Genomic DNA, 96,000 nt, shown 5'->3' with positions numbered 1-96,000 from the left:
GGGCCCTCCGGCGTGGGCGCCGGGCAACCCCCGGGGGTGTCCCACTGGAGCGCTCCAGTGGAACACCACGGTCGGACCGCACTAGTGAACCGTGACCGTCGGCCCCGGCAGCAGCTCGCGCAGCTCGTCCGGCAGTTCCGCGCCCATCTGGTCGGCCAGCCGGAGCGCCTCCTCGACCAGCGTCTCCACGATGATCGACTCCGGCACGGTCTTGATGACCTGGCCCTTCACGAAGATCTGGCCCTTGCCGTTGCCGGACGCGACGCCGAGGTCCGCCTCGCGTGCCTCGCCCGGTCCGTTGACGACGCAGCCCATGACCGCGACCCGCAGCGGCACCGGGAAACCCTCGAGCGCCGCGGTGACCTGCTCGGCCAGCGTGTAGACGTCCACCTGGGCGCGGCCGCAGCTCGGGCAGGAGACGATCTCCAGGCCGCGCTCGCGCAGGCCCAGCGACTCCAGGATGGCGTTGCCGACCTTGATCTCCTCGACCGGCGGCGCGGACAGCGACACCCGGATGGTGTCGCCGATGCCCTCGGCCAGCAGGGCGCCGAACGCCACCGCGCTCTTCACGGTGCCCTGGAAGGCCGGGCCCGCCTCGGTCACGCCGAGGTGCAGCGGGTAGTCGCACTGCTCGGCGAGCTGCCGGTACGCGCGGATCATGACAACCGGATCGTTGTGCTTGACCGAGATCTTGATGTCGCGGAAGTCGTGCTCCTCGAACAGCGAGCACTCCCACAGCGCGGACTCGACCAGCGCCTCGGCGGTCGGCTTGCCGTACTTCGCCAGCAGTCGCTTGTCCAGCGAGCCCGCGTTCACGCCGATCCGGATCGGGACGCCGGCGCCGGAGGCGGCCTTGGCGATCTCCTTGACCTTGTCGTCGAACTGGCGGATGTTGCCGGGGTTCACCCGGACCGCGGCACAGCCGGCGTCGATCGCGGCGAACACGTACTTCGGCTGGAAGTGGATGTCGGCGATGACCGGGATCTGCGACTTCTTCGCGATCGCCGGCAGCGCCTCGACGTCGTCCTGCGACGGCACCGCGACCCGGACGATCTGGCAGCCGGACGCGGTGAGTTCCGCGATCTGCTGCAGGGTGGCGTTGACGTCCGCGGTGAGCGTGGTGGTCATCGACTGCACGCTGACCGGGGCACCACCGCCCACCGCCACCGGGCCCACCATGATCTGGCGGCTGTGCCGGCGCGGGGCCAGCGGCGGCGGGGGTACGGCCGGCATACCGAGACTGACAGCGGTCATGTCACTCACCTAGCGAAGATCGAGATCGGGTTGACCACGTCGGCCGTGATCGTGAGCAGCGTGAAGGCCCCGCCGATGAGGATGACCACGTAGGTCAGCGGCATCAGCTTGAAGTAGTCCACCCGTCCGGGGTCCGGCTTCTTCATCCGGGCGTACAGCCAGGACCGGACGCGTTCGAACCAGGCGATGGCGATGTGGCCGCCGTCCAGCGGGAGCAGCGGCAGCAGGTTGAAGATGCCGATGAACACGTTCAGCGAGATGAAGATCATCAGGAAGATCTGGGGCAGGCCGGCCTCGATCGCCTCGCCGCCCAGCCGGCTCGCGCCGACCACGCTGATCGGGGTGTCCGGGTCACGCTCGGAGCCGGTGATCGAGTTCCACAGCGCGGGGACCTTCTCCGGGATCCGCTTGAGCGAGGCGAACGTACCCTCGACGATCGTCCAGCTGTAGTCCCCGGTGGCCCCGATCGCGTCGACCGGCCCGTACGTGACCAGCCCCGGCTCGTCGGTAGTCCACGCCACGCCGGCCACCGCCACCTCGCTGACCGGTCCGTCCGGGTCGTCCAGCGGGGTGCGCTGGGCTGCCACCAGGTCGACGGTCGCGGTGCCGGGCTGCCCGTCGCGGGTGTACCCGAACTCCACCGGCCCCGGCTTCGACGACCGGATCGCGTCGGTGAGCTGGCCATAGTTGATGATCGGCACCTCACCGACCCGGGTGATGATGTCGCCGTCCTTGAGGCCGGCCGCGGCGGCCGGTCCGGCCACGTTGCCGTTCTGGCCGACCGCGCAGGGCTGCGTCGAGGAGACCGCCAGTTGCACGCACTCGCCGACCTCGATCGCGGCCGGCGCGGTGCGCTGCTCGGCCGCGTTCTGCGGCAGGTCCGGGTTGGGCAGGCCGACGAAGACCGCGGCGAACCACATGGCGACCACGGCCAGCAGGAAGTGCGTGATCGACCCCGCCGACATCACCACCGTGCGCTTCCACACCGGGTAACGCCACATCACGCGGTGCTGGTCGGCCGGGTCCACGTCGTCGTCCTGCGGCGTCATCCCGACGATCTTGCAGAAGCCGCCGAGCGGGATCCATTTCAGGCCGTACTCGGTCTCGCCACGCCGGAAGGAGAACACGGTCGGGCCGAAGCCGACGAAGTACTTGGTGACCTTCATGCCGAAACGCTTGGCGGTGATCATGTGGCCGGCCTCGTGCAGGCTCACCGAGATCAAAATGGCCAGCGCGAACGCCGCCACACCTAGCCAGTACAGCATCAGGCTCCTTCTGCCGCATGCGCGATCATCCGCTGGGCCTGGGCACGCGCCCATGCCTCCGCGGCAAGCACCTCATCGACCGTACCTGGCTCGGGGAAGTCCGGAGCCGCCGCGAGCACCGCCTCGAGCGTCGCGACGATGCCCAGAAAAGGTAGCCGACCGGCGACGAACGCGGCCACACACTCCTCGTTCGCGGCGTTGTAGATCGCCGGACGGCAGTGTCCCGCGGCACCGGCCTGCTTCGCGAGCCGGACCGCCGGGAACGTGTCGTGGTCCAGCGGGCGCAACTCCCAGTTGTGCGCCTCCCGCCAGTCCACCGCGGCCGCGGCCTCCGGCACGCGATCCGGCCAGGCCAGCGCGAGCGCGATCGGCAGCCGCATGTCGGGCGGGCTGGCCTGGGCCAGCGTGGAGCCGTCCCGGAACTCCACCAGCGAGTGCAGCACGGACTGCGGGTGCACCATGACCTCGATCGCGTCGTACGGCACCCCGAACAACTCGTGTGCCTCGATCACCTCGAGACCCTTGTTCACCATGGTGGCCGAGTTGATCGTGACGACCGGACCCATGTCCCAGGTCGGGTGCTTGAGCGCGTCGTCCGGTGTGACGTTCGCCAACTCGTCCCGCCGCCGGTCCCGGAACGCGCCGCCGCTGGCGGTGAGGATCAGCCGGCGTACCTCGGTGCCGGCCCCGCCGCGCAGGCACTGGGCGAGCGCGGAGTGTTCGGAGTCGACCGGCACGATCTGCCCCGGCCGCGTCGCCGCCGCCCGGACCAGGGGGCCGCCGGCTACCAGCGACTCCTTGTTGGCGAGCGCGAGGGTACGCCCGGAGCCCAGCGCGGCCAGCGTCGGCGCCAGCCCCAGGCTGCCCACCACGCCGTTGAGCACCACGTCACAGGGCCACTGCGCCAGCTCGGTCATGGCGTCCGGTCCCGCCACGATCTTCGGGATCTTGAAGCCGCCGGTGGCGTACCCCTGCTTCTGGGCCTCCGCGTAGAACGCCAGCTGAAGGTCCTGCACGACGCTGGACCGCGCCACCCCGACCACGTCGACCCGCAACTCCAGGGCCTGCGCGGCGAGCAACTCGACGTTGCCGCCGCCGGCGCCGAGCGCCACCACCCGGAACCGGTCCGGGTTGCGCCGGACGATGTCGATGGCCTGGGTGCCGATGGACCCGGTCGAACCGAGCAGGACAAGCTCACGCATGCCCGCCATCTTCCCGGACGTCCGCACGCGGCCCGCGCTCAGCCCGCGTCGCCAAGCAACTCCGCCGGGTCGACCGAGAAGGTGAACGGCGCTGTCATGGCGAACACCGTGCCGGCGGCGGTGGCCACGACCGGGCGATACGCACCGTCAACAAGCTCATGCAACACCAAGCCGGGCACCCGGTTGCGCGCGTCCACCCGGAGGAAGTACGGCACGCCGGCCTCGGCATACTCCCGAGGGCGGTCCACCAGATCCTTGCGCCGGTTACCGCTGGAGACGATCTCGCCGAGCAGCACCGCATCGGTGATGGGCATCGTCTTGTGGCCGCCACCGGAACGCCGCAGCACGGCCAGGTCGGGGATGAACAGGTCGTCACCGGAAACGACATTGACCTCGGCATAGACCCACAGTCCAGCGGGCAGGGCAGCCTGCTTGAGGCGGTAGCACAGCTCGATCTCGATGTCCTGATGGTCATAGCCGGCATGTGGTGTCACGATGACGCTCCCCCGGATGACTTCGATCCTGGGGCCGTCGCGCTCCGGCAGCAGGTCCAGGGCCAACTGCGCGGTCCACGGCTGGCTGACCGTGCCGAGATTGTCGAACGACGGTTTGCGGGCGGGCGCTGCCATGGATCTCACCTCCACCGGACATCGTGCCGAACTCAGCGTACCGTTACCCGCCTTTCGTATCCGCCTGTGGATAAGTGGGTATGAAGAGCCCATGCGACGGTGGCTGGCACGGGTACGCAAGGTTGTCGCGGCGCCGTTCCGGCTGCTGGCGGGGCGCGATGTCGCCCTGCACGCCGCCGCGGTGACGTTCTACGCCGGGATCGCCGTGGTGCCGGTGGCGCTGCTCGCCATCTGGATCACCGGGCTGATCGCCGGGGCGGACCGGGTCCGGCGGCTGACCGGGCACACCATCGCCGCGCTGCCGGATGCGATCGGTGCGCCGCGCGCGCTGCAACTGCTGATCGACGCCGGCCTCGGGCTCACCCCGATGCTGGCGCTGGCCAGCCTGCTGCCCGCCACCCTGTACGGCGAGGGCCTGCGCCGCGCGTTCGTCTCGCTGCGCGACCCGGGTGAGCAGCTGGTCGGCTGGCGCGGGCGGGTGCTGTGGCTGCCGCTGCTGGCCGCCGCGCCGGCGCTGCTGCTCGCGCTGTTCCTGGCGCTGCCGGTCACCAGTGGGCTCTGGGTGCGCGGCGGCTGGTACGCGGTCGGCGGCGTGGTGCTGTCCTTCTTCGCCGCCTGGCTGGTGCTGACGCCGGTGGTGCTCTGGGTGTACCGGTACCTGGCGCCGGGCCGGCCGGAGTGGCTCGCGACGGTGCTGGTCGGCTCGTTCACCGCCGCGAACCTGTCCGGTTTCCTGCATGGCTTCGTGCTGTTCTGCGCGCTGCCGCTGGACCTGGGCGTGCCGTTCGGCGGCTTCACCGAGATCGGCGGCGTGATCGCGGTGGGGCTGTGGCTCTACCTGTTCCACGTCATCGTGCTGGCCGGCTACGCGGCCACCCAGAGCGCGAGCACGTTCCAGCGGGCTAAGCGGGTGCAGGCTCTCGAGGGGGAGGAGCCGGAGCCGGATCGGGCGCCTCGGAGATCCCGTACCGGGCGTAGAACCGTGCCAGCGGTCCCGGAGCCCACCAGTTCCAGTGCCCCAGCAGCCGCATCGTCGCCGGCACCAGCAGTGCCCGGACCAGCGTCGCGTCCACGATGATCGCCACGATCATGCCGACGCCGATGAGCTTGACGACGGTCACGCCGCCGGTGGCGAAGCCGCCCACCACGACGATGAGCAGCAGCGCCGCCGCGGTGATGATCCGGCCGGTGCGCTGCAGGCCGGTGGCGACCGCCGCGGTGTTGTCCCGGCCCGCGTCCCACTCCTCGCGCACCCGGGACAGCAGGAACACCTCGTAGTCGGTGGCCAGGCCGAACAGCACGGCCAGCACCAGGATCAGATTGCTGGGTTCGATGTATCCGGTCGACTCGAAGCGCAGCAGGTCCTCGAAGTGGCCGTCCTGGAAGATGAAGATCACCACGCCGAACGAGGCGCCGATGGAGACCAGGTTCATCAGCACCGCCTTGATCGGCAGCAGGATCGAGCCGAACGCCAGGAACAGCAGGATCATGGTGGCCGCCGCCATGATCAGTGCCATCCACGGCAGCCGGTCGGCGAGGCTGTCCAGCAGGTCCTGGTCGATCGCGGCCCGGCCGCCGACCAGCACGTCCGGATCGAGCGCGCGGATGTCCCGCACCACACCGCGGGCCTCGGCGGACGTGGGTTCCGCCGAGGTGGTCACGGTGACCAGGGTGGGCGCGGTGACGTCGGCGCCGGATACTCCGGGCAGCCCGGTGATCCGCGATGCCAGCGCCGCGGCGTCGCCGTCCGGTGCGTACACGTTGATCGGGGTGATCCCACCGCCGGGGAAGTCGTTGCGCAGCGCCTCGCCCACGATCCGGGCCGGGGTGTCCGCGGGCAGCACCCGCTCGTCGAACCCGCCGAACTGCACCCGGCTGAACGGCAGCGCGAACACCACCAGCACCGCGAGCACGCCGACCAGGTAGAGCACCGGGCGCCGCATCACGCTGCGGGCGAGCCGGGCCCAGCCGGCGCCGGGTTCGCGCTTCGACGCCGGCAGCGGGATGCGCAGCGCGTCGATCCGGTGGCCGAGCAGCGACAGCGCCGCGGGCAGCACGGTGAGCGCGGCCAGCATGGCGATCAGCACGGCGGCCATGCCGCCGATGGCCATGCCGCCCAGGAAGGGCTGCGGGAAGATCAGCAGGCTGGCCAGCGCGAGCACGATGGTCAGACCGGAGACCACGACGGTACGGCCGGCGGTGGCCACGGTGATCCGGATGGCGGCCGGCACGTCCCGCCCGCCCGCCAGCTCCTCGCGGAACCGGCTGACCACGAACAGCGAGTAGTCCACCGCCATGCCCAGCCCGAGCAGCGTGATCACGTTGATCGCAAAGACCGAGATGTCGGTCAGGTAGGTGAGCGCACGCACCGCCACCAGCGCGCCGAGGATCGCGATGCCGCCGACGACCAGCGGGGACAGCGCCGCCACCAGCCCGCGGAAGATCAGTACCAGCAGCACGAACAGCACCGGCAGCGAGAAGATCTCGGCCCGGGTGATGTCCTTCTCGGTCTGCGCGTTGGCCTGCGCCCCGAAGCCGACGCTGCCGCCGACCGTGGTGGTCAGGCCGGCCGCGCCGAGCCGCGGTTCGATCTCCTCGTACGCGGCCAGCTTGCCGTCCTCGTCGGCGGCGGCGAGCTGCACCACCGCGTACGTCGCGCGCCGGTCGTCGCTCACCAGCTGCGGCGAGGCCGGGTCGAGGTAGCTGGCGACGGAGGCGACCTGCGGCAGGGCCCGGATCCGGGTGACCGCCTCGGTGACCGCGGAGCGGAACCCGGCGTCCTGGACCGTCGCGGTGTCGCTGGACCAGAGCACCAGCAGGTCCGGCGGGCGCTGGCCGAGCTGTTCGGCGATGGCCCGGGCGGCGCGGTTGGACTCGCTGTCCGGGTCGTCGTACCCGCCGCCGGCCAGCGATCCGAAGACGCCGGCGCCCCAGGTGGCGCCGACCACGACGAGGGCCGCGGCGGCCGCGACCACCCACCACCGCACCCGTACGACGGTCCGTCCCCACCAACCGAACATGGTCCTGCCTCCCCGCGGGCCGTTACAGTCGCGATCTAACGGCGCTCATCCGAGTGAACACCGTTTACTCTTACAACGGCGTTCGCTCACGTCAAACGGAGACCACTATGACGACGACCACGCCCAGCCGCCGGGACCGGCTGCGCACGGCGACCGTCACCGAGATCAAGCAGGCCGGCCGTCGCCTTCTGGTGACCGGCGGTCCGGCGGCCATCTCGCTGCGGGCCATCGCCCGCGACATGGGCATGACCGCGCCCGCGATCTACCGCTACTTCGACAGCCTGGACGCGCTGGTCCGGGCCATCGTCACCGACCTGTTCGAAGAACTGCGGATCTCCGTCGAGGAGGTGGCCGCCGCGCACGCCGGCGCACCGCCGCTCACCCGGGTGGCGCACCTGGCCCGCGGCTTCCGCCGCTGGTCGCTGGCGCACCCGGCGGAGTTCGCGCTGATGTTCGGCAGCCCGATCCCCGGCGTCACCCCGATGGCCGCCGACTGCAGCCCCGCCAATGACGCCGGAGCCCGGTTCGCCGAGTCGTTCTTCACGGTCCTGGAGGAACATCTCGCCCAGCATCCCCTGCCCGAAGCCGCCGAGTCCCTCGATCCGGACCTGCGGCAGGCGTTCCAGCCGTACCTGGACACGTTCGGCGACCGTTTCCCGCTGCCCGTGGTGTACCTGTTCGTCGCGTCCTGGACCCGCCTGTACGGGATGGTGGCGATGGAGGTCTTCGGGCATCTGCAGTGGGCCATGACCGACATCGAGCCACTGTTCGAACGCGAACTACACGGAACCCTGCGCCAACTCGCGCGCTAGGCTCGGCCTCCATGACCGATGGAACGCTCCCCGGCCGGGCCGACGTGGTGATCATCGGAGCCGGCCACAACGGGCTGGTCTCGGCGGTGCTGCTGGCCCGCGCCGGACTGGACGTCGTGGTGCTCGAAGCGGCCGACGTGCTGGGCGGCGCCACCCGCACCGAACGGCCGTTCGCCAAGGTCCCCGGCCTCGGCCAGTCGACCGGCTCGTACCTGCTGGGCCTGATGCCGCCGGAACTCCTGCGCACGCTCGACCTGGACATCCCGGTACTGCGCCGCGACCCGCACTACTTCCTGCCCACACCGGGCGACCCCGGCTCGCCGTACCTGCTGTTCGGCTCGGACCGCGCGGCCACCCGCGCGCAGATGGAACGCTTCTTCTCCCCCCGCGACATCGCCGCGGACGAGGCGATGGCCGTCGAGATCGCCGCGCTGCGCGCCGACCTCGCGCCGGCCTGGCTCGCCGAGCCCGGCCCGGTGGAGGAGATCGCCGACCGGCACATCCGGCCGCAACTGCAGAGCACCTTCATCGATCTGGTACGCGGCTCGGTCGCCGACTACCTGGGCCGCTTCGGTTTCAAGAGCGAACTGCTGATGAGCATGTACGCGGTGACCGACGGCCTGTCCGGACTCAACGCCGGCCCCGACGACCCCGGCACCGGCCACAACTTCCTGGTGCACAACATGTGCCGGCTACCCGGCGCCGACGGCACCTGGATGATCGCGGCCGGCGGCATGGGCACGGTGTCCCGCACGTTCGCCGACGCGGCCCGGGCCGCCGGCGCCAAGCTCTTCACCGGCACCCCGGTGAGCGCCGTGACGGTCACCCGGCAGGCCGTGTCCGGGGTGGCGCTCGCCGACGGCCGCACCGTCGAGGCGCGGGTGGTCCTCGGCGCCTGCGACCCGTACCGGCTCATCGACCTCGTCCCCGACGGCGCCCTGCCCGCCGCCCTCACCGAGCGGATGGCCGCCGTACGGCGCCCCGGCACCACCCTGAAAATCAACCTGGCGCTGTCCGGGCTGCCCCGTTTCGCCTGCCTCCCGGACGACGCCGCGTCGCCGTTCGGCTCGACCATCCACCTGCTGCCCGGCTCCGCGGGCCTGGCCGGCCTGGCCGAGTCGGACTCCCCGATGGCAGCCCTGCGGGCGATGTGGGCCGACGTGCAGGCCGGGCGGCTCCCCGCCGAGCCGACCATCGAGTGGTACCTGCACACCACCGTCGACCCGTCCCTGCAGGACGAGGCCGGCCACCACTCGTCGGCGCTGTTCGTGCAGTCGGTGCCGTACCAGCTCGCCGGCACCACCTGGGAGGCCGAGCTGCCCGGCTACGTGACCCGCCTCCTGGAGATCTGCGACCGCTACGCGCCCGGCACGTCCGGCCTGGTGGCCGACACGATGCCGCTCACCCCGCCCGGCATCGAACGGCACTTCGGCATCACCGGCGGCCACATCCACCACGTGGACAACACGGTCGCCTTCGACCAGCGGATGCCTTACGCCACCGGCCTGGACGGGCTGTACGCCGGCTCGGCCGGAGCCCACCCGGCCGGCAGCGTCATCGGCGCCGCCGGCCACAACGCCGCCCGACGCATCCTCCGTGACCTGGGCCGGTGACGAGCGCCACCCGGCGCGACGTCAGGCCGGGTTGTCGACGTTGCGGCTGGCGCGTACGGAGTGCCCCACGCTCGTCAGGCACCGACCGGACGGCAGGTCGAACTTCCACCCGTGCAACTGACACGTCAGCACGTTGCCGTCCACGATGCCGAAGCGGGACAGGTCGGCCTTCAGATGTGGGCAGCGCCGCTGGACGGTCCAGTCGCCGAGCGTCGTGTCCTCGGCGTCCACCGAGCGCTCGTGTTCGTCGTACCAGCCCTCGGCGTACTGCAGGCGTTCCTCGGAGAGGCACTTGAAGAACGCGTACACGAACTCGTTGTACTGCCCGATCCGGGCCGCGGAGAAGCGGCAGGACAGGAACAGCGAGTTGACCCAGTCGCCCTCGTCGATGTGGATCAGGTGTTCGATCAGCTCCCGCTGGGTGCGGAACCGGTAGCGGACCTTCTCGTCGGCGTACGGCCGGACCTGCTTGCCGGGGAAGTCCACCACGATTGACTCGACGGCGTCGTCGTCGTAGCCGACCAGGTCGAACCGGACCGGGCCACCCACGCCCTTGGCCAGGTAGATCGACTCTTCCAGCAGCGGCTCGATGCGCTTCTTCAGCTCGCCCAGCACGTCGATCTCGGGGTGCCGCCAGGACGCCTTCTCGGCGGCGATGATCGGCGCCTTGCGCTCCCGCATCTCCTCGAGGTGCGCCTTCTTGTTGGCGAAGAACTCGTCGACGTCGGTCGGGTGGGTGGTGGTCGCCTCGCCGGACGAGGTCAGTGACGTCGTGCTGCCGGGGAGGAGCACGATGCCGTTGGTGCCGCCGACCTTCGCGTACTCGGTCATGAACACCGACTGGTCGGGGAAGATGTTGCCCTCGTCGCCGTGGATGTCGTTGAACTGCCACAACTCGTCGTCGAGGAAGCACGGCGGGCCGGCGATCGGGAAGACGTGCGACGCCTTGAGGTCGTCGATGTACCGCCAGGTGCGGTCGAACTGCCGGTCGCGCTTCTGCTTGCCGAACGCGGTCTTCGCCGCCTGCGGCAGTTCGTAGACCATCGGGTACCAGATCGCGCCGGAGAACTGCAGCATGTGCGCGTGCACGTGGCCCAGTTCGGCGAACGTGGACAGGTCGGTGGGGCGGGCGTCGTTCTGGTTCAGCACTCGGATGCCGTCGTGTTCCACCCAGAGCGACGAGTCGCCGATCGGGCCGTCGGTGGGGCTGATCAGCGCCTGGATCATCACCTTGAGGCCGCCGTCGAGTTCGTGCACCTGGTTCGACTTCGTCTTCAGGAAGCTGGTGAAGCCGAGGTCGCGCAGTTCGTCCTCGAGCTGGCTGGTCGGGTACTCGGGGAGCAGCACCGTGGCCTTCTTGCTGACGAACCGCTTGAGGTGGGCGGCGTCGAAGTGGTCCCGGTGCAGGTGCGAGACGTACAGGTAGTCGACGTCGCCGAGCGTCTCCCAGTCCAGCAGCGAGTTGTCCGGGAACGGGAACCATGACGCGAAGTACGCCGGGTTGACCCACGGATCGCACAGAATGCTGCCGGCGGCCGTGTCGATCCGCATGCTCGCGTGCCCAGTGCCCGTGATCCGCACCGCGTACTCCCTTTGTCCGCTCGCCTTGACGGCATCGAAACTACAGCCGGGTTGGTGAGATGGCCGCATCGGGCTCGTGTCAGACTGGTTGACAGACGTGATCGTTCGTGGAGGAGGCACCGACAGTGGCCGCGGAAGAACAGCCGGTTTACGCCCCCGACCAGCTCAAGCCGGGCAACCGCAAGTGGGCCCGGATCGGCGCCATCGGTTCGGCCGTCGTCATCCTGCTGTACCTGTGGGGTAACCACGAGGGCAACACCGAGAACGTGTTCCTCGTCCTCACCGCGCTGGCCCTGCTCGCCACGGTGGCGGTGGACGCGGTGCTGCGGCGCAACGGGCTGAAGCCGAACGACCAGTAACGTCCGGACACGAGAAAGGCCCGCCGGTGGCGGGCCTTTTCGCGTTGCGGGTCAGCGACGGCGCAGCAGGATGTCCTTGACCTCGCGGAGCGCCGCGTCCACCTCGGCCTCGAAGTAGCCGCCCGGAACCAGCCCGAACTGCAGCGTGTCGAGCTCGTTCTCGGGGACCGGCATGGGGCCGCGGCCGGACATGGCCTGCAGGATGCTCTCGAACAGCCGGTCCACCTGCATCGGGTCGTACCCGCTGCCGAAGCGCCGCGGCTGGAACGTCCGGCGCAGCTGGTCCACCCGGTACAGCTCGCCGTTGGGGCCACCGCCCGGACCGCCGCCCATGCCCGGACCGCCGCCCATCGGCGGGCCACCCATCGGCGGACCGCCCATCGGGGGGCCACCCATCGGCGGGCCGTTCATCGGGGGCCCGCTCATCGGCGACGCCGGCATCGGCGGGCCGCTCATCGGTGCCGGGCCGCCGTACCCGCGGTCCCGCTCGCGGTCCGGCATCCGGATCTCCGCGGTCATGTCCGCCTTGCCGTGCCGGCCGGGTTCGAAGGCGTCGTAACTGCCGGTGTCGAAGCCGGCCGGGCCCGGGCCCGGGCGCTGCGGCTGGCCGCCGTACGACGGCTCCTCGTAGCGTCCGCCATACGGGTCGGGGGCGGGCAGTTGCTGTCGCTGCGGCATCGGCGGCGGAAGCTGCCGGTCGTCGCGCATCGGTGCGGGCAGGCGTTCGGTGGGCGGTGCGGGCGCGGACCGGCCCATCGGCGGGCCCATCCGATCGGCCGGCATGCCACGATCGGCCGGCATGCCACGATCAACCGGCATCCCGCCGCGCATCGGCTCGGCGGCCATGCGGGGGTCGGGGGCACGCCCGCCGCGGTCCTCGAACTCGGCCAGTTGCCGCTCCACGCGGTCCAGGTGCAGGTCGACCTGCCACTCGTCGTACCCGCCGAAACGCACGCGGAAGACCACGTCGTGCACCTCCTGGGCGCCGACCGGCGCACCGACCGGCTCGCCGGCGAGGGTCGACTCGACCCGGTCCAGGAACGCGTCGACCTCGTCGACCTTGTAGCCGCGCCGTAGCGCGCGCCTCCGGAAACGCTGCCCCTGACTCGTCACAACGTCTCCCACTCCGCTTGCTGGGAACTGCCCCCAGTCACTGTGCCACCTCCGCCTCGGCGGCGGGGCCCCCTGCGCCCGCCTCCGTCAGCTCACTCGCGGCCAGCTGGCCGCACGCACCGTCGATCTCCCGGCCCCGGGTGTCGCGGACCGTGGTCGCCACCCCGGCTGCGCGCAGCCGAGCGACGAACTCCCGCTCCACCGGCTTGGGGCTGGCGTCCCACTTGCTGCCCGGGGTCGGGTTCAGCGGGATCAGGTTCACATGAGCCAGCTTGCCGTGCAGCAGCCGACCTAGCAGGTCGGCGCGCCAAGGTTGATCGTTTACGTCCCTGATCAGGGCGTATTCGATGGAGATCCGGCGTCCGGTCTGCGCCGCGTAGTCGAACGCGGCTCCGAGCACCTCAGCCACCTTCCAACGCTGATTGACGGGCACAAGCTCATCGCGCAGATCATCATCGGGGGCGTGCAGGGACAGCGCAAGGGTCACCTGAAGCTCTTCCGCAATCAACCGCCGCATTGCGGGCACCAGACCCACGGTGGACACCGTGATGTGCCGCTGCGCGAGCCCGAGCCCCTCAGGGGCGGGAGCGGTGAGCCGGCGTACCGCGGCGAGCACCCGCGGGTAGTTGGCCAGCGGCTCACCCATGCCCATGAAGACGACCCGGGACAGCCGCGGCGGGGAACCGGTCACCGCGCCGGACGCGGCAACCCCGGCGAGATACACGACCTGATCGACGATCTCGGCCACGGACAGGTTGCGGGTCAGCCCGGCCTGGCCGGTGGCGCAGAACGGGCACGCCATGCCGCAGCCGGCCTGGCTGGAGACGCAGGCGGTGATCCGGTCGGGATAGCCCATCAGGACGCTTTCCACCATCGCGCCGTCGTGCAGCTTCCACAGCGTCTTGCGGGTCGCGCCGTCGTCGCAGGCCATCTCGCGCACCGGGGTGAGCAGCGTGGGCAGCAGATCGTCGACGAGGCGGGCGCGGGACGCGGCGGGCAGGTCGGTCATCGCGTCCACGTCGCGGACCAGGCGCCCGAAGTAGTGGGTGGAGATCTGCTTGGCGCGGAACGCGGGCTCGCCCAGCTCGGTCACGGCGGCGCGGCGGCCGGCCAGGTCCAGGTCGGCCAGGTGGCGCGGCGGCATGGCGGAGCGACGTCGCGTGCCGACCGCGTCGGGCGTATCGGGGTTCGTCGGAATGACCGGAAGAATCGTCATGGCCGGTCCAGTCTCCCACGTCCGGGGACTTGTTCACTCATCGCTCATCCCGGGGGTGCGACGAGCGACAACAGGAGGTACGCGGTCGGGACCGCGAAGAGGATCGAGTCGAGCCGATCCATCAGGCCACCGTGGCCGGGCAGCAGCCGGCTCATGTCCTTGATCGCGAGGTCCCGTTTGAGCATCGACTCGGCCAGATCGCCCAGCACCGCGACCACCGAGATGACCGCCCCGAACACCAGGCCCCAGTAGAACGGCACGTCGAGCAGGAAGTACAACAGCAGGGAGCTGCCCACGGCGGCCGCGGTCACCGAGCCGGCGAAGCCCTCCCAGGACTTCTTGGGGCTGATCCGCGGTGCCATCGCGTGCCGGCCGAAGAACACCCCGGCCGCATAGCCGCCGGTGTCCGAGAGCACCACGGCCAGCAGCGTGCACAGCACCCGCCAGTCGCCGTCGTCCGGCAGCGAGAGCAGGACGCCGAAGCTGAGCAGGAAGGGTACGTACACCGCGATGAGCATGCTCGCGGTCAGGTCCTGGCGGACGTGGGCGGGCCGGTCGGCCAGCCGCCAGAGGACCGCGGCCAGCACCGTGACCACCAGGCCGAGCACCACGCCGTCCTCGCCGGAGTACCAGGCCAGCCCGGTCATCAGCACCGTACCGGCGAGCAGCGGGATCAGCGGCGGGTGCGCCCCGGTGGTACGCAGGGCCCGGCACATCTCCCAGACGCCGACGCCCGCGGCGATCGCGATCACGCCCAGGAAAGCTTCCTTCCACACCACCAGGGAGGCGAGCACGACCAGGCAGAGGCTGAGGCCCACGGCGATCGCGGCGGGCAGGTTGCGGCCGGCCCGGCCGCGCGCCTTGCCGTCGCCGGACGCACGCCGGCGGCCCGGCCCCTTGGGCCCGGCCGCCAGGTGGTATTCGGCCTCCGACGTCGAGGTCGCGGCGTTCGGTGCGTCCCAGGGCGGAGCGGCGGGCCGGTACGGTGGCCCGTCCGCGCCAGCGCCGTTCGTCCCCGCGTCGGACTCCGGAACCCAGTAGGCGGCGTACGGGGCCGGTGCGTCCCGGTCGGACGGCCGGTCGCCGGAAGGGGTGGGCCCGCTGCGGGGATCGAGGTACGACATCAGACCTCGAGCAACTCGGTTTCCTTGTGCTTGACCAGTTCGTCGACGACCGCCACGTACTTGTGGGTCACGTCCTCGAGTTCCTTCTCCGCGCGCCGGCCCTCGTCCTCGCCGACCTCGCCGTCCTTGACCAGGCGGTCCAACTGTTCCTTGGCCCGGCGGCGGACGTTGCGGATGGACACCCGGCCCTCCTCGGCCTTGTGCCGCGCCACCTTGATCATGTCGCGGCGCCGCTCCTCGGTCATCTGCGGCAGGTGGATACGCAGCTGGGTGCCCTCGTTGTTGGGGTTCACCCCGAGGTCCGAGTCACGGATCGCCCGCTCGATCGGACCGAGCTGGGACTGGTCGTAGGGCTTGACGATCACCATGCGCGGCTCCGGTACGCCGACGGACGCCATCTGCGTCACCGGGGTCGGCGCACCGTAGTAGTCGACGACGATCTTGGAGAACATCGCCGGCGTGGCACGGCCCGTACGGATCGCGGCGAACTCCTCCTTGGCGTGCTCGACCGCGCTCTCCATCTTCTCTTCGGCTTCGAAGAGGACCTCGTCGATCACCGCTGTGTCGCCTCCTAGCTGGCTCTGGTGGTTCTTCTGGACTGATCCGACGATCACGCGGTGATCAAGGTACCGATCTTCTCGCCGCTCACGGCCCGGATGATCGTGTCGTCGCCCTGCGCGCCGAACACCAGCATCGGCAGGTTGTTCTCCTGGCACAGGCTGAACGCGGCCTGGTCGGCGACGCGCAGCCCCTGCTGCAGGACGCCGGCGAACGTGATCTGTTCGATCTTGCGGGCGGACGGGTCGGTGCGCGGGTCCGCGGTGTAGACGCCGTCCACGCCGTTCTTGCTCATCAGCACCAGATCGGCGTGGATCTCCAGGGCCCGCTGGGCGGTCACCGTGTCGGTGGAGAAGTACGGCATGCCGGCGCCCGCCCCGAAGATCACCACGCGGCCCTTCTCCAGGTGCCGGATGGCGCGCAGCGGGATGTACGGCTCGGCGACCTGGGCCATCGTGATCGCGGTCTGCACCCGCGTCTCGATGCCTTCCTTCTCCAGGAAGTCCTGCAGGGCCAGGCAGTTCATCACCGTGCCGAGCATGCCCATGTAGTCGGCGCGGGAGCGGTCCATGCCGCGCTTCTGCAGCTCGGCGCCGCGGAAGAAGTTGCCGCCGCCCATCACGACCGCGACCTGGATCCCGCGGCGGGTGACCGTGGCGATCTGGCGGGCGATGCCCTGCACCACGTCCGGGTCGACACCGACCGCGCCACCGCCGAACACCTCGCCCGAGAGCTTGAGCATCACCCGGCGCGGCCGCACGGGAGGCGCTACCGGTTCCTCGAGCTGAGCAGCCTGCTCGGTCACCATCGTCATGAGAGACCCGCCTTCCCCTTCGGCTTACTGCCAGAGACCCTATGGGACCGGGAGGTCGGGCGCAGAATCGCGTTCCCGACCTCCCGTACCTCAGCTTGTGGTTGAGGGTGTTACTCCTGGCCGACCTCGAACCGGACGAACCGGGTGATCTCGATGCCGGCTTCCTTGGTGACAGCGGCGACCGTCTTCTTGTTGTCCGTCACCGACGGCTGCTCGAGCAGGACGAAGTCCTTGAAGAAGGAGTTCACCCGGCCCTCGACGATCTTCGGCAGCGCCTGCTCCGGCTTGCCTTCCTCGCGCGCCGTCTGCTCGGCGATGCGCCGCTCCGACTCGACCGTCTCGGCGGGCACCTCGGCGCGGGACAGGAACTTCGGACGCATCGCGGCGATCTGCATGCCCACGCCCCGGGCGTCGGCGTCGCCCGCCTCGTCGGACTTGCCGGCGTACTCCACCAGCACGCCCACCTGCGGCGGCAGGTCCTGCGCCTTGCGGTGCAGGTAGACCGCGACGGTGCCGTCCAGCGTGGCGAACCGGTTCAGCACGATCTTCTCGCCGATCTTGGCGGAGAACTCCTGGATCACGTCGGCCACCGGGCGGCCGTCGGCCAGCGTGGCGGCCTGCAGCGCGGCGGCGTCGGCCAGCTTGTTCTGCTCGCCGTGCTCGACCAGCTGCTGCGCCAGGGCGACGAAGTCCGGGGTCTTGGCGACGAAGTCGGTCTCGCAGTTCAGCTCGAGCAGCGACTTGCCGTAGTGGGCGACGATGCCGTTGGCCGCGGTGCGACCGGCCCGCTTGCCGACGTCCTTGGCACCCTTGATGCGCAGGAACTCGACGGCGGCGTCGAAGTCACCGTCCGACTCGTCGAGCGCCTTCTTGCAGTCCATCATGCCGGCGCCGGTGAGGTCGCGGAGCTTCTTCACGTCCGCGGCGGTGTAGTTGGCCATGACTCTCTCTTCGATGCTCGGGTTGCGGATGAGGGAGGCGCCGGCCGCCGTTCCCGGCGGCCGGCATCCTGCGGTCTTACTCCGCGGCGGTCGCGACCGGCTCGGCGGCCGGAGCGGCCTCGGCCGGCGCAGCGGCAGCCGGGGCGGCAGCGGCCGGGGCGGCGGCAGCAGCGGCCGGCTCCGCGTCGGCGGCCTTCTTCTCGGCACCCTCGTAGAGGTCGCGCTCCCACTCCGGCAGCGGCTCACCGGCGGCCACCGAACCCGGCTCGGGCTTGGTGTCGGCGTCGCCACGGTTGCGGCCGGACCGCTTGATCAGACCGTCCGCGACGGCCGCGGCGATGACCTTGGTCAGCAGCTCGGCCGAGCGGATCGCGTCGTCGTTGCCCGGGATCGGGAAGTCGACCTCGTCCGGGTCACAGTTGGTGTCCAGCACCGCGATGACCGGGATGCCCAGCTTGCGGGCCTCGTCGACGGCGATGTGCTCCTTCTTGGTGTCGACCACCCAGATCGCTGACGGCACCTTCGTCATGTCCCGCAGGCCACCGAGCGTCTTGGTCAGCTTGGTCTTCTCCCGGAACAGCTGGAGGGTCTCCTTCTTGGTGTACCCGGCGGCGGTGCCGCTCAGGTCACCCAGAGCCTCGAGCTCCTTCATCCGCTGCAGGCGCTTGTACACCGTCTGGAAGTTGGTGAGCATGCCGCCCAGCCAGCGGTGGTTCACGTACGGCTGGCCGACCCGGGTGGCCTGCTCGGCGATCGCTTCCTGAGCCTGCTTCTTGGTGCCGACGAACAGCACGTGGCCACCCTCGGCGACGGTGTCCCGCACGTACGCGTAGGCCTTCTCGATGTACTCGAGGGTCTGACGCAGGTCGATGATGTAGATGCCGTTGCGCTCGGTGAAAATGAAGCGCTTCATCTTGGGGTTCCAGCGCCGGGTCTGGTGCCCGAAGTGGACACCGCTCTCCAGCAGCTGACGCATGGACACGACGGCCATGGTGGGTTAGCTCCCTATGGTTCCCTGGTTGTCACGCTCACCGGCGGTGGGCGTCCTGGCGCCCGGTCGTCGGCCGCTGGTGGACCCGATGAACCTCGAGACCAGGGAGGGCCGCCGCTGCCGGCGGCGTCAGCAGACGCTGGCGGACTGGCAGAGGGCGCGCGAGGTCGACCGCACGAGGCGGTCGCCGTCGTCCAGCATACGCCCTGCCGCGAAGAGCGGGTGTCCGGGCCGCTCAGCCGACGGCCAGGCCGGCGGCCAGCAGCAGCACCAGACCCACCGGCAGGTACGCCATCGGCGGCCGCAGCCACACCTCGCGGCCCGCCGGCCCGCCGCCCGCCAGCGCGAACAGTCCGACTCCGGTCAGCGGCAGTCCCAGTGTGAGCAGTACGGCCGGCACGACGTCGCGGGCCACCGGGTCACCGCCGAAGGTGGCGTCGCCCAGCAGCATCAGCGTCGGCAGCATCAGCAGCGCCATCACGACCGCCACCACGATGGCGGTCACCGGTCGCCGGGTGCGGTAGACACTGTCGACCGGTTTGTCCGGAAAACGACCGACCGGCGGGATCGCGGTGGTGGGCTGCTGGAGGGACGCCGCCGGGCCGTCCGGGGCGAGCGCCGCCGACGGTGATCCGTACGTGGCCGGTGGCGGCCCACCGGTGGACGGGGAACTGGTCGGGCGGACCGCCGGATACTCCGGGCCACGGACCGGCATCCGCATGCTGTCCCGCGAACCGGTACCGGTGTCGGTGATCGCCCGCGAGTGGCTGCCGGTGGACGTCACCGGGTCCGGCGCGGCGTAGGTCGGCTGGGCGGCGTAGTCGCTCTCACGCTGCTCCGGCAGCCGGAACGCGCCGCTCGGCCGCTCGTGCACCCCGGAGTCGTAGGGGTTCTGCCCGTTCGGTGCCGATGCGGGGTACGGCGTCTTGCTCTGCCCGGTGTACCAGCTCGGTTCCGGCTCGTCGGCGTAGCGGCGATGTCCATCCACGGTTTCGCAACTTAGGTGACTACGAACCGTGATGCCACCGCTGGAGCCATATCATCTCGCCAAGTCACCCATCGGTTATCCACAATCGCGCTCCGTCCACAGGGCGGTCGGCGGCGCACCGCCGTCTCGGCCACGGTGACCGCCATGACGACGGAGCGAAAGGCGGTCGGTGCGTACGGCGAGCGCCTGGCCGAGCGGCACCTCACCGCACTGGGCCTGGTGGTCCTCGACCGCAACTGGCGCTGCCGCGACGGCGAGGTCGACCTCGTCCTGCGGGACGGCGACGATCTGGTGTTCTGTGAGGTCAAGACGCGCCGCAGCACCCGGTTCGGTACGCCCGCCGAGGCGATCCGCCCGGCCAAGGTGCGCCGCCTGCGCCGGCTGGCCGCCCGCTGGCTCGCCGAGCACACGGTACGCCCGCGCGAGGTCCGCTTCGACGTGGTGTCGGTGCTTCCGCAGGACCGCGGCGCCCCGGTCGTGCAGCACATCCGTGCGGCGTTCTGATGAGCTACGCACGGGTCTTCTGCGTCGGCCTGGTGGGCATGACCGGCCACGTGGTCCAGGTGGAGGCCGACCTCTCCCCCGGGCTGCCCGCGGTGGTGCTGAGCGGTCTGCCGGACACGGCCCTGCAGGAGGCGCGGGACCGGGTCCGCGCCGCGGTGGTCAACTCCGGCCAGACCTGGCCGAACCGCCGCATCACGGTCAACCTTCTCCCCGCCGACCTGCCGAAACACGGCAGTGGCTTCGATCTCGCCATCGCCTGCGCGCTCCTCGCCGGCGCCGGCGAGCTGCCGTCGGCCCCGCTCCGCGGCGTGGCGGTGCTGGGCGAGTTGGGACTCGACGGCACCGTACGCCCGATCCGCGGCGTCCTGCCGATGGTCGCCGCGGCGGCGCGCGCCGGAATCGATCGCGTGATCGTGCCGCTGGCCAATGCCCGCGAGGCCACCGTGGTGCCCGGCATGACGGTCCGGGCAGCCGACTCGCTGCGCCGCCTGGCCGGTTTCCTCGGCGGCCGCGACGAGCTGCTGGATCCCCCGCCACCACGGGACCGGCCCCCGGCCACCGGACCGGATCTGGCCGACGTCGCCGGCCAGCCGATGGGCCGGTACGGCATCGAGGTGGCCGCGGCCGGCGGGCACCACCTCGCCATGCTGGGCCCGCCCGGTGCCGGCAAGACCATGCTCGCCGAGCGCCTGCCGTCCGTCCTGCCGGAACTCGACGACGAGTCGGCGATCGAGGTCACCGCACTGCATTCGATCGCCGGGGTGCTGCCACCGGACGGCCGGCTGGTGCGCCGGCCGCCGTTTCAGGCCCCGCACCACAGCGCCAGCCTCGCCGCCCTGGTCGGCGGCGGCTCCGGCCTGGCCCGGCCGGGCGCGCTGTCGCTGGCCCACCGCGGTGTCCTGTTCCTCGACGAGGCGCCGGAGATCGCCACCGCCACGTTGCAGGCGCTCCGCCAGCCGCTGGAGAGCGGCCGGGTGGTGCTGGCCCGGGCCCGCGGCACCACCGAGTTCCCCGCCCGGGTGCAGCTGGTGCTGGCGGCCAACCCGTGCCCCTGCGCCAGCCCGGCCGGCGACCAGCACTGCAGTTGCCCGCCGCCGGTCCGGCGCCGGTACCTCGCCCGGCTCTCCGGCCCACTGCTCGACCGGGTCGACATCCACCTCCACCTGCAACCGCTCAGCGCCGCACAGTTGATGACCGGCAGCGCGCCCGCCGAGCCGTCCGCCGCCGTCGCGGAGCGGGTGAGCCGGGCCCGTGCGGCCGCCGCGGCCCGCTGGTCGGCCGACGGCTGGCGGCTGAACGCCGAGGTGCCCGGGCCGCGGTTACGCCGGCCGCCGTGGCACCTGCCACCCGGCGACACGGCCGCGTTGCGGGGAGCACTGGAACGCGGCGACCTCTCGGCCCGAGGATACGACCGGGCTCTGCGTCTGGCGTGGACGATCGCCGACCTGGACGGGCGGAGTCGCCCGCGGCGCACGGACGTGGACGAGGCCGTACAACTCAGGCGAGGAGACCACGGTGCGCCGGGACGGTGACGACACCGGGCGGATGCCGCCCGGCCCGGCACCGGTGCACCGGCCGGCCGGCTCCGCGAGCGACGAGGACCGGGCCGCTCGGGTCGCGCTCACCTGGCTCGCCGAGCCGGGCAACCGGACGGTGTGGGGCCTGGTCCACGCCGCCGGGGCACCCGCCACACTGGACCGGTTGATCCGCGGCGACATCTCCGATTCGGCCCTGCGGGACGCGGTGCTGGCCCGCTCGGCCGCCGGCGACCCACGCCGGCTCGCGGACGGTGCGCTGCGCCGGGCGGACCGCCTCGGCGCCCGGCTCGTGGTGCCGGACGACGCGGAGTGGCCGGTCGCCGTCGGGGACCTGTCCCGGATGCACCTCACCATCGGCGGCCGGGTCAATCAGGACACCCGCCCACCGCTGTGCATCTGGGTCCGCGGCACCCGCCCGCTGCACGAGGCGCTGGGGCGTTCGGTCGCGGTGGTCGGTGCCCGGGCCGCGACCGGGTACGGCACGCACGCGACCACCGAGATCGCGTACGGGCTGGCGGAGCGGGAGTGGACGGTGGTCTCCGGCGGCGCGTTCGGCATCGACGCGGCGGCACACCGGGCGGCGCTGGCGGCGAACGGGTTCACCGTCGCGGTGCTGGCAAGCGGGGTGGACCGGCCGTACCCGTCGGGCAACGCGGCGCTGTTGGAGCAGATCGCCGAGCGCGGACTGCTGATCAGCGAGTGGCCGCCGGGATCCGAGCCGCTGCGGCACCGCTTCCTCATCCGCAACCGGGTGATCGCGGCCGCCACGAGGGGCACGGTGGTGGTCGAGGCGGCGGCACGCAGCGGCGCGGTACAGACCATGAGCCGGGTGCTGGCCCTGAACCGGATCGCGATGGTGGTGCCCGGCCCGGTCACCTCGGCGATGTCGGTCGGGTGTCACGAACTGCTCCGGGAACACCCGCAGACCCGGCTGGTCACCGGCCTGTCGCACGTCCTGGAGGAGGTCGGCCGGATCGGCGAGCACCTGACCGAGCCGCCACGGGGACCGGACCACCGCCGCGACGGACTGGACGAGGAGTCGGCCCTGGTGCTGGAGGCGGTGCCACGCCGGGGCGTCGCGGACGCGGAACAGCTGGCCGCGAAGGCCGGGCTCGGCCTTCGCGTCGTCCTAAGGCGACTGTCGCTCCTGGAGACCACCGGCCTGGTGGAGCGGCGCGACGGCGGCTTCGCCCTGGCCCGGGCCGCCCGGACGCGCCGTGGGTGAGCCGGTCGTCAGTCCTCGTCGAGGTCGCGTCGATGGACCTTCATCCACGCCTCGACGTCCTCGGCCAGCCACACCTTGCCCTGTGCCAGGTCCGCGACCGGCTTCGGGAAGTCGGCGCGGCTGCTGATCTGGTACGCACGCTGCCGGCTCACGCCGCCCAGGCGGACGCGGATCTCATGTGCGCCCATGAGTCGGATCGGCTTCACTCCCACACGATCGACCGTAGGCGCGGGACTATTAGTCTGTTATCAACTTGATACGCGACATCTAGTCGCATGCCTATACCGTGGTCGCATGACTAGACGCCGTCAGTCTGTTCCTCCAGTCCCGGTAGCCCCAACCCATCGCCGCACGTGGCAAAGCCTGTGGCGCCGCTGTTCATGCGGCTTGCGCACCCCGTGCCCGGACCGCCGACTCCCCGCCGCGCCGCCCCCGTTCCCACCTCGCAGCCACCGCGCAGACAAGCCGGCCACCCCGCGCCGAGACCCGGCGGCACCGCCACGACCAGCCAACCGCTCACCCGCTCCGGCCCACGCACGGACGCACCCCGACCCCGCCACCAGGCGAACGAGTCCCCACCCTGCCGCCACGCAGATGAGCCCTCGCCCTGCCACCACGCAGACAAGCCCCGACCCCGCCGCCACGTTGACGGACCTCGGCCCGGCATTCGACGCACGGACGCCGCCCGCCTCCGCGCCGTTCATCCGCACGCCGTATCCCCAAGGAGAGCTCTCCGACCGGAAGACCCTCGGCATGACGCCGCACCCACTACCGACACCGCCCGCCGCCGCGCCGCCGCCACCCACCGCCCCGCGCAGCGCCTCCCCACGCATGCCACCGGTGCCGCACCCGCCCGCACCCCCGCCCGCCCGACTCCCTGCCCCACCGGTCCTCACGCCTCGGGCACCACACGCGGCCTCGCCTCGCCTGCCACCCGCACCACCACCCGCCGCCCCAGCTCTCCTAGCAACCGAACCACCAGCAACTCCACCAGCGCCCCCGATCGAGCCACCCGCCGTCCGGCCTTCCACGTCAGCCGAACCACCCACCGCTCCGCCTTTCCGATCGGCCAAACCACCCACCGCTCCGCCTTTCCGATCGGCCAAACCACCCACCACCTCGCCTCGCCGACGGCCCGGACCTCCCACCCCTCGCTCCGGCCCGCTGGACGGCGCCTTCCGCACCGGCGCTCGCGTACCGCGCGCCGTCCCTGCCACCCGCATCGCGCGACCACCGGCCTCATCACCACAGGCCGCAGAGGATCGCCTCCGGCCACCGCCGAGCAGATGGCCACGGGACGCCTGGCTCAACGACGCACTGCGGGCCGCCGTTGAGCACACGAGACACCGCTGGCCGGTCCAGTTCCTGCTGACCGACATCACCGAGTGGCGTCCCGACGCCCCATCGTCGGATGGAATTCCGCTCCGCATGTCGGCTGCCGGGCGCACGTTCACCGAGCTGCGCCTGTCGGGTCGCACCTTCGGCGCCGATACCGGGAGGGCCGGCAGACTCACTCCCGCCCAGGCCCATCGCGCGAACGGCACCATCCCGTGACCCCGGGCGTGGAGCACCTCCCCGACCGGCCGGCCTGGGACTGCCGCGTCTGCCGGATGCCGTGGCCGTGCGCCGACGCCCGGCGGGACCTGTTGGCCGAGTTTCTCGATCTCCCCTCCAGTCTGATCATCCACCTGTCGGGACGGATGGCGGAGGCGGCCGAGGACGACGTGGCGCAGGACTGCCTGCACGACCGGTTCCTGTCCTGGGCGCGCCCACCGTTCAGCGACTCGGCCTAGCCCGCCGGCATCGTCTCGTCGCAAGTGGACCTCCCCCCGTCAGTCACAGTGGACAATCAACGCCTGCGGCCGCCACCGCAGAACCGCCTAGCCAAACCGGTCCCGCCAGACCGGCCCAGCCAGACCACGCCCAGCCAGACCACGCCCAGCCAGAACAGCCCCGCCAGAACCACCCAGCCGAAACGGCCCCGCAAGAACGACCCAGCCAAGCGGTCCAGTCGAAACAGCCCAGTCGAACGGCCCGAGGACCGGCCCGGCGCACCCGCCCCGACGTCCCGGAAGCCCAGGCCAGCCCTTGCCGAACGGTCCGGGAGCCAGCCCAGCCGACGCTCGAGAGCAAACGACGGCCGATCACCGCCCAGCGGCATGCTTCACCGCCAGGCGTGGAGTGTGACCGACCGCCGTCGCCCTGCCGCCCAATCAAGCTCGGCCTTCTCAGTGCGGCGGTGCTATCCTACCAACATGGATCTGTACGTACAACGTGATGGAGCATCGTGGCCACGTACGGTGGCTGGCATGATCGATCCCTCGGCCGACCGCGCGGTTTTCCGTCAGCTTGCTGATCTGCTGCGCGATCAGATCATGTCGGGTGAGCTCGGGCCGGGCGAGCCGCTGCCGAGCGAGCTGCGCCTGGCTCAGGAGTACGGGATCAGCCGCACCACCGTCCGTCAGGCCATCGCTCAGCTCCGCACCGAGGGCCTGGTCACCGTGGAGCGGCCGCGCGGCACCTTCGTGCGCATCCCCGAAGAGGTCAAGCTCATCACCCTGGCTCGCGGCGAGCGTGCCGGTGCCCGCATGCCCACCGACGCCGAGCGCCGTGCACACCGCCTTGGCGAGGGCGTGCCGGTTCTGGTCGTCACGGCCCCGGACGGCAGCACGACGGTGCATCCCGCCGATCGCGTCCAACTCACCCGGCCATAACGGCAATCCCCCCACCGGCGAACGCCGGCCGCACCGGCACCCCTGCCACGCAACGCCACGCCAGACCACGCCAGACCACGCCAGCCCAGCCACGCAACGCTAGGCCCGGCCACGCCACGCCAGCCCAGCCACGCTAGGGCCGGCCACGCCACGCCAGCCCAGCCACGCAACGCTAGGCCCGGCCACGCCGCGCCACGCCACGCCAGGCAATCACGGCAAACACCCTTGCCTGTCTTGACTCCTGGATCTACGGTCGGCGTAGCGGATCACTGTCCACTAAGGATGATCCGAACACGCCTGTGGTGCGTGCGCCCGCCTCTGCCCCAGGGCGACCGCACCACAGGTCCCCCAAGCCGCATCCCGCTCAACTCAAGCCCGGGTTCGTCGGCGGTAGCCACGACCCGCGTGCCAGGACTCGATCACCAGATGATCGGCCGGGTCCCCGACGTAGGTCAGCACCACCTCGGTGATGTCGAGCCGGAAGTGACCGGCCTCCGGGTGCGGGCCGTCGGCCGGCGGAGGCACCTCCACCGCGGTGCCGGCCACCTTGGCATCGCCCGGCCACTCCTGGGGACCGCCGGCCGGTGGCTCGATCGTCGGGCTGTGCATCGCGATCCGTGGATCACGGCGGACATCGTGCAGCTTCATCGAGCCGGGCATCATGCCGAACGTCAGCTCGGCGTCGACGAACGCCGCCTCGCTCCCACTGATCCGGGGGGAGCCGTCGCGGCGCAGAGTCGCGATCGTCTTGTTGGTGCCCGAGTCGAAGCGGGCCTTGACCTTCGCCGCGAACTCGGCGGCGTCCTTCTCGATCTCCTGCCAACTCGCCATGACCCCGACCCTAGAACCCAGGTATGACACTTCCGTCCGTGTGGAATCGCCCGCGGTAGGCCGGAAGAACTCAGCGCAGAACTCGATGGCCTAGCGGCTTGGTATGCCGACTGCCCGACTGTTGCGACGCCGCACCGGTGGCCGGATGACCGACAAAAGACGCGATCTCGGCCCAGAGGGACCAAGACCACCCTCAGAAGACCGTGTACGCATCCCGGGAAATGGTGAAGCCGTGCTCGCTTTTCAGGTTCCGGCACCTGACCCCGGAACTCTCGCTCTCGCACACGAATTCGCCCACCCGGACCGCCTGGCCGTACGGCAGGATCTCCTTGCTGCCGAGCACCGTGTCGCCGGCGCAGACCTCGGCCGCCTTCTGGTCGGGGCCGACGGACAGTCCCTTGCCGTAGTCGAGCGTGCAGTCCGCCGGCTTCGGCGGCGCCTTCCAGGCCTTCTGCACGATGTCGCAGCGTGCGGTGTCCGCCGCCACGAGACAGCCGATGTTCTTGGACGGCGTGGTGAACTGGAACGTCGCGGTGATCTCCCGGGTGGTCGTGCCGGCGGACGACGGTCCCGAGCCGCGGTCGCCCAGTCCGACGGTCGCGGCCGGCTGAGCCGCACCGCCCGCGGTGGGTCCCGGGTCGGCGTCGTCGCCGGGGTTGTCGCACGCCGTCAGCACCAGCGCCGCGGTCAGCAGGCCGAGGGCCCGCCACACTGTCCTCATCGCCACCTCCCCAGCTTGACGGATCACCGCAGCATAGGCGCGGACGCTTGACGGCGGCGCCCGAAAGGCGGACGGTCGGACGCAACAGGCACCTCGAAGATCGACAAGGCGGACGGTCGACGCGGAGGCGCCCCGGACATCCACGAGGCGCCACCGCACGGCGGCGCCCGGAAGGCGGACGACCGACGCGATGGGCACCCGGGAGATCCACGAGGCTCTACCACCGGCCATGCGGGAGGCGGTGGACGAGTTCGGCCTGTACCTGGCGCGGGTGGAGAACCGGTCGGCGCACACCGTGCGGGCGTACCTCGGTGATGTCGTCTCGCTTCTGGACCACGCCGCGCGGGCCGGTTGTGCCGGGCCGGCCGATCTGGACATCGCGGTGCTGCGCGGGTGGCTGGCGAGCCGCATGCGCGACGGCGCGGCCCGGACATCTCAGGCACGGCGGGCGGCGGCGGCGCGGGCCTTCACCGCGTGGGCGCACCGGACCGGACTGTGCCCGGCGGACCCGGGCGCGCAGCTGGCCAGCCCGCGCGCGCACCGGGATCTGCCCGGCGTGCTGCGCGCGGATCAGGCCGCCGACCTGGTGACGACCGCGCCGCGGACCGGCGAACCGGCGACGCCGCCGCACGCGGCCGCGGAGATCCGCGACCGGGCCGTGCTGGAGATGTTGTACGCGACCGGGGTACGGGTGAGCGAACTGTGCGGGCTCGACCTCGCCGATGTCGACGACGCCCGCCGGGTGGTCCGGGTCCTCGGCAAGGGCGCCAAGGAGCGGGCGGTCCCGTACGGCGTGCCGGCGCAGCGGGCGCTGGACGAGTGGCTGCGCGCCGGTCGGCCGGTGCTGGCCGGGGCGCACAGCGGAACGGCGTTGTTCGTCGGCGCGCGGGGCGGGCGGCTGCAGCAGACCGTGGTCCGCCGGATCGTGGCGGCCGCGGCCCGGGCGGCAGGGCTGCCGCACACCAGCCCGCACGACCTGCGGCACTCGGCCGCGACCCACCTGCTGGACGGCGGCGCGGATCTGCGCGCGGTGCAGGACCTGCTGGGGCACGCCTCGCTCGCCAGCACCCAGATCTACACGCACGTCTCCACGGAACGGCTGCGCGCCGCGTTCCGGCAGGCGCACCCCCGGGCCTGACCATAACCAGACCCCGGACCCCGGGCGCCGTATAACGGAAACGCATCCCCCGGTCTGCGGGCCGCCGGACCCGTACGATCCTGGTGTGAGCCCGCCCTCGCCGATCGCCGGAGCCCGTCTCCTGTTCTCGCTCGACCCGGCGGTGTCCTACCTCAACCACGGGTCGTACGGCGCCGTCCCGATCAGCGTGCAACGCACCCAGCAGCGGCTGCGCGACGAGACCGAGGCGAACCCGCTGAAGTTCTTCGCCCAGGGGCTGCACGACCGGGTCGCGCACACCCGCCGCCACCTGGCCGCGTTCCTCGGTGCGGACCCGGAACGCAGCGCGCTGGTGCCGAACACCACGGCGGCCGTGTCGCTGGTGCTGCAGTCGGTGCGGCCGGCGTCCGGTGACGAGATCCTGCTGACCGACCACGCGTACGGGGCGGTGGCGCTCGCGGTGCGGCGGCAGTGCCGGCGGGTGGGTGCCACCGCGCGGACGGTGGCGGTGCCGCTCGGGGCCCCGGAGGCGGAGATCGTGTCGCGGATCCGGGGCGCGCTCCGGCCGGGTCGGACCAAGCTGCTGATCGTCGACCAGTTGACGTCCGCGACGGCCACCGCGCTGCCGGTCGGCCGGATCGTCGCCGCGGCCCGGGAACACGACATCCCGGTGCTGGTGGACGCGGCGCACGCGCCCGGGATGCTGCCGGTGGACGTGGCCGCGATCGGGGCCGACTTCTGGGTGGGGAACCTGCACAAGTGGGCGTTCGCGCCGCGCGGGACGGCGCTGCTGTCGGTGGCGCCGGGCTGGCCCCGCCGGATGGATCCGCTGGTGGTGTCGTGGGAGCAGGATTCCGGCTTTCCGCAGTCGGTGGAGTTCCAGGGCACGTTGGACTACACCTCGTGGCTGTCCGCGCCGGCCGGACTGTTCGTGCTGCGTACGCTCGGGTTGGACGAGGTGCGGGCGCACAACGCGGCGCTGGCGGCGTACGGTCAGCGGGTGGTGGGTGAGGCCCTCGGCCTCGCGCCGGCCGACCTGCCGGAGCCGGGCGCGGCGGCGGTCTCGATGCGGATCGTGCCGCTGCCGGCCGGGGTGGCCACCACGTTCCCGGAGGCGCGGGCGTTGCGCCAGCACATCGCGGACAAGCTGGCCGTGGAGACGGCGATCAACGCCTGGGGCGGCCGCGGCTGGCTGCGGCTCAGCGGGCAGGTCTACAACCGGCCGGACGAGTATGAACGGCTCGCCGAACGCCTCCCGCCGCTGTTGCAGGGGCTCCGCTAGCAGCCGGACCCGGCCTCGGCCGAGCAGCGCCAGCGGGTCCAGATACCCGCCGTCGCGGTGGGCGCCCCAGTGCAGGCAGGCGGCGGCGGGGCAGCCGGGGTGGCCCGCGTCGAGGCGGCCGAGCGGATCGCCGGCCGCGACCCGCTCGCCGGTGGCGGCGGTCGACGTGACCGGCTCGTACGTGGTGCGCAGCCCGTGCGCATGGGCGACGCTGACGACGCCGCGGCCGGCCACCAGGCCGCTGTGGACGACCGTGCCGGGGCCCGCGGACCGCACCCGCGCGCCCGGCCGGGCGGCGAGATCGACGCCGCGGTGACCGGCCAGCCACGGTTGCGGCGGTGGGTCGAACGGCCGGGTGACCCGGGCCTCCACGACCGGCCAGGTGAAGCGGAGCGGCAGAGCCGGCGGGCCGGGCAGCGCGAGCAGGGCCGGCGGGCCGGGCAGCGCGAGCAGGACGACGAGCAGCAACGGCATGCCGGACAGCATGCCGAGCCGGCGGGCCCGCCGGGGACCGCCTGTGGATAACCGTCAGCTGCCGCCGAAGCCGGCATTGTCCGGCAGCGAGATGTCCGGCTTCTCGAGCTCCTCCACGTTGACATCCTTGAACGTCATTACCCGAACGTTCTTGACGAACCGGGCCGGACGGTACATGTCCCAGACCCAGGCGTCGTGCATCTCGACCTCGAAGTAGACCTCGCCGTCGGCGTTGCGCACGTGCAGGTCGACCTGGTTCGCCAGGTAGAAGCGGCGCTCGGTCTCCACAACGTACGAGAACTGGCGGACGATGTCGCGATACTCCCGGTAGAGCTGCAGCTCCATCTCGGTCTCGTACTTCTCGAGATCCTCTGCACTCATTGCTGGCCTCCGCTCCGCGGCTCGGCGATCATTCGCCGCGCCGGTCCGGACCGTAGCCTCACCGCTCCGCTCACTGCTTTTCGCCCTCCATTGCCTCATCTTCCCCCACCGGCACCGGCGGCCGAGGCTGCTCGCCGGACGCCACGCCGACGGTACCCTCCGGCGCAGGCCAGAGCATCATCGGCTCGGGTCCGGCCGGAACCGCGGCCACCGGGCGGCGGGCGCGCGGCGGCCGGTTGCTGCGCCCGGAGGCGGCAGCCACGTTGACGTACGAGAAGCGGTGCTCCGCGCACGGCCCGTGGCGGGTCAGCGCGGCGCTGTGCTCGTCGGTGATGTAACCCTTGTGCTCGGCGAAGCCGTAGTCGGGGAACCGGTCGTGCAGTTCCACCATCAGCCGGTCCCGGGTGACCTTGGCGAGCACGCTGGCCGCGGCGACGCAGGCGGCCACCCGGTCGCCCTTCCACACCGCGAGACCGGGAGCGCCCAGACCGTCGACCGGGAAGCCGTCGGTCAGCACGTACTCCGGTCGGGTCTGCAGCGACGCCAGCGCGCGCCGCATCGCGGCCAGGTTGCACACGTGCAGCCCGCGCTGGTCCACCTCGGTCGGCGGGACGATCACCACCGACCAGGCCAGCGCGCGGGCCACCACCTCGGCGTACACCCGTTCCCGGGCCGGTGCGGTGAGCAGTTTGGAATCGGCCAGCTCGTCGATCTCGCCGCGCCTGCCCTCCGGCAGGATGGCCGCGGCCGCCACCAGCGGTCCGGCGCACGCACCGCGGCCGGCCTCGTCGGCGCCGGCGACGTGCCGGAAGCCGCGGCGTTGCAGGGCACGTTCCATCGCGTAGAGGCCGCCCTCGCGACGGATCACGGTGCGGGCCGGGGTCAGCATCAGGCCACCCCGGTCAGGCGGCGGAGCAGGTCGGCCAGGTCTTCCGGGAAGATCGTCTCGGTGGTGGCGTCGAGTTCCTCGGCCGACCACCAGTGGTGCCCGTCGATGGTGGCGCGTTCCTCGTCGTCGAAGCCGGTCGTGTCGACCTGCCACCCGTCCACCCGGAGCAGGTAGAAGTCCTGCTCCTGGCGGTACTGCCGGGAGTCGTAGCTGAACCGGGTGACCTGGTGCCAGACCGGCTCGCCGAGGTCGGCCGGGTCGATCCGCAGGCCGGTCTCCTCGAACAGCTCGCGCGCCGCGCCCTGGGCCGGCGTCTCGCCCTCGTCGAGCCCGCCGCCGGGGGTGAACCACCAGCGCAGCCCGGGGCGGGCCGGGTCGCTGCCGCGGAGCAGCAGGGCGCGGTCCGCACGGTCGACGAGCACCACCCGGGCGGCACGACGGTCGATTACGGTCACAGCACCAGCCTATTGCGCTTCCAGGTGATCTTCCGACCGGCCCGGCGCCCGCCTCATTTGGCGGCGGGCGCGTCCGGGATGGCCGCGAACTCCTTGGGAACGGACAGCCAGTCGGCGCGGTTCACCGGCCAGAAGATCGTGAAGGCCCGGCCCACCACGGAGTCGTCGGTGATGGTGGCCTCGTTGATGTCCTGGCTCTGCTGCCAGTGCTCCAGCGAGTCGCCGGACGCCGACCGGTGGTCGCCCATCACCCACAGCCGGCCACGCGGGACGGTGATGTCGAACGACTCGTCGGCGGCCGGGTCCTGGGTGCCGTCGGCATCGGTGTAGATGTACGGCTCGTCCAGGGGCTGCCCGTTGATCGTCAGGCGCTGCTTGTCGTCGCAGCACTGCACGTGGTCGCCGCCGACGCCGATGACGCGCTTGATGAAGTCGTCGCCCTCGGTGCCGCTCTGCCAGTTGCCCGGCGCCTTGAACACCACGATCTCGCCGCGGCGCGGGTCCCGGAAGTCGTAGACGAGCTTGTTCACCAGCACCCGGTCGTTGATGTTGAGCGTGTGCTCCATCGACGGCGACGGGATGTAGAAGGTCTGCAGGACGAACGCGCGGACCAGGAAGGCGACGAGGATGGCAACGCCCAGCAGGATGGGTAGTTCTCGCCAGAACGAACCACGGCGTTTCTCGGTCTGCTCGTCAATCACGAACGGAGCCTACGTCGCCGAGACGTGAACGTCAGTCCAGAACGCGCGGATAGACCCGCACTTACGAGGAACGGCACGAGCACGACCGCATTGACCGGATCCGGTCGTGGGCGCTCCACCGGGGCCGCTCCGGGCGCGGGTGCCGCGGAGTACCGCTTCCAGTTCTCCGGCACGCTGAGGCCGCTGAAGCGGTTGCTCGGCCACACGATGACGAAGGCCCGCCCGATCACGTTGTCGATCGGCACCGGTCCCTGGCACCGGGCGTCCTGGGACACCAGGCGATGGTCGCCCATGACGAACATCTCCCGGGCCGGCACGGTCACCTCGGCGAACTGGCGGCTGGTGCACTGACGCGGGTTCGGCGGCGCGTCCAGTGGGGAGTTCTCCTCCACGTACGGCTCGTCGATCGGCTCGCCGTTGACCAGGATCCGGCCCTGCGCGTCGCAGCAGGAAACCTTGTCGCCGGGCAGCCCGATCACCCGTTTGATGAAGTCCCGCTCACCGGGACGGCTGACGCCGACCAGGTCGCCGACGGTCCGGCCGAGCTTCGCCGCGAACGCCTGGCTGACCGGCTCGACCTCCTCCGGCGCCCAGTTGTCGGTGCCGCGGAACACCACGATCTCGCCGCGGAGCGGGTCGCGCATGTCGTACACGACCTTGTTCACCAGCACCCGGTCGCCGATCAGCAGGGTGTTCTCCATCGACCCCGAAGGGATGAAGAACGCCTGCACCAGGAAGGTCCGAATGAGCACGGCCAGGCAGAACGCCACCACCAGCAGCAGCGGCAACTCCTGCCACAACGGCATCTCCTTGCGCCGGATCACCCGTCCCCGACGCCGCCGGCTCGTCGCTGACCCACGTCGGTAGCCGTCCATCTGTCCCACGCTACGCATCTCCTGCCGCCGTCCCGGCCGACCTGCCCCGGATACAGCACTACCGCCCGGGATCCCCCTTCAGCGGGGACGTTTCGGGCGGTAGTGCGAATGACCCGCCAGCGCGGCGGTCACCGCAGTGGCTTGGTTCTGGATCCCTCACATCCGCAAGAGTAGTTCGCCCTGCGCGGAAATGACGGATCGAAGGGCGTCAGCTGGCGGGCTGCTTCTCCCGCAGCTCCTTGATCTTGGCCTTCTTGCCCCGCAGTTCGCGCAGGTAGTAGAGCTTCGCGCGGCGCACGTCACCACGGGTGACGACCTCGATCTTGTCGATCGCCGGGCTGTTGATCGGGTACGTCCGCTCGACACCGACCGCGAAGCTGATCTTCCGGACCTTGAAGGTCTCGCGCAGCCCGCCGCCCTGGCGGCTGATCACGACGCCCTGGAAGACCTGGACGCGGGAACGGTTGCCCTCGACGACCCGGGCGTGCACCTTGACGGTGTCGCCGGCCCGGAAGTCGGGGATGTCGGTGCGCTGCGACTGGGCGTCGAGTGCGTCCAGCGTGTTCATCGCTGCATCCTCTTGCTCAAAGCGCATCGGGAGTTCGATGCGCGAATGGGTGGTTCCGAACCGCCGGCACTCCGGCGGATCCTCGTTCCCTCCGCGGCGCGGAGGAGAACGGCAACCTCACTACTTTGCCACACCGGGAGGCGGGACCTGAAATCCGGCCTCCTCGAGAGCGGCCCTGTCGCTTTTGTCGAGCCGTTCCGCGGGGTACGCGGCGAACATGTCGGGCCGCCGGGTCGCCGTGCGCACCAACGACCGGGTACGCCGCCAGCGCGCGATCCGCCCGTGGTCGCCGGAGCGGAGCACCTCGGGCACCTCGTGGCCCCGCCAGGCGGCCGGCTTGGTGTAGACCGGCGCCTCGAGCAGCCCGGCCGCGTATGACTCCTCGGTCAGCGAGTCGGCGTTGCCCAGCACCCCGGGCAGCAGCCGGGTGACCGCCTCCATGATCACGATGACCGCGACCTCGCCGCCGAACAGCACGTAGTCGCCGAGCGAGACCTCCCGGACCGGCATCCGGGCGGCGGCGTCGTCCAGCACCCGCTGGTCGATGCCCTCGTACCGGCCGCAGGCGAAGATCAGGTGATCCTCGGCGGCCAGTTCGTGCGCGTCGGCCTGGGTGAACGGCCGGCCCACCGGCGACGGCACGACCAGCGTGCCGGGCCCCACGGCGTCCAGCGCCTGCCCCCACGGCTCCGGGCGCATCACCATGCCGGGCCCGCCGCCGTACGGGGTGTCGTCCACCGTGCGGTGCACGTCGGAGGTCCAGGTCCGCAGGTCGTGCAGGTGCACGTCGAGCAGGCCGGTCGCCCGCGCCCTGCCGATCAGCGACAGTTCCAGCGGGGCGAAGTACTCCGGGAAGATCGAGACGATGTCTACGCGCATCAGCGATCCCTACAGGTCCAGCAAACCCTCGGGCAGGTCGACCACCACGCGCCCGCCGGACAGGTCGACGGTCGGCACGATCCGGCTGACGAACGGGATCAGCGCGGTCCCGCCGCCGGCCTTCGCCAGCACGATCAGATCGGACGCCGGGGCGTGCTCGATGCGCTGCACGGTGCCCAGCTCGGCGCCGTCCACCGCCACCACCCGCAGGCCGACCAGTTGATGGTCGTGGAACTCGTCCGGATCGTCCGGCGGCGCCAGCCCGGCGCTGTCCACCTGCAACAGCACGCCGCGAAGCGCCTCGGCGACGTTGCGGTCGGGGACGCCGGCGAACTGGGCGATGATCCGCCCCTGGTGCCAGCGCAGCGACTCCAGGGTCAGCTTCTCCGGCACGTGGTAGGCCACACCCGGCGCGGTCTCCGGCGCCGGGCCGGTGCTCACCCGGCGGTCCCGGGGGACCTCCGTGGTGAACACCGTGCCGGCGACGAATCGTTCCTCGGGCTCATCGGTCCGCACGGTGACCAGGACCTCGCCCCGGATCCCGTGCGGCTTGCCGATCTGGCCGACGACGAGCAGCATCGTGGCGATCAGTACGCGTCGACGATGTCGACGCGGATGCCACGCCCACCGATCGACCCGATGACCTGACGCAGCGCCTTGGCCGTGCGACCACCGCGCCCGATGACCGTACCCAGGTCCTCCGGGTGCACGCGGACCTCGAGCCGCTTGCCGCGACGCGAGTCGACCAGCCGGACCCGGACGTCGTCCGGGTTGTCGACGATGCCCTTGACGAGGTGCTCCAGCGCGGGCCGGAGCGCCCCGTCAGCTCGCGTCGGCGCCGGCACCGGCGGGATCCTCTGCCGTCTCGGCGACCGCCTCGCGGTTCGGCTCGGCGGGCTCGACCGGCTTGGTCTGCGCCGGCTTGGCCTCGGCGGCCTCCGGAGCGGCGGCGGCCTTGCTCGCCTTCTTGGCCGGGCGGGTCGGCGCCTCGGCGACACCGGCGGCGGCCTTGGCCTCAGCCTCGTAGGCCGCCTGACGGTTCACCTTCTCCGCCGCCACGAGCAGCGGCGGCGGCGCGGGCAGGCCCTTGAACTGCTGCCAGTCGCCGGTCTTCTCGAGGATGCGCTGCACGGCCTCGCTCGGCTGAGCGCCGACCGACAGCCAGTACTGCACCCGCTCGGACTTCACCTCGATGACCGACGGGTGTTCCTTGGGCTGGTAGATGCCGACATACTCGATGGCGCGACCGTCGCGCTTGGTGCGCGAGTCGGCGACGACGATGCGGTACTGCGGGTTGCGGATCTTGCCCATCCGCAGAAGCCGGATCTTTACGGCCACGGTGATTTCGCTCCTGATGATTACGCGGGTGAGCCGACGGAACCCACGTGGGGATTGCGGGACCGATGTCTCGTGGACTGGCATCGCGCTCAGGGTTAGAGGGCGCCTCACGCGTGCCGGATACCAGCTAGCCATTCTGCCAGACGATCCGCGCACGCTCCCAATCGGGCCTTGTCTTTCGGCCCAACAAGATCAAAAGCAGGGTGTCGTGGCTGGTTGCCTGGTACGGACCGTCGCTCCCGCCGAGGCCGGGCGGGGGCCCACCGGCGGCGGCCCGCGCCCTTCATGCTGCGTGAGCGGCGACCCGGCTCGCTCCGCATCGCCCCGGGGTTGAGGTGCGGCAAGGAGCGCCACCTCCGCCTCGTGACGTGGTCCAGCGGACGCGCCCGGCCCCGACCGCGCGGCGCTCCCGGAGGGTCAGGCAGATCCAGGAGGTCACGGCAAGGTCCGGCGGAACGCGGCGCGTGGCAAGCTCCGCCGGCCGCGCCTGGTTCCCTCGATGCGGAGTGCGTGTGGCTTTCGGATGCGGAGCGCACCGCGCCTCCACACGCCGGGCACCAGGCGACCGGGCGTGTCGAGTTCCGGTGCGGAGCGAACCGTCTCGCCACACGCGCTTCGGCCCTGGGGCCGTCGCACGACGCGGACACGACTGTCACGCGGCTCGACTCGGGCGGCCCGACGGCGACCGGCCGGTGGTACGACCTGATCATCGTCGCGGTCACCCGCCACGACCTGCCCGACTTCCCCACACCCGGGCGGGTATCCGCCGGCGCAGTGGCGTGACACGGTACCCGGGAGATCATCGCGGATGTCGCCGCGCTGCCGGGCCGGCTCATGGTCGGCGCTCCCACCGCGGGCCGTCGGTGTTCCAGCTGCCGGTGCCGCCCTCGTGACCCGGGTCAGGGGCGTGCGGCGGTGGGACGGTCCCAGCCGGGTGGGAGGTCGGGGACCGGCCAGGACGGGTCGGGGGTGAAGTCCGTCCAGGTGCCGTCGAAGGGGAACTCGCCCGCCTCCACCTGCTTGATCACCCGGCGGCCCTCGGCCCACACGGCCTGCTCGTCGGGCACCCAGTAATGCTCCGGCAGCGCCAGGCGCTCGGCGAACTCGTCCTCGTCCTTCCAGCGCCAGGTGCGGTCCGGCGCGACGTCGACGTCCAGGTCCTGGTCCACCACGTCGATCCCGGCCACGGCGCCGTCGTCCCAGCGGACCGCGCGTTCCTCCAGGTTGACGTACCAGCCGGCGAAGCGGCCGGCGTCGTCGCGGAAGAACCACACCGAGTGGTCCACGTCCGGCGGCACGAACTTGAGGATGCCGGGACCCTCCCAGGTGTCGGAGACCATGCGCCGGCCCAGGGTGGCCCACTCGGCGAACGGCATCGCGCGGACGCGGCGGCCGTCGTCCGCGACCTCGTACACCACCGGGGTGCCCCGGGCCACCCAGAGCAGCAGGCCGCGCTCGTCGTCCGCGACCACCCGGCACGGCCGCACGTTGACCACGCGGCCGTGCTGGGTGTTGCGGTACAGGACGGTGCGGCCGGGGTGGAACCGGTGCATCAGTAGGAACGCGCCAGGATCGCGACCAGTCCGGGTTCGTCGTCCGAGTCGGGCATGGTGCCGTCCTCGCGGACCAGGCAGCGTACGGTCACCGCCTTGCCGTTGGCCTCGGCCTCGCCGTCGTTGCCGACCGCCGCCCAGGGGACCCGGGCCCAGCCGGTCTGCGCCGCCTCGATCGCGTCGCCCAGCGTCTTGACCTCGACCGTGTTCTCCTCGCGGAAGGCCAGCGCGTCGTCGTACAGGCGCTGCTGGTCGGTCTCCAGCGCGGCGGTCACCTCAGCCACCACCGCGTCCAGCGCCACCGGCGACTTCGTGCCGTCCACCCGGCGGGCCACCACCACGTTGCCGGTGGCCAGATCGCGCGGGCCGACCTCGATGCGGACCGGAATGCCCTGCAGCTCGGCGTCCACGGCCCGGCGGCCGAACGGCACGTCGGCGCGGTCGTCGAGGCGCACGCGGACCCCGGCGGCGGCCAGGTCGTCGCGCAGCCGGGCCGCGGCCTCGACCACGCCCTCACCGGCCTTGACCACCATGACCTGCGCCTGGATCGGCGCCAGCCGCGGCGGCAGCCGCAGGCCGTTGTCGTCGCCGTGCACCATGATCAGGCCACCCATCATCCGGGTGGAGGTGCCCCACGAGGTGGTCCAGGCGTGCTCGACGGTGCCGGCCGAGGACGAGTACGTGATGTCGAACGCCTTGGCGAAGTTCTGCCCGAGCTCGTGCGACGTGCCCATCTGCAGCGCCTTGGTGTCGCGCATCATGGCCTCGACGGTCATCGTGTTGGTAGCGCCGGCGAACCGTTCACCCTTGGTCTTGCGACCGGGCACCACCGGGATGGCCAGCATGTCCACCATGAAGCCCTCGTACACGTGCTTGTGGATCTCCCGCGCGTAGCGGCGGGCGTCGTCCTGCGTGGCGTGCGCGGTGTGGCCCTCCTGCCAGAGGAACTCGGTGGTGCGCAGGAACGTGCGCGGCCGCAGCTCCCAGCGCACGATGTTGGCCCACTGGTTCAGCAGCAGCGGCAGGTCCCGGTACGAGTCGACCCACTTGGCCATGAACTCGCCGATCACGGTCTCGCTGGTCGGGCGCACCACCAGCGGCTCGGCGAGCTGCTTGCCGCCGGCGTGGGTGACCACCGCGAGTTCCGGCGAGAAGCCCTCCACGTGCTCGGCCTCGCGGCGCAGGTAGCTCTCCGGGATGAACAGTGGGAAGTACGCGTTCTGGGCGCCGGCGTCCTTGATCCGGGCGTCCATGTCGGCCTGCATGCGCTCCCAGATGGCATACCCGGCCGGTCGGATGACCATCGTCCCCCGGACCGGCCCGTTGTCGGCGAGCTGTGCCTTGGCGATGAGGTCCTGGTACCAGCGGGGAAAGTCCTCCGCACGGGGAGTGAGCACGCGAGCCATGACGCGACATCCTAGTGCGCCCACCCGACCGCCCTTCCGGCCAGGTCACTTCACGACGCGGCCGCGCAGGATGATGCGCGCGGGGTGGCGGACGACCGGCAGGTCGGTGCGCGGGTCGGCGGGGTAGACGACCAGGTCGGCCAGGCCGCCTTCGGTCAGGCCGGGAAAGCCCAGCCACTCCCGGGCCCGCCAGGACGCGGACGCCAGCACGTCGGCCGCGGGAATGCCGGCCGCGTGCAGGGCCAACATCTCCTCGGCGGCCAGTCCGTGCCGGATGCCGCCGCCCGCGTCGGTGCCGACGTAGACCGGCACGCCGGCCTCGTGCGCGGACCGCACCACCTCGGGGAACCGGTCGCGCAGGGCGAGCATGTGGTCGGCGTACCCGGAGAACTTGGCCCGCGCGTGGTCCGCGATGGTCCCGAAGGTCCGGATGTTGATCATCGTGGGTACCAGCGCGGTCCCCCGGCGCGCCATCTCGTCGATCAGGTCGAGGGACAGACCGGTGCCGTGCTCCACCGAGTCGACCCCGGCGCGCACCATGATCTCCACGCCCTCCTCGGAAAACGTGTGCACCGCGGCCCGGGCCCCGGCGGCGTGCGCGGCCTCGACCGCGCCGGCCATGGTGGCGGCGTCCCAGGACGGTGCGAGATCACCCACCGAGCGGTCGATCCAGTCGCCGACCAGTTTGACCCAGCCGGTGCCGGCCTTCGCCTGGGCGGCGACGGTCGCGGCCACGTCCGCCGCCGCGACCTCGATGCCGATGTCGCGCAGATAGCGCCGCGGCGGCGCGACATGGCGGCCGGCCCGGACCAGCCGCGGCACGCCGGGGTCGTCGTCCAGTTCGGGATAGGGGTACGGCGACCCGGCGTCACGCAGCGCCAGCACTCCGGCGTCGCGGTCCTGGGCGGCCAGGTCCCGTGCCTCGTCGAGGCTCTGGATCGGCTTCGCCCCGTACGCGATGCCGAGGTGGCAGTGCGCGTCCACCAGCCCGGGCAGGATCCAGCCGCCGTCGCTGACCGTCTCCGCGCCGGCCACCGGCTGGTACGTCACCCGGTCCCCGACCAGCCAGAGATCCCGGACCTCACCCTCGGGGAGCACCGTCCCGCGTACGTGCAGAGTCATGACCAAGTCCTACCCGACGGCGTGAACTCCTGTCGCGCGCGCTCCGTTGTACGGGCACGAAACTCGAGGAGCGGCCATGACGAATCCGACCCTGCCCTTCCACCACGCCCCGGCGCCGGCCCAGCGGCTGAGCCGCAGTCGCCCCCTGGCGGGCTACGTTCTCGCCGCGCCGCCCGGGGGTGTCAGCAATCTGCACGAGGCCGCCAACTTCCTCAACAGCCTCGGCTCGGCGGTGGGTCTGGTCTCCAACATTCCGCAGCTCAGCCCCGCCCAGGGCAGCAACATGAACGCCGGCGGCACGCTGGCGAGCGCGGTCACCAGCATCGGCATTCTCGCCGCCCTGTGCGTGAACGGCGAACTGCGCAAGGATCCGTACTACTCGGCGGCGCACACCCTGAATGCCCTGGTCACCTCGTCCAAGGCGGGACTGGACTTCGCCGCCGCGGCGGGCCTGTCCAACGCGCAGACGGAGACGGCGCAGGCGGTCATCTCGGCGGTGTCCGCCGCCCTGCAGCCGGTGATCTGGGGCACCAAGCCGAGCGAGACGAAGGCGCTCGGACAGGAGTACCGCAGCGTGCAGTCCACCCCGACCATCGTGCCGCTCGAAGGGATCACCATCGTCGGCGCGCCCCGCACGTACGCGAATCCGGCGGCCGCCTTCGCCAACCGCTCCACGTCCCCGGCCTCGACCGCCGGGAGCTACACCACGGCCGACACCAGCATGTACTGGACGCCGCGCCGGTCCTCGTCCCCGGTCCAGGAGACGCCGCACGCCACCTACGCCCGGGGTTACGAGCGGCACGGGTTCCCGCAGCCGAACGACACCGGGATGTCCAGCTCGTTCGCCCCGGCCCAGCACGGAACGCTCGGGCCGACGCCACGGGCCAAGCGGACCACGTCGCCGTAGCGCTCGATTCCGCCTACTTGCCGCCGTCCTTCTTCGGCTTGTTCAGCTTGTTGAAGTCGAGGTTCGGCAGCTTGAACCCGGGCGGCAGGCCCTGGCCGCCGGCCAGGGCGTTCGGGTCCATCCCCGGTGGGAGCTGCGGCATCCCGCCGGGCAGAGCCCCCGGGAATTTGGCGCCCGGCATGCCCCCGCCCACCCGGGGACGGTTGCCGCCCTTCGTACCCTTGCGCTTGTTCTTCGGGCTCTTCGTGGCCTTGCGCCGGCCCGCACCGGGCAGGCCCATCATGCCGCCCATCTGCTTCATCATCTTCTGCGCGTCGGTGAACCGGTTGAGCAGCTGGTTCACCTCCATCACGGTGACCCCGGAGCCGTTGGCGATGCGGACCCGGCGGGAGCCGTTGATGATCTTCGGGGTGGTGCGCTCCTGCGGGGTCATCGAGCGGATGATCGCGGTGACCCGGTCGAAGTGGCTGTCGTCCAGCTCGGCCAGCTGGTCCTTCATCTGGCCCATGCCGGGCATCATGCCGAGGATGTTGGCGATCGGTCCCATCCGGCGGACGGCGATCAGCTGGTCGAGGAAGTCCTCGAGGGTGAACTGCTCGCCACCCATCAGCTTCGCCGTCATCTTCTCCTTCTGATCCTCGTCGAAGGCCTGTTCGGCCTGCTCGATGAGGGTCAGCACGTCGCCCATGCCGAGGATGCGGCTGGCCATCCGGTCGGGGTGGAAGACGTCGAAGTCCTCCAGCTTCTCGCCGGTGGACGCGAACAGGATGGGTTCGCCGGTGACGTGGCGGACGGAGAGCGCGGCGCCGCCGCGGGCGTCGCCGTCGAGCTTGGAGAGGACCACGCCGGTGATGCCGACGCCGTCGCGGAACGCCTCGGCGGTGGTCACCGCGTCCTGGCCGACCATGGCGTCGATGACGAAGATGGTCTCGTCCGGCCGGACCGCGTCGCGGATGTCGCGGGCCTGCTGCATCATCTCCGCGTCGATGCCGAGCCGGCCGGCGGTGTCGACGATGACGATGTCCTTGGCGGTCCGCTTCGCGTGCTCGATCGAGTCGCGGGCGGCCTGCACCGGGTCGCCGACGCCGTTGCCGGGGAACGGCGCGTAGGCGTCGACCCCGGCCCGGCCGGCCAGCACCTGGAGCTGGTTCACCGCGTTCGGGCGCTGCAGGTCCGCCGCGACCAGCAGCGGCTGGTGTCCCTGCCCCTTGAGCCAGCGGGCCAGCTTGCCGGCGAGCGTGGTCTTACCGGAGCCCTGCAGGCCGGCCAGCATGATCACGGTGGGCGGCTGCTTGGCGAACTGCAGGCGCCGGCCCTCGCCGCCGAGGACGGTGATGAGCTCCTCGTGGACGATCTTGATGATCTGCTGCGCCGGGTTGAGCGCCTCGGAGACCTCCGCGCCCCGGGCGCGTTCCTTGAGCGCGGCGATGAACGCCTTGACCACCGGCAGCGCGACGTCGGCCTCGAGCAGGGCGAGGCGGATCTCGCGAGCGGTGGCGTCGATGTCGGCGTCGGTGAGCTTGCCCTTGCCGCGGAGCTTGGTGAAGATCCCGGAGAGGCGGTCACTCAAGGTGTCAAACACGGCGCAACTTCCCGTTGGTGAGCGTGGCGGAGATGCCGCAAGCCTAGCCGCCCCGGCGCAGACCTACCGGTTGCGCATCCGGTAGGTGCGGGCGGCGGCCTCGATCCGGCGCTGGGTGCGGGTGCCGGGCGCCACCGCACGCTTGGCCTTGCCGTACAGGTACACCCCGCCGCCGACCACGACCGCACCCACGATCAGGTACGCCAGCGCGCCCACCAGCGCCTGCAACAGGTTGATCGCCACCCAGCCGACCACGACCACCCCGGCGATCGCCGCCACCAGGTATGCCACGCCCTTGCCCATCTCGGCCTCCCGAACCAGCCCCGGCCGGTGCACCCGGCCCGACCTCCACCATGCGCCCACGGTGCAAGCCGCCGCATCGGCCGTAACCCCGATCTCTCCCGTAGGGGTGGCCCGGGCCGGATTCGCCCTCGGGGGGTGCCCCGGATGGCGTATACCGCTGGTAACAGGCGTCACTTTCTTCACGTCCGTGGCGGCTTGGCGCAGATGTCTGTAACGCCGGTATCGACCGCAACCTTCCGATGAACAGCGGCGTTGAGGCTCGTGACCGGGATGGCGGAGATCGCCGGGGTCCGGCCCACAGACAACCGGCGGAAGGACGACGGCGTGCCCCTGCGGCGGCTCCTGCGACTGGCACCCTGGTCGGTCCGGCGGCGCATCCTCGACGCGGTACGCGACCGGGTCCTGCCGCACCTGCCGGCCGGTCAGCGCCTCCGGGTCGCCTGCCGGGTGGTCCCGATCGCGCCGCCGCCCCGGCTCCGGTCCGCCGCGGAGACCGACCGGCCCCGGGTCCGCTCCCCGCACGGCCGGTTCCGGGCCCGCCGCGACGACACCGCCAGCCCCGCCTCGGTCCGCCGGGACAACGTCGACCGGGTGGTCACGGCGCTCGACGCGGCCGGTGTCGACTGGTTCCGGATCCCGGCCCGGTCGTTCACCCACACCGCGGTGGCGGTGCCGGAGCGGGACCGGGACCTGGTCGTCGGCCTCCTGGAAGACCTGACCGCGGCCGACGCCGGCCGGATCGAGGTGGTGCAGGGACCCGGCCGGGGCGCCGGACGGCGACGGCGCCGCGGCGCGCAGGTGCTCCGGGTCTGCTGGCCGGTCACCGACTCCCGCGGCAGCCTGGTCCTCGGCCCGGACCTGGGCTGCGAGGTCGAGTTCTGGCGGGAGCGGGACGGCAACCTGCACGGGCCGCGGCCCAACCCGGTGGCCGACCTGGTGCCGGCGGACGAGCCGGTGGTGACCGCGCCGGAGACGGCGTTCAGCGAGTTCTGCCCGCCGGACGAGACCGCCGGGTACCGGACCCGCGCGGTGTTCACGTCGGGCAGCCCGGACCGGGTCGACTTCCCCATCGACGTGGTCTACACCTGGGTCGACGGCGCCGACCCGGCCTGGCTGGACCGCAAGGCCCGGGCGGTGCGCGAGAACCCGTGGGTGGCCGAGGTCAACGACCAGGCCGCGAACGACTGCCGGTACATCTCCCGCGACGAACTGCGCTACTCGATCCGCTCGCTGCACTGCTTCGCCCCGTGGGTGCGCCGGATCTTCCTGGTCACCGACGACCAGGTGCCGGCCTGGCTGGACACCGACCAGCCGCGGATCACGATGGTCAACCACCGGGAGATCTTCGGCGACACCGGCCGGCTGCCGACGTTCAACTCGCAGGCCATCGAGTCGCGGCTGCACCGCATCCCGGGACTGTCCGAGCACTTCCTATACCTCAACGACGACGTGGTGCTGGGCCGGCCGGTCGCACCCACCACGTTCTTCACGCCGGGCGGCCTGACCCGGTTCTTCCCGTCCAGCGCCCTGGTCGACTCGGCGCCGCGCCGGCCCACCGACCCGCCCCCGAACTGGGCCGGCAAGAACAACCGCCGCCTCATCCAGCAGGCGTTCGGCCGGATCCTGACCCGCAAGATGATGCACACCCCGCATCCGTCGCGGCGCAGCGTGATCGCCGAGATCGAGGACCGCTTCGCCGAACACGTGGACGCCACCGCGGCACACCAGTTCCGGCACCCGGACGACGTCGCGCTGCTCTCCTCGCTGCAGCAGTACTACGCGTACCTGACCGGGCGGGCCGTGCCGGGCGAGATCCGGTACATGTACACCGATCTGGCCGACTCGGCGACCCCGTTCAAGCTGGCCCGGCTGCTGCGCAACCGGCACCTGGACGCGTTCTGCCTGAACGACACGGACTCCGCCGACGCGATCGCGCGCCTGCAGGCCGAACTGCTGGCCGCGTTCCTGCCCGCGTACCTGCCGTTCGTCTCGCCGTACGAGCGGGCCGGCGGACGGCCCGCCGCCGCGCCGCCCACCGTGCTCCGCACGCCGGTGGTGGCCCGGCAGGCCTCCCGCGCCGCCGACCCGCACCCCACACCGGACCCGCTGGCGGCCTTCGATCTCTCGCTGCCGTACCAGGGCGAGCGTCCGCCGGTTTCCCCGACTTGAGAAGGAGCACTGCCGTGACATACGACGTCGCCGTCCTCGGCCTCGGCTACGTGGGCCTCCCGCTCGCCCAGCAGGCCGCCCGCGCCGGGATGACCGTGCTCGGCTACGACGTCGACCCGGGCGTGGTGACCTCGCTCGCGGCCGGCCACTCGCACGTGGACGACCTGGCCGGCGCCGACATCGCCGAGATGCTCGCCGCCGGCTTCCGGCCGACCACCGACGAGACCCTGATCGGTGCCGCCCGGACCGCGGTGATCTGCGTACCCACGCCGCTGTCCGAGGGCGACGGCCCGGACCTGCGCGCGGTTCTCGGCGCCACCGAGGCGGTGGGCCGCAACCTGCGGCCCGGCATGCTGGTGGTGCTGGAGAGCACCACCTATCCGGGTACCACCGACGAACTGGTCCGCCCGGCGCTGGAACGGCTCTCCGGGCTGGTCGCCGGCGTCGACTTCCACCTGGCGTTCTCGCCCGAGCGGATCGACCCGGGCAACGAGACGTTCGGCGCGCACAACACCCCCAAGGTGGTCGGCGGCCACACCGGCGCCTGCGCGGACCGGGCGGTGGAGTTCTACGGCCGGTTCGTCGAGACCGTGGTGCGCACCCGCGGCACCCGGGAGGCGGAGACCGCGAAGCTGCTGGAGAACACCTACCGGCACGTGAACATCGCGCTGGTCAACGAGATGGCCCGGTTCTGCCACGAGCTGGACATCGACCTGTGGGACGTGATCCGGGCCGCGGCCACCAAGCCGTTCGGGTTCCAGGCGTTCTATCCGGGGCCGGGCGTAGGCGGGCACTGCATCCCGATCGACCCCAACTACCTGAGCCACAACGTACGCAGCAAGCTCGGCTACCCGTTCCGGTTCGTGGAGCTGGCCCAGGAGATCAACGCGACCATGCCGGCGTACGTGGCGCGGCGGGCGCAGAACCTGCTGAACGCGGACGGCCAGGCGGTGCACGGCGCCTCGATCGTGCTGCTCGGGGTCACCTACAAGGCGAACATCGCGGACCAGCGGGAGTCGCCGGCCACCCCGCTGGCCCGGCACCTGATGACACTGGGCGCGCACGTGAGCTACCACGACCCGTACGTCGGGACCTGGCAGGTGGGTGACGAGCCGGTGCCGCGTACCGACGACCTGGACGGCGCCTGCGCCGCGGCCGACCTGGTGATCCTGGTCCAGCAGCACCGCGGCTACGACGCCGACCACCTGGCCGGCATCGCCAAACGGTTCTTCGACACCCGCGGCGTGACCAGCGCACCGGAGGCGCATCGGCTGTGACCGTCACGCGGTTCACCGTTCCGCGCCCGGCCCGGCGAGCCGCGGCCGGGAACGCGCCGGTCGCCGCGCGCCCCCGGCGTACCGGGTACCGGCGCGACATCGAGGGGCTGCGCGCGGTCGCGGTGCTGCTGGTGGTGCTCTACCACTGCGGGGTGTCGCTGTTCGGCGGCGGCTATGTGGGCGTGGACGTCTTCTTCGTCATCTCCGGCTTCCTCATCACCGGCCTGCTGCTGCGGGAGGTGTCCGCCACCGGCACGATCTCGATCGCCGGCTTCTACGCCCGCCGGTTCCTCCGCCTGCTGCCGGCCGCCGCGCTGGTCACCGCGGTCACCGTGGCCGCCGCGATCGCCTGGCTGCCTCCGCTGCGGTCGCCGCAGATCGTGCTGGACGGGCTGTTCGGCACGCTGTACGGGCTGAACTACCGGATGGCCGCGGCCGGCACCGAGTACCTGAACGCGGACGCCGCCCCGTCGCCGCTGCAGCACTTCTGGTCGCTCGCGGTCGAGGAGCAGTTCTACCTGGTCTGGCCGCTGGTGCTGCTCGGCGCGTACGCGCTGGGCCGCCGCCGCCGGGTACTCGCACCGGCGATCGCGGTCGTGGTGCTGGTCTCCTTCGCGGTGTCGGTGTGGCAGACCGGCGCGAACTCCACCTGGGCGTACTTCGGGCTGCACACCCGCGCCTGGGAACTGGGCGTGGGCGCGCTGGTGGCGGTGCTCGGCCTGCGCCTGCCGCGCCGCGCCGCCACCCTGCTCGGCGGGGCCGGGCTGGCCGCCGTCCTGCTCGCCGCGGTGCTGTTCACCGCCCGCACCCCGTTCCCCGGGTACGCGGCCCTGCTGCCGGTGGCCGGTGCGGCGGCCGTCCTGATCGGCGGTGCGTCCGCGCCGTCCGGGCTGCTCGGCGAACCGGTGCTGCAGGCGGTCGGGCGGTTGTCGTACTCCTGGTACCTGTGGCACTGGCCGTTCCTGATGATCGGCCCGTACGCGCTCGGGGTCGCCCCCGGCCGCACCGTGCACCTGCTGCTCGCCGGCGCCGCGCTGGTCGCCGCGGCGCTCACCTACGGGCTGGTGGAGAACCCGGTGCGGCACTGGGCGGCGCTGCGCTCCCGGCCGTGGCGGGCGGTCGGCGCCGGGCTGCTGGTCACCGCGCTCGCCGCCGCCGGGTACGCGGTGCTCGGCGCCTCGGACGTGGGCCGGGCCGGGCTCGGCACCGGCTACCTGGCCCCGGCCGCCTCCGCCCCGCCGGACGGCCTGGCCCGGCTGCTGGCCGACGGGGTGCGCACGCCGGCGGTACCGGCGAACCTCACGCCGCCGCTGGCGGAGGCGGCCGCGGACCGGGCCCGGCTGTACGCCGACGGCTGCTCCGGCGGCTTCACCGACGCCGAGGTGAAACGCCCGTGCGTGTACGGCGATCCGGCCGGCGCCGAGACCGTGGTGCTGTTCGGCGACTCGCATGCCGCGCACTGGTTCCCGGCCCTGGACGCGGTGGCCCGCGAACGCGGCTGGCGGCTCGTGGTGGTGACCAAGAGCGCCTGCTCGGCCGCGTCGGTACGGATCTTCCAGGCCAAGCTGAACCGGCCGTACAACGAATGCGTGGTGTGGCGCGAGTCGGTCTGGGGCTACCTCGCCTCGCTGCGTCCCAGCCGGATCGTGCTGGCGTCGGCCGCCGGCGGTGGCGCCGTGGTCGACGACTCCGGTGCGCCGGTCACCGATCCCGGGTACGCGGACCGCACCTGGATCGACGGCTGGGTCCGGTCCGCCGGCAAGGTGGCCGCCACCGGTGCGCGGGTGTACCTGCTCGAGGACACGCCGTACCAGGCCGGGGACACCGCCGAGTGCCTGTCGGTACACCTGCGCGACCCGCGGGCCTGTGTGGTGGACGCCGGGTCCGCGCTGCCGTACCCGGAGCGGCGCCGGGCGATCGCCGCCGCGCTGCGGGCCCGCGGGGTGACGGTCGTCGACCCGCTGCCCTGGTTCTGCACCCGGCAGGCGTGCCCGGTGATCGTCGGCAACATCCTGGTGTACCGGGACGCCAGCCACGTGACCGCCACCTACGCCCGGACGCTGGCGCCGATGCTAGGCGCCGCTCTGCGCTGAGCTGAGCGGGGCGCCGGTCAGCTCGGCGTACACGCGCTGGTAGATCCGCGCGTTCGCGGCCCAGGTACGTTCCGCGCGGACCCAGGCGGCGCCGGCGTCGGCGAGCCGGCGCCGGCGGTCCGGATCGGCGATCAGGTCGCGCAGCACCCCGGCCAGCGATTCCACGTCGCCGGCCCGGAACAGCTCCGCCGCGCCGCTCTCCGCGGCGATCGACGCGAGCGCGCGGACGTCGGAGAGGACCACGGTACGGCCGGTGGCGAACGCCTCGAACGGCTTCAGCGGCGTCACCAGATGGCACACCTCGACCGGGCGCCGCGGTACCACGAAGATGTCGATCAGGCTGTAGTAGTCCAGCACCGCGTGGTGCGGCACCTGGCCGGTGAAGTGCACGTCGGGCAGGTCCCGCGCGGCGGCCTCCAGGTCGGCCCGGACCGCGCCGTCGCCGACGATCAGCAGCGCGGTCGCCGGGGCCGTCGCCTTCACCCGGGCGTACGCGGCCACCAGTGTGTCGATGCCCTCGTACTCGGCCAGCGACGAGATGTAGCCCAGCACCACCGTGCCCGGGGCCAGGCCGAGGCGGCCGGCCAGGTCGGCGTTGCGCCGCAGCACCGGGAACGCGTCCACGTCCACCGCGTTCGGCACCACCTCGATGCGGTCCCGCGGTACGCCGCCCGCGACGATCCGGTCGGCCATCACCTCGGCCAGCGTGACCACCCGGTCCGCCTGCCGCCGCATCCGGTCCTCGATCTCCCGGCGGCCCAGGTACAGGTCGGGCAGGCCGTGCCGCTCGGCGAGCCGCGCCAGGTCCCAGCCGTACCGCTGCTCGGAGCGGGACAGCCAGGTCTCCTCCCAGAAGCCGCGCGACTCGTAGACCACCGGGATGCCGTACGCCCGGCCGATCGCCACCGCGGTGAGCGCGTTGGTGTAGTCGCTGGCCGCGTGCAGCACGGCCGGCCGCAGCTCGCGGACCAGCGCGGCCACCCCGGTCACGTGCGCGGCCAGCCAGGCGTCGTGCGGCACCGTGTCGTAGTCGGGCCCGGCCACCCGGTGGTACGCGATCCCGTCCACCACCTCGGTGCCGGCGCCCTCGGTGAAGCCCATCCGGGTGACCACGTGCGGGTCCAGTCCGGCGTCCCGCTGTGCCGTGGCGATGTAGTGGGTGCGCAGCGTGTAGCCCGCCTGCACCCGCGGCAGCGACTTGCCGACCAGGTGCAGCACCCGGCCCGGTACCGGAGCCTCCGGCGTCCCCGACGGCACGGCCGGCACGAACTCCCCGGACAGCACCGCGATCTCGCCGCGCAGCGTGGTCCGGACCCGGTGGTCCAGTTCGGTGCCGCCGTGCGCCACGCAGAACTCGGCGAGTTCCGCGGCCGGCCGGTAGTAGCCGCGCCGCTGCAGGTGGTCGCGCAGCCGGCGGACCACCCACAGCGGGTATGCCGCCAGGTCGCCGCGGCGGGTCAGCCGGTACGCCTCGAGGGCGTCGCCGCGGCCGACCAGGTTGCGCAGTACCAGCGGACCGAGGTCGGCCGGGAACTCGCGGCCCAGCAGGGCGCTCTGGTCGTACAGCTCGGTGGCCAGGGCGGCCTGCTGACGGCGGTGCTCGGCCAGGCGCTCCCGGGTCGCCACGGCCCGGGCCAGCAGTCGCCGTACCGCGGCCCGGACCCGGCGCAGTTCCACCAGCACCAGCGCCAGGCCGGCCGGCAGGACGGCCAGCGCGGCGGTCAGCGCGGCCCAGGACCGGGTCGCCGCCACCGCGATCAGGGTGGCCGCCAGGACGCCGCCGAGCATCCCGTAGGCCGCGCGCCGGGGAAGGCGGCGGACGGCACCGATGGCGCGTCGGGTGAGCATGGCGACTCCTCTGGCGGATGCCGGTCGGGGAACGTACGCGATCTCCTCCTGGAAACGAGGCCCATGCCTGATATGTCGCGCCGGACCGCCGGAAGCGGTCCGAGTCCCCGCGGACGGGTGCCGCGTTGTACCGGGCGACACCCCCGACGTCGTAGTGGAGATTCCGCATGTCCGGTCCGGTCCTGCACGTCACCGGCGCACGACCCAACTTCCCCAAGGCCGCGCCGGTGCTGCGCGCCCTGGACTCCCTCGGCGTGCCGCAGCGCCTGCTGCACACCGGGCAGCACTACGGCGAGCAGATGTTCGAGGTCTTCTTCCGGCAGCTGGGGCTGCCCGCCCCGGACATCAACCTGGGCGTCGGATCCGGCACCCACGCCCGGCAGACCGCGGCCATCATGACCGGCCTGGAGGACGTGCTCGCCGAGGTACGCCCGGCCCTGGTCGTGGTGTACGGCGACGTGAACTCCACGGTCGCCGCCGCGCTGGTGGCGGCGAAGCTGGGCGTGCCGGTGGCGCACGTCGAGGCGGGCCTGCGCAGCTTCGACCCGAGCATGCCGGAGGAGGTCAACCGCATGGTCACCGACCGCCTCTCCGACCTGCTCTTCGCCACCAGCCCGGACGCCGTGGCGCACCTGGGCAACGAGGGCGTCCCGGCCGGGCGGATCCACCTGGTCGGCAACCCGATGATCGACACGCTGCTGGCCAACCTGGACCGGTTCGACGAGACCGCGGCCCGGGCCGCGCACCACCTGGGCGGCCGGTACGTCGTGGCCACCCTGCACCGGCCGGCCAACGTGGACGGTGCCGGCGACGCGTCCGCGCTGGTGAAGGCGCTGCACGGGGTGGCCGCCCAGGTCCCGGTGATGCTGCCGCTGCACCCCCGCGGCCGGGACAGCCTGCAGCGTGCCGGGTTGTTCGACCACCCGGGCGTCCGGGTCATCGACCCGCTCGGCTACGTCGAGTTCCTCGGCCTGGTCCGCGGCGCCGCGGCCGTGGTGACCGACTCGGGTGGCGTCCAGGAGGAGACCACCATGCTGGGCGTGCCGTGCCTCACCATCCGCCCCAACACCGAACGGCCGGTGACCATCACCCACGGCACCAACCGGCTGGTCACCCGCGAGCGGCTGGCCGACGAGGTGGAGCGCTGCCTGGCGGCGGGACGGCCGCAGACCTGGCCGACGCCGCCGCTCTGGGACGGCGGGGCCGGCGCCCGGATCGCCGGCGTGATCCGTCAGTTCCTCGACGGGCGTTCGTAACCGGCCCGGTCCGCACCGGCCGACGCGGTCCACTGCTCCGGCACCGTCTCGACCGCGGTCCGGGTGACCGGCGTCCCGGTGCGCTCCTGCACCAGGTACCGCGGGCGGGCCCGGACCTCCTCGTGGATCCGGGCCAGGTACTCGCCGATCACGCCGAGACCCAGCAGGATGAACGTGCCCATCACGAGCAGCAGCAGGATCACCGTCGGGAAGCCGGCCACCGATCCGCCGCTCATCCAGCGCACCAGCGTCTGGACGCCGAGCACCACGGAGAACGCCGCGAAGCCCAGGCCGCCCACCGTGACCACGTGCAGCGGCGCCGCGGTGAACGAGGTGAGCCCGTTCACCGCCAGCCGGAAGAGCGACGACACCGTCCACCGGGAGCGCCCGCCCGCCCGATGGTCGATGTCCACCTCCACCACCGCCCGGCGGAACCCGATCCAGCTGCTGGTGCCGCGGAAGAAGCTGGCGTGCTCGGGCAGGCTCAGCAGCGCGTCCACCGCGGTCCGGGAGAGCAGCCGGAAGTCGGTCGCGTTGACCAGATCCACCGTGGTGAGCCGGGTGAACGTCGCGTTGAACAGCCGGGCCGCCAGCCGGTTGGTGATCGACTGGCCGGTGCGGTTGCGCTTCACCGCCTCGACCACGTGCGCGCCGTCGCGCCAGCAGCGCACCATCGCCGGGATCGCGCCGGGCGGGTGCTGCAGATCCGAGTCGATCACCACCACCGCGTCGCCCGCGGCGTGCTCCAGCCCGGCCAGCACCGCCTGTTCCTTGCCGAAGTTGCGGGACAGCTGCACGCCACGGACCCGGGGATCCCGCCGGCCGTGGTCCCGCACCCGCCGCCACGAGTCGTCGGCCGAACCGTCGTCGACCAGCACCAGCTCGTACCGGTGCCCGTCGAGCACCTCGGCGAGCCGGTGCACGAACCGGTCGACGCCCGCACCCTCGTTGTAGATCGGGGCGACCACGGAGATCAGTGGATCAGGCACAGAACCGGACCCCGGCCAGGTGCTGCGCGGCGACGTCGAGGGACTCGTCGAACCGCCGCAGGCTGAACGCGGAGTCGGCGTACCGGATCCGGAACTCCTGCCGCAGCGCGCACCGCCGGGCGTTGCCCGCGGCGCTCCGGTCGAACCGGGCCATCTCCCCGGCGACCCGGTTGGCCAGCTGCGCCGGTGCGCCGGCCCCGAGCCGGTCGGCGTACCGCTTGTTGGCGGCCGCGGTGACCACCCCGGACGCGGCCAGCACCACGATCAGCACGGCCGGCCCGGCGCGGCGGAACCGCGGCCCGGTCAGCACCGCGTGGCCCAGCGCGGTGAGCAGCAGCGCCCCGGCGGCCGCGGTCACCGCGGTGTCCCGCCACCCCTGGCCCCACCGGCCGTCCGCCACCAGCGCCTGCACGTCCGCGTTCAGCCCGCCCAGCGTGCCACCGAGCACGATCAGCGCGACCGCGGACACGATCACCCCGGCGATCTGCCGCCGGTCCACTCCGGACAGCCGGGGCAGGTCCCGGATCGCCCGCCACCCCAGCCCGGCCAGCACCACCAGCGCCAGCACCGGCATCAGGCCGCCCAGCCACGGCCGCCCGCCCTCGGTCGCGGTACGCCACATCAGCGGCGGCAGCCATGCCACCATCCGGACCGGCGCCGCGGCCAGCACGTCCGGACCGAGCGCCACATCCGAACCCCGGTAGCAGGCGCCGTCCGCACAATGGCTGTAGATGACCGCGCGCACCACCCCGAAGACCGGCAGGAAACCCAGCCACAGCAACGCGATCACCCGGGCCGGCGCACCGGTCAGCACCTGCCGGGGATGACCCAGCAGCACGATCAGGCCGCGCACCAGCACGGCGACGGTGGCGAACGGCAGGGCCAGATAGGCGATCTCGTTGAACGACGCCAGCGCCGCCCCGCCGAGCAGCAGCAGCCCGCCCCGCCACCGGCCGATCCGCCGCCGCTCCCGGTCCACCCGGCAGACCGCGGCGGCGACGCCCAGCACCAGCGCCCCGGACAGCAGATACGTCCCGCCGAACAACACCACCGGACTGGCCGAACCGGCCGCGACCAACCCGGCGCCGGCTGCGAACGGCACGGTGGCGGCCAGCCGCGACGGCGCCTGCCGGAACAGCCGGCCGCGGTTGACCAGGCACTCCGCGAACATCACCGCCGCCACCGTGAGCACCACCGCGCTGACGAACGAGACCAGCCGGAACGACACGTTGACGGGCAGTCCGAGCAGGCTGGTCAGCGCGTACGCGGCCAGGTCGAGCGACTTCTCCAGCATCCGGCCGAGCGGCCGGAAATTACCCAGCCGAAGGTACGTGTCGACGGTGCCGAGCGTGTGCCGGACGATGCCCGCCGGATCGCCCGCGAACATCCCACCGTGCCAGTAGAGGTTGTACCGGTGGTCGGCGGTCGGTGCCAGCGCGACCAGCGGCGCCAGCACGGTGAGCGGCACCAGGACCGACCGCCGCAGCGTACGCCGCCACAGGATGCCGAACCGGGGCGCGGGCGGAACCGGCGGGACGGGCGCCGCCGGAACACGAACGGACGGCGGCGCATCGATCGTCTCGGTGGTCACGTACCTGCAACGAGGCCCGCGAGCACGGAGTGACGCGGGCGCGGTCCCGGGTGCCGGTCAGCCGACCGGGGTCTCCTCGCAGGAGGGCCCCCCGGGAGGTGCATTCCCGGCCCACGGGGCTATGTGCGCAGCTTCAGGCCAGAAGGTCGGCCAGGGACGGCGGCCGGTCCGGGTCGATCACCGCGGTACGTACGCAACCATGGTCGGTGAACAGCCGGGTCAGGCGCTCGGTGAGCAGGTCGTCCCAGGGCACGTCGGGCCGGTGCCGGTGCCAGGTCGAAGCGTCCGGCAGGTACTCCAGCACGAGCCCGGGCGCCCGCGCCGACCGGAACGCCGGGCTGTCCGTGACCACCACCGGGCGGTGGTCCGGCTGCACCACGATCCGCTGCGCCAGGGCCCGGGTGAAGGCGCGCAACGTCTCCGGCGTCAGGCCGATCGCGACGTAGACGTGGGTGGGCGGGGCGGTGGCCAGCGACCGGTCCGGGCGGGCGGTGCGCGTCGCCGGCGGGCGGGGGCGGAACCGGCGTACCGTCCGCACGGCCGGGCCGGCCAGGTCGACCAGCGTGCGGCCCAGCCGGTAGGCGCGGCTGCGGCGCAGCGCGCGTACCGCGTCGTGGTGCTGGTCCCGCTCGCGGACCACCTCGTCGTGCCGGGCCCGCCAGTCGTCGCGTTCCGCCTCCAGCGTGCGCAACCGCCCGGCCAGCGCGGCCAGTTCCCAGCGCGCGCGTTCCAGGGTGCGGTCCGGCGTCCGGACCGGGTCCGCCGGCGGCGCCGGCCGGTGCGACGTATCCGTTGCCGCCCCGACAGGCCGTGGACGAGACGGCCCGGTCAGGTCGCCGGTCCATCCACCGGTCTGCACGTCAGGCTCCGATCCGGGCGGGCGCGCCACAGTGCGCGCCGATCCACGCCGCGGCCGCCGCGGCACCGTTGTCGAACGCGAGGTCCGCGCAGCGCCGGGCGAGGGCGGCACGGACGTCGGACCGGGCCGCGACGGTGAGCACGTCGGCCAGGTCCGCGCCGGGCTCGGCGCAGAGCGCGGCGCCCGCGGCGGCGGCGAACCGGGCGCGGGCCAGCTGGTCGTCGGTGGCCGCCGGGTCGGGTACGAACACCGTCGGCACCGTCGCGGCCAGCAGTTCGTGGAACGTGGTGTAGTCGGCCGCCGCCACGGCCAGGTCGGCGGCCCGGAGCGCGCCGGCGTCCGCCTCGATCACCCGGAATTCGGGGACCGCCGCGGACACTCCGCGCAGCAGCAGCGCGGGTTCGCCGGTCACCCCGGCCGCGGCCCGGGCCGCGTCCCGGTCCAGCAGGTCGCCCCGGTCCAGGCGGGTGATCGGCGGGACCTCGGTCACCGGCGTACGGTCGGCCACGGTCCAGCCCTCGTCGCCCGCTGCGGCGAACTCGCCCGGTGCCAGCACCGCGTCGAACGCGGCGGCCCGGCCCTGCCATTCCAGCCCGGTGCCGCGCCGCCACATCGCCGGCCGGATCCACAGCCAGGCCACGTCCGGATGGTCCGCGGTGGCGGCGAGCACGCCGTCGTGCGGCAGCCCGTCCAGCACCACCGCGCGGGCGTGGTGCAGGGCGATCAGGTGCCGCAGCCGGTCGCGCAGGAAGCCGGACCAGCGCGCCGGGCGCACGTCGAGCGCGGCCCGGCTCGGCAGGTACTCGGTGAGCGGGCCGTCCGGGGGCAGCCGGGGTGAGCCGGTGACCAGCACCGGGGCCAGGTCGCCGGGCAGCCGCCGGGCGATCGCCAGGAGCCGGTCGGGCTGGTCGCCGAGCAGCAGCACCCGGGTGGCCGGGCGGGCCGGTGCGGGCGCCGGGCGGGGCGCGGGGACCGGGTGGGACCGGCGGGACGGGCGCAGGCCGAGCCGGGACAGGTGCGCGTCGCTGCCGTACCGCCGCTCCACGAACTCCCGCGCCCGCTTCACCACCAGCTGGTACCGCGCCCGGTCGGCGTGCAGCGCCCGGGCCAGGTCGCGGACCCCGGCCGGTTCGGCGTAGAGCGCCGCGTCGCCGAAGGTGCCGCGGAAGTGCTCGCCGACGATCACCGGCACGCCGGTGGCCATCGCCTCGAGGATGGTGCGGCCCAGCGCCTCGACCCACCGCGGGTCGTGGAAATAGACGAAGACATCGATGGTACGCAGGAAGTCCCGCGGCTGTTCCGCGCCGAACTCGACCGCCTCCCAGTTCGACGGCAGCCCACCGATCCGGGCGGCGGCGATCTCGGCACCGCCGAGGATCCGCACCCGCACGTCGCCGGAGTCCGGGTACGCCTGGCGGATCTGCTCGGGGTCGCGGGGCCACTTCACCGGATCCGGGCGCCCGTGCCGGCCGATCACCGGCACCGCGCCGACCGGGCCGTCGCGGTCCGCCCACCACTCACGCACGTCGATGATCTCGTGCCAGTCGGTACGCGGCAGCGGCAGGTCCGGCGCCACCCGCTGCAGGTGTTCGCGGACCGGGGGACTGATCGGCGCCCAGGCCACATCCGGACCGAAGTACCGGGTGATCCGTTCCCGTACCTCGGCGACCGCGTAGTAGCACTGGTCGTCGGCGGCGTCGCCGGGCGGCTGGTTGACCACCAGCACGGTGCGGTCGGCCCGGACCACCGGCGGCACCGCGAGATCGTGGGTGAAGATCCGCGGTTGCCGGATGACCAGCAGCCGGGCGTCCACCGGGTCGCCGTCGTGTGCCAGGTCGGCGAGGCCGTCGCGCAGGCACGCCACGATCCGCGGATGGAACGGCCGGGCGTGCCGTAGATGCGGCGACGGGACGTGGATGAGCACGGTGGACACTCCGGCGGCGGCCTGGGCCTGCACCTCGGCCACGATGCTCGCCGAGTTGCCGCCGGGGTACCGCAGGTCGGAGAGGATCGCCACGTCGTACACGGTCGCGGACATCGAACACCCCCGTCCCACCGATCCCGCCTTCCCCGGCTCAACGAAGGGATGGACCGGACGACACGGACAAATCGCCCCCTCCCGGCCACTGCCTCGTTGTCCCTGCGGGGGAGACGCTTCACGAGGGGGAACACCGGCGATGCGCAACCAGACTGGACAGGACCCGCTCGCCGTGGCCGCGCTGCGCGCCGGCTCGGTCGAGTCGCGCGAGCTGCTGGCCCGCGCGGCCGGCGCGACGACGGTACGGGACCTGCTGTCCGGCGCCGTCCCCGACCCGGACCCGTGGCCGGCGGGCGAACTGGCCCGGGTGATGGCGCTGCAGAATCTGCGCCCGAGCGACCGCGCCGACGCGCTGGCGCTGTGCGAACTGCTGCACGACAGCGGTCCGGTGGCACCGGAGCATCAGATCCTGCACGTCCAGCTGACGTTCGCGGCCGGCGACCGGGACCGGACCGTGGAACTGCTCCGCGCGTACCCGGATCTGGCCGGGCCGGTGCGCACCGCGCTGACCGTGGATCTGGCCAACCCGCACGCCGGCGGCACCGGCGCCTGGGACTTCGCGGCGCTGCTGCCCGACCCGGCGGTCCAGGTGGCGGACGGGCCCGGCGCGCCGTTCGACCGGCTCACCACCGGGTACGCCCAGCGCGCCGGCCACGCCGAGCGGATCACCACGATCGTCACCACCTACCGGCCCGGCCCGGAACTGCTCACCGCGGTGCGGTCGCTGGCCGCGCAGACCTGGACCAACCACGAGATCCTGGTGGTGGACGACGGCTCGCCGTACGGCCACGACGAGGTGCTGCGCCGGGCCGCCGCCCTGGACCCCCGGATCCGGGTGATCCGGCTGGACGTCAACGCCGGCACGTACGCCGCCCGCAACGCCGGCCTGGACGCCGCCACCGGCGACTACGTGACGTTCCAGGACTCCGACGACTGGTCGCATCCGCTGCGCCTGGAGACCCAGGCGGCGCCGCTGCGGGACGACCCCGCGGTCTTCTCCACCACGTCCACCGGCCTGCGGGTCACCCCGGAACTCCTGGTGACCCGGCTGGGCTTCGCGGACACCCGCTCGTACAACCTGTCCTCGCTGATGTTCCGGCGGGCCGACGCGCTCCGCCGGGTCGGTCACTTCGCCGCGGTCCGCAAGGGCGCCGACGCCGAGTACGTGGAACGCGCCCGGGCCGTGTTCGGCCGCCCGGCCACCCGGCACCTGGACGGGCCGCCGCTGGCGCTGATCCGACTCTCGCCGGCCTCACTGTCCAGTTCGGACTACCGGCCGGGCTGGATGCACCCGGCCCGGCGCTCGTACCTGTCCGCGTTCCAGGCCTGGCACCGGCACCTCGCCACCGGCGCCGCGGCGGTCTCCGATCCGCGCCGCTGTGCCGCACCGCGCCGGCTGCTCGGCCGCACCGGGCGCCGCACCTACGACGTGGTGCTCGCCGCGGACTGGACCCTGCCGGACGCCGGTCTCGGCCAACTGCGCGCGCTGCGCGCCCGCGGCCTGCGCGCCGCCGTGCTGCACCTGGACGACTTCGCGAACCTGCGCCACCGGCTGGCGAACTTCGACCCGGAGATGCAGGACGCGGTCAACGCCGGCGAGGTGGACCAGATCGAGCTCTGCGACGACGTCCGCGCCCGGCTGGTGGTGGTGCGGTCCCCCGCCGTGCTGCGGTTCCCGCCCACCGGCCCCAGCGCGGTCCGGGCCGGGCGGGTGGTCGTGGAGACCGGCGCCGGCACCTGGTCCCGGCGCTGCGTGACGTCGTCCCGCCGGCTGTTCGGGGTCGACCCGCTGTGGGCGCCGACCGGACCGGCCGGCCGGCGACGGCTCGTCGCGGCACCCGGCGGACTCCCGCTGACCGCGGTGGACCTGCCCGGCACCGTGGACGCCGACCGCTGGCGACTGGACCGCCGCGGCCCGCGCGCCGACCGGCCGGTCGCCGGCCGGCACTGTGTCGGCGACCGGGCGGAGTGGCGCCGGCTCCGCGACGAGCTGCCGGACCCGACCCGGATCGACGTACGGCTGCTGGACGGCACCGGCGCGTCCCGCCGCGCGTTCGGGGCGCACGGTGCACCGCGCGACTGGCTGGTCTACGGCGCCGGCGAGGTGACCCTGCGCAGCTTCCTGTACCAGGTGGACTTCTATCTGCACCTGCCGGCCGAGGACGCGCTCACCGACCCCGAACCCGGCGTGCTGGCCGCGATGGCCGCCGGCTGCGTACCCGTGCTGCCGTACCGCTTCTCCGGCACCTTCGGCGACGCCGCCCTCTACAGCGCACCGCCGGAGGTCGCCGACACCATCCGCACGCTGCACGGCCGCCGCACCGAACTGCACCGGCTCAGCGAGCGCAGCCGGGCCTTCGTGCAGTCCCTGCACCACCACGACCGGTACGCCGAGCGCGTCGAATCACTGACCGGCTGAACCCGTACCGCAACCGACGGAGGCGACCCACAACCGGCTCGCACCCGTCGCATTCGCATGTCCGCAACCGGCCTCTCCTACCTACCCGTCCGGCAACTCAAGGGCCACGGGCAGGCACCTGAGTAGGCCTTCATGGCATCACCACAGGGCCGAACGGAGACGGTGAGCCCGGCGGAAACGAGCCGGGGCCGTCAACGAGAAGGGCACTGATGATGCGTACGTCGATCGCTCGCCGCCTGGTCCAGCTCGCCCTCGTTCCCGCCGCTCTGCTCGGCGTCCTCGTGGTGGCGGCGCCGGCCCAGGCAGCCGCGCCGACGACGGTGCGCCTGCAGTCCGACATCGTGGCGTGGACCAACGCGGTACGGAAGAGCGCCGGCTGCGCGCCGGTCCGGCTGGACGCCAAGCTGGCGCTCGCGGCCCGCAGCCACAGCGCCTGGATGGCCCGCTACGGCAAGTTCAGCCACACCGGCAGCGGCGGCTCCACGTTCGTCGTCCGGGTCAAGCGCGCCGGCTACGTCGCGCCGCTGAGCGAGAACATCGCCTGGGGCTACCGCGACGGCCGCCAGGTGGTCACCGCGTGGATGAAGAGCCCCGGCCACCGCGCCAACCTCCTGAACTGCCGCGCCAAGGCGGTCGGCGTCGGCGCCGTGTACGCCGCCAACGGCACCACGTACTTCACCCAGGAGTTCGGCAGCCGCTGATTGTCCCGGGCCGGCCCCCGCCGGTCCGACGTGGGCGCGTTCCCCGCGCCGCCCGCGACCGCGCCCTCCGCCTTCCCCCGAGGCGGGGGGCGCGTTGTCGTACCGGCTCAGGAGGGCAACGGCGCCAGCGTCGGCGCGAACGACAGCGCCGTGTACCGGCCGGCCAGCCGGCGCTCCGGGCTGAGCCCGTCGAAGCCCCACTGCCGCGGCGCCACCCGCCCCTCCGGACGTGCCGCCTCCTCGATCACCACCGCCGCACCGGACGCCAGCCGCCGGCCCAGCACGTGCAGCGCGGGCGGCAGGGCGTCCGCCGGAGTCGCGGACGGGCCGTCCACCACGAGCAGATCGATGTCGTGCAGGCCGTCCAGCGCGTCCACGTCGTACCAGTCCACCGTGCGGCCGTCCAGCGACAGCTCGGTCAGCGGCGCGTGGAGGACCTGCACCGCGCCGAGTCCGTGCGACCGCAGCAATGCCCGGCTCCGCTCGGCCTGCTCCGCGTCGTGCTCCACCACCACCAGCCGGCCGGCCGACTCCAGCGCGTACCCCAGCCAGATCGTCGCCGGGCCGGCGCCCAGCGCGACCACCAGCTTCGGCTTCCGGCCGCGCACGATGTGCAGCAGGCCGAGCAGGTCGGACGGGCGCGGGCCGGACTCCGCGGCCGGCATCGGCGCACGCGGCGAGACCGTCTGGAACAGCTGGACCAGCGCCTCGATCTCCCGGTTCTGCTCACCCAGCAGCAGCTCGGCACCGGGCGGGGTGAGCCGCTCGGCCCGCGCGACCGCATCGAGCACCTCCTGGTGCCGGTCGCCGGCCGCCAGCCGTTCCTTCTCCACGGCCGCGACCAGCCGGCGCTGCAACTGCTCCACCACGATCCGCAGATCCCGCACCGCGGCCTGATCGGCACGGTGCAACGCCCGCACCCGCCGGGACAGGTGCACGACGCCGGCCAGCGTCGCGGCCAGGAGTAACGCGAGGGCGGACGTGGCCACCGCGGCGTGCCCGGTGGCGGACGCGACGGTGACCCCGAGGCAGAGCACCGCCATCACGCCCAGGCCGATCGCCTGCCGCGACGTGAGGCTGTGCAGCCGAACCGCCTGACGTCGACCGAACTGGACCAGGCTGCTCACCGGTCACGTCCTCCCTGCACAGCAAGATCGCCACAAACCACACACCCCTAACGCGCCAACCACGCCGCCCGTTACGCGCACCCGCCGTCGCGACGCGCTAGGGGGTCGGGGTGGCCGAGGACGGGACGCGCGGGGGCGGGACCGGCGGGGAGTCGAGGAGGGTGGTGATCAGGTCCACGAAGGGACCGGGGGTGTGGGCGTTCGTGGTGACCAGGCGGGCGCGGCGGCTTTGTTCGGCGTAGGCGGCGGCGTCCGTGGCGTAGCGCCGGATCACGTCTCCCGCGGTGGCCGGGTCGGTGTAGACCGCGGCGTCGCCGTACAGCGCCGCGAACCGCTCCGGCATCAGGACCACGCAGCCGACCGCGGCGGCCTCCAGGGCCGGGCGGGACAGCACCTCCTCCGCCCGGCGGTGCGGGAAGTGCAGGTAGAAGTCGAGCTGGTGCAGGAACGGGCGGGCGGCGATGTCCGCGGTCTCGTACACCAGCCAGGTCTTCGGCACGGTGACCTGGTTCTCGCCGCGCGGGCGGTCGGGCAGCCGGAGCCGGATGTCCACACCGGTCAGGCGGCGCGCGACCGCGAGCGCGTCGGGCAGGTCCGCGGGCCAGGTGCCGGCGTCGCACAGGTCGACACCGGCGATCGGCGGGCCGTCCGGCACCCCGGTGCGGGGCGCGCACCAGCCGGTGGTGTCGGTGACCGTGGGCAGGTCGGTGTCGGTCAGCGTGGCGTCCGTGTCGGTGACCCGGAGGGCGAGGCGGACGCCGGCGTCCTGCGGGCACCAGATCGGGTCCGCCGCGAACAGGTCGCGGGCGTGGGCGGTGCAGGTGGCCGGCACGTACCGCCGGTCCACCCCGTCGCCGCGGCGGGGCGCGCGGTCCGCCACGATCAGCGTCCGGCGCGGCCGGATCGCGCTGGTGCGGCCGGCGGTGAACTGCAACACCGCCGCCTGCCGCACGATCAGCAGCGCGGGCCGGCACTCCGCGGCCAGCGGAAGGTGGTCGATCACGCCGTCGTTGACCAGCTGCTGCACCGGCGCGGCCAGCGGATAGCGGCGGACGTACACCGCACGGAACGTCTCCAGCTGCACCACCGCGACCCGCAGCCCGGCCGCGACCAGGGCCCGGATCTCCTCGACCGCGGCCCGTTGCGCCCCTTCCAGGAACCGCCAGTCGGCGACCACCACCACGTCGTACTCGCGGGCGGGCGCGGCCAGCAGGTGCCGGGGCGCCGGGAACGGCCGGTCGGCGCCGTCGGCCGGCCGGTACGGCGACGCCTCACCCGCCGCCACGGTCCGGTGCCAGTGCAGGTACGCCGAGCTGTACGCCACCCGCGCCGGGTGCATCCAGTGCGCCCGGATCTCGTTGCGGGACAACGAGTCCACGGTCAGCCGGATCAGTGCCAGCGGGCGCGAGTCGACGTGCCGCACGGTCCGGGCACCGAACGCGGCCTGGATCCGTCCGATGTACTCCGAGTCGGCCGCCTTCCGCAGCGGGTCGAAGTAGCCGATCCGGCCCATCACCGCGGACCGCCGGAACAGCAACGACGACGGGTTGAACCGCCCGCTGCGCACGCCCGGCCGGGTGAGCAGCATCTGGTCGGTGACGGAGAGCCCGTCCGAGGTGGTCGCCATCACCCGGCGTTCCGCGAGCAGCGGCGCCACCTGCAGCTCCAGGCGGCGCGGGTGGGACCAGTCGTCGGAGTCCTGGAACGCCACGAACTCCCCGCCGCTGGCGTCGAGTCCGGCGTTGCGGGCCGCGTACGTGCCGCGGTTGACCGGCTGCCGCACCAACCGGATCCGGTCGCCCAGGGCCACCGCCCGCGCCAGGACCGGGTCGTACTCGGCGGGCGAGCCGTCGTCGACGATGATCACTTCGACGTTGCGCCAGGTCTGCCCGAGGATGGACCGCACCGCGGTGATCAGCCCCTCCCCCGGCCGGTACGCGGTCACCACGACGGACACCCGCTCCGGCGCCTCCACCCGGTGCGGCGGCGTCGCGGTCAGCCGGTCGAACGGCGGCAGGCCGGGATCACCGCCGAGCGTCGGGCGCGGCTCGGGCAGCATCGCCTGGAACACGGCCAGCCAGGGCGCGGACGGGCGCGGTCCGGTGAACGGGTTCAGCAGGTCGGCCTCGATCGCGGCCCGCACCTCGGGGCGGATCTGCCGGTACGCGCCGAGCAGCCGCGGCACCCGGTCCGGGGAGTCCCAGGCGAGCGTGAGCTGCGTGTGCAGGGCCTGGTTCGCCGGGGACAGCGCCTTCGGGCCGCACACCGCGCGGACCAGGTCGTACACCGCCAGCGCGTCGCGGCGGTCGGTCGGCAGCACGTCCTGCAGCGCGATGGTCTGCGCCAGGGCCGCGATCCGGCCCGGGTCCACCTGCCGCCGGCGCCTGCGCAGCCATCCGCGGTTGCCGTCCCGGGCGGCCGCCAGCAGGTCGTCCAGCGTGCCGGCGTCCCGGAGCGCGGCGCGGGCCAGCAGCAGCCGCGCGTCCATTGACCCGGTGCGGACGGCGGTGGCGGTCAGCGCGGTGCGCAGCCGCGACCCGATCACGGTGAGGTGGTCGTCGAGCAGTTGCGGTGGCTGCATACCTCAAGCAACGGAGCCGGCGCCGAATCGATGCGCGGCGCTCAGACCGCGCCCAGCACCGCCGCTTCCACCCGGGACCGGTCCGCCGCGTCCGACCACGCGCCGACCAGGTAGAAGGCGTCCACCACGTCACCGCCCAGAGTGGAGATCCGGGCCGCCCGCACCTCCGCGCCGGCCTCGTCGAGCGCGGTGGTCACCCGGTAGAGCAGGCCCGCCGAGTCGGCCGCCCGCAACTCCAGCACGACCGCGTCGGTGGCGGCTTCCCGGTGCCAGACCACGCGCGGCGACGCGGCGTTGCCCCGGCCGGTCATCGCGCGGGCGCGGAGCCGCTGGGTGACCGAGATGTCGCCGGCCGCGACCCGGCGCAGGTCGGCGGCGAGTGCCACCGGATCGGCGGGCGAGCCGTACCGGGGCTGGGTGCGGAACTCGACGATGGCCCGGCTGTCCACCGTGGACGCATCCGCGGTGACCACGTCCAGGCGGTGCATGGCCAGGCAGGCGGCGGCCGCGGCGAGCAACCCGCGCCGGTCCGCGGCGGCCACCGCGACCCGGTCGCCGTCGAGGTGCACCGCGGGCAGGTCGCCGTGCAGCAGTTCCGGGTCCGGCTCGGGCGGGGCCGGCGGTGCGCCGGTGTCCAGCGTGGTGTGCACCCGGCGGACCAGGTCCTCGATCAGCCGGCCCTTCCAGTCCGACCACGCCGCCGGGCCGGTGGCGTGCGAGTCGGCCCGGGCCAGCGCGTGCAGCAGGTCGAGCGTGGTGACGTCGCCGACCGCGTCGGCGACGGTGGCGATGGTGACCGGATCGCCGAGGTCCCGCCGGGTGGCCACGTCCGGCAGCAGCAGGTGCAGCCGGACCAGCTTCTCGACCGTGGCGACATCCGCCGGGGGCAGGCCGATCCGGGTGGCGATCTCCCGGGCGATCGGCGCGCCGACGATGCTGTGGTCGCCGGGCAGTCCCTTGCCGACGTCGTGCAGGAACGCGCCGACCAGCAACAGGTCCGGCCGGTCCACCTCCCGGGTGTACTGGGTCGCCTCGAACGCCGCCTGCACCAGGTGCCGGTCCAGCGTGTAGCGGTGCACCGGGTGGTGCTGCGGCAGGCTGCGGAGCCGGGCCCACTCCGGCAGCCACGCGTCGATCAGGCCGTACCGGTCGCAGGTCTCCCAGGTGGGCAGCAGGCCGGGGCCGGAGCCGAGCAGGGTGACCAGCGCGGCGCGGGCCGCCGGCGGCCACGGGGTGGGCAGCGGCGGGCAGAAGGCCGCCAGCCATTCGCTGGTGGCGCGTGCGATGGGCAGTTCCACGGTGGCGGCCGCGGCCGCCACCCGAAGCGACAGGCTGGGGTCCGGGACCGGGCCGATGGCGGTACGCGCGAGCACCAGTTCGCCGTCCTGTTCGACCACGTCCCGGGCCACCGGGCGGCGGATCGGCGGGCCGGACGGCATGCCCCGGCGGCGGCCGTTGCGCAGCCGGTCGGCCGCCCGCCAGGCGTCGTCCAGAGCGTGCGCGACGGTACGCGCGTCGCCCGCCACCCGGCGCAGCAGCGCGTCGCCGTCGTCGAGCCCGACCAGTTCCGCCACCGTGGCCCGTTCCTGGGCGACCAGCCGGTCCACCCGCCGCCCGACCGCCAGGTGCAGCGCGTCCCGGGTGTCGAGCAGGCGCAGGTCGGCCGCGCGGACCGCGGGGCGCATGGTGTCGGCGACGCCGGCCCGGCCGATGCCGCGCAGGATGGTGAGGTCGCGCAGCCCGCCGGCCGCCTCCTTGAGATCGCCCTCGAGCAGGAAGGCCAGTTCGCCGTGCGCCGCCCAGCGGCTCGCGGTCAGCTCCCTGAGCTGGGGCAGCAGGCGTACCGCGGTGCGCCGCCACTGGTCCCCCGCCGCGGCGACCAGTTCGGCGGAGAGCCGGGCGTCGCCGGCCAGGTGCCGGGCGTCGAGCAGGCCGAGCGAGACCTTGACGTCGTCGTGCGCCACGGACAGCGCCTCGGGCAGTGTGCGTACGGAGTGGTCGAGGCCGAGCCGGGCGTCCCAGATCGGGTACCACAGCGCGGAGGCGATCCGGTCGATGCCGGCCTGCCCGTTGTGCAGCAGGACCAGATCGAGGTCGCTGTGCGGCGCGCAGTCCCGCCGGCCCAGCCCGCCCACCGCGAGCAGGCTGACGCCGGGCAGGTGGCTGGGGAACATCGCGCCCAGCCACGCATCGAGCGCCGCCGCCCGTCGGGTGCGGGCGGCGGCGCCGATGTGTTCGCGCAATGCTTCCAGTGAGCCGTCGGTCGGTCCGGCGAGCGGAGCCAACGGCTCACTGATCACTACAGTGCGTCCAGCCCACGCTCGCCGGTACGTACCCGGACCACGTCCTCGACGCCGGTGACCCAGACCTTGCCGTCGCCGATCTTGCCGGTACGCGCCGCGGTGACCAGGGCGTCGACGACCTTCTCGACGTCGATCTCGTCGGTCAGCACCTCAACCTTGATCTTCGGTAGGAATTCGACGGTGTACTCGGCGCCCCGGTACACCTCGGTGTGGCCCTTCTGCCGCCCGTACCCCTGTACCTCGCTCACGGTGAGCCCGGCCACGCCGAGCGCGTGCAGAGCCTCCTTCACCGCGTCGAGCTGGTAGGGCTTGATGACCGCGGTCACCAGCTTCATGCTCAGTCCCTCCATCTCAACGAAATTAACCGGCGACCTTTTCGCTGCTCGCCTCGGGGGCGGTAGCAGCGGTGGACTTGCTGGACGGGTTGATCCCGGCCATGGCGAACGCGCCGCCGCTCGACCCGGTCGAGGGAGAGTAGTCGTACGCGCTCTCCGCGTGCTCGGCGACGTCGATGCCGTCGATCTCGGCCTCCTCCGTGGCGCGGAAGCCGATCGTCTTGTCGATCGCCTTGCCGAGCAGGAAGGCCACCGCGCCGGAGAAGATCGTCACGGCCAGGCCGGCGAGCGCCTGGCGGCCCAGCTGGGTGACGCCGCCGCCGTAGAACAGGCCGTCGGACGCGCCGACCACGTCGCCGATCGCGGCGTTCAGTTCGGTCGAGGCGAAGAAGCCGAGCCACAGCGAGCCGATCCAGCCGCCGATGAAGTGCACGCCGACGACGTCGAGCGAGTCGTCGTAGCCGAGCTTGTACTTCAGCGAGATGGCCAGGGCGCAGACCGCACCGGCGACCAGGCCGAGCAGGACCGACGCCCAGGGGGCGATGAAGCCACAGGCCGGGGTGATCGCGACCAGACCGGCGATGGCGCCGGAGGACGCGCCGACCAGCGTCGGCTTGCCGTCGCGGATCCACTCCACCACGATCCAGCCGAGCACCGCGGCGGCCGTGGCGACCTGGGTGTTGATGAAGGCCAGGCCGGCGATCGAGTCGACGGTGAGTTCCGAGCCGGCGTTGAAGCCGAACCAGCCGAACCACAGCAGGCCGGCGCCGAGCGCGACGAACGGCACGTTGTGCGGCTTGAACGCCTCACGCGGCCAGCCGACCCGCTTGCCGAGCGCGAGCACCAGGCCGAGCGCGGCGGCACCGGCGTTGATGTGCACCGCGGTACCACCGGCGAAGTCGAGCGCGTGCAGCTTGGCGCCGATCCAGCCGCCGCCCCACACCCAGTGCGCGACCGGGAAGTAGACGATCGTGGCCCACAGGCCGGCGAAGAGCAGCCAGCCGGCGAACTTGGTGCGGTCCGAGATGGCGCCGCTGATCAGCGCGACGGTGATCACCGCGAAGACCATCTGGAACGCCATGAAGACATAGATGGGTACGCCGATGCCGCTCGGGTTCTCCGCGGTGGCACCCCACAGGTCGCCCTCCGCGAGGAAGGTCTTGGTGCCCAGGTAGTCGCCGATGTTGCCGACGATTCCGCCCTGGTCCGCCCCGAAGGCCATGGAGAAGCCGTAGAACAGCCAAAGAATTGAGATGAGTCCGATGGCCGAGAAGCTCATCATCATCATGTTGAGCACGCCCTTGGACCGGTTCAGGCCGCCGTAGAACAGCGCCAGTCCCGGCGTCATGAGCAGCACAAGGGCGGTCGAAACCAGCAGCCAGACGGTGTTCGCTGGGTCGATCGCAGGTGCTTCAGGCACGCTGGCCTCCTAGAGTTGAGATCCCTCCCTCCCGGCTCAGCGTGGCAGCATCGCCTCTGGCCGGTTGGGCGGAAGCCTCTCGGCCCGCTGTTTCACGCACGGTCTACGCGCGATTTCCGACACGTGACCAGTTGTTTCCAACGTGTGAAGAAACTCTCACAAGGCCCGCCGGGAAACGGCTTAAACCGGGACAATGCGCCCGTCGAGGTCGTCGCCGCACTCAGCGGAGTGCGTACTCCAGGGTGTGTCGCTCGTAATCCAGCAGACGCAGATCGCGCATCGGGCGGCGCAGGTGCCCCTTGTGCACGATGCGGACGAAGGCCGGGTCACCGGCCGCGGCCATCCGCCGGATGCCCTCCACGTGGTCCACGATCCGCTTCCGGATGGTGCGCACCAGCCGGTGCCGGTCGCGCGGGATCAGCCCGTAGGCGTCCGCGAACAGCCGCAGCCGGCGCGGCCGGTTCGGCCGCTTCCATCCCAGGGTGTACGAGTCCCGGTCGCTGAACAGCGGCACCCAGGTCCACGCCGCGTACGCCACGTCGTAGATCCGGGCACCCGGCGAGGCCAGGTCGAAGTCGATCAGGGCGAGCGTGCCGTCCGGCCGCCAGACCACATTGTGCGGCGCGGCGTCGTGGTGGCAGATCACCTCGGCGTCCGGCGGCGGCGGCCCGAACGAGCGCCACACCGAGCCGGGCGGCGGGCGGAAACCATACTGGGCGTCGTGGAACATCCGCAGCATGGTGGCGACCGTGACCAGCGCCTCCTCGGTGGTCCAGTGCGGCGCGAGCGGGTACTCCCCGCACTCGCCGTCGAGGTACGACAGCACCTCGCGACCACGGTCGTCCATGCCCAGGGCATGCGGCGAGCCGGTGAAGCCGACCTTCTGCAGATGGTTCAGCAGGGAGTGCACCGCGGGCGTCCACGGCCCGGCGTTACGCCGGACGGTGTCCCCGACCCGGGACACCGTGCTGACGTTGCCGCCGTGCAGGGGAATCTCGCGGACGGGCTCTTGCGTCACCCACGCCCTCCCCTGGAATAGCCGGCCGGAACCCCGTAGAGCCTACGCGTCGGTGCCAAGCAGGGCCTCGACGAACGCGGCGGGCTCGAACGGCGCCAGGTCGTCCGGGCCCTCGCCCAGACCGACCAGTTTGACCGGGATGCCGAGCTTGCGCTGTACGGCGATGACGATGCCGCCCTTCGCCGTACCGTCCAACTTCGTCAGCACCACTCCGGTGACGTCCACCACCTCGGTGAACACCCGGGCCTGCTCCAGCCCGTTCTGCCCGGTGGTGGCGTCCAGGATCAGCAGCGTCTCGTCCACCGGGCCGTGCTTCTCCACCACCCGCTTCACCTTGCCGAGCTCGTCCATCAGGCCGACCTTGTTCTGCAGCCGGCCCGCGGTGTCCACCAGCACGGTGTCCACGCCGGTGTCGATGCCCCGCTTGACCGCGTCGAACGCGACGCTGGCCGGGTCGCCGCCCTCCGGCCCGCGGACCGTCTCGGCACCCACCCGCTCGCCCCAGGTGGCGAGCTGCTCGGCGGCCGCGGCCCGGAACGTGTCCGCGGCACCCAGCAGCACGGTCCGGCCGTCCGCCACCAGCACCCGGGCGATCTTGCCGCAGGTGGTGGTCTTGCCGGCGCCGTTCACGCCGACCACCAGCACCACCGCGGGCCGCCCCTCGTGCGGCGCGGTCTTCAGGCTGCGGTCCAGGTCCGGCTCCAGCGCCGCGGTGAGTTCCTCGGCCAGCTGGGTGCGCACCTCGCCGACGGTCCGGGTGCCGAGCACCCGGACCCGCTCGCGCAGCCGCTGCACCAGCACCTGCGTGGCCTCCACGCCGACGTCCGCGGAGATCAGGCTGTCCTCGATCTCCTCCCAGGCGTCCTCGTCCAGGTGATCCCGGGACAGCACGCCGAGCAGGCCCCGGCCGAACGCGTTCTGCGACCGGGCCAGCCGGGCCCGCAGCCGGACCAGCCGCCCGGCGGTGGGCTCCGGCGTCTCGATCAGCGGTGGCAGTTCGTCCGGCAGCGTCGGCAGGGTGACCGGCGGCGCCTCCGGAACCGTGTCGGCCGGCGCCTCGGCGGGCGGGCGTTCCAGCGTCGTCGTGCCGGCCCCGCCGACCGGCGGCTGCTCCCGGCGCCGGACCCGGGGCACGACCAGTCCGACCGCCCCCACCACGAGCACGACCAGCAAGATCACAGCGGCGACCACGTATTCCATGCCGAAATCCTGACAGATGCGCCGGGCGGGCGTGGCGTCGCCCGTCGGTGTCCCCCGGACGCCTCCGCGCCGCATCCTGCCCGGTTGACCGCTGGCGGTTTTCCGGCCGGGTGGGGACTATGGAGATCCTCGTCGTCGGAAAGGCTCTCCCATGCGCGCCCACCTGCCGGTTCCACGGTGACCGCCCACCTGCTCATCGGGCCGGTGCTGCGACGGGTGGCGGGCGACCGGGCGACGATCTGGGTGGAGACCACCGAGCCGGCGTACGTGCGGGTCGAGGCGGAGGGCGGCGGCGCCGGGTCGGCACCCACCTTCACCGCGTACGGGCACCACTACGCGATCGTGGTGGTGGAGAACCTGGTCCGGGGCGGCGCCAACCCGTACCGGGTGCTCCTCGACGACCGCGAGGTCTGGCCGGCCGGCGACTCGCCGTACCCCCGCTCGACGATCGTCACCCGGCCGGAGGACGACGGCGCGCACCCGGTCAGCCTGATCTTCGGATCCTGCCGGGAGGCGACGCCGCACGCGACCGGCCGGCGGCTGCCGCCGGACGCCCTGGACGCGTTCGCCCGGCGCCTGATGGCCGACCCGGACGACCCGGACCGGCGCCCCGACCTGATCGTGCTGCTCGGCGACCAGGTGTACGCGGACAAGCCCACCGCCAAGGTGAAACGCTTCGTCAAGCGGCGGCGCGCGGCCGGTCACGACGGCCCGTCCGACCAGGTGGTGTCGTTCGACGAGTACACCAAGCTCTACCTGGAGTCGTGGCGCGACCCGGAGGTGCGCTGGCTGTTCGCCACCGTGCCGACCGCGATGATCTTCGACGACCACGAGATCATCGACGACTGGAACACCTCGGCCGACTGGCGCCGGGACATGTCCGAGCAGTCCTGGTGGCGCGAGCGGATCTCGGCCGGCCTCGCGTCGTACTGGGTCTACCAGCACCTGGGCAACCTGGACCCGGACGAGCTCGCCGCCGACCCGCTGTTCAAGAAGGTCACCACGGTCGATGACGCCACCGACCTGCTGCACGACTTCGGGCTCATGGTGGACCGGCCGGAGGTCGCGGAGAACACCGACCAGCCGTACCAGTGGAGTTTCGCCCTGGACGTCGGCCGCACCCGCCTGGTCATGCTGGACAACCGCTGCAACCGGGTGCTCACCCCCGGGGCCCGCGAGATGCTGCCGGCCGCGGAGTGGAACTGGTTCGTGGACCAGGCCCACGGCGACTACGACCACCTGGTGGTGGGCTCGTCGCTGCCGTGGCTGATGCCGCCCGCCATCCACCACGTGGAAACCTGGAACGAGCGCCTGACCGACACGCCGGAACGCCGCGGGGCGGCGCTCGCCGAGAAGGTACGCCGGGCCGTCGACCTGGAACACTGGGGCGCGTTCAACCGCTCGTTCACGTCCCTGGCTGAGTTGTTCCGCCGCCTCGGCGAGGGCTCCGACGGCGCGCCCGGCCATCGCATCGGCGCCGGCGGGGCGTACGCCGCACCGGCCTCGATCAGCGTCCTCTCCGGCGACGTGCACCACTCGTACGTGGCCCGCGCCGACCTGGGCAGCGCCACCCGGACCCCGGTGCACCAGCTCACCTGCTCGCCGATCCACAACCAGGTGCCGGCGCCGATGCGGCCGCTCATGCGGTTCGGCTGGTCCCGGCTGGCCGAGAAGGCGATGGGGGCGGTGGCGCGGTCGGCCGGGGTGCGGCGGCCGGTGCTGAGCTGGCGGCGGCTGGCCGGGCCGTACTTTGGCAACGCGGTCGCCACGCTGCGGCACCACGGCTCGGCGGCCGAGGTGACCATCGACGGTACGACCACCGACGGCGAGCTGTTCGAGGTCGCCCGCGTCGACCTCCGCCAGCGCTGACAGATTCATCCCGCCCGATTGTTGTGCGTCGTCACTCACCCCGCCCAAGCCAGTATGATCCGAGTATGACAAGGCGGATTACCGTGAGTCTTCCCGACGACGTAGCCGAATACCTCGACAAACATCCCAACAGCTCGGCGGTGGTCGCCGACGCCGTCCGCGCCCGCATGGAGCGTGGCGCGGCCGTGGCGGCGGCACTGCGCGCGGCCGGCTTCAACATCACCGACGAGGGCATCGCCGCAGCCCGGGGCAAACTCCCCAAGTTCACCGAGGCCCAGCGCGCCGAGGCACAGCGTTTCCAGGAGGCCCTCGAGGCCGGACGCCGCCCGGAGCCCCGATGACCACGTCCGCGCACGAGCCGGTGCGCATTCAAGCGGTCCTCGACCGATCCGCGATGGAGTCCTACGCCCGCGGCCACATCCACGTGGGCGAACTGCTCATCGACATCGCCGACGAGGGGGCGCACGTCGGCGTCCCCGCGACGGCCCTGCTGGACGCGCACTCCCGGGCCCTGCACGACGAGCACGCCCGAGCACTGCTGCGCGTTCTGACCACCCTGGAGGGCATCGAGATCCTCGATCTCGACGCGGACGTGGCCGCGGCCATGGCCGGGTCCGTGCCGCTCGCCAAGGGTGACATGGCCCGGGCGCACGCCGCCTGGGCGGCGAACAAGCATCGGGCGTACTACCTCACCACGGAGCCCGATGAGGCGGCCGGGCTGGTGCCGGTCGACAACATTCACGCCATGCCCGTTCACGACGCTTAAGAGGGCTGCCCGGACCGAGGGCGTGGTCCAGGATGGCCGGATGACCACCTGGACCGCGCCCGAGGCGCACCGTGTCAGAGAACCCTTCACCGGTGACGAACGCGCCATGTTGGAGGGCTGGCTCGACTGGCACCGGCAGACCCTGCTCACCAAGGCCGCCGGCCTGACCGCCGACCAGCTCAAGCTGGCCAGCGCGGAACCCTCGAACCTCACCCTGCTCGGCCTGATCCGGCACATGGCCGACGTGGAGCGCTCCTGGTTCCGCCGGCGCGCGGCCGGCCATCAGATCGGCGCGATCTACAGCTCCGACGACAACGAGGACGGCGACTTCGACGACGTGGCGGAGGCGGACGCGGAGGCCGACTACGCCACCTTCCTCGCCGAGGTCGAGGCGGCCCGCAAGACCGCCGCCGAGCTGCCGCTGGACCACGAGTTCGTGTCTCCACGCCGGCGCAGGATCAGCCTGCGGTGGGTCTACCTTCACATGATCGAGGAGTACGCCCGGCACAACGGTCACGCCGATCTGCTCCGTCAGCGCATCGACGGCACCACCGGCGCCTGAGCCGGCCCGAGCCCGTCTATCCCAGGGTGGGGATGGTGGACTCACCCCGGTCGATGAACACGAAGGTGGTGTCCGGGTTGTCGTCGCCGATGTTCTGGGCGGCGAACCCGTCCTGGCCCTGTGGGTCGTAGGTCAGGTAGCGGTCCCCGTTGCGCATCGAGTACGTCATCCGGTCCTGGTTGTCCTTGCCGGCCTCCTCGATCGTGATGCGCTGCCGCTGGTCGCCGAAGTCGCAGGCCGCGGTCACCACCTCGCCCGGCCCGCCGTCGTCCGCCTCGACCGACCAGCAGTCCGACTCGCCGCCGGACCGGATCTTGCCGGTCCTGATCAGGAACTCGTCGCCCTCCGACCCGTCCCGGTCCGGCACGAACAAGGCCCGGTCGCCGTAGTCGGCGGTGACCTCCACGCGCTGTTCCTTGGTGACCGCCAGCACCGACTCCGGCACCTCCTCGCCCTTGTAGAGCAGGTAGATGAAGAGCTGGCGGTCGCCGGACAACGGGCCGGCCCGGTCCTCGCTCCGGCGCGGCCGGGCGGACGTCGGCTTGACCTTCGGCCGGCTCTGGGCCGTCGACACGGACGGCAGCGCGACGGCGGCGGACGACACCGCCGGGGGCGGCGGGGCCGGCGCACTGCTCGGGACGCCCGCCGACCGGGAGGCCGTCGGCTGGGCCGACGTGGTGCGGTCGGCGGGTGGGCGGGCCGTGGCGATGCCGGCGCCCAGCGCCACCGTGGCGGCGACACCGAGCGCCCCCACGGCGGTGAACCGGCGACGCCGGCGCCGGTTCGCCCGGGACCGCACGGCCCCGGCCGGGTCCAGCCGGCCGGTGCGGTGGCCGTGTTCGGCGATCGCCGCCAGGCCGTACTCAAGGTCGTTCTCGGACATCGTGGTCACCTCCCCAGGACGATCTCGCCGGTGCTCTCGGACAGATGCTCGGCCAGCGCCCGGCGGCCGCGGGTCAGCCACGCCTTGACGGTGCCGGTCGGCGCCCCGACCTCGTGCGCGATGTCGCCGACGCTCAGGCCGACGAGGTGGTGCAGGACGATGGCGCGACGCTGGTCGGCGGGGATCTGCCGGAGCGCGTGCACCAGCGCCACGTGATCCGGGCTCAACCCCTCCATCTCGGCGTCACCGGCGTCCCGGCGGTGTGCCTTGAGCCGGTTCACCGCCTTCCGCCAGTTGCTCACCGCGTTCCGGGCGGCGACCCGGCGTACCCATGCCTCCGGGCTGTCGCAGTCGCGCACCGTCTCCCAGCGGTCCCAGGCCTTCAGGTACGCCTCGGCCACGGCGTCCTCCGCCTCGGCCCGGTCCCCGGTCATGGCATACACCTGGCCCAGTACCCGGCGCGACGACCCGGCGTAGAAGGCGTCGAACTCGCCCGCGTCCCGCATTCCTCAGTTCCCCTAGCCTCACGGCGGCTGTCGTAGGCGTGACGCCTGAGCGTGGCACCCGGTTGCACCGGTGCCGGAAAAAGATTGGCGCACCCGCCGTTGCCCGGAACGTTAGGCAGTCCGCGCAAGCGGGTCAGGACAGGCCGAGCGCGGCCCGCAGGTAGCCGAACTCGCGGCGCTCACTCCACCGGTACGCCGGCATCTTCGCCGCCCGGGCGCCGCGCACCGCGCGGTCGTCGTCGTCCACGAACAGCACCCAGGAACGGTCCACGCCGAGGGCGTCGCAGGCGCGCTGGAAGAACTCCGGCGCCGGCTTGTGCACCTTCAGTTCCGCGGAGCTGACCACCAGGTCGAACGCGCCGGTCAGCCCGAGTGTCTCCAGGTCGCCGTGGAGCCGGTCGGTGGCGTTGGTGCCGAGCGCGACCGGCCGGCCGGCGGCGCGGACGTCGCGGACGAACGCCAGCACCTCGTCGTCGACGTACCCCCGGTGCTGTTGCCATTCCGCCACCGCGGCAGTCGCGTCGTCGATCGGCAGCGGCAGGCGCATCGCGATCACCCGCATCCACTCGGCGTCGGTGATCTCGCCGGTCACCGCCGGGCGGTAGGCGTCCCACTGCGTCGCGGTGGTCAGCAGCACCCCGGGTTCGAGGGCGTACCTGGCCTCCACCGCGGCCGCGACCGCCGGGTCCCACCGGCGTACCACGCCGTCCAGGTCGATGAGCATGGCCCGGGCCGGCTGGCGCAGCATGGTCTGCCTTACTCCTCGGTGTCCTTCTTCAGCCGCTGGCTGATCACCTGGGTCACCCCGGCGCGCATGGTGACGCCGTACAGCGCGTCGGCGACCTCCATGGTGCGCTTCTGGTGCGTGATGATCAGCAGCTGGCTCTTCTCCCGCAACTGCTCGAAGAGGGTAATCAACCGGCCCAGGTTGACGTCGTCCAGGGCGGCCTCGACCTCGTCCATGATGTAGAACGGGCTGGGCCGGGCCCGGAAGATCGCGCACAGCATGGCCACCGCGGTCAGCGACCGCTCGCCGCCAGAGAGCAGTGACAGCCGCTTGATCTTCTTGCCCGGGGGCCGTGCCTCCACCTCGACACCGGTGGCGAGCATGTCCTCCGGGTCGGTGAGCACCAGCCGGCCCTCGCCGCCCGGGAACAGCACCTGGAACACCACCTCGAACTCGCGGGCGGTGTCGGCGAACGCGGACGTGAACACCTCGAGGATCCGGTCGTCCACGTCCTTGACCACGGTGAGCAGGTCCTTGCGGGTGGCCTTGAGGTCCTCCAGCTGGTCGGAGAGGAACTTGAAGCGCTCCTCCAGCGCGGCGAACTCCTCCAGCGCCAGCGGGTTCACCTTGCCGAGCAGCGCCAGGTCACGTTCCGCCTTGTTGGCCCGCTTCTCCTGGGTGGGCCGGTGGTACGGGACCGGCTGCGGCATCGGCTCGCCGGCCGCCTCCGCGGCGCTCACCTCGGGCTGGGTCGGCGGCACCCACTGGTCCGGGCCGTACTCGCTGATCAGGGTGTCGACGTCGAGCGAGAAGTCCTCGGCCGCCTTCGCCTCCAACTGCTCGATGCGCATCCGCTGCTCGGCGCGGGCCACCTCGTCGCGGTGCACCTCGTTGGTGAGGCGCTCCAGTTCGGCGAGCAGGCGCTTGGCGGTGGCACGTACCTCCTGCAGCTCGGCCTCGCGGGCGGTCCGCGCCCGGGCCAGTTCGTCGCGCACCTCGACCGCGGCGGCCAGGGAGACCGCCACCCGGTTCATCGCCTCGGCCGCGCCCAGCGCGACCGCCTTGGCGATCTGGGCGCCGCGGGCGCGGGCGGCCCGCCGGGCCGCGGCCCGTTCCCGGGCCTGCCGTTCGGCGTTGGCCTGGCGCATCAGGGAGTCGGCCCGGCCGGCGATGGACGAGACCCGTTCCTCCGCGGTACGGACAGCCAGCCGCACCTCCATCTCGTTCTGCCGGGACTGCGGCACCAGCGCGGCGAGCCGGTCCCGCTCGTCGGTGGAGGGTTCCTCGTCGAGCGGACTGTCCTCCGCCGCCCGCAGCCGTTCCTCCAGCTCGTCCAGCCCGGCCAGGTCACGGTCGCGGGCCGCTTCGGCCTTCTCCCGGGCGGCGCCGAGGCGCTCGCTCTCCGCCTTCGCGGACCGGGCCGCGGCGCCCAGTTCGGCCAGGCGGCGGGCGGCGGCGTTGCGCTCGCCCTCGGCGGCCCGCTTGGCGGCAGCCGCCAGGCTCACCGCCTCTTTGCGCTCGGCGACCTCCGCGCGGGCGTCGGCGAGCTGGCCCTTGAGTTCGCCGATGGCCTGCTCGGCGCTCTCCCGCCGGGCGCGCGCCTCGTCGACCGCGGCCTGCACCTCGATGTAGCTGGTGGCCTTGCCGGAACCGCCCGCGGCGGCGTACGCGCCGAGCACGTCGCCGTCCGGAGTGACCGCGCGCAGCTCGGCGTTCTGTGCCACCAGCCGCCCGGCCGCGGCGAGGTCCGGCACCAGCACCACGTCGCGCAGGGCCCGGTTCAGCGCGGGCCGGATGTGCTCCGGGCAGTCCACGACGTCCGGCGCCCAGAGCGCGCCGTCGGGCAGCGCCGGGCGCAGCGCGTCCAGCGAACCCCGCATGCCCGGCCCGGCCGGCCCGGCGATCACCAGCGCGGCCCGGCCGGCGTCGGCGATCTTGAGCGTACGCATGGCCTCGACGGCCTCGTCCGTCCCGTTCAGCGCCACCGCGTCGGCCAGTACGCCCAGCGCCGCGGCCAGCGCCGCCTCGTGTCCCGGCCGGACGGTCAGCATCGAGGCGAGGCTGCCCAGCAGGCCGGGCACCTGGTCGGCCTTCGCGAGCAGCGCACCGGCGCCGTCCTTGCGGCGCAGGCCGAGGGCGAGCGCCTCCTCGCGGGCCTTCCAGCTGGCCGCGTCCTTCTCCGCGGCGCGTTCCGCGTCGGACAGTTCCTTGACCACGGCGGCGGCCCGGTCGTGCGCGGCGACCGCCTCGGCGTGCCGCTCGTCCAGGTCGGCGTTGTCCCGGTCGGCCTCGGTGGACTCCGCGGCGACCTCGTCGACCGCGGCCTGGGCGGTCCCGGCGCGCTGCAGGGCGTCGGTGTGCGCGGCGGCCAGCCGTTCGATCTCCTCGGCCGCGCTGCCGGTACGGGCCCGCGCCGCGTTCACCTGCCCGGTCAGCTTGGCCAGACCCTCACGCCGGTCGGCGATCGCCTTGGCCGCGGTACGCAGGGCGTTCTCCGCGGCGGCCAGTTGCCGTTCCAGGTCCTGCCGGTGCTCGACCGCCTCGGCCAGGCGCATCTGGTCGTCGGTGAGCGCCTCGCGCAGTTCCTCCTCCTGCTCGCGCACCCGCTCGGCCTCGGCGACCAGCTGTTCCGGGTCGCGCCCGGGCCGTTCCTCGTCCGGGGTGGCAGCCAGGTGCCGCAGCCGCTCGCTGGCCAGCTGCTCGGTGGAGCGGAACCGTTCCTGCAGCGCGGACAGCTTGTACCAGGTGTCCTGCGCGGCGGCGAGCAGCGGCGCGTCCTCGGCGTGCGCGGCCTCCAGGTCGGCGAGGAGGCGCTGGACCTCGCGGTTCTCCTCCTCCACCTGCTGGCGGCGGTCCCGCATCGCCGACTCGTCGGCGATCTCCTTGTCCAGCGTGGTGCGCAGCGTGTGCAGGTCGTCGGCGAGCAGCCGCAGCCGGGCGTCGCGCAGGTCGGCCTGGATGCCGGCCGCGCGGCGGGCCACCTCGGCCTGTTTGCCCAGCGGCTTGAGCTGGCGGCGAAGCTCGGCGGTGAGGTCGGTCAACCGGTTGAGGTTGGTCTGCATCGCGTCGAGCTTGCGGATCGCCTTCTCTTTGCGCTTGCGGTGCTTGAGGACGCCGGCCGCCTCCTCGATGAACGCCCGCCGGTCCTCCGGCTTGGCGTGCAGCATGGCGTCCAGCCGGCCCTGGCCGACGATGATGTGCATCTCCCGGCCGATGCCGGAGTCGCTCAGCAGTTCCTGGATGTCGAGCAGACGGCAGGAGTTGCCGTTGATCTCGTATTCACTCTCGCCGGACCGGAACATCCGCCGGGTGATCGACACCTCGGTGTAGTCGATCGGCAGCGCTCCGTCGCCGTTGTCGATCGTCAGCGTCACCTCGGCCCGGCCGAGCGGCGCGCGCCCGGACGTGCCGGCGAAGATGACGTCCTCCATCTTCCCGCCGCGCAGGGCCTTGGCGCCCTGCTCGCCGAGCACCCACGCGATGGCGTCGACGACGTTCGACTTGCCGGAGCCGTTCGGGCCCACCACGCAGGTGATGCCCGGCTCCAGCCGCAACGTCGTAGCGGAGGCGAAGGACTTGAAACCCTTCACCGTCAGGCTCTTGAGGTGCACGGATCTCCGGGGGTCGGTGTCGGTCTGCTGCCACGCAGGCTACCTGGCCTGGTCCCGGACGTCCGCGCACGGCGCGCCCCGGCGGGACCGGTACGGACAAACCAGCCACCGCACTCAAAGAGGCCGAACCCGGACAAAAAGATGCGCGCCGCCACTTGGGTGGAGGCGCGCTTTTCGGTCCGCGTTCCTTGGTACCAGGGGTGAACGCCGGGTCGCGGCGTTCGCGGTGCTCAGGTCAGCGCCGGCTCGGTCAGCCGCAGAAGATCATCCTGCTCCGCGGCGGCTGCCGCGAGACGATCGTTCTCCGCCCGGAGGCGGGTGACCTCGAACTCCAGAGCTTGCACCCTGGAACGCAGTCGGGTGACCTCGTCGAGCAGGCGCCGGTCAGGCGCCGCACCTACGTGGCCGTAGAGGGCCTTCGCCATCTTGACTCCTAGTGAGACGCTGCAGTCTCTTTTTGTATAAGCGCTGCCGGAAAGGCCGGCCAACGCGCGCCCAGCAAAACCGCACACCTGCACCCGACTGACACGCGACGGGCACAGAACCCTGCACCCGGAACGTACCTTTGAGTGCAGATCTTCCGCATCCGGCAGTTAGCTGGACGCGGTTGGGCGCGACTGGCGACCCTTCTATAGTCCGCCGAGACCTCCGCCTCGTCAAGCCGTGCACAGCGCGTCGAGCCCGTCACCCCAGTGAATCACGCCACGCCCGGGCCTTATCGGCGACTTATGTCTTCCTTAGCTGGTTTGCTGCGCGGCATATGCCCTGCTTACCGTCGCCCGGGTCGAGACCGCTCGATCCACGAGGACGCGGAGGCAGTAGGTGCGCGGGGCAGTCGAACCGAGCGGAAGCCGACCAGGGCGAACGGGCAGCGCGGCGCGAGCGGGCAGCGCGGGACGCCACCGGGGCCGGCGGGTGATGCCGGTCCAGGCCGCCCTGGCGCTCACCGTGACCGGCCTGCTCGGGGCGTTCGGCCTCGGCGCCGCGATGCTCCCGGCGAGCCTGACCGGTTCCGGCACGGCCGCCGACCGGACCGGCGCGGCCGCCGCACCGGGCACCGGCGGCGGGATACCCGGTGCCAGGCCGGCGTCCCGGGCCCCACGGGCACCGTCCGCCTCGGCGGCACCGAAGGCATCAACGACACCGAAGCCGACGCCCAGCAAGACCCGACCGAAGGCGACCACCAGGCCGAAGCCGAAGGTCACCCCCACCCGCAAGCGCACCACCGCGGCGACCACCCGGGTCTCCTCGGACCAGGTGTCGCAGGAGAACGAGGTGATCCGGCTGGTCAACGTCGAGCGGGACGACGCCGGCTGCGGGTCGGTCCGGCTGAACACCCGCCTGCGTACCGCGATGCGGCTGCACGTGGCGGAACTGGGCCGGCACGACGACCTCTACATCAGCCACGTCAGCGACGACGGGCGCTCGTTCGTGGACCGGGCCAAGGCGCAGGGGTACGACAGCCCCGGCGGCGAGAACGTGGCCCGCGGGCAGCGCGACGCGGCCGCCGTGATGACCAGCTGGATGAACAGCGACGGACACCGCAAGAACATCCTGAACTGCGACTTCAGCACGATCGGGGTGGGCGTGGTGAAGGGCGTCGACGGGACGCTGGTCTGGGGTCAGCTGTTCGGGCGTTCCTAGGACAGCGGGTCGGCAAAACGTACAAATAGTGCGAGCAACTGTTGCCGGGCTGACACGATCCCGTCACTTTTCCCTGCTGTGTCGTTGCGTCCAGCGTGATATCGCCTCCCCGTCCGCGCCCGCGGTGCTGAGCCCGGCATGCGCATCTGTCTGCTCACCGGCGGCGGGTACCCGTACCGCCGGGACGCACTCGGCGGCTGGTGCCGCACGCTCGTCGACGGGCTCGACCGGTTCACCTTCGACCTGCTGACGATCACCGACCGGGAGCCGACGGGCGGGCCGGCGTACCGGCTCGGACGACACGTGGCCTCGGCGCACGCGGTCACCCTGGCCCGCGACGAACGCCGCCGCGGCGACGCCGACGAGGCCGCCACCGCGGCCGCCGTGCTGCTCTGCCGCGGGCTGCTCGGCGAACAGGACCACGCCGACGAGATGTTCGCCGCCGGCCTGCGTCAGCTCGCCGACATCGCGGTACCGGGTGGAACACCGACGTCGTCATCCGGCCCGCAAACCAGCGCTGGTGTTCCACTGGAGCGCTCCAGTGGAACACCAGCGCAGGCCGCGCGCAGCCCGCTGACCGGCACGCCGCTCGCCGACGTCCTGCTGGACGCCTGGCGGGCCGGCCGCGCCGTCGCCGGACCGGAACGCCTCCCGCTACCCCGGCTCAGCGTGCGCGACGCCCGCAGCGCGGCCACCCTGCTGCGGCACGCCACCCGCGCCCTCGCCGTCCAGCCCGCACCGGCCGACCTGGTGCACTGCGTGGGCGGGACCACCCCACTGCTGGCCGCCCTGGCCGGTCACTGGCGCACCGGCACCCCGCTGCTGCTCACCGAGGCCCGCGCGCCGGTGGCCCGCCTGCGGCCCGCCGAGGAACGGCTCTCCCCCGCGGTACGGACCGTGCTGCGCCGGTTCCGCCGGTCGGTCGCCCGCACCGGGTACGGCGCCGCCGGGCTGATCGCACCGCTGAGCGAGTACCACCACGCCTGGGCACTGCGGCACGGTGCCCGTCCGGCGCGGATGGTGCCGGTCCCGGCCGGCGTGGACCCGTCGGACTATGCGACCGAACCGGAACCGCAGCTCGCCGAGCCGGCCCTGGTCTGGGCCGGCAGCGGCGGACCGGGCAGCGGGCTGGCTCCGCTGCTGGCCGCGTTCGGCAGCGTCGTGGCGCGCGTCCCCGGCACGGTGCTGCACCTGGTCGGCGTGACGCCGGCACACGAGGACCACTGCGCCGAGCAGATCGACCGCACCGGGCTGGGACGCGCCATCCGGCTGCATCCGCTGCCGGCCGACCCCCGCGACCGGTACGCCGCCGGCCACGTGGTGCTGCACGTACCCGGGCCGGCCGACCCGCCGTACCGCCTGATCGAGGCCATGATGTCGGGCCGTGCCGTCGTCGGGGTGGACGTCGGCCCGGCGGCGGAGACGCTCGGCGACGCCGGCGTGCTGGTGCCCGCGGACGACCCGGCGGCGCTCGCCGCGGCCTGTGTGGACCTGCTCCGCTCGCCGGAGCGCCGCCGCGCGCTCGGTGACGCGGCCCGGCGGCGGGCGCTCGCGCACTTCACCACGGACCGCGTGGTCCGTGCCTACGGCGCGCTCTACACCGACCTGGCCGGGCCGCCGCCGGCCCGGGCCTACGAGCTGGCACTCGCGGTGCCGGCGCCCCGGGCCGCGCTGCCCACCACCGTCCGCTGGCTGATCCGGGAGGACACATGATCATCTCCCCTCCGCGCCGGTCCCGGCGCCGTCGACAACCCGTGCCGGGCCCGCCGGTCCTGGTCCCGGCCGTCGAACCGTCCGTGGCCGAACTGATCCGGCGGCTCGAGGCGGACGACGTGGTCGACGTCGACGACGTCGCCGCCGAGATGGCCGTGCTCGGCGTGGACGACACCGCGGCGCGCGAGCGGTACGGCATGTCCGCCGACAGCCTCGGCCGGTCCGTGCTCGCCCACCTGCGCCTGCGGCGGGCCGCCCGGACCCACCGGGGCAGCCGCCGCGCCCCGGCCCGGCGCGCCTACCTGCGGGCCGCGCTGCTGCGGTGCGCGCTCTACCTGGGCCCGTTGGGGGTGGCCGTGGCCGCCGCCGAGCCGCTCGGCCGGGTCGGCTGGCTGGTGCCCGCGGTGACCTTCGTCCTCGGATGGGCCGCCGCCCAGGGCCTGACCAGCGTGGGTGCGGCGGTGGCCGGCAATGCCGGACCGGCACCGGCGGCCCGGCTCGTCGGCGGCGGCTTCGCGGCCTGCGCCGGGCTGTGGTGCGCGTTCGTGTGGGTGGCCCCGGACGCCTGGCTGGGCCCGGACCGGATGCTCGCCGGGGTGGTCGGCGTGGGCGGGCTGGCCGCGCTGGCCGTGGTCACCGCCGCGCTGGTGACCCGGGCCGAGGCGGCGGTGATCCGGTGGAGTCTGCCGTGCTGGCTGCTGGGCGCGGTCAGCGTGGCCGCGGCGGCCGGGCAGTCCTGGGCGGACCGGGTGCCGGTCGGCACGCTGCTGCCGGCCGCGATCGTGGTGGCGGTGGTGCGGGCGTACCGGCCGGTGATCGGCCGCGCGGTGCCGGACCGCCCCGCGCTCGGCGCCGCCGGCGTCCGGCGCGGGATCGGCTACCTGATCGTGGGTGCCGCGCAGGCGCTCTGCGTGGTCCTGATCTGGCGGGCCGGGCCGTCCGGTACCACCACGGCGGCCGCGGTGCCGCTGCTGCTCGCCGTGCCGGCGCTGGAGGTGCTGGTGGGCTGGCACCGGCACCAGGTGGAGGTGGGCCTGGACGCCCTGGACAGCGGCCGGGACCACCGCCGGCACGTCCGCAGCGTCGCGGTCGCCACGGTCGCCGCGCTGGTGCCGCCACTCGCCGCCGGGTTCGCGCTGGCCGCGGTCGCGTACCGGCTCCCGTACGGGTTGTCGACCGTGGACGGCGCCCGGGAAACGGTGCTCTCCCTGGCCGCCGGAACGCTGCTGGGCGGTCTGCTCGCCGCCACCTTCCTGCTCGCCGCGCGGGGTCGCACGGTAATCGCCGCGACGTGCGCGGCCGCTGCCCCGTTAGCCATCGTGGCGCTGCCGCTCGCGCCGCTACCCGGGCTGGATCCGCTGACCCGCATCGTCGTCGTGCTGGCGGTGATCCACCTGTTCGGCCTGCTGGCCGTCGCCCACACCGCTGCAGATCATCGGAGAACGTCGTGAAGACCGTATTCCCCCCGTACGCCCACCCGTCGCCGGACCTTCCGCTGGACGCCGACACCTGGCTGGTGCAGGACCGGCCCGGTGCGCGGCGCACCACCCATCACGTGCTGGGCCGGGTGGACCTGGACTGGGGCGGTCGTTCGCTGGCCGACGTCCTGGCCGACGTGGACGACTGGCGGGTGGACGGCGTGCAGGGGCTGTTCCTGGACCGGGCGCCGGCCGGTCCGAGCGGGGTCGGCCCGGTCGCGCTGACGGTCCGGCTGGCGGCCCGCCGCGGGCTGCACCGGGTGGTGCTGAACCCCGGCGTGCCGACCCACCCGCTCTACCGTGATCTGGGCGTACGGATCTGCACGTTCGACGGTCCGTGGTCGGCGTACCAGGGGTGGGACGGCGACGGCGGGCGCCCCGGCGACGGGCACATCGTGCACGGTGTGCCGACCGCGCTGCTCACCGCGGCGCGGCGGTTGATGGGCCGTCGCGGTGCCGGGTTCGGGCTGGCCACCGACGTCAGCCCGGCCGGCCGGGCAACCGGCGCGGACGTGGCTGACAACGCGGACAGCTGTACGACGAGCGGTTCATGAACTGTTCCCGCCGGATCGGCGCCCCGCACCGCCGGCACGGTTCGCCCTCCCGGCCGTAGGCGTTCAGGGCCCGGTCGAAGTAGCCGCTCTGCCCGTTCACGTTGACGTACAGCGCGTCGAAGCTGGTGCCGCCGGCGACGATCGCCTCGGCGAGCACGTCGCGGACGTGGGCGAGCAGCCGGCGTACCGCCGGCCGGGTCAGCGCGTCGGTGGGGCGGGCGCCGTGCAGCTGGGCCCGCCACAACGCCTCGTCGGCGTAGATGTTGCCGACCCCGGAGATCAGCGTCTGGTCCAGCAGCGCCCGCTTGATCTCGGTGTGCTTGCGGCGTACCCCGGCGACGAACTCCTCGTCGTCGAAGAGCGGGTCCATCGGATCGCGGGCGATGTGCGCGATCTCCGCGGGCAGCTCCGCGCCGTCCTCCGAGACGGACAGCCCGCCGAACGTGCGCTGGTCCACGAACCGCAGCTGCGGCCCGCCGTCGGTGAACGTCATCCGGACCCGCAGGTGGAGCTCGTCGGGGGCGTCGGCCGGCTGCATCAGCAGCTGCCCGCTCATGCCCAGGTGCGCGATCACCGCGTCGCCGGAGTCCAGCGGCAACCACAGGTACTTGCCGCGCCGGGACACGTCCAGGATGGTGCGCCCGCGCAGCATGGCGCGGAAGTGCTCGTCACCGGGCAGGTGCCGGCGGATCGCCCGCGGATGGTGCACCTCGACGGTGTCCACGGTGCGACCGGCGACCCACTTGGCCAGCCCCTGCCGGACGGTCTCGACCTCGGGAAGCTCGGGCACGGCGATTCCTCACTAGAGCGTGTACGGCCAGACCGCGACCAGGTAGGCGCCGTACCAGAGGCCGAACGCGGCCCACGCGACGATGGACAGGACCGCGACCCGCGGGCGCGCCCGGGCCGCGGCGGCCACGGCGGGCAGCAGCGTCAAGAGTACGGGGAGCAGCAGGCGTGGCTTGGAGTGGTAGAAGCCGGCCTGGCCGTACACCAGCACCATCGAGATGAGCCCGTACGTCACCAGCGGCAGCCACGGGCGGTTGGCCAGGGCCACCCCCGCCGCGACCGCCGCGGCCAGCAGGATCAGCGCGACACTCAGCGGCACCCAGCCGTCGCCGGTGCTCAGCGTGCGGCTCAGGAACTCCCAGGTGCTGGCGCCGAAGTCGAACGAGGTGCCCCAGCCGGCGGCCTGGATCCGGAACCAGGCGGACGGGTCGCCGACCCGCCAGGCCACCCATCCGATGTACGCCGGCACCCCGGCCAGCGCCACCGCGGCGGCGGCCAGTGGCTGCCACTGGAACCGGCGTTCCGCGCGCAGCACCAGCACCACGGCGACGGCGAGCGCGACGGCCGCGGCCAGCCCGGTGGGGCGGGACAGTGCGGCGGCGAGGCCGAGCAGTCCGGCCGCCCACCACACCCGCCGGTGCGCGGCCGTCAGCATGCCGGCCACCAGCGCCAGGAACAGGCTCTCCGAGTAGCCCATGGAGAGCACCACGGAGACCGGGGCGGCGCAGCAGATCGCGACCAGCGCCCAGCCCGCCCGTTTGCCGTACAGCGTGGTGCCGAGCAGGTGCAACGCGACCGCGGCGCCGATCGACGCGGTCCAGCTGACCAGCAGCGCGGCGGTGCCCGGTTCCACCCCGAGCGCCGCGACCAGCCGGATCAGCATCGGGTAGAGCGGGAAGAACGCCAGTTCGTTGCCGGCCAGGCGGCCGTCCGGCTCGTACGTGTAGTCGTGCGGGTAGCCGTCGACCGCCACCCGCAGGAACCAGCCGGCGTCCCAGACCAGCAGCCGGCTGCGCAGGCTCACCGGATCGGCCGCGGCACCACCCAGCCAGAGCAGCATGACGAGCTGGCCGAACCGGGTCAGCGCCAGGATGCCGACCGCGGTGCCGACGCCGGGCCAGCCACCGGCCCGCTCCCACAGGCCGGGCGCCTCCTCCTCGGTCCGGACGTCGCCGGCCGTGACGCTCACCGCTCGGTGTCGCCCGCGGCCGCGGACTCGCCGGAACCGGCGGGCTCGGCACCGTTGCTGCCGGGTGCGTCGTCGGCGACCAGCGCCGGGGCCTCGGCCGGATCGGCGTGGCCGCCCCCGGCCACCGCGGGCGGCGGCGTCGCGGCCTCGGCCCGCTCGGTCAGCATCCGCCAGGCGGCCGCGGCGGCGCGCTGCTCGGCCTGCTTCTTGCTGCGGCCGTCGGAGCCGCCGTACCGCTCGCCGGCCACCACCACCCACGCGGTGAACGTCTTGGCGTGGTCCGGTCCGGCGTCGTCGATGACGTAGTCCGGTACGCCCAGCCCGAGCGCGGCGGTCAGCTCCTGCAGGCTGGTCTTCCAGTCCAGCGCGGCACCGCGGCCGGCCGACTCGGCCATCAGCGGATCGAAGAGCCGGTGGATCACCTCGGCCGCGGTGTCCAGTCCGTGTTCCAGGTAGATGGCACCGAGCAGCGCCTCCAGCGTGTCCGCCAGGATGCTCGCCTTGTCCCGGCCACCGGTGGTCTCCTCGCCCTTGCCGAGCAGCAGGTGCGGGCCCAGACCCTGCGGCCCGAGGGTACGGGCGACGTCGGCCAGCGCGTGCATGTTGACCACGCTGGCGCGCAGCTTGGCGAGCTGGCCCTCGGGCAGGTCCGGGTGGTTGTGGAAGAGCGCCGAGGTGATCACCACGCCGAGCACCGAGTCGCCCAGGAACTCGAGCCGCTCGTTGGTCGGCAGGCCGCCGTTCTCGTACGCGTAGGAACGGTGGGTCAGCGCCCGTTCCAGCAGGTCCGGTTCGACCGGCACACCGAAGGCCTCCTCCAGCGGCAGGGTCGGCGGGCGGCGCTTCTTGTGGTCACTGCTCATCGGACACCTCGTGGGTACTGCGGGCGGACATGAGAGCCGCGATGGCGTTCACCGCGGCGCGGCGATGCAGGTCGGCGGCGAGGGCGATGCCGGCGGCGAGATCGGGGCCGGTGGCCGCGCCGTGGCAGACGACGACGGTGCCGGAGACCCCGAGCAGGACCGCCGCGCGGGGTGGCACGGTGTCCGGAGCGCCGGGCGGGCCGAGCGTGGCGTACGCGGTCTCCAGGCCCTTGAGGAGCACGTTGCCGGTGTATCCGTCGGTCACCACGACGTCGCAGGCGTCGCCGGTGACCACGTGGTTGCCCTCGACCAGGCCGATGTACCGGCCCTCGCCGGGCAGGTCGAGACGGGCCAGTTCGGCGGCCGCGACCCGGCGCAGCTGATCGCCCTTGCCGGGCTCGGTGCCGATGGTGAGCAGGCCGACCCGCGGCGCGGACCGGGCGTGCGCGGTGCTCGCGTACGCGGCGCCGAGCAGCGCGTGGGTGGCCAGCGTGTGCTCGTCCGGGTCGACCGAGGCGCCGACGTCCAGCAGCACCATCCGGCCGGCGACGGTGGGCAGGACGGCGGCGAGGGCCGGCCGGCGTACCCCGGGCCAGCGGCCGAGTCCGAGCGCGGCGGAGGTGACCGTGGCGCCGGTGGAACCGGCCGAGACCACCGCGTCCGCGTTGCCCTGGGCGACCGCCAGCACGGCGGCGCGGACACCGGACTCGATCCAGCCGGCGTGGGCCGGGTGGCTGACCGGCGTACCCGCCGCGGCGAGCGACCGCACCCGCCCGCGATCGGCCGGGTCCAGGGCGGCAAGAACCTCGCCGGCGGCTTCGACCGGGCCGACGAGCAGCAGCTTCAGGGCCGGATCGGCCTGACAGGCGAGCAGAGCGCCGTCAACCACGACGGCGGGAGCGTGGTCCCCGCCGAGGAGGTCGACGGCGATCCGCGCGGTGCCCGGCTCCGCGACAGGTGTCTGCGCGGGAGCCGGCGCACCGGGGAATCGCCGTTGCTCAGGCGCGACCCGCCCGATGATCGGGCGTGTCACTCCGAAGGATCAGACCTCGATGACCTGGCGGCCGTTGTAGGTGCCGCAGACCCCGCACGCGGTGTGCGGCAGGTGCGGCGACTTGCACTGGGGGCACGCCACGGTCTTGACCGCGGTCGCCTTCCAGTTGGCCCGCCGCGAGCGGGTGTTGCTGCGCGACATTTTGCGCTTGGGGACGGCCACGGTACCTACTCCTCGATCCGATTTTGCTTGCGATGCGGTGAAGCCGCCTCGGGCAACTCTGTCGTCGACAGGTTCCCCAGAGCGGCCCACCGCGGGTCGACGGCCTCGTGGCTGTGGTCAGCCGGGAGGTCGGCGAGATGAGCCCCACAGTCGGGGCACAACCCTGGGCAGTCCGGCCGGCAGACCGGGTTGGTCGGCAGCGTGAGCACCACCGCGTCCCGTACCGCCGGTTCCAGGTCCAGCAGGTCACCCTGCATCCGCCCCACCTCGTCGGTGTCCGTGGTCTCCTCCGTGGTGCTGTCCGCATAGGCGAACAGCTCCGCGATGGGCACGTCGAACGACTCGGAGATCTCGTCCAGGCAGCGGCCGCAGTCGCCGGCGACGACGCCACGGACGTTGCCGCTGACATAGACCCCTTCGGAGACCGACGTGAGCGTCAGATCGAGCTCGACGTCGGACCCGACCGGGACCGAGATCAACTCCAGGCCGAGGTCCGCCGGTGCCGGCACCACCCGTTTCAGGGCACGCGTCGCCCCAGGCTGGCGCGGAAGCTTCGTCGTGTCGACGACCAGCGGCTGCCTGGGATCGAGGTGGCTCTGCGGATGCTTGGGCATAGTGAACTCCGGCCGGCGGTTCAGGCCGACAGGAAAGGTTACCTGAGCAGGTGCCCGAGCGTCGAACCGGCCCGGCGGGATCGGATCAGAACGGCAGCGGGCGCTCCGCGTCCTCACCCTGGAACGTGCCGATCTCGCGCAGCGCGTGCATCTTGTCGCGGCCACGTTCGATCGACGACAGCGCCCTGGTGAGGAACTGTTCGAAGTTGGCCAGGGCGGTGTCGACGTAGTCGTCGACCTCCTCGCGCAGCCGCTGGGCCTCGGCGCGTGCCTCGCCGATGATCCGGGCACCCTCGTGCTCGGCCGAGACGGTGATCTCGTTCACCGACACCAGGCGGGCGTGTTCCGTCTCACCCTCGCTGATGATCCGGTCGGCCTCCCGCTTGCCGGCATCGATGATCTTGTCGCGCTCCTCCAGCAGGGCCGCCGCCCGGCGCAGGTCCCCGGGCAGTTCGGCGCGCAGCTCGTCGAGGATGGCGATCATCTCGGCACGTTCGAACATGAAATTGGTGCGCGACATCGGCACGGCTCGCGCAGATTCCACCATGGCGATGATCTCGTCGATGCGGTCGAGCGGATCCACCGGCGCCTCACTCCTGTCATAACCCACCCACGCAGCGTGGTGCGATCACGTTACTGCGTGACAGCCCAGACCCCATGATGGGCCGCGTCCGGCGCGTCGGGGAGGCTCAGGTCTCCCGGAGCCGGCCGACCAGGCGCTCCCCCACGAAGTCGGGCACGTACGGCGAGGCGTCGCCACCCCACTTCACCACGTCCTTGACCAGGCTGGAGGAGAGGAAGGAATAGAGCGGGTTGGTCGGCATGAACAATGTCTCCACGCCGGACAGACCGATGTTCATCTGCGCCATCTGCAACTCGTAGTCGAAATCGCTGACCGCGCGCAGGCCCTTGATCACCACGGCCGCCTGCTGGCTCCGGCAGAAGTCGACGAGCAGACCGTGGAACGACTCGACCCGGACGTTGGGATAGTCCGCGGTCGCCTGGCGCAGCATCTCGAGGCGTTCCTCGATGCTGAACAGGCCGGTCTTGGAGTGGTTGATCAGTACGCCGATGATCACCTCGTCGAAGAGCCGACTGGCCCGCCCGACGATGTCGAGGTGCCCGTTGGTGACCGGATCGAAGGAGCCTGGACAGACCGCTCGTCTCATGATCGGCGACCGTACCAAAGGGTGGTCTCCCCGTACTTGCGACTGCGCTCCGCGGTGATGCCGTCCACCCAGCTCAGGCCCACTCCGCGAACCTCGGTACGGGTCGAGCGTTCCAGCACCACCACGGCGTCCGGCGCCAGCCACCCGTGGTCCACCAGGGCCTGCTGCACCTCGGTCACCTCGGCGTCGGTGAGCGCGTACGGCGGATCCGCGAACACCACGTCGTACGGCCCGCCGTCCGGCGGCGTGGCCAGCACCTGCGCGACCCGGCCGGTGACCAGGCGGGCGGACGGGCCGACCCGGAGCGCCACGATGTTGTCCCGGATGATCCGGGCGGCCCGGGCGTCCGACTCGACGAGCAGCGCGAACGCGGCGCCGCGGGACAGCGCCTCCAGACCCACCGCGCCGGAGCCGGCGTAGAGGTCGGCGACCCGCGCACCGTCCAGATCGGTCATCGCCTCGAGGGCACTGAAGAGCGCCTCGCGCACCCGGTCGGCGGTGGGCCGGGTCTGCGCACCGGTGGGGGCGGTCAGCCGCCGGCCGCCGTGCACCCCGGCGATGATCCTGGTCATGTGGCCTCTCTTAGCACGTCCTGACGCTACGTCACCAGGCCGGAGCAACCACTCCGGAGTGAACTTTTCGGACGCCATCTATACCGAACGCATCGACAAAACCCCGCTCGGTATAGCGAAAGTCTCAGATGTACAACATCGCCATTAAGGTCCCCTGAGAGATTCCACAGATCGACCTAACTGGCTATGGTCACGGGGCTGTGTCGTCGGTACGCCGCCGACACGACGACGCGGGGAGGCGCGTCGCAAGGCTCTCGTCCAATGCCGGCGATCGCCTCGCCTCCGCGCGCCGTACCCCATGCTCTCATCACAGGAGTACGCGTGAACCTGCTGAAGTCCCCCCTCCGCCGCACCACGGCCGTCATCGCCGGCACGTTCCTGGGTATGGCCGGTGCCGTGGCTTTCGCCGCGCCCGCCATGGCCACTCACCCCACGGTTAAGGGCACCGCGACCTGTGTGGCCGAGGACGGCTGGAAGGTCACCTGGACCGCCACCAACATCTGGGGCGTCAAGGGCACCATCAAGACCGTCACCACCAACCCCGCCGGTGCCACGCTGACCGGTGACATCAAGGTCGACGCTGAACTCGACCGGAAGAGCAAGAACACGCTCACCAGCGAGCAGCTGGTCCCGGCGAACGTCGGCGAGGTCTCGCTCACCGTCGACGTCGCGTTCAACAACCGCCACACCGGCGCACACACCGGCGTCGTCCAGCGGCCGACCGAGAAGTGCGAGCCGGAGACGCCGGAGCAGCCCGAGACTCCCGAGCAGCCCGAGACTCCCGAGCAGCCGGAACAGCCCGAGACTCCCGAGCAGCCGGAGGAGCCGCAGCTGCCCGAGCTGGGCACCGCGACCCCGATCCTCGAGGCCGACTGCGACACCATGACGATCGGCCTGGACAACCCGAAGAACGGTGTCGAGATCACCCTGAAGCTCAAGACGAGCAAGGGCGAGGAGCGCACCCTCACCGTCAAGCCGGGTGAGAAGAAGACCGAGAAGTTCAGCGCGTCGGAGGGCTTCAAGCTCACCGTCTCCGTCGAGGGCGTCGAGGAGAGCGAGACCATCGCCTACGAGACCCCCGAGGGCTGCGAGTCCGGCAGCGGCGGCGGCGACGAGCTGCCCGTGACCGGTGCGGCCGCCGGCGGCATCGCCGGTGGTGCGGCCCTGCTGCTGGCCGCCGGTGGCGCCATGTTCGTGGTGGCCCGCCGTCGCAAGCTGAAGTTCACCGCCTGATCACAGCTCCACAGACGGAAGGGGCGCGCCCCCCCCCGGCGGCGCGCCCCCGCCCGCGGGGGGGGGGCCGGCCCGCCGCGCCGCCCGGGCGGCCGGCGCGGCTCCACACGTTTATGACCCCCCCCTAAACCCCCCCCACCCCCCGCCGGGGGCGCCCCCCCCCGGGGGGGCGCGCCCCTTCCGTCTGTGTGCGCTCAGGCCAGCGGCGCGAACGTGCCGTCCGGCGCGGGCCGGAACGGTTCCACCGCGACCACCGCGTCCACCGGGATCGGCCCGTACACGTGCGGGAACAGCATTCCACCCGGGTCCGGCGGGTCACCCGCCTCCCAGACCACCGGCTCCGGTAGCCGCTCCTCGTCGATGGTGAGCAGCACCAGGTCGGTCCGGCCGTGCGCGATGGCGTTGGCCGGCAGGTGCACCTGCTCGGCGGTGGAACAGTGGATGAAGCCCTGGGTGGCGAGCGTGTCGGCGGCGTACCGCCCGGTGGCGCGCGCCGCGTCCCAGTCGGCGCGGCCGCAGAAGTGCAGAATCATCCCTTCTCCAAATACTCGGCGCGGTCGGCGTCGACCAGCGCGGCGACCGAGGCGGCCAGCGCCGGATGCCGGGCCAGCGTGGGGTCGTCGCGCACCAGCTCGGCGGCCTCGGCGCGGGCGTCGGTGATCAGTTTCGCGTCCCGCAACAGGGACAGCAGCCGCAGGTGGGAGAGCTTGCCGGACTGGGAGGCGCCGAGCACGTCACCCTCCCGGCGCTGCTCCAGGTCGATCTCGGAGAGCTTGAAGCCGTCCGTGGTGGACGCCACCGCGTCCAGCCGTTCCCGCGCCGCCGAGCCCTCCACCGCTTCGGTGACCAGCAGGCAGATGCCGGGCGCCGAACCCCGGCCCACCCGGCCACGGAGCTGGTGGAGCTGCGACACCCCGAACCGGTCGGCATCCATGATGATCATGACGGTCGCGTTCGGTACGTCCACGCCCACCTCGATCACCGTGGTGGCGACGAGCACATCCAGGTCACCGGCGGCGAACCGGCGCATCACCGCGTCCTTCTCGTCGGCCGGCATCTTGCCGTGCAGCACCGCGATCCGCAGCCCGTGCAGCGGCCCCTCGGCGAGGATCGGCGCCACCTCGGTCACCGCGAGCGGCGGCCGCCGTTCGGACCCCCCGTCCCCGGCCGGCTCCTCCTCCTCGTCACCGGTGACCGACCCGATCCGCGGACACACCACGTACGCCTGGTGTCCGGCCTGCACCTCCTCGCGCAGCCGGCGCCAGGCCCGGTCCAGGAACGCCGGCTTGTCCGCCGCCGGCACCACGTGCGAGGCGATCGGCGAACGGCCCCGGGGCAGTTGCGTCAGCGTGGACGTCTCCAGGTCGCCGTACACCGTCATGGCCACCGTGCGCGGGATCGGCGTCGCGGTCATCACCAGCACGTGCGGCGGCTGCGCGGCCTTGGCCCGCAACGCGTCCCGCTGCTCCACCCCGAACCGGTGCTGCTCGTCCACCACCACCAGGCCCAGATCGTGGAAGTCGACGCCCTCGTACAGCAGCGCGTGCGTGCCCACCACGATCCCGGCGGTGCCGTCCGCCACCTTGGCCAGCGCCGCCCGCCGGGCCGCCGCCCCGAGCGAGCCGGTGATCAGCGTCAGCTGGGTGCCGCGCTCGTCGCCGTCCAGCTCACCGGCCCGGCCCAGCGGGCCCAGCTGCGCACCGATGCTGCGGTGGTGCTGGGTGGCCAGCACCTCGGTGGGCGCCAGCAGCGCGGCCTGTCCGCCGGAGTCCACCACCTGCAGCATGGCCCGCACCGCGACCAGCGTCTTGCCGGAACCCACCTCGCCCTGCAGCAGCCGGTGCATCGGATGCGGCCGGTCCAGGTCCGCCGCGATCTCCTCGCCCACCGCGCGCTGCCCCTCGGTCAGCTCATAGGGCAGGGCCGCGTCGAACGCGGCCAGCAGCCCGTCCGGAGTGCGTGGCCGGGCCCGGCCCGGCGATGCGGCCGCGCGGGCCTTGCGCTGCACCAGAGTCAGCTGTACGGCGAACGCCTCGTCCCACTTCAGCCGGTACTTCGCGCGGTACAGATCCTCCTTGGACGTGGGCCGGTGGATCTCCCGCAGCGCGGTGCCGATGCCGATCAGGTTCCGGTTCACCCGCACCGCACCCGGCAACGGGTCGTCCGGCGGCGAGAACGTGTCCAGCACGGTCCGCACGCACTTGGCGATCACCCAGGTCGGCACCGCCTGCGCGGCCGGATAGACCGGAATCAGCGCGCCGGCGAACTCCTCGATCTCCTCGGCCGCCTCGTCCTGCGTCGCGTCCGCGCTCAGCAACTGGTAGGCCGGGCCGTTGAGCTGGCGCTTGCCACGGAAGTCCGTCACCTTGCCCGCGAACAACCCCCACCGGCCGGTACGCAACTCCCGCTCCCGCCACGCCTGATTGAAGAAGGTGCAGGTCAGCGTTGCCCCGGACCCGTCGCCGACGGTGATCTCCAGCATCGTGCCCTTGCGGGCCCGCATCGGGCGTACCGTCGTGGATTTCACCTGGGCCAGCAGCGTGACCTGCTCGCCCACGGTGAGTTTCCGCATGTCGGTGTGCTCGCCACGCTCGTCGTAGCGGCGCGGGAAGTGGTAGATCAGGTCGCCGGCCGTGTGCAGCTCGAGGTGGGTGGCCAGCGCCTTCGCGGTCTTCTCCCCCAGCACCTTGCCCAGCGGTGTGCCGGTGGTGGTGGCGGTCGTCGTCTCGGTCACTCGACTCCTACCAGAAGGTGGTACCGGGGCTGGCCGCCGGTGTAGCACTGCAACTCCACGAACGGCCACGCCTGGCTCAGGTGCTCCCGCAGCGCCGCCTCCAGCGTCTCCGGCGCGTCCGCACCGAGGACCAGCGTGGCCAGCTCGCCGCCGCCGCCGAGCATCCGGTCCAGCAGACGCCGGCACACCTGCTCGAGGCCGTCACCGATGATGTGCACCTCGCCGTCGACCAGGCCGAGCAGGTCACCGGGACGGCACCGGCCGGCCATGGTGAGCGCCTCCCGCTGCGCGGTGCAGACCTCGCCGTACCGGCAGGCACCGGCCGCCTCGGCCATCGCGATCACGTCGTCGGAGAACCGGCGGTGCGGGTCACGCACCGCGAGCGCGGCCAGCGCCTGCACCGGCGAGCGGGTCGGCACCACACTGACCCGTACACCGGTGGACGCGGCCTCCCGCGCCGCCGAGACGGCGACCGCGTGGGTGTTGGCGTCGTTGGGCAGCAGCACCACCCGGCCGGCCGCGGTGGCCGCGATCGCGTCCAGCATCTCGGCGGTGGACGGGTTGCGGTCGACCACCATGACCCCCTCCGCGGCGAACAGCGCGGTCAGCCCGTCCCCGGCGGCCACCACCACGGCGCCGCGGGCGTCCGGGTCGGCCGGTCCGGTGGGCAGCGGCGTTCGCCGGTCGTGCCGCCGGTCCTCCAGATGCCGGTCCTCCAGACGCCGGTCCTCTGAATGCCGGTCCGCTGAATGCCGGTCCTCGGGACGCCGGTCCTCGGGACGCCGGTCCTCGGGACGCCTGTTCTCCGGACGCTGGTCCTCGGGATGCCGGTCCGCCAGACGACGGTCGCCCAGCCGCCGGTCCTCCAGCCGGGTGACCGAGATCCGGTGCGGGCGGCCGGACTCGATGCCGGCCTCCACCGCGGCGCCGATGTCGTCCACGTGGACGTGCACGTTCCAGGTGGGCGGGCTGCCCTCGCCGGTGCCGACCACGACCAGCGAGTCGCCCAGCGCGTCGAGCCGCTCGCGCAGCCGGTCGACCGCGGCCGGCTCGGCATCCAGGAGGTACTGCACCTCATAGCCCGGACCGACCGCCGGGTCGGCGGCCACCGGCGCCGGCGGCACAAGCGGTGGAGGCGTGACCACGGTCGGCGTGACCGGGGCGGCGGCCGGGGCGGCGGCCGGGGCTGGCGCGGCCGCGGCTGGCGCGGGCGCCGCGGGCGCGGGCGCCGCGGGCGCG

At 72.8% G+C, this 96,000-nt stretch carries 88 protein-coding genes and 2 pseudogenes; 28 read left to right on the top strand and 62 right to left on the bottom strand.

All coding sequences use genetic code 11. From position 1 onward, the window contains the following. Positions 1 to 81 precede the first annotated feature (81 nt). Genes ispG through LDL48_RS20270 form a run of 4 tightly spaced genes read right to left on the bottom strand, consistent with a single transcriptional unit; the run spans position 82 to position 4,350 of the window. Positions 82 to 1,254, bottom strand: a complete 1,173-nt coding sequence (gene ispG / locus LDL48_RS20285; RefSeq protein WP_225256743.1) for a flavodoxin-dependent (E)-4-hydroxy-3-methylbut-2-enyl-diphosphate synthase — start codon at positions 1,252 to 1,254, stop codon at positions 82 to 84. Positions 1,255 to 1,259: 5 nt separating this feature from the next. Continuing rightward, entirely contained in the window at positions 1,260 to 2,519 is a 1,260-nt protein-coding gene (locus LDL48_RS20280; RefSeq protein WP_225256742.1) for a M50 family metallopeptidase, read from the bottom strand. Continuing rightward, on the bottom strand, positions 2,519 to 3,730 hold the full coding sequence (gene dxr, locus LDL48_RS20275) for a 1-deoxy-D-xylulose-5-phosphate reductoisomerase (protein WP_225256754.1): 1,212 nt from the start codon (positions 3,728 to 3,730) through the stop codon (positions 2,519 to 2,521). The genes LDL48_RS20280 and dxr overlap by 1 nt, the downstream gene beginning before the upstream one ends. Positions 3,731 to 3,759: 29 nt before the next feature. After that, a complete protein-coding gene (locus LDL48_RS20270; RefSeq protein WP_225256741.1) occupies positions 3,760 to 4,350 on the bottom strand; it encodes a Uma2 family endonuclease in 591 nt (196 codons plus the stop codon). On the opposite strand from LDL48_RS20270, the pseudogene LDL48_RS20265 reads away from it, so the two are divergent. Next, positions 4,232 to 5,182: pseudogene (locus LDL48_RS20265) on the top strand (YhjD/YihY/BrkB family envelope integrity protein); the annotation flags it as partial. The gene LDL48_RS20270 and the pseudogene LDL48_RS20265 overlap by 119 nt on opposite strands. Before the next feature lie 70 nt (positions 5,183 to 5,252). On the opposite strand, the gene LDL48_RS20260 reads toward LDL48_RS20265, so the two are convergent. Continuing rightward, positions 5,253 to 7,370, bottom strand: a complete 2,118-nt coding sequence (locus LDL48_RS20260) for an MMPL family transporter (protein WP_225256740.1) — start codon at positions 7,368 to 7,370, stop codon at positions 5,253 to 5,255. Positions 7,371 to 7,477: 107 nt separating this feature from the next. Here LDL48_RS20260 and LDL48_RS20255 point away from each other — a divergent pair, with 107 nt between their 5' ends. After that, positions 7,478 to 8,182: a TetR/AcrR family transcriptional regulator gene (locus tag LDL48_RS20255; RefSeq protein ID WP_225256739.1), complete on the top strand. Its 705-nt coding sequence runs from the start codon at positions 7,478 to 7,480 to the stop codon at positions 8,180 to 8,182. Positions 8,183 to 8,193: 11 nt separating this feature from the next. Further along, on the top strand, positions 8,194 to 9,795 hold the full coding sequence (locus LDL48_RS20250) for a phytoene desaturase family protein (protein ID WP_225256738.1): 1,602 nt from the start codon (positions 8,194 to 8,196) through the stop codon (positions 9,793 to 9,795). A gap of 21 nt (positions 9,796 to 9,816) precedes the next feature. On the opposite strand, the gene LDL48_RS20245 is transcribed toward LDL48_RS20250, so the two are convergent. After that, complete coding sequence (locus LDL48_RS20245; protein ID WP_225256753.1) at positions 9,817 to 11,370, bottom strand: Rieske 2Fe-2S domain-containing protein; 1,554 nt, start codon at positions 11,368 to 11,370, stop codon at positions 9,817 to 9,819. 131 nt (positions 11,371 to 11,501) lie between these two features. Between LDL48_RS20245 and LDL48_RS20240 the strand changes: the two genes are divergently transcribed. Continuing rightward, positions 11,502 to 11,735, top strand: a complete 234-nt coding sequence (locus tag LDL48_RS20240) for a DUF2631 domain-containing protein (RefSeq protein ID WP_225256737.1) — start codon at positions 11,502 to 11,504, stop codon at positions 11,733 to 11,735. Positions 11,736 to 11,786: 51 nt separating this feature from the next. On the opposite strand, the gene LDL48_RS20235 is transcribed toward LDL48_RS20240, so the two are convergent. From LDL48_RS20235 to LDL48_RS20200, 8 genes are all read right to left on the bottom strand, one after another. Then, positions 11,787 to 12,848 (bottom strand): DivIVA domain-containing protein, encoded by a 1,062-nt coding sequence (locus tag LDL48_RS20235; protein ID WP_225256736.1) that lies wholly within the window; start codon positions 12,846 to 12,848, stop codon positions 11,787 to 11,789. A 37-nt stretch (positions 12,849 to 12,885) separates the two neighbouring features. Then, positions 12,886 to 14,064 carry a dual-specificity RNA methyltransferase RlmN gene (gene rlmN / locus LDL48_RS20230; RefSeq protein ID WP_225256735.1) on the bottom strand — a complete coding sequence of 393 codons (1,179 nt, stop codon included), beginning with the start codon at positions 14,062 to 14,064 and terminating at the stop codon, positions 12,886 to 12,888. A gap of 44 nt (positions 14,065 to 14,108) precedes the next feature. Continuing rightward, positions 14,109 to 15,188, bottom strand: a complete 1,080-nt coding sequence (locus LDL48_RS20225; protein ID WP_225256734.1) for a phosphatidate cytidylyltransferase — start codon at positions 15,186 to 15,188, stop codon at positions 14,109 to 14,111. Beyond that, a complete protein-coding gene (frr, locus tag LDL48_RS20220) occupies positions 15,188 to 15,745 on the bottom strand; it encodes a ribosome recycling factor (protein WP_225256733.1) in 558 nt (185 codons plus the stop codon). Before frr ends, LDL48_RS20225 begins: the two co-directional genes overlap by 1 nt. A gap of 53 nt (positions 15,746 to 15,798) precedes the next feature. Further along, positions 15,799 to 16,560 (bottom strand): UMP kinase, encoded by a 762-nt coding sequence (pyrH, locus tag LDL48_RS20215; RefSeq protein WP_225256732.1) that lies wholly within the window; start codon positions 16,558 to 16,560, stop codon positions 15,799 to 15,801. Positions 16,561 to 16,670: 110 nt separating this feature from the next. Beyond that, positions 16,671 to 17,501, bottom strand: coding sequence for a translation elongation factor Ts (tsf, locus tag LDL48_RS20210; RefSeq protein ID WP_225256731.1), 831 nt, complete (start codon positions 17,499 to 17,501; stop codon positions 16,671 to 16,673). Between the two features lie 76 nt (positions 17,502 to 17,577). Further along, a complete protein-coding gene (rpsB, locus tag LDL48_RS20205) occupies positions 17,578 to 18,492 on the bottom strand; it encodes a 30S ribosomal protein S2 (protein ID WP_225256730.1) in 915 nt (304 codons plus the stop codon). 235 nt (positions 18,493 to 18,727) lie between these two features. After that, a complete protein-coding gene (locus LDL48_RS20200) occupies positions 18,728 to 19,480 on the bottom strand; it encodes a hypothetical protein (RefSeq protein ID WP_225256729.1) in 753 nt (250 codons plus the stop codon). Positions 19,481 to 19,624: 144 nt separating this feature from the next. Here LDL48_RS20200 and LDL48_RS20195 point away from each other — a divergent pair, with 144 nt between their 5' ends. From LDL48_RS20195 to dprA, 3 genes are read left to right on the top strand one after another with little or no spacing between them, the layout of a single operon-like run. Next, entirely contained in the window at positions 19,625 to 19,984 is a 360-nt protein-coding gene (locus tag LDL48_RS20195) for a YraN family protein (protein ID WP_225256728.1), read from the top strand. Further along, complete coding sequence (locus tag LDL48_RS20190; RefSeq protein WP_225256727.1) at positions 19,984 to 21,516, top strand: YifB family Mg chelatase-like AAA ATPase; 1,533 nt, start codon at positions 19,984 to 19,986, stop codon at positions 21,514 to 21,516. The genes LDL48_RS20195 and LDL48_RS20190 overlap by 1 nt, the downstream gene beginning before the upstream one ends. 13 nt (positions 21,517 to 21,529) lie before the next feature. Then, positions 21,530 to 22,747, top strand: coding sequence for a DNA-processing protein DprA (dprA, locus tag LDL48_RS20185; RefSeq protein WP_225256752.1), 1,218 nt, complete (start codon positions 21,530 to 21,532; stop codon positions 22,745 to 22,747). A gap of 8 nt (positions 22,748 to 22,755) precedes the next feature. Here dprA and LDL48_RS20180 read toward each other — a convergent pair whose 3' ends face one another. Further along, complete coding sequence (locus tag LDL48_RS20180; protein ID WP_225256751.1) at positions 22,756 to 22,935, bottom strand: AlpA family phage regulatory protein; 180 nt, start codon at positions 22,933 to 22,935, stop codon at positions 22,756 to 22,758. A gap of 1,362 nt (positions 22,936 to 24,297) precedes the next feature. Here LDL48_RS20180 and LDL48_RS20175 point away from each other — a divergent pair. Together LDL48_RS20175 and LDL48_RS20170 are read left to right on the top strand one after the other, a co-directional pair. Further along, positions 24,298 to 24,540, top strand: a complete 243-nt coding sequence (locus tag LDL48_RS20175) for a hypothetical protein (protein WP_225256726.1) — start codon at positions 24,298 to 24,300, stop codon at positions 24,538 to 24,540. A 516-nt stretch (positions 24,541 to 25,056) separates the two neighbouring features. Further along, positions 25,057 to 25,461 (top strand): winged helix-turn-helix domain-containing protein, encoded by a 405-nt coding sequence (locus tag LDL48_RS20170; protein ID WP_225256725.1) that lies wholly within the window; start codon positions 25,057 to 25,059, stop codon positions 25,459 to 25,461. Between the two features lie 369 nt (positions 25,462 to 25,830). On the opposite strand, the gene LDL48_RS20165 is transcribed toward LDL48_RS20170, so the two are convergent. After that, on the bottom strand, positions 25,831 to 26,292 hold the full coding sequence (locus LDL48_RS20165) for a pyridoxamine 5'-phosphate oxidase family protein (protein WP_225256724.1): 462 nt from the start codon (positions 26,290 to 26,292) through the stop codon (positions 25,831 to 25,833). A 193-nt stretch (positions 26,293 to 26,485) separates the two neighbouring features. Then, positions 26,486 to 27,013 (bottom strand): DUF6636 domain-containing protein, encoded by a 528-nt coding sequence (locus LDL48_RS20160; RefSeq protein WP_225256723.1) that lies wholly within the window; start codon positions 27,011 to 27,013, stop codon positions 26,486 to 26,488. Positions 27,014 to 27,203: 190 nt separating this feature from the next. On the opposite strand from LDL48_RS20160, the gene LDL48_RS20155 reads away from it, so the two are divergent. Both LDL48_RS20155 and LDL48_RS20150 read left to right on the top strand, forming a co-directional pair. After that, on the top strand, positions 27,204 to 28,151 hold the full coding sequence (locus LDL48_RS20155; RefSeq protein WP_225256722.1) for a tyrosine recombinase XerC: 948 nt from the start codon (positions 27,204 to 27,206) through the stop codon (positions 28,149 to 28,151). Positions 28,152 to 28,236: 85 nt separating this feature from the next. Beyond that, complete coding sequence (locus LDL48_RS20150; RefSeq protein ID WP_225256721.1) at positions 28,237 to 29,412, top strand: aminotransferase class V-fold PLP-dependent enzyme; 1,176 nt, start codon at positions 28,237 to 28,239, stop codon at positions 29,410 to 29,412. A 93-nt stretch (positions 29,413 to 29,505) separates the two neighbouring features. Here LDL48_RS20150 and LDL48_RS44575 read toward each other — a convergent pair. Next, a pseudogene (locus tag LDL48_RS44575) lies at positions 29,506 to 29,688 on the bottom strand (M23 family peptidase); the annotation flags it as partial. Between LDL48_RS44575 and LDL48_RS44570 the strand changes: the two are divergent. Then, positions 29,614 to 29,937, top strand: coding sequence for a hypothetical protein (locus tag LDL48_RS44570; protein ID WP_308016472.1), 324 nt, complete (start codon positions 29,614 to 29,616; stop codon positions 29,935 to 29,937). The pseudogene LDL48_RS44575 and the gene LDL48_RS44570 sit on opposite strands and share 75 nt — an antisense overlap. Before the next feature lie 3 nt (positions 29,938 to 29,940). Here LDL48_RS44570 and LDL48_RS20140 read toward each other — a convergent pair whose 3' ends face one another. The 13 genes from LDL48_RS20140 to LDL48_RS20080 form a co-directional block, all read right to left on the bottom strand. After that, positions 29,941 to 30,267, bottom strand: coding sequence for a DUF2469 domain-containing protein (locus tag LDL48_RS20140; RefSeq protein ID WP_225256720.1), 327 nt, complete (start codon positions 30,265 to 30,267; stop codon positions 29,941 to 29,943). 70 nt (positions 30,268 to 30,337) lie between these two features. After that, positions 30,338 to 31,156, bottom strand: a complete 819-nt coding sequence (locus LDL48_RS20135) for a ribonuclease HII (protein ID WP_225256719.1) — start codon at positions 31,154 to 31,156, stop codon at positions 30,338 to 30,340. After that, positions 31,156 to 31,611: an NUDIX hydrolase gene (locus LDL48_RS20130; RefSeq protein WP_225256718.1), complete on the bottom strand. Its 456-nt coding sequence runs from the start codon at positions 31,609 to 31,611 to the stop codon at positions 31,156 to 31,158. Before LDL48_RS20130 ends, LDL48_RS20135 begins: the two co-directional genes overlap by 1 nt. A 53-nt stretch (positions 31,612 to 31,664) precedes the next feature. Then, complete coding sequence (lepB, locus tag LDL48_RS20125) at positions 31,665 to 32,312, bottom strand: signal peptidase I (protein ID WP_225256717.1); 648 nt, start codon at positions 32,310 to 32,312, stop codon at positions 31,665 to 31,667. Then, complete coding sequence (gene lepB, locus LDL48_RS20120; RefSeq protein ID WP_372472153.1) at positions 32,309 to 33,205, bottom strand: signal peptidase I; 897 nt, start codon at positions 33,203 to 33,205, stop codon at positions 32,309 to 32,311. Before lepB (LDL48_RS20120) ends, lepB (LDL48_RS20125) begins: the two co-directional genes overlap by 4 nt. Before the next feature lie 190 nt (positions 33,206 to 33,395). Beyond that, on the bottom strand, positions 33,396 to 33,755 hold the full coding sequence (gene rplS, locus LDL48_RS20115; RefSeq protein ID WP_225256715.1) for a 50S ribosomal protein L19: 360 nt from the start codon (positions 33,753 to 33,755) through the stop codon (positions 33,396 to 33,398). Positions 33,756 to 33,875: 120 nt separating this feature from the next. After that, on the bottom strand, positions 33,876 to 34,634 hold the full coding sequence (gene trmD / locus LDL48_RS20110) for a tRNA (guanosine(37)-N1)-methyltransferase TrmD (RefSeq protein ID WP_225256714.1): 759 nt from the start codon (positions 34,632 to 34,634) through the stop codon (positions 33,876 to 33,878). A 9-nt stretch (positions 34,635 to 34,643) separates the two neighbouring features. After that, complete coding sequence (gene rimM / locus LDL48_RS20105; protein WP_225256750.1) at positions 34,644 to 35,210, bottom strand: ribosome maturation factor RimM; 567 nt, start codon at positions 35,208 to 35,210, stop codon at positions 34,644 to 34,646. Positions 35,211 to 35,221: 11 nt separating this feature from the next. Continuing rightward, positions 35,222 to 35,479, bottom strand: a complete 258-nt coding sequence (locus tag LDL48_RS20100; protein WP_014447131.1) for an RNA-binding protein — start codon at positions 35,477 to 35,479, stop codon at positions 35,222 to 35,224. Beyond that, positions 35,457 to 35,972, bottom strand: coding sequence for a 30S ribosomal protein S16 (gene rpsP / locus LDL48_RS20095; RefSeq protein WP_225256749.1), 516 nt, complete (start codon positions 35,970 to 35,972; stop codon positions 35,457 to 35,459). Before rpsP ends, LDL48_RS20100 begins: the two co-directional genes overlap by 23 nt. 899 nt (positions 35,973 to 36,871) lie before the next feature. Further along, complete coding sequence (locus tag LDL48_RS20090) at positions 36,872 to 37,525, bottom strand: ribonuclease FAU-1 family protein (RefSeq protein ID WP_225256713.1); 654 nt, start codon at positions 37,523 to 37,525, stop codon at positions 36,872 to 36,874. Then, positions 37,525 to 38,931, bottom strand: a complete 1,407-nt coding sequence (gene proS, locus LDL48_RS20085; protein ID WP_225256712.1) for a proline--tRNA ligase — start codon at positions 38,929 to 38,931, stop codon at positions 37,525 to 37,527. The genes LDL48_RS20090 and proS overlap by 1 nt, the downstream gene beginning before the upstream one ends. A 45-nt stretch (positions 38,932 to 38,976) precedes the next feature. Next, positions 38,977 to 40,053, bottom strand: coding sequence for an amidohydrolase family protein (locus LDL48_RS20080; RefSeq protein ID WP_225256711.1), 1,077 nt, complete (start codon positions 40,051 to 40,053; stop codon positions 38,977 to 38,979). Between the two features lie 76 nt (positions 40,054 to 40,129). Between LDL48_RS20080 and LDL48_RS20075 the strand changes: the two genes are divergently transcribed. Then, entirely contained in the window at positions 40,130 to 40,960 is an 831-nt protein-coding gene (locus tag LDL48_RS20075) for a hypothetical protein (RefSeq protein ID WP_225256710.1), read from the top strand. Between the two features lie 13 nt (positions 40,961 to 40,973). Here the strand turns inward: LDL48_RS20075 and ffh are convergent, their stop codons facing one another. Together ffh and LDL48_RS20065 are read right to left on the bottom strand one after the other, a co-directional pair. Further along, a complete protein-coding gene (ffh, locus tag LDL48_RS20070) occupies positions 40,974 to 42,542 on the bottom strand; it encodes a signal recognition particle protein (RefSeq protein WP_225256709.1) in 1,569 nt (522 codons plus the stop codon). A 63-nt stretch (positions 42,543 to 42,605) separates the two neighbouring features. Continuing rightward, positions 42,606 to 42,845, bottom strand: a complete 240-nt coding sequence (locus tag LDL48_RS20065) for a hypothetical protein (RefSeq protein WP_225256708.1) — start codon at positions 42,843 to 42,845, stop codon at positions 42,606 to 42,608. A gap of 261 nt (positions 42,846 to 43,106) precedes the next feature. Between LDL48_RS20065 and LDL48_RS20060 the strand changes: the two genes are divergently transcribed. From LDL48_RS20060 to LDL48_RS44565, 3 genes are read left to right on the top strand one after another with little or no spacing between them, the layout of a single operon-like run. After that, positions 43,107 to 45,014, top strand: coding sequence for a stealth family protein (locus LDL48_RS20060; RefSeq protein ID WP_225256748.1), 1,908 nt, complete (start codon positions 43,107 to 43,109; stop codon positions 45,012 to 45,014). A 14-nt stretch (positions 45,015 to 45,028) separates the two neighbouring features. Beyond that, complete coding sequence (locus LDL48_RS20055; protein WP_225256707.1) at positions 45,029 to 46,291, top strand: nucleotide sugar dehydrogenase; 1,263 nt, start codon at positions 45,029 to 45,031, stop codon at positions 46,289 to 46,291. Next, positions 46,288 to 48,384, top strand: coding sequence for an acyltransferase family protein (locus tag LDL48_RS44565; RefSeq protein ID WP_225256706.1), 2,097 nt, complete (start codon positions 46,288 to 46,290; stop codon positions 48,382 to 48,384). The genes LDL48_RS20055 and LDL48_RS44565 overlap by 4 nt, the downstream gene beginning before the upstream one ends. Here the strand turns inward: LDL48_RS44565 and LDL48_RS20045 are convergent. Then, the gene (locus tag LDL48_RS20045; protein WP_225256705.1) at positions 48,364 to 50,232 is read right to left on the bottom strand and encodes a glycosyltransferase family 4 protein; all 1,869 of its coding nucleotides are present in this window, start codon (positions 50,230 to 50,232) and stop codon (positions 48,364 to 48,366) included. The two genes, LDL48_RS44565 and LDL48_RS20045, sit on opposite strands and share 21 nt — an antisense overlap. 167 nt (positions 50,233 to 50,399) lie before the next feature. Between LDL48_RS20045 and wecB the strand changes: the two genes are divergently transcribed. Further along, positions 50,400 to 51,488, top strand: a complete 1,089-nt coding sequence (wecB, locus tag LDL48_RS20040) for a non-hydrolyzing UDP-N-acetylglucosamine 2-epimerase (RefSeq protein WP_225256704.1) — start codon at positions 50,400 to 50,402, stop codon at positions 51,486 to 51,488. Here wecB and LDL48_RS20035 read toward each other — a convergent pair. From LDL48_RS20035 to LDL48_RS20020, 4 genes are all read right to left on the bottom strand, one after another. Continuing rightward, complete coding sequence (locus tag LDL48_RS20035) at positions 51,464 to 52,477, bottom strand: glycosyltransferase family 2 protein (protein WP_225256703.1); 1,014 nt, start codon at positions 52,475 to 52,477, stop codon at positions 51,464 to 51,466. The genes wecB and LDL48_RS20035 overlap by 25 nt on opposite strands. Further along, on the bottom strand, positions 52,470 to 54,068 hold the full coding sequence (locus tag LDL48_RS20030) for a hypothetical protein (protein WP_225256702.1): 1,599 nt from the start codon (positions 54,066 to 54,068) through the stop codon (positions 52,470 to 52,472). The genes LDL48_RS20035 and LDL48_RS20030 overlap by 8 nt, the downstream gene beginning before the upstream one ends. A 133-nt stretch (positions 54,069 to 54,201) precedes the next feature. Further along, positions 54,202 to 54,927, bottom strand: coding sequence for a Rossmann-fold NAD(P)-binding domain-containing protein (locus LDL48_RS20025; RefSeq protein ID WP_225256701.1), 726 nt, complete (start codon positions 54,925 to 54,927; stop codon positions 54,202 to 54,204). Between the two features lies 1 nt (position 54,928). Continuing rightward, entirely contained in the window at positions 54,929 to 56,965 is a 2,037-nt protein-coding gene (locus LDL48_RS20020; RefSeq protein WP_225256700.1) for a glycosyltransferase, read from the bottom strand. A 139-nt stretch (positions 56,966 to 57,104) separates the two neighbouring features. Here LDL48_RS20020 and LDL48_RS20015 point away from each other — a divergent pair, with 139 nt between their 5' ends. After that, the gene (locus LDL48_RS20015; protein WP_225256699.1) at positions 57,105 to 59,384 is read left to right on the top strand and encodes a glycosyltransferase; all 2,280 of its coding nucleotides are present in this window, start codon (positions 57,105 to 57,107) and stop codon (positions 59,382 to 59,384) included. 209 nt (positions 59,385 to 59,593) lie between these two features. Then, on the top strand, positions 59,594 to 60,085 hold the full coding sequence (locus tag LDL48_RS20010; protein ID WP_308016471.1) for a CAP domain-containing protein: 492 nt from the start codon (positions 59,594 to 59,596) through the stop codon (positions 60,083 to 60,085). Positions 60,086 to 60,192: 107 nt separating this feature from the next. Here LDL48_RS20010 and LDL48_RS20005 read toward each other — a convergent pair whose 3' ends face one another. From LDL48_RS20005 to ftsY, 7 genes are all read right to left on the bottom strand, one after another. Continuing rightward, positions 60,193 to 61,212 (bottom strand): O-methyltransferase, encoded by a 1,020-nt coding sequence (locus LDL48_RS20005; RefSeq protein WP_225256698.1) that lies wholly within the window; start codon positions 61,210 to 61,212, stop codon positions 60,193 to 60,195. Positions 61,213 to 61,309: 97 nt separating this feature from the next. After that, entirely contained in the window at positions 61,310 to 63,793 is a 2,484-nt protein-coding gene (locus LDL48_RS20000) for a glycosyltransferase family 2 protein (RefSeq protein WP_225256697.1), read from the bottom strand. A 41-nt stretch (positions 63,794 to 63,834) separates the two neighbouring features. Then, positions 63,835 to 66,078, bottom strand: a complete 2,244-nt coding sequence (locus LDL48_RS19995) for a [protein-PII] uridylyltransferase (RefSeq protein ID WP_225256746.1) — start codon at positions 66,076 to 66,078, stop codon at positions 63,835 to 63,837. A 14-nt stretch (positions 66,079 to 66,092) separates the two neighbouring features. Then, positions 66,093 to 66,431 (bottom strand): P-II family nitrogen regulator, encoded by a 339-nt coding sequence (locus LDL48_RS19990; RefSeq protein WP_225256696.1) that lies wholly within the window; start codon positions 66,429 to 66,431, stop codon positions 66,093 to 66,095. A 25-nt stretch (positions 66,432 to 66,456) separates the two neighbouring features. After that, positions 66,457 to 67,851 carry an ammonium transporter gene (locus tag LDL48_RS19985; RefSeq protein WP_225256695.1) on the bottom strand — a complete coding sequence of 465 codons (1,395 nt, stop codon included), beginning with the start codon at positions 67,849 to 67,851 and terminating at the stop codon, positions 66,457 to 66,459. 220 nt (positions 67,852 to 68,071) lie between these two features. Beyond that, complete coding sequence (locus LDL48_RS19980) at positions 68,072 to 68,869, bottom strand: phosphotransferase (protein WP_225256694.1); 798 nt, start codon at positions 68,867 to 68,869, stop codon at positions 68,072 to 68,074. Positions 68,870 to 68,911: 42 nt separating this feature from the next. Continuing rightward, positions 68,912 to 70,069, bottom strand: a complete 1,158-nt coding sequence (gene ftsY, locus LDL48_RS19975) for a signal recognition particle-docking protein FtsY (RefSeq protein WP_225256693.1) — start codon at positions 70,067 to 70,069, stop codon at positions 68,912 to 68,914. A 177-nt stretch (positions 70,070 to 70,246) separates the two neighbouring features. On the opposite strand from ftsY, the gene LDL48_RS19970 reads away from it, so the two are divergent. The 4 genes from LDL48_RS19970 to LDL48_RS19955 all read left to right on the top strand — a co-directional run bounded on the left by LDL48_RS19970 (position 70,247) and on the right by LDL48_RS19955 (position 73,266). After that, positions 70,247 to 71,938 (top strand): alkaline phosphatase D family protein, encoded by a 1,692-nt coding sequence (locus LDL48_RS19970; protein ID WP_225256692.1) that lies wholly within the window; start codon positions 70,247 to 70,249, stop codon positions 71,936 to 71,938. Between the two features lie 65 nt (positions 71,939 to 72,003). Then, entirely contained in the window at positions 72,004 to 72,279 is a 276-nt protein-coding gene (locus LDL48_RS19965; RefSeq protein ID WP_225256691.1) for a ribbon-helix-helix domain-containing protein, read from the top strand. After that, positions 72,276 to 72,704, top strand: coding sequence for a hypothetical protein (locus tag LDL48_RS19960; protein WP_225256690.1), 429 nt, complete (start codon positions 72,276 to 72,278; stop codon positions 72,702 to 72,704). Before LDL48_RS19965 ends, LDL48_RS19960 begins: the two co-directional genes overlap by 4 nt. Before the next feature lie 40 nt (positions 72,705 to 72,744). Continuing rightward, a complete protein-coding gene (locus LDL48_RS19955) occupies positions 72,745 to 73,266 on the top strand; it encodes a DinB family protein (protein ID WP_225256689.1) in 522 nt (173 codons plus the stop codon). A 16-nt stretch (positions 73,267 to 73,282) separates the two neighbouring features. Here the strand turns inward: LDL48_RS19955 and LDL48_RS19950 are convergent, their stop codons facing one another. From LDL48_RS19950 to LDL48_RS19930, 5 genes are all read right to left on the bottom strand, one after another. Continuing rightward, entirely contained in the window at positions 73,283 to 74,149 is an 867-nt protein-coding gene (locus tag LDL48_RS19950; RefSeq protein ID WP_225256688.1) for a hypothetical protein, read from the bottom strand. Between the two features lie 5 nt (positions 74,150 to 74,154). Then, positions 74,155 to 74,655, bottom strand: coding sequence for a SigE family RNA polymerase sigma factor (locus LDL48_RS19945; RefSeq protein ID WP_225256687.1), 501 nt, complete (start codon positions 74,653 to 74,655; stop codon positions 74,155 to 74,157). A 133-nt stretch (positions 74,656 to 74,788) separates the two neighbouring features. Then, a complete protein-coding gene (locus LDL48_RS19940) occupies positions 74,789 to 75,403 on the bottom strand; it encodes an HAD family hydrolase (RefSeq protein ID WP_225256686.1) in 615 nt (204 codons plus the stop codon). Positions 75,404 to 75,411: 8 nt separating this feature from the next. Beyond that, positions 75,412 to 78,993 (bottom strand): chromosome segregation protein SMC, encoded by a 3,582-nt coding sequence (smc, locus tag LDL48_RS19935; RefSeq protein WP_225256685.1) that lies wholly within the window; start codon positions 78,991 to 78,993, stop codon positions 75,412 to 75,414. 230 nt (positions 78,994 to 79,223) lie between these two features. Continuing rightward, on the bottom strand, positions 79,224 to 79,418 hold the full coding sequence (locus LDL48_RS19930; RefSeq protein WP_225256684.1) for a hypothetical protein: 195 nt from the start codon (positions 79,416 to 79,418) through the stop codon (positions 79,224 to 79,226). Between the two features lie 493 nt (positions 79,419 to 79,911). Between LDL48_RS19930 and LDL48_RS19925 the strand changes: the two genes are divergently transcribed. The 4 genes from LDL48_RS19925 (at position 79,912) to LDL48_RS19910 (ending at position 84,382) form a co-directional block, all read left to right on the top strand. Further along, positions 79,912 to 80,637, top strand: a complete 726-nt coding sequence (locus LDL48_RS19925) for a CAP domain-containing protein (RefSeq protein WP_225256683.1) — start codon at positions 79,912 to 79,914, stop codon at positions 80,635 to 80,637. 138 nt (positions 80,638 to 80,775) lie between these two features. Beyond that, positions 80,776 to 82,350, top strand: coding sequence for a DUF3492 domain-containing protein (locus LDL48_RS19920; protein WP_225256682.1), 1,575 nt, complete (start codon positions 80,776 to 80,778; stop codon positions 82,348 to 82,350). Further along, complete coding sequence (locus LDL48_RS19915) at positions 82,347 to 83,801, top strand: hypothetical protein (RefSeq protein WP_225256681.1); 1,455 nt, start codon at positions 82,347 to 82,349, stop codon at positions 83,799 to 83,801. Before LDL48_RS19920 ends, LDL48_RS19915 begins: the two co-directional genes overlap by 4 nt. Continuing rightward, the gene (locus tag LDL48_RS19910; protein ID WP_225256680.1) at positions 83,798 to 84,382 is read left to right on the top strand and encodes a putative glycoside hydrolase; all 585 of its coding nucleotides are present in this window, start codon (positions 83,798 to 83,800) and stop codon (positions 84,380 to 84,382) included. The genes LDL48_RS19915 and LDL48_RS19910 overlap by 4 nt, the downstream gene beginning before the upstream one ends. Here LDL48_RS19910 and mutM read toward each other — a convergent pair. From mutM to rsmD, 9 genes are all read right to left on the bottom strand, one after another. Then, positions 84,309 to 85,172 (bottom strand): bifunctional DNA-formamidopyrimidine glycosylase/DNA-(apurinic or apyrimidinic site) lyase, encoded by an 864-nt coding sequence (gene mutM / locus LDL48_RS19905; protein WP_225256679.1) that lies wholly within the window; start codon positions 85,170 to 85,172, stop codon positions 84,309 to 84,311. The two genes, LDL48_RS19910 and mutM, sit on opposite strands and share 74 nt — an antisense overlap. Positions 85,173 to 85,184: 12 nt before the next feature. Beyond that, entirely contained in the window at positions 85,185 to 86,360 is a 1,176-nt protein-coding gene (locus LDL48_RS19900; RefSeq protein ID WP_225256678.1) for a mannosyltransferase family protein, read from the bottom strand. After that, positions 86,357 to 87,223 carry a ribonuclease III gene (rnc, locus tag LDL48_RS19895; RefSeq protein ID WP_225256677.1) on the bottom strand — a complete coding sequence of 289 codons (867 nt, stop codon included), beginning with the start codon at positions 87,221 to 87,223 and terminating at the stop codon, positions 86,357 to 86,359. Before rnc ends, LDL48_RS19900 begins: the two co-directional genes overlap by 4 nt. Then, on the bottom strand, positions 87,213 to 88,154 hold the full coding sequence (locus LDL48_RS19890; RefSeq protein WP_225256745.1) for a phosphate acyltransferase PlsX: 942 nt from the start codon (positions 88,152 to 88,154) through the stop codon (positions 87,213 to 87,215). The genes rnc and LDL48_RS19890 overlap by 11 nt, the downstream gene beginning before the upstream one ends. Positions 88,155 to 88,265: 111 nt before the next feature. After that, entirely contained in the window at positions 88,266 to 88,439 is a 174-nt protein-coding gene (gene rpmF, locus LDL48_RS19885; RefSeq protein ID WP_225256676.1) for a 50S ribosomal protein L32, read from the bottom strand. A gap of 5 nt (positions 88,440 to 88,444) precedes the next feature. Then, positions 88,445 to 89,053, bottom strand: coding sequence for a YceD family protein (locus LDL48_RS19880; RefSeq protein WP_225256675.1), 609 nt, complete (start codon positions 89,051 to 89,053; stop codon positions 88,445 to 88,447). 85 nt (positions 89,054 to 89,138) lie between these two features. Continuing rightward, positions 89,139 to 89,636 (bottom strand): ATP synthase subunit B family protein, encoded by a 498-nt coding sequence (locus LDL48_RS19875; RefSeq protein WP_225256744.1) that lies wholly within the window; start codon positions 89,634 to 89,636, stop codon positions 89,139 to 89,141. A gap of 106 nt (positions 89,637 to 89,742) precedes the next feature. After that, positions 89,743 to 90,222, bottom strand: a complete 480-nt coding sequence (gene coaD, locus LDL48_RS19870) for a pantetheine-phosphate adenylyltransferase (protein WP_225256674.1) — start codon at positions 90,220 to 90,222, stop codon at positions 89,743 to 89,745. Further along, positions 90,219 to 90,794, bottom strand: coding sequence for a 16S rRNA (guanine(966)-N(2))-methyltransferase RsmD (rsmD, locus tag LDL48_RS19865; RefSeq protein WP_225256673.1), 576 nt, complete (start codon positions 90,792 to 90,794; stop codon positions 90,219 to 90,221). Before rsmD ends, coaD begins: the two co-directional genes overlap by 4 nt. Positions 90,795 to 91,115: 321 nt before the next feature. Between rsmD and LDL48_RS19860 the strand changes: the two genes are divergently transcribed. Continuing rightward, complete coding sequence (locus tag LDL48_RS19860) at positions 91,116 to 92,027, top strand: hypothetical protein (RefSeq protein WP_225256672.1); 912 nt, start codon at positions 91,116 to 91,118, stop codon at positions 92,025 to 92,027. Positions 92,028 to 92,221: 194 nt separating this feature from the next. Here the strand turns inward: LDL48_RS19860 and LDL48_RS19855 are convergent, their stop codons facing one another. The 3 genes from LDL48_RS19855 to LDL48_RS19845 all read right to left on the bottom strand — a co-directional run. Next, a complete protein-coding gene (locus LDL48_RS19855; protein ID WP_225256671.1) occupies positions 92,222 to 92,560 on the bottom strand; it encodes a DUF952 domain-containing protein in 339 nt (112 codons plus the stop codon). Then, on the bottom strand, positions 92,557 to 94,761 hold the full coding sequence (recG, locus tag LDL48_RS19850; protein ID WP_225256670.1) for an ATP-dependent DNA helicase RecG: 2,205 nt from the start codon (positions 94,759 to 94,761) through the stop codon (positions 92,557 to 92,559). The genes LDL48_RS19855 and recG overlap by 4 nt, the downstream gene beginning before the upstream one ends. Further along, positions 94,758 to 96,000: fatty acid kinase subunit FakA-related protein (locus LDL48_RS19845; protein ID WP_504785593.1), on the bottom strand; the 1,243-nt coding region annotated here is incomplete at its 5' end. The genes LDL48_RS19845 and recG, both read right to left, overlap by 4 nt.

Source organism: Jidongwangia harbinensis (genome assembly GCF_020216025.1).
GTDB classification, from domain to species: domain Bacteria; phylum Actinomycetota; class Actinomycetes; order Mycobacteriales; family Micromonosporaceae; genus Actinoplanes; species Actinoplanes harbinensis.
The sequence above is the reverse complement of the archived record's forward strand: the minus strand, read 5'-3'. Positions and strand labels throughout refer to the sequence as shown.

What these genes read in the sequence shown, in the direction of transcription:
- ispG (WP_225256743.1), bottom strand. Translation starts at nt 1,254, where the DNA reads ATGACCGCTGTCAGTCTCGGTATGCCGGCCGTACCCCCGCCGCCGCTG.
- LDL48_RS20280 (WP_225256742.1), bottom strand. Translation starts at nt 2,519, where the DNA reads ATGCTGTACTGGCTAGGTGTGGCGGCGTTCGCGCTGGCCATTTTGATC.
- dxr (WP_225256754.1), bottom strand. Translation starts at nt 3,730, where the DNA reads ATGGCGGGCATGCGTGAGCTTGTCCTGCTCGGTTCGACCGGGTCCATC.
- LDL48_RS20270 (WP_225256741.1), bottom strand. Translation starts at nt 4,350, where the DNA reads ATGGCAGCGCCCGCCCGCAAACCGTCGTTCGACAATCTCGGCACGGTC.
- LDL48_RS20260 (WP_225256740.1), bottom strand. Translation starts at nt 7,370, where the DNA reads ATGTTCGGTTGGTGGGGACGGACCGTCGTACGGGTGCGGTGGTGGGTG.
- LDL48_RS20255 (WP_225256739.1), top strand. Translation starts at nt 7,478, where the DNA reads ATGACGACGACCACGCCCAGCCGCCGGGACCGGCTGCGCACGGCGACC.
- LDL48_RS20250 (WP_225256738.1), top strand. Translation starts at nt 8,194, where the DNA reads ATGACCGATGGAACGCTCCCCGGCCGGGCCGACGTGGTGATCATCGGA.
- rlmN (WP_225256735.1), bottom strand. Translation starts at nt 14,064, where the DNA reads ATGACGATTCTTCCGGTCATTCCGACGAACCCCGATACGCCCGACGCG.
- LDL48_RS20225 (WP_225256734.1), bottom strand. Translation starts at nt 15,188, where the DNA reads ATGTCGTACCTCGATCCCCGCAGCGGGCCCACCCCTTCCGGCGACCGG.
- pyrH (WP_225256732.1), bottom strand. Translation starts at nt 16,560, where the DNA reads ATGACGATGGTGACCGAGCAGGCTGCTCAGCTCGAGGAACCGGTAGCG.
- tsf (WP_225256731.1), bottom strand. Translation starts at nt 17,501, where the DNA reads ATGGCCAACTACACCGCCGCGGACGTGAAGAAGCTCCGCGACCTCACC.
- rpsB (WP_225256730.1), bottom strand. Translation starts at nt 18,492, where the DNA reads ATGGCCGTCGTGTCCATGCGTCAGCTGCTGGAGAGCGGTGTCCACTTC.
- LDL48_RS20195 (WP_225256728.1), top strand. Translation starts at nt 19,625, where the DNA reads ATGACGACGGAGCGAAAGGCGGTCGGTGCGTACGGCGAGCGCCTGGCC.
- LDL48_RS20190 (WP_225256727.1), top strand. Translation starts at nt 19,984, where the DNA reads ATGAGCTACGCACGGGTCTTCTGCGTCGGCCTGGTGGGCATGACCGGC.
- dprA (WP_225256752.1), top strand. Translation starts at nt 21,530, where the DNA reads ATGCCGCCCGGCCCGGCACCGGTGCACCGGCCGGCCGGCTCCGCGAGC.
- LDL48_RS20180 (WP_225256751.1), bottom strand. Translation starts at nt 22,935, where the DNA reads ATGGGCGCACATGAGATCCGCGTCCGCCTGGGCGGCGTGAGCCGGCAG.
- LDL48_RS20170 (WP_225256725.1), top strand. Translation starts at nt 25,057, where the DNA reads ATGATCGATCCCTCGGCCGACCGCGCGGTTTTCCGTCAGCTTGCTGAT.
- LDL48_RS20165 (WP_225256724.1), bottom strand. Translation starts at nt 26,292, where the DNA reads ATGGCGAGTTGGCAGGAGATCGAGAAGGACGCCGCCGAGTTCGCGGCG.
- LDL48_RS20160 (WP_225256723.1), bottom strand. Translation starts at nt 27,013, where the DNA reads ATGAGGACAGTGTGGCGGGCCCTCGGCCTGCTGACCGCGGCGCTGGTG.
- LDL48_RS20155 (WP_225256722.1), top strand. Translation starts at nt 27,204, where the DNA reads ATGGGCACCCGGGAGATCCACGAGGCTCTACCACCGGCCATGCGGGAG.
- LDL48_RS44570 (WP_308016472.1), top strand. Translation starts at nt 29,614, where the DNA reads ATGGGCGACGCTGACGACGCCGCGGCCGGCCACCAGGCCGCTGTGGAC.
- LDL48_RS20140 (WP_225256720.1), bottom strand. Translation starts at nt 30,267, where the DNA reads ATGAGTGCAGAGGATCTCGAGAAGTACGAGACCGAGATGGAGCTGCAG.
- LDL48_RS20135 (WP_225256719.1), bottom strand. Translation starts at nt 31,156, where the DNA reads ATGCTGACCCCGGCCCGCACCGTGATCCGTCGCGAGGGCGGCCTCTAC.
- lepB (WP_372472153.1), bottom strand. Translation starts at nt 33,205, where the DNA reads ATGCGTAGCGTGGGACAGATGGACGGCTACCGACGTGGGTCAGCGACG.
- rplS (WP_225256715.1), bottom strand. Translation starts at nt 33,755, where the DNA reads ATGAACACGCTGGACGCACTCGACGCCCAGTCGCAGCGCACCGACATC.
- trmD (WP_225256714.1), bottom strand. Translation starts at nt 34,634, where the DNA reads ATGCGCGTAGACATCGTCTCGATCTTCCCGGAGTACTTCGCCCCGCTG.
- LDL48_RS20090 (WP_225256713.1), bottom strand. Translation starts at nt 37,525, where the DNA reads ATGCACCGGTTCCACCCCGGCCGCACCGTCCTGTACCGCAACACCCAG.
- proS (WP_225256712.1), bottom strand. Translation starts at nt 38,931, where the DNA reads ATGGCTCGCGTGCTCACTCCCCGTGCGGAGGACTTTCCCCGCTGGTAC.
- LDL48_RS20080 (WP_225256711.1), bottom strand. Translation starts at nt 40,053, where the DNA reads ATGACTCTGCACGTACGCGGGACGGTGCTCCCCGAGGGTGAGGTCCGG.
- LDL48_RS20075 (WP_225256710.1), top strand. Translation starts at nt 40,130, where the DNA reads ATGACGAATCCGACCCTGCCCTTCCACCACGCCCCGGCGCCGGCCCAG.
- LDL48_RS20065 (WP_225256708.1), bottom strand. Translation starts at nt 42,845, where the DNA reads ATGGGCAAGGGCGTGGCATACCTGGTGGCGGCGATCGCCGGGGTGGTC.
- LDL48_RS20045 (WP_225256705.1), bottom strand. Translation starts at nt 50,232, where the DNA reads ATGCTCACCCGACGCGCCATCGGTGCCGTCCGCCGCCTTCCCCGGCGC.
- wecB (WP_225256704.1), top strand. Translation starts at nt 50,400, where the DNA reads ATGTCCGGTCCGGTCCTGCACGTCACCGGCGCACGACCCAACTTCCCC.
- LDL48_RS20020 (WP_225256700.1), bottom strand. Translation starts at nt 56,965, where the DNA reads ATGTCCGCGACCGTGTACGACGTGGCGATCCTCTCCGACCTGCGGTAC.
- LDL48_RS20015 (WP_225256699.1), top strand. Translation starts at nt 57,105, where the DNA reads ATGCGCAACCAGACTGGACAGGACCCGCTCGCCGTGGCCGCGCTGCGC.
- LDL48_RS20010 (WP_308016471.1), top strand. Translation starts at nt 59,594, where the DNA reads ATGATGCGTACGTCGATCGCTCGCCGCCTGGTCCAGCTCGCCCTCGTT.
- LDL48_RS20000 (WP_225256697.1), bottom strand. Translation starts at nt 63,793, where the DNA reads ATGCAGCCACCGCAACTGCTCGACGACCACCTCACCGTGATCGGGTCG.
- LDL48_RS19990 (WP_225256696.1), bottom strand. Translation starts at nt 66,431, where the DNA reads ATGAAGCTGGTGACCGCGGTCATCAAGCCCTACCAGCTCGACGCGGTG.
- ftsY (WP_225256693.1), bottom strand. Translation starts at nt 70,069, where the DNA reads ATGGAATACGTGGTCGCCGCTGTGATCTTGCTGGTCGTGCTCGTGGTG.
- LDL48_RS19965 (WP_225256691.1), top strand. Translation starts at nt 72,004, where the DNA reads ATGACAAGGCGGATTACCGTGAGTCTTCCCGACGACGTAGCCGAATAC.
- LDL48_RS19960 (WP_225256690.1), top strand. Translation starts at nt 72,276, where the DNA reads ATGACCACGTCCGCGCACGAGCCGGTGCGCATTCAAGCGGTCCTCGAC.
- LDL48_RS19955 (WP_225256689.1), top strand. Translation starts at nt 72,745, where the DNA reads ATGACCACCTGGACCGCGCCCGAGGCGCACCGTGTCAGAGAACCCTTC.
- LDL48_RS19950 (WP_225256688.1), bottom strand. Translation starts at nt 74,149, where the DNA reads ATGTCCGAGAACGACCTTGAGTACGGCCTGGCGGCGATCGCCGAACAC.
- LDL48_RS19945 (WP_225256687.1), bottom strand. Translation starts at nt 74,655, where the DNA reads ATGCGGGACGCGGGCGAGTTCGACGCCTTCTACGCCGGGTCGTCGCGC.
- LDL48_RS19940 (WP_225256686.1), bottom strand. Translation starts at nt 75,403, where the DNA reads ATGCTGCGCCAGCCGGCCCGGGCCATGCTCATCGACCTGGACGGCGTG.
- LDL48_RS19930 (WP_225256684.1), bottom strand. Translation starts at nt 79,418, where the DNA reads ATGGCGAAGGCCCTCTACGGCCACGTAGGTGCGGCGCCTGACCGGCGC.
- LDL48_RS19925 (WP_225256683.1), top strand. Translation starts at nt 79,912, where the DNA reads ATGCCGGTCCAGGCCGCCCTGGCGCTCACCGTGACCGGCCTGCTCGGG.
- LDL48_RS19920 (WP_225256682.1), top strand. Translation starts at nt 80,776, where the DNA reads ATGCGCATCTGTCTGCTCACCGGCGGCGGGTACCCGTACCGCCGGGAC.
- LDL48_RS19915 (WP_225256681.1), top strand. Translation starts at nt 82,347, where the DNA reads ATGATCATCTCCCCTCCGCGCCGGTCCCGGCGCCGTCGACAACCCGTG.
- rnc (WP_225256677.1), bottom strand. Translation starts at nt 87,223, where the DNA reads ATGAGCAGTGACCACAAGAAGCGCCGCCCGCCGACCCTGCCGCTGGAG.
- LDL48_RS19880 (WP_225256675.1), bottom strand. Translation starts at nt 89,053, where the DNA reads ATGCCCAAGCATCCGCAGAGCCACCTCGATCCCAGGCAGCCGCTGGTC.
- coaD (WP_225256674.1), bottom strand. Translation starts at nt 90,222, where the DNA reads ATGAGACGAGCGGTCTGTCCAGGCTCCTTCGATCCGGTCACCAACGGG.
- rsmD (WP_225256673.1), bottom strand. Translation starts at nt 90,794, where the DNA reads ATGACCAGGATCATCGCCGGGGTGCACGGCGGCCGGCGGCTGACCGCC.
- LDL48_RS19855 (WP_225256671.1), bottom strand. Translation starts at nt 92,560, where the DNA reads ATGATTCTGCACTTCTGCGGCCGCGCCGACTGGGACGCGGCGCGCGCC.